At 56.1% G+C, this 102,998-nt stretch carries 85 protein-coding genes and 1 riboswitch; of the genes, 46 read left to right on the top strand and 39 right to left on the bottom strand.

What is annotated here, in order from left to right:
* The 8 genes from ADJ24_RS01085 to folA all read left to right on the top strand — a co-directional run.
* Positions 1-2,390: beta strand repeat-containing protein (locus ADJ24_RS01085; RefSeq protein ID WP_048701864.1), on the top strand; the 2,390-nt coding region annotated here is incomplete at its 5' end.
* Between the two features lie 388 nt (positions 2,391-2,778).
* Positions 2,779-3,600, top strand: coding sequence for a 4-hydroxy-tetrahydrodipicolinate reductase (gene dapB / locus ADJ24_RS01080; protein ID WP_023310355.1), 822 nt, complete (start codon positions 2,779-2,781; stop codon positions 3,598-3,600).
* Positions 3,601-4,054: 454 nt separating this feature from the next.
* Positions 4,055-5,203, top strand: a complete 1,149-nt coding sequence (gene carA / locus ADJ24_RS01075; protein WP_010427050.1) for a glutamine-hydrolyzing carbamoyl-phosphate synthase small subunit — start codon at positions 4,055-4,057, stop codon at positions 5,201-5,203.
* An 18-nt stretch (positions 5,204-5,221) separates the two neighbouring features.
* Positions 5,222-8,446: a carbamoyl-phosphate synthase large subunit gene (gene carB / locus ADJ24_RS01070; RefSeq protein ID WP_023310356.1), complete on the top strand. Its 3,225-nt coding sequence runs from the start codon at positions 5,222-5,224 to the stop codon at positions 8,444-8,446.
* Positions 8,447-8,584: 138 nt separating this feature from the next.
* Positions 8,585-8,818, top strand: a complete 234-nt coding sequence (locus tag ADJ24_RS01065) for a YgdI/YgdR family lipoprotein (protein ID WP_023310357.1) — start codon at positions 8,585-8,587, stop codon at positions 8,816-8,818.
* A 103-nt stretch (positions 8,819-8,921) separates the two neighbouring features.
* Positions 8,922-9,452: a glutathione-regulated potassium-efflux system oxidoreductase KefF gene (gene kefF, locus ADJ24_RS01060; RefSeq protein ID WP_023310358.1), complete on the top strand. Its 531-nt coding sequence runs from the start codon at positions 8,922-8,924 to the stop codon at positions 9,450-9,452.
* Entirely contained in the window at positions 9,445-11,310 is a 1,866-nt protein-coding gene (gene kefC, locus ADJ24_RS01055) for a glutathione-regulated potassium-efflux system protein KefC (protein WP_023310359.1), read from the top strand. The genes kefF and kefC overlap by 8 nt, the downstream gene beginning before the upstream one ends.
* A gap of 114 nt (positions 11,311-11,424) precedes the next feature.
* Positions 11,425-11,904 (top strand): type 3 dihydrofolate reductase, encoded by a 480-nt coding sequence (gene folA / locus ADJ24_RS01050; protein WP_008502023.1) that lies wholly within the window; start codon positions 11,425-11,427, stop codon positions 11,902-11,904.
* A 39-nt stretch (positions 11,905-11,943) separates the two neighbouring features.
* Here the strand turns inward: folA and apaH are convergent, their stop codons facing one another.
* From apaH to lptD, 6 genes are read right to left on the bottom strand one after another with little or no spacing between them, the layout of a single operon-like run.
* A complete protein-coding gene (gene apaH / locus ADJ24_RS01045) occupies positions 11,944-12,792 on the bottom strand; it encodes a bis(5'-nucleosyl)-tetraphosphatase (symmetrical) ApaH (protein WP_023310360.1) in 849 nt (282 codons plus the stop codon).
* 4 nt (positions 12,793-12,796) lie between these two features.
* Positions 12,797-13,174: a Co2+/Mg2+ efflux protein ApaG gene (gene apaG / locus ADJ24_RS01040; RefSeq protein ID WP_023310361.1), complete on the bottom strand. Its 378-nt coding sequence runs from the start codon at positions 13,172-13,174 to the stop codon at positions 12,797-12,799.
* Between the two features lie 3 nt (positions 13,175-13,177).
* Entirely contained in the window at positions 13,178-13,999 is an 822-nt protein-coding gene (gene rsmA / locus ADJ24_RS01035) for a 16S rRNA (adenine(1518)-N(6)/adenine(1519)-N(6))-dimethyltransferase RsmA (RefSeq protein ID WP_023310362.1), read from the bottom strand.
* Positions 13,996-14,982 carry a 4-hydroxythreonine-4-phosphate dehydrogenase PdxA gene (gene pdxA / locus ADJ24_RS01030; RefSeq protein ID WP_023310363.1) on the bottom strand — a complete coding sequence of 329 codons (987 nt, stop codon included), beginning with the start codon at positions 14,980-14,982 and terminating at the stop codon, positions 13,996-13,998. The genes rsmA and pdxA overlap by 4 nt, the downstream gene beginning before the upstream one ends.
* Positions 14,982-16,268, bottom strand: coding sequence for a peptidylprolyl isomerase SurA (surA, locus tag ADJ24_RS01025; RefSeq protein WP_023310364.1), 1,287 nt, complete (start codon positions 16,266-16,268; stop codon positions 14,982-14,984). The genes pdxA and surA overlap by 1 nt, the downstream gene beginning before the upstream one ends.
* A 53-nt stretch (positions 16,269-16,321) precedes the next feature.
* The gene (lptD, locus tag ADJ24_RS01020) at positions 16,322-18,673 is read right to left on the bottom strand and encodes an LPS assembly protein LptD (RefSeq protein ID WP_023310365.1); all 2,352 of its coding nucleotides are present in this window, start codon (positions 18,671-18,673) and stop codon (positions 16,322-16,324) included.
* A gap of 239 nt (positions 18,674-18,912) precedes the next feature.
* Here lptD and djlA point away from each other — a divergent pair, with 239 nt between their 5' ends.
* Positions 18,913-19,728: a co-chaperone DjlA gene (djlA, locus tag ADJ24_RS01015; RefSeq protein ID WP_023310366.1), complete on the top strand. Its 816-nt coding sequence runs from the start codon at positions 18,913-18,915 to the stop codon at positions 19,726-19,728.
* Positions 19,729-19,756: 28 nt separating this feature from the next.
* Here djlA and rluA read toward each other — a convergent pair whose 3' ends face one another.
* The 6 genes from rluA to araB all read right to left on the bottom strand — a co-directional run bounded on the left by rluA (position 19,757) and on the right by araB (position 29,903).
* Positions 19,757-20,416 carry a bifunctional tRNA pseudouridine(32) synthase/23S rRNA pseudouridine(746) synthase RluA gene (gene rluA, locus ADJ24_RS01010; RefSeq protein ID WP_023310367.1) on the bottom strand — a complete coding sequence of 220 codons (660 nt, stop codon included), beginning with the start codon at positions 20,414-20,416 and terminating at the stop codon, positions 19,757-19,759.
* Positions 20,417-20,428: 12 nt separating this feature from the next.
* A complete protein-coding gene (gene rapA / locus ADJ24_RS01005) occupies positions 20,429-23,335 on the bottom strand; it encodes an RNA polymerase-associated protein RapA (RefSeq protein WP_023310368.1) in 2,907 nt (968 codons plus the stop codon).
* Between the two features lie 128 nt (positions 23,336-23,463).
* On the bottom strand, positions 23,464-25,821 hold the full coding sequence (gene polB, locus ADJ24_RS01000) for a DNA polymerase II (RefSeq protein WP_023310369.1): 2,358 nt from the start codon (positions 25,819-25,821) through the stop codon (positions 23,464-23,466).
* A 116-nt stretch (positions 25,822-25,937) separates the two neighbouring features.
* Positions 25,938-26,633 (bottom strand): L-ribulose-5-phosphate 4-epimerase, encoded by a 696-nt coding sequence (gene araD / locus ADJ24_RS00995; RefSeq protein ID WP_023310370.1) that lies wholly within the window; start codon positions 26,631-26,633, stop codon positions 25,938-25,940.
* Positions 26,634-26,680: 47 nt separating this feature from the next.
* The gene (araA, locus tag ADJ24_RS00990; RefSeq protein WP_023310371.1) at positions 26,681-28,183 is read right to left on the bottom strand and encodes an L-arabinose isomerase; all 1,503 of its coding nucleotides are present in this window, start codon (positions 28,181-28,183) and stop codon (positions 26,681-26,683) included.
* Positions 28,184-28,193: 10 nt separating this feature from the next.
* Positions 28,194-29,903: a ribulokinase gene (araB, locus tag ADJ24_RS00985; RefSeq protein WP_023310372.1), complete on the bottom strand. Its 1,710-nt coding sequence runs from the start codon at positions 29,901-29,903 to the stop codon at positions 28,194-28,196.
* Positions 29,904-30,240: 337 nt separating this feature from the next.
* Here araB and araC point away from each other — a divergent pair, with 337 nt between their 5' ends.
* Entirely contained in the window at positions 30,241-31,086 is an 846-nt protein-coding gene (gene araC / locus ADJ24_RS00980; RefSeq protein WP_023310373.1) for an arabinose operon transcriptional regulator AraC, read from the top strand.
* Positions 31,087-31,214: 128 nt separating this feature from the next.
* Positions 31,215-31,982, top strand: coding sequence for a DedA family protein (locus tag ADJ24_RS00975; RefSeq protein WP_023310374.1), 768 nt, complete (start codon positions 31,215-31,217; stop codon positions 31,980-31,982).
* Between the two features lie 32 nt (positions 31,983-32,014).
* Here the strand turns inward: ADJ24_RS00975 and thiQ are convergent, their stop codons facing one another.
* The 4 genes from thiQ to sgrR all read right to left on the bottom strand — a co-directional run bounded on the left by thiQ (position 32,015) and on the right by sgrR (position 37,093).
* Complete coding sequence (gene thiQ, locus ADJ24_RS00970; protein ID WP_023310375.1) at positions 32,015-32,716, bottom strand: thiamine ABC transporter ATP-binding protein ThiQ; 702 nt, start codon at positions 32,714-32,716, stop codon at positions 32,015-32,017.
* The gene (thiP, locus tag ADJ24_RS00965) at positions 32,700-34,310 is read right to left on the bottom strand and encodes a thiamine/thiamine pyrophosphate ABC transporter permease ThiP (protein ID WP_023310376.1); all 1,611 of its coding nucleotides are present in this window, start codon (positions 34,308-34,310) and stop codon (positions 32,700-32,702) included. Before thiP ends, thiQ begins: the two co-directional genes overlap by 17 nt.
* The gene (gene thiB, locus ADJ24_RS00960) at positions 34,286-35,269 is read right to left on the bottom strand and encodes a thiamine ABC transporter substrate binding subunit (protein WP_023310377.1); all 984 of its coding nucleotides are present in this window, start codon (positions 35,267-35,269) and stop codon (positions 34,286-34,288) included. The genes thiP and thiB overlap by 25 nt, the downstream gene beginning before the upstream one ends.
* Before the next feature lie 31 nt (positions 35,270-35,300).
* A riboswitch (TPP riboswitch) is annotated at positions 35,301-35,401 on the bottom strand.
* 36 nt (positions 35,402-35,437) lie between these two features.
* The gene (gene sgrR / locus ADJ24_RS00955) at positions 35,438-37,093 is read right to left on the bottom strand and encodes an HTH-type transcriptional regulator SgrR (protein WP_023310378.1); all 1,656 of its coding nucleotides are present in this window, start codon (positions 37,091-37,093) and stop codon (positions 35,438-35,440) included.
* Positions 37,094-37,181: 88 nt separating this feature from the next.
* Here sgrR and sgrT point away from each other — a divergent pair, with 88 nt between their 5' ends.
* Both sgrT and ADJ24_RS00950 read left to right on the top strand, forming a co-directional pair.
* On the top strand, positions 37,182-37,334 hold the full coding sequence (gene sgrT, locus ADJ24_RS23350) for a glucose uptake inhibitor SgrT (RefSeq protein ID WP_023310379.1): 153 nt from the start codon (positions 37,182-37,184) through the stop codon (positions 37,332-37,334).
* A gap of 119 nt (positions 37,335-37,453) precedes the next feature.
* Positions 37,454-38,632, top strand: a complete 1,179-nt coding sequence (locus tag ADJ24_RS00950; RefSeq protein WP_023310380.1) for a sugar efflux transporter — start codon at positions 37,454-37,456, stop codon at positions 38,630-38,632.
* Positions 38,633-38,680: 48 nt separating this feature from the next.
* On the opposite strand, the gene ADJ24_RS00945 is transcribed toward ADJ24_RS00950, so the two are convergent.
* The 7 genes from ADJ24_RS00945 to leuL form a co-directional block, all read right to left on the bottom strand.
* On the bottom strand, positions 38,681-39,262 hold the full coding sequence (locus ADJ24_RS00945; protein ID WP_023310381.1) for a cytochrome b/b6 domain-containing protein: 582 nt from the start codon (positions 39,260-39,262) through the stop codon (positions 38,681-38,683).
* 106 nt (positions 39,263-39,368) lie between these two features.
* The gene (locus ADJ24_RS00940; protein WP_023310382.1) at positions 39,369-40,259 is read right to left on the bottom strand and encodes a cation diffusion facilitator family transporter; all 891 of its coding nucleotides are present in this window, start codon (positions 40,257-40,259) and stop codon (positions 39,369-39,371) included.
* A 162-nt stretch (positions 40,260-40,421) separates the two neighbouring features.
* Positions 40,422-41,027, bottom strand: a complete 606-nt coding sequence (gene leuD / locus ADJ24_RS00935) for a 3-isopropylmalate dehydratase small subunit (RefSeq protein ID WP_023310383.1) — start codon at positions 41,025-41,027, stop codon at positions 40,422-40,424.
* Positions 41,028-41,037: 10 nt separating this feature from the next.
* The gene (gene leuC, locus ADJ24_RS00930; RefSeq protein WP_023310384.1) at positions 41,038-42,438 is read right to left on the bottom strand and encodes a 3-isopropylmalate dehydratase large subunit; all 1,401 of its coding nucleotides are present in this window, start codon (positions 42,436-42,438) and stop codon (positions 41,038-41,040) included.
* Positions 42,439-42,440: 2 nt separating this feature from the next.
* Positions 42,441-43,532, bottom strand: a complete 1,092-nt coding sequence (gene leuB / locus ADJ24_RS00925; RefSeq protein WP_023310385.1) for a 3-isopropylmalate dehydrogenase — start codon at positions 43,530-43,532, stop codon at positions 42,441-42,443.
* Complete coding sequence (leuA, locus tag ADJ24_RS00920; protein WP_023310386.1) at positions 43,532-45,103, bottom strand: 2-isopropylmalate synthase; 1,572 nt, start codon at positions 45,101-45,103, stop codon at positions 43,532-43,534. The genes leuB and leuA overlap by 1 nt, the downstream gene beginning before the upstream one ends.
* A 91-nt stretch (positions 45,104-45,194) precedes the next feature.
* On the bottom strand, positions 45,195-45,281 hold the full coding sequence (gene leuL / locus ADJ24_RS25780) for a leu operon leader peptide (protein WP_071786497.1): 87 nt from the start codon (positions 45,279-45,281) through the stop codon (positions 45,195-45,197).
* Between the two features lie 606 nt (positions 45,282-45,887).
* Here leuL and leuO point away from each other — a divergent pair.
* From leuO to mutT, 23 genes are all read left to right on the top strand, one after another.
* Positions 45,888-46,832 carry a transcriptional regulator LeuO gene (leuO, locus tag ADJ24_RS00915; protein WP_029741223.1) on the top strand — a complete coding sequence of 315 codons (945 nt, stop codon included), beginning with the start codon at positions 45,888-45,890 and terminating at the stop codon, positions 46,830-46,832.
* 380 nt (positions 46,833-47,212) lie between these two features.
* Entirely contained in the window at positions 47,213-48,937 is a 1,725-nt protein-coding gene (gene ilvI, locus ADJ24_RS00910) for an acetolactate synthase 3 large subunit (RefSeq protein ID WP_023310388.1), read from the top strand.
* A gap of 1 nt (position 48,938) precedes the next feature.
* The gene (gene ilvN / locus ADJ24_RS00905; protein ID WP_023310389.1) at positions 48,939-49,430 is read left to right on the top strand and encodes an acetolactate synthase small subunit; all 492 of its coding nucleotides are present in this window, start codon (positions 48,939-48,941) and stop codon (positions 49,428-49,430) included.
* Between the two features lie 179 nt (positions 49,431-49,609).
* Positions 49,610-50,617, top strand: coding sequence for a catabolite repressor/activator (gene cra, locus ADJ24_RS00900; protein WP_008501993.1), 1,008 nt, complete (start codon positions 49,610-49,612; stop codon positions 50,615-50,617).
* A 599-nt stretch (positions 50,618-51,216) separates the two neighbouring features.
* A complete protein-coding gene (gene mraZ / locus ADJ24_RS00895) occupies positions 51,217-51,675 on the top strand; it encodes a division/cell wall cluster transcriptional repressor MraZ (RefSeq protein WP_021240528.1) in 459 nt (152 codons plus the stop codon).
* A 2-nt stretch (positions 51,676-51,677) separates the two neighbouring features.
* Positions 51,678-52,619, top strand: coding sequence for a 16S rRNA (cytosine(1402)-N(4))-methyltransferase RsmH (gene rsmH / locus ADJ24_RS00890; protein WP_023310390.1), 942 nt, complete (start codon positions 51,678-51,680; stop codon positions 52,617-52,619).
* Positions 52,616-52,981, top strand: a complete 366-nt coding sequence (gene ftsL / locus ADJ24_RS00885; protein ID WP_008501989.1) for a cell division protein FtsL — start codon at positions 52,616-52,618, stop codon at positions 52,979-52,981. The genes rsmH and ftsL overlap by 4 nt, the downstream gene beginning before the upstream one ends.
* A 15-nt stretch (positions 52,982-52,996) precedes the next feature.
* The gene (locus ADJ24_RS00880) at positions 52,997-54,763 is read left to right on the top strand and encodes a peptidoglycan glycosyltransferase FtsI (RefSeq protein ID WP_023310391.1); all 1,767 of its coding nucleotides are present in this window, start codon (positions 52,997-52,999) and stop codon (positions 54,761-54,763) included.
* On the top strand, positions 54,750-56,237 hold the full coding sequence (gene murE, locus ADJ24_RS00875) for a UDP-N-acetylmuramoyl-L-alanyl-D-glutamate--2,6-diaminopimelate ligase (RefSeq protein ID WP_023310392.1): 1,488 nt from the start codon (positions 54,750-54,752) through the stop codon (positions 56,235-56,237). Before ADJ24_RS00880 ends, murE begins: the two co-directional genes overlap by 14 nt.
* Complete coding sequence (gene murF / locus ADJ24_RS00870; protein ID WP_023310393.1) at positions 56,234-57,592, top strand: UDP-N-acetylmuramoyl-tripeptide--D-alanyl-D-alanine ligase; 1,359 nt, start codon at positions 56,234-56,236, stop codon at positions 57,590-57,592. The genes murE and murF overlap by 4 nt, the downstream gene beginning before the upstream one ends.
* Positions 57,586-58,668 (top strand): phospho-N-acetylmuramoyl-pentapeptide-transferase, encoded by a 1,083-nt coding sequence (gene mraY / locus ADJ24_RS00865; protein ID WP_008501985.1) that lies wholly within the window; start codon positions 57,586-57,588, stop codon positions 58,666-58,668. Before murF ends, mraY begins: the two co-directional genes overlap by 7 nt.
* A 2-nt stretch (positions 58,669-58,670) precedes the next feature.
* Positions 58,671-59,987: a UDP-N-acetylmuramoyl-L-alanine--D-glutamate ligase gene (gene murD / locus ADJ24_RS00860; protein WP_023310394.1), complete on the top strand. Its 1,317-nt coding sequence runs from the start codon at positions 58,671-58,673 to the stop codon at positions 59,985-59,987.
* On the top strand, positions 59,987-61,231 hold the full coding sequence (gene ftsW / locus ADJ24_RS00855; RefSeq protein WP_023310395.1) for a cell division protein FtsW: 1,245 nt from the start codon (positions 59,987-59,989) through the stop codon (positions 61,229-61,231). The genes murD and ftsW overlap by 1 nt, the downstream gene beginning before the upstream one ends.
* Positions 61,228-62,292: an undecaprenyldiphospho-muramoylpentapeptide beta-N-acetylglucosaminyltransferase gene (murG, locus tag ADJ24_RS00850; RefSeq protein ID WP_023310396.1), complete on the top strand. Its 1,065-nt coding sequence runs from the start codon at positions 61,228-61,230 to the stop codon at positions 62,290-62,292. Before ftsW ends, murG begins: the two co-directional genes overlap by 4 nt.
* A gap of 56 nt (positions 62,293-62,348) precedes the next feature.
* Positions 62,349-63,824, top strand: coding sequence for a UDP-N-acetylmuramate--L-alanine ligase (gene murC / locus ADJ24_RS00845; RefSeq protein ID WP_023310397.1), 1,476 nt, complete (start codon positions 62,349-62,351; stop codon positions 63,822-63,824).
* Positions 63,817-64,737: a D-alanine--D-alanine ligase gene (locus tag ADJ24_RS00840; RefSeq protein ID WP_023310398.1), complete on the top strand. Its 921-nt coding sequence runs from the start codon at positions 63,817-63,819 to the stop codon at positions 64,735-64,737. Before murC ends, ADJ24_RS00840 begins: the two co-directional genes overlap by 8 nt.
* 1 nt (position 64,738) lies before the next feature.
* A complete protein-coding gene (gene ftsQ / locus ADJ24_RS00835) occupies positions 64,739-65,581 on the top strand; it encodes a cell division protein FtsQ (protein ID WP_023310399.1) in 843 nt (280 codons plus the stop codon).
* Positions 65,578-66,834 carry a cell division protein FtsA gene (gene ftsA / locus ADJ24_RS00830; RefSeq protein ID WP_023334508.1) on the top strand — a complete coding sequence of 419 codons (1,257 nt, stop codon included), beginning with the start codon at positions 65,578-65,580 and terminating at the stop codon, positions 66,832-66,834. Before ftsQ ends, ftsA begins: the two co-directional genes overlap by 4 nt.
* A 63-nt stretch (positions 66,835-66,897) precedes the next feature.
* Complete coding sequence (gene ftsZ, locus ADJ24_RS00825) at positions 66,898-68,049, top strand: cell division protein FtsZ (RefSeq protein ID WP_008501978.1); 1,152 nt, start codon at positions 66,898-66,900, stop codon at positions 68,047-68,049.
* A 101-nt stretch (positions 68,050-68,150) separates the two neighbouring features.
* Complete coding sequence (gene lpxC / locus ADJ24_RS00820; protein ID WP_010426966.1) at positions 68,151-69,068, top strand: UDP-3-O-acyl-N-acetylglucosamine deacetylase; 918 nt, start codon at positions 68,151-68,153, stop codon at positions 69,066-69,068.
* 278 nt (positions 69,069-69,346) lie between these two features.
* Positions 69,347-69,850 carry a secA translation cis-regulator SecM gene (gene secM, locus ADJ24_RS00815; protein ID WP_023310401.1) on the top strand — a complete coding sequence of 168 codons (504 nt, stop codon included), beginning with the start codon at positions 69,347-69,349 and terminating at the stop codon, positions 69,848-69,850.
* A gap of 58 nt (positions 69,851-69,908) precedes the next feature.
* Entirely contained in the window at positions 69,909-72,614 is a 2,706-nt protein-coding gene (secA, locus tag ADJ24_RS00810; RefSeq protein ID WP_023310402.1) for a preprotein translocase subunit SecA, read from the top strand.
* Between the two features lie 57 nt (positions 72,615-72,671).
* Positions 72,672-73,064: an 8-oxo-dGTP diphosphatase MutT gene (mutT, locus tag ADJ24_RS00805; RefSeq protein WP_023310403.1), complete on the top strand. Its 393-nt coding sequence runs from the start codon at positions 72,672-72,674 to the stop codon at positions 73,062-73,064.
* 34 nt (positions 73,065-73,098) lie between these two features.
* Here the strand turns inward: mutT and yacG are convergent, their stop codons facing one another.
* The 3 genes from yacG to coaE are packed head-to-tail and all read right to left on the bottom strand — an operon-like array spanning position 73,099 to position 74,666.
* On the bottom strand, positions 73,099-73,293 hold the full coding sequence (yacG, locus tag ADJ24_RS00800) for a DNA gyrase inhibitor YacG (RefSeq protein WP_023310404.1): 195 nt from the start codon (positions 73,291-73,293) through the stop codon (positions 73,099-73,101).
* 9 nt (positions 73,294-73,302) lie between these two features.
* Positions 73,303-74,046: a cell division protein ZapD gene (zapD, locus tag ADJ24_RS00795; RefSeq protein ID WP_023310405.1), complete on the bottom strand. Its 744-nt coding sequence runs from the start codon at positions 74,044-74,046 to the stop codon at positions 73,303-73,305.
* The gene (gene coaE, locus ADJ24_RS00790) at positions 74,046-74,666 is read right to left on the bottom strand and encodes a dephospho-CoA kinase (protein ID WP_023310406.1); all 621 of its coding nucleotides are present in this window, start codon (positions 74,664-74,666) and stop codon (positions 74,046-74,048) included. The genes zapD and coaE overlap by 1 nt, the downstream gene beginning before the upstream one ends.
* Positions 74,667-74,894: 228 nt before the next feature.
* Between coaE and ADJ24_RS00785 the strand changes: the two genes are divergently transcribed.
* Positions 74,895-75,938 carry a GMP reductase gene (locus tag ADJ24_RS00785; RefSeq protein ID WP_023310407.1) on the top strand — a complete coding sequence of 348 codons (1,044 nt, stop codon included), beginning with the start codon at positions 74,895-74,897 and terminating at the stop codon, positions 75,936-75,938.
* A gap of 43 nt (positions 75,939-75,981) precedes the next feature.
* Here the strand turns inward: ADJ24_RS00785 and hofC are convergent, their stop codons facing one another.
* The 4 genes from hofC to nadC form a co-directional block, all read right to left on the bottom strand.
* Entirely contained in the window at positions 75,982-77,166 is a 1,185-nt protein-coding gene (gene hofC / locus ADJ24_RS00780; protein ID WP_023310408.1) for a protein transport protein HofC, read from the bottom strand.
* Positions 77,156-78,538, bottom strand: coding sequence for a type II secretion system protein GspE (gspE, locus tag ADJ24_RS00775; RefSeq protein WP_023310409.1), 1,383 nt, complete (start codon positions 78,536-78,538; stop codon positions 77,156-77,158). The genes hofC and gspE overlap by 11 nt, the downstream gene beginning before the upstream one ends.
* A 10-nt stretch (positions 78,539-78,548) precedes the next feature.
* Positions 78,549-78,986: a prepilin peptidase-dependent pilin gene (ppdD, locus tag ADJ24_RS00770; RefSeq protein ID WP_023310410.1), complete on the bottom strand. Its 438-nt coding sequence runs from the start codon at positions 78,984-78,986 to the stop codon at positions 78,549-78,551.
* A gap of 174 nt (positions 78,987-79,160) precedes the next feature.
* Positions 79,161-80,054: a carboxylating nicotinate-nucleotide diphosphorylase gene (nadC, locus tag ADJ24_RS00765; RefSeq protein WP_023310411.1), complete on the bottom strand. Its 894-nt coding sequence runs from the start codon at positions 80,052-80,054 to the stop codon at positions 79,161-79,163.
* 87 nt (positions 80,055-80,141) lie between these two features.
* Between nadC and ampD the strand changes: the two genes are divergently transcribed.
* Both ampD and ampE read left to right on the top strand, forming a co-directional pair.
* The gene (gene ampD, locus ADJ24_RS00760) at positions 80,142-80,693 is read left to right on the top strand and encodes a 1,6-anhydro-N-acetylmuramyl-L-alanine amidase AmpD (RefSeq protein ID WP_023310412.1); all 552 of its coding nucleotides are present in this window, start codon (positions 80,142-80,144) and stop codon (positions 80,691-80,693) included.
* A 9-nt stretch (positions 80,694-80,702) separates the two neighbouring features.
* On the top strand, positions 80,703-81,557 hold the full coding sequence (gene ampE, locus ADJ24_RS00755) for a beta-lactamase regulator AmpE (protein ID WP_023310413.1): 855 nt from the start codon (positions 80,703-80,705) through the stop codon (positions 81,555-81,557).
* Positions 81,558-81,575: 18 nt separating this feature from the next.
* On the opposite strand, the gene ADJ24_RS00750 is transcribed toward ampE, so the two are convergent.
* The 4 genes from ADJ24_RS00750 to ADJ24_RS25320 form a co-directional block, all read right to left on the bottom strand.
* Positions 81,576-82,526 (bottom strand): family 43 glycosylhydrolase, encoded by a 951-nt coding sequence (locus tag ADJ24_RS00750; protein WP_023310414.1) that lies wholly within the window; start codon positions 82,524-82,526, stop codon positions 81,576-81,578.
* A 10-nt stretch (positions 82,527-82,536) separates the two neighbouring features.
* Positions 82,537-83,934, bottom strand: a complete 1,398-nt coding sequence (locus ADJ24_RS00745) for a glycoside-pentoside-hexuronide (GPH):cation symporter (RefSeq protein WP_023310415.1) — start codon at positions 83,932-83,934, stop codon at positions 82,537-82,539.
* A 164-nt stretch (positions 83,935-84,098) separates the two neighbouring features.
* Positions 84,099-85,469 (bottom strand): aromatic amino acid transporter AroP, encoded by a 1,371-nt coding sequence (aroP, locus tag ADJ24_RS00740; RefSeq protein WP_045355157.1) that lies wholly within the window; start codon positions 85,467-85,469, stop codon positions 84,099-84,101.
* Positions 85,470-85,515: 46 nt separating this feature from the next.
* On the bottom strand, positions 85,516-85,743 hold the full coding sequence (locus ADJ24_RS25320; RefSeq protein ID WP_023310417.1) for a hypothetical protein: 228 nt from the start codon (positions 85,741-85,743) through the stop codon (positions 85,516-85,518).
* A gap of 263 nt (positions 85,744-86,006) precedes the next feature.
* On the opposite strand from ADJ24_RS25320, the gene pdhR reads away from it, so the two are divergent.
* The 4 genes from pdhR to lpdA all read left to right on the top strand — a co-directional run bounded on the left by pdhR (position 86,007) and on the right by lpdA (position 93,068).
* Positions 86,007-86,771 carry a pyruvate dehydrogenase complex transcriptional repressor PdhR gene (pdhR, locus tag ADJ24_RS00730; protein WP_008501960.1) on the top strand — a complete coding sequence of 255 codons (765 nt, stop codon included), beginning with the start codon at positions 86,007-86,009 and terminating at the stop codon, positions 86,769-86,771.
* Positions 86,772-86,894: 123 nt separating this feature from the next.
* On the top strand, positions 86,895-89,558 hold the full coding sequence (gene aceE, locus ADJ24_RS00725; protein ID WP_023310418.1) for a pyruvate dehydrogenase (acetyl-transferring), homodimeric type: 2,664 nt from the start codon (positions 86,895-86,897) through the stop codon (positions 89,556-89,558).
* A 14-nt stretch (positions 89,559-89,572) separates the two neighbouring features.
* The gene (aceF, locus tag ADJ24_RS00720) at positions 89,573-91,468 is read left to right on the top strand and encodes a pyruvate dehydrogenase complex dihydrolipoyllysine-residue acetyltransferase (RefSeq protein WP_023310419.1); all 1,896 of its coding nucleotides are present in this window, start codon (positions 89,573-89,575) and stop codon (positions 91,466-91,468) included.
* Between the two features lie 175 nt (positions 91,469-91,643).
* Positions 91,644-93,068 carry a dihydrolipoyl dehydrogenase gene (gene lpdA, locus ADJ24_RS00715; protein WP_003856313.1) on the top strand — a complete coding sequence of 475 codons (1,425 nt, stop codon included), beginning with the start codon at positions 91,644-91,646 and terminating at the stop codon, positions 93,066-93,068.
* Positions 93,069-93,121: 53 nt separating this feature from the next.
* Here the strand turns inward: lpdA and ADJ24_RS00710 are convergent, their stop codons facing one another.
* Both ADJ24_RS00710 and ADJ24_RS00705 read right to left on the bottom strand, forming a co-directional pair.
* On the bottom strand, positions 93,122-93,913 hold the full coding sequence (locus tag ADJ24_RS00710; RefSeq protein WP_032668303.1) for a DUF2950 family protein: 792 nt from the start codon (positions 93,911-93,913) through the stop codon (positions 93,122-93,124).
* A gap of 10 nt (positions 93,914-93,923) precedes the next feature.
* Positions 93,924-95,477, bottom strand: coding sequence for a DUF3300 domain-containing protein (locus ADJ24_RS00705; protein WP_023310421.1), 1,554 nt, complete (start codon positions 95,475-95,477; stop codon positions 93,924-93,926).
* Positions 95,478-95,877: 400 nt separating this feature from the next.
* Here ADJ24_RS00705 and acnB point away from each other — a divergent pair, with 400 nt between their 5' ends.
* On the top strand, positions 95,878-98,475 hold the full coding sequence (gene acnB / locus ADJ24_RS00700) for a bifunctional aconitate hydratase 2/2-methylisocitrate dehydratase (RefSeq protein ID WP_023310422.1): 2,598 nt from the start codon (positions 95,878-95,880) through the stop codon (positions 98,473-98,475).
* Positions 98,476-98,665: 190 nt separating this feature from the next.
* On the top strand, positions 98,666-99,028 hold the full coding sequence (gene yacL, locus ADJ24_RS00695; RefSeq protein WP_023310423.1) for a protein YacL: 363 nt from the start codon (positions 98,666-98,668) through the stop codon (positions 99,026-99,028).
* 31 nt (positions 99,029-99,059) lie between these two features.
* Here yacL and speD read toward each other — a convergent pair whose 3' ends face one another.
* The 3 genes from speD to ADJ24_RS00680 all read right to left on the bottom strand — a co-directional run bounded on the left by speD (position 99,060) and on the right by ADJ24_RS00680 (position 101,187).
* Positions 99,060-99,854, bottom strand: coding sequence for an adenosylmethionine decarboxylase (speD, locus tag ADJ24_RS00690; RefSeq protein WP_008501953.1), 795 nt, complete (start codon positions 99,852-99,854; stop codon positions 99,060-99,062).
* A complete protein-coding gene (gene speE / locus ADJ24_RS00685; RefSeq protein WP_023310424.1) occupies positions 99,855-100,724 on the bottom strand; it encodes a polyamine aminopropyltransferase in 870 nt (289 codons plus the stop codon). It lies immediately after the preceding gene.
* Positions 100,725-100,839: 115 nt separating this feature from the next.
* Positions 100,840-101,187, bottom strand: coding sequence for a YacC family pilotin-like protein (locus ADJ24_RS00680; protein ID WP_014882582.1), 348 nt, complete (start codon positions 101,185-101,187; stop codon positions 100,840-100,842).
* 145 nt (positions 101,188-101,332) lie between these two features.
* Here ADJ24_RS00680 and cueO point away from each other — a divergent pair, with 145 nt between their 5' ends.
* A complete protein-coding gene (cueO, locus tag ADJ24_RS00675; RefSeq protein ID WP_032668070.1) occupies positions 101,333-102,901 on the top strand; it encodes a multicopper oxidase CueO in 1,569 nt (522 codons plus the stop codon).
* The last annotated feature ends 97 nt before the right edge of the window (positions 102,902-102,998 follow it).

Genomic DNA, 102,998 nt, shown 5'->3' with positions numbered 1-102,998 from the left:
GTAACCTGACGGTGACCACCGATAACGCGAAAGCGGACGGCACGGCCACCAACGCAGTGAAAGCGATTGTCACCGATGCCAACGGCAACCCGGTGCAGAATGCGACAGTTGCCTTTACCTCAACCAACGGCGCCACTATCACCACGGCCTCCGCGACCACGGACGCCAGCGGTGTGGCAACGACCACGCTGACCAACACCAAATCCGGTGTGAGCAAAGTGACGGCCACCGTCAACGGTGCCAGCCAGACCGTGGACACCACCTTTGTGGCGGACAGCAGCACGGCGACCATCAGTTCCGGTAACCTGACGGTGACCACTGATAACGCGAAAGCCAACGGCAGCGCCACCGACGTGGTGAAAGCGATTGTCACCGATGCTAAAGGCAACCCGGTGAAAGACATGACGGTGACCTTTACCGCCACTAACGGAGCGACCATCGTGACGGAATCGGTCACCACCGATGCGGACGGTATCTCCACCACCACGCTGACCAACACCAAATCCGGCGTGAGCAAAGTGACGGCCACCGTCAACGGTGCCAGCCAGACGGTTGACACCACCTTTGTGGCGGACAGCAGTACCGCGACCATCAGCGACGGCAACCTGACGGTGACTACCGACAATGCGAAAGCCAACGGCACGGCCACCGATGCGGTGAAAGCCATCGTGACGGATGCCAACGGTAACCTGGTGAAAGATGCCACTGTAGCCTTTACCGCCACCAACGGCGCCACCATCACCACCGCCTCCGCCACCACGGATGCGAACGGTGTGGCAACGACGACGCTGACCAATACCAAAGCCGGGACCACCAGCGTGACGGCTACCGTCAACGGTAACAGCAAGTCTGTGGACACCACCTTTGTGGCGGACAGCAGTACGGCGACCATCAGCGACGGTAACCTGACGGTGACCACCGACAATGCGGTGGCCAACGATAGCGACACCAACGCGGTGAAAGCCATCGTGACCGACGCCAACGGTAACAAGGTGAAAGACGCGACGGTGACGTTTACCGCCACCAACAGCGCGAAAATCACCACCGCCTCCGCCACCACGGACGCGAACGGTGTGGCCACCACCACGCTGACCAATACCAAATCCGGTATTGCCGCGGTGACGGCCACCGTTAACGGCACCAGCAAGTCTGTCGACACCACCTTTGTGGCCGACAGCAGTACGGCGACCATTGCGACGGGTAACCTGACGGTCACCACCGACAACGCGAAAGCGGACGGTACGGCGACGGATGCGGTACAGGCGAAAGTCACCGATGCCAACGGCAACCTGGTGCCGGGTGTGGTGGTTGCGTTCAGCGTCACCACCGGGGCGACGGTCGTCACCGCTTCTGCCACCACAGACGCGTACGGCCTGGCGAAAACCAACCTGACCAGCGAGAAGTCCGGCGCCTATACGGTAACCGCCACGCTTGGTACGGCAAGCCAGACCGCCACGGTGAACTTCAAGGCGGACGCAACGACGGCGGTGACCACGCTGGTCTCCGATGTCACCACGCAGCTCGCTGACGGCGAATCCGTCATCGCGCTGACCGCCACCGTGAAGGATGCGAAGGGTAACCTGGTGCCGAATGAGGATGTGGTGTTTACCACCACCGGCGCGGCGACGTTAGGCGATGCCACCGTGACCAAGACCGTTGCCACCGACGCGAATGGTCAGGCGAAGCTCAACGTGACAAACACCACCGTTGAAACGGTGACCGTGGCGGCGAAGTCCTCGTCCAACGCCGGCGATACCGGCGGCAGTCTGGACCTGACATTTACCGCGCCACCGCCAGCACCGATGCCGTCGACTACAAAAATTGCGGTCAACGGCGCTAACTTTGCGGTCGACGCGGGCTTCCCGAAAACGGGCTATGACGGGGCTAAGTTCCAGATTGCTATCAAAGGCGCTGCGGCGAATAACGCCAATTATACCTGGTCGGATAACAGTGACTGGGTCTCGGTGGACAGTACCGGTACGGTGACCTTTAATGGTGAGGGGACTTCGGATGAAGTGACCATTACCGCCACACCTAAAGCGGGTGGCGTAACACTGGAATATTCGTTCCAGTTAGTTACATGGTTTAAAAATATGAATGTTAGCGTTAAGTCAGGCAACGCAGAAGGTGTATGTACTAATTTAGGAGAGGGATATCATCTGCCTTCAGTGCTTGAAATAACAGATAGCATGGTTACTGGCAAACACACTGATCGTATTCCCGGGAGCAATCACCTGTGGTCTGAATGGGCAGTAGCATGGGGAAATTTATGGACTTCGGATCTGAGCGGGACGTGGCACTATTATGTGGCTACAGATAATACTGACGTTGATGTATGGGTACAAAACTTTGATGGTGAGATTGATGCCGCCTGCTCAAAAGCACTATAACGTTATGATTCGTAAAAACTAAGATTCTTATTACGTCATCAAATGGGAGCCTCCGGCTCCCATTTTTTTACGTTCCTATCATCCCGGGCGACACTATTTCCCCTGCCTGTACGGCGTATACACCCCGCTCAGACTCTCGAGTAAAGCGACGATATCTTCCTGCGGGAGTGACAGACTTTTACGCAACCATCGGATCGGCAAAACGCATCTTTCTGCCACCTGTGCGGGTGATGAGAGTCTTGCGGTTTTTGCCGATCGTCATGTCTTTTACTGATATTTATGTCGGTTTCACGTTAAATTCTAATTATCGGTGTTTTCAGTTGGCAGCAGAGAGCAAGGCTGGTTAATCTGAAAACGGTTTACATCATTTTAACGTAAGAGAATAACTATGCATGATGCACAGATCCGTGTCGCCATTGCGGGCGCGGGTGGACGTATGGGCCGTCAGCTGATTCAGGCGGCACTTCAGATGGATGGCGTCGCGCTTGGCGCGGCACTGGAGCGTGAAGGTTCGTCGCTTCTGGGGGCCGATGCCGGTGAGCTGGCAGGCGCAGGCCACACGGGCGTTACCGTGCAAAGCAGCCTGGAGGCGGTAAAAGAGGATTTCGATGTCTTCATCGATTTTACCCGCCCGGAAGGGACGCTCGCGCATCTGGCATTTTGCCGTCAGCACGGCAAAGGGATGGTAATCGGCACCACCGGTTTTGACGATGCGGGCAAGCAGGCTATCCAGGATGCATCCAAAGAGATTGCGATTGTCTTCGCCGCAAACTTCAGCGTCGGCGTTAACGTCATGCTGAAGCTGCTGGAGAAGGCCGCGAAGGTGATGGGCAATTATACCGATATCGAGATTGTAGAAGCTCACCACCGTTACAAGGTTGATGCGCCATCTGGCACGGCGCTGGCGATGGGCGAAGCGATTGCGCATGCACTAGATAAAGATTTAAAAGACTGCGCGGTCTATACCCGCGAAGGTTACACCGGCGAACGCGTGCCTGGCACCATTGGCTTTGCAACCGTGCGCGCGGGCGACATCGTCGGCGAACACACGGCGATGTTCGCCGATATTGGCGAACGTGTCGAAATTACGCATAAAGCCTCCAGCCGTATGACGTTCGCCAACGGCGCCGTACGTTCCGCTTTGTGGCTTAAAAGTAAGAAAGATGGCCTTTTTGATATGCGAGATGTGCTCGATCTCAACAATTTGTAAGCATTATTACCCATCGTGATGTGGTTATTGCAGTCGTAATTGTTTGATTGCATAGGGCAATATTTTATTGCCCTTTTATTTTATCTGTTTCATCGCGTGCTTTTGCTTAATGCTCTAAAAATATATCTCTTATAGCGTTTTAACGTTACTGAAATGTAAATTTTGACCATCCGGTCTACTTTTTCATGCTCCAACACGACTTTTTTTATTAAACCCGGCGCGCAAGCGTTTTCTGCAGTGATTTACCTGATCTTTTTGTCGCTTAAGCTCTGTTCCGTTCGCCAGGCTTGCAAAAGGCTAAGCAAAATATCCGTTTTAAGTTGACTTTTACCCACCAAATCTCCAGAATGCCGCCGTTTGCCAAAAATCCGCTGGCAACACATTTGCATTGATCCATGACATGGTTATGAATTAATATGCAAATAAAGTGAGTGAATATTCTCTGGAGGGTGTTTTGATTAAGTCAGCGCTATTGGTTCTGGAAGACGGAACCCAGTTTATCGGTCGGGCCATAGGGGCAACGGGTTCGGCGGTTGGGGAAGTCGTTTTCAATACTTCAATGACCGGTTATCAAGAAATCCTCACTGATCCTTCCTATTCTCGCCAAATCGTTACTCTTACTTATCCTCATATCGGCAATGTCGGCACCAACGCGGCTGACGAAGAATCCTCTCAGGTACATGCGCAAGGCCTGGTCATCCGCGACCTGCCGCTGATTGCCAGCAACTTCCGCAATACCGAAGACCTCTCTTCTTACCTGAAGCGCCATAACATCGTGGCGATTGCCGATATCGATACCCGTAAGCTAACGCGTCTGCTGCGCGAGAAGGGTGCACAGAACGGCTGCATCATCGCGGGTGATAACCTCGATGCGACGCTGGCGCTGGAAAAAGCGAAAGCCTTCCCGGGCCTGAACGGCATGGACCTGGCGAAAGAAGTAACTACTGCTGAAGCCTACAGCTGGACTCAGGGTAGCTGGACGCTGGAAGGCGACCTGCCGGAAGCGAAAAAAGAGAGCGAGCTGCCGTTCCACGTGGTGGCCTACGATTTCGGCGCCAAGCGCAACATCCTGCGTATGCTGGTTGACCGCGGCTGCCGCCTGACGGTGGTTCCGGCACAAACGTCCGCCGAAGACGTGCTGAAGATGAATCCGGACGGTATTTTCCTGTCCAACGGTCCCGGCGACCCGGCGCCGTGCGATTACGCCATCGCCGCCATCAAGTCCTTCCTGGAAACCGACATTCCGGTATTCGGCATCTGCCTCGGCCATCAGCTGCTGGCGCTGGCGAGCGGTGCAAACACCGTTAAGATGAAGTTCGGCCACCACGGTGGTAACCACCCGGTGAAAGACATCGATAACAACACGGTGATGATCACCGCGCAGAACCACGGCTTTGCCGTCGATGAAGCCTCAATGCCGGCTAACCTGCGCGTGACGCATAAGTCGCTGTTCGATGGCACCCTGCAGGGGATTCATCGCACCGATAAGCCTGCGTTCAGCTTCCAGGGCCACCCGGAAGCCAGCCCGGGCCCACACGACGCCGCGCCGCTGTTCGATCACTTCATCGAACTTATCGAGCAATACCGTAAGACCGCTAAATAATCAGGAGCCGAGAAGACAATGCCAAAACGTACAGACATAAAAAGCATCCTGATCCTTGGCGCTGGCCCGATCGTCATCGGCCAGGCCTGCGAATTCGACTACTCCGGCGCGCAGGCGTGTAAAGCCCTGCGCGAAGAGGGTTACCGTGTAATCCTGGTAAACTCTAACCCGGCCACCATCATGACCGACCCGGAAATGGCCGATGCAACCTACATCGAGCCGATTCACTGGGAAGTGGTGCGTAAAATCATCGAGAAAGAGCGTCCGGACGCGGTGCTGCCAACCATGGGCGGCCAGACGGCGCTGAACTGTGCGCTGGAGCTGGAGCGTCAGGGCGTGCTGGAAGAGTTCGGCGTGACCATGATTGGTGCGACCGCCGACGCGATTGATAAAGCAGAAGACCGTCGCCGCTTCGACGTGGCGATGAAGAAAATCGGCCTCGACACCGCGCGTTCCGGTATCGCACACAATATGGAAGAAGCGCTGGCCGTCGCGGCTGACGTGGGCTATCCGTGCATCATCCGCCCATCGTTCACCATGGGCGGCACCGGCGGCGGTATCGCCTACAACCGCGAAGAGTTCGAAGAGATTTGCGAGCGCGGTCTGGATCTCTCCCCAACCAAAGAGCTGCTGATTGATGAATCGCTGATTGGCTGGAAAGAGTACGAGATGGAAGTGGTGCGTGATAAAAACGACAACTGCATCATCGTCTGCTCCATCGAAAACTTCGATGCGATGGGTATCCACACCGGCGACTCCATCACCGTTGCGCCAGCCCAGACCCTGACCGACAAAGAGTATCAAATCATGCGTAACGCCTCGATGGCGGTACTGCGTGAAATCGGCGTGGAAACCGGCGGTTCTAACGTGCAGTTCTCGGTGAACCCGAAAACCGGCCGTCTGATTGTTATCGAAATGAACCCGCGCGTGTCCCGCTCCTCCGCGCTGGCCTCTAAAGCGACCGGCTTCCCGATTGCGAAAGTGGCGGCGAAGCTGGCGGTGGGTTACACCCTCGACGAGCTGATGAACGACATCACCGGTGGCCGCACCCCTGCGTCCTTCGAGCCGTCCATCGACTACGTTGTCACCAAAATTCCACGCTTCAACTTCGAGAAGTTCGCAGGCGCGAACGACCGTCTGACCACCCAGATGAAATCTGTCGGTGAAGTGATGGCGATAGGCCGCACGCAGCAGGAATCCCTGCAGAAAGCGCTGCGCGGCCTCGAAGTGGGCGCGACCGGCTTCGACCCGAAAGTGAGCCTGGACGACCCGGAAGCGCTGACCAAAATTCGCCGCGAGCTGAAAGACGCTGGCGCAGAGCGTATCTGGTATATCGCCGATGCCTTCCGTGCGGGCCTGTCCGTCGACGGCGTGTTCAACCTGACCAACATCGACCGCTGGTTCCTGGTGCAGATTGAAGAGCTGGTGCGTCTGGAAGAGCAGGTCGCGGAGCTGGGCATCACCGGCCTGGACGCTGATTTCCTCCGCGTGCTGAAGCGTAAAGGCTTCGCCGATGCGCGTCTGGCTAAGCTGGCGGGCGTGCGTGAAGCGGAAATCCGCAAGCTGCGCGACCAGTACGACCTGCACCCGGTCTACAAGCGCGTGGACACCTGTGCGGCAGAGTTCTCAACCGACACCGCCTACATGTACTCCACCTATGAAGACGAGTGCGAAGCGAACCCGTCCGTCGACCGCGACAAGATTATGGTGCTGGGCGGCGGTCCAAACCGTATCGGCCAGGGCATCGAGTTCGACTACTGCTGCGTACACGCCTCCCTGGCGCTGCGCGAAGACGGTTACGAGACCATCATGGTCAACTGTAACCCGGAAACCGTCTCTACCGACTACGACACCTCTGACCGCCTCTACTTCGAGCCGGTTACCCTGGAAGACGTGTTGGAAATCGTGCGCATCGAGAAGCCAAAAGGCGTTATCGTGCAGTACGGCGGCCAGACCCCGCTGAAGCTGGCCCGCGCGCTGGAAGCAGCAGGCGTGCCGGTTATCGGCACCAGCCCGGACGCGATTGACCGTGCTGAAGACCGCGAGCGTTTCCAGCAGGCGGTTGACCGTCTGAAGCTGAAACAGCCGGCGAACGCCACCGTCACCGCCATTGAAATGGCCGTTGAGAAGGCGAAAGAAATTGGCTACCCGCTGGTGGTGCGTCCTTCGTACGTGCTGGGCGGCCGCGCGATGGAAATCGTGTATGACGAAGCCGACCTGCGTCGCTACTTCCAGACCGCTGTGAGCGTGTCGAACGATGCGCCAGTGCTGCTCGACCGCTTCCTCGACGACGCGGTGGAAGTGGATGTGGACGCCATCTGCGACGGCGAAATGGTGCTGATTGGCGGCATCATGGAGCACATCGAGCAGGCTGGCGTGCACTCCGGCGACTCCGCCTGTTCTCTGCCGGCGTACACGCTGAGCCAGGAGATTCAGGACGTGATGCGCCAGCAGGTGCAGAAGCTGGCCTTCGAGCTGCAGGTTCGCGGCCTGATGAACGTCCAGTTCGCGGTGAAAGACAACGAAGTCTACCTGATTGAAGTGAACCCGCGTGCGGCACGTACCGTACCGTTCGTCTCCAAAGCCACCGGCGTACCGCTGGCGAAAGTGGCGGCGCGCGTGATGGCGGGCCAGACGCTGGCGCAGCAGGGCGTGACCAAAGAGATCATTCCACCGTACTACTCGGTGAAAGAAGTGGTGCTGCCGTTCAACAAATTCCCGGGCGTTGACCCGCTGTTAGGGCCAGAAATGCGCTCTACCGGGGAAGTGATGGGCGTGGGCCGCACCTTCGCCGAAGCGTTCGCGAAGGCGCAGCTGGGCAGTAGCTCCACCATGAGAAAATCAGGCCGTGCGCTGCTCTCCGTTCGCGAAGGCGACAAAGAGCGCGTGGTTGACCTGGCCGCCAAGCTGCTGAAACAGGGCTTCGAGCTGGACGCAACCCACGGTACGGCGATTGTGCTGGGCGAAGCCGGCATCAACCCGCGTCTGGTGAACAAGGTGCATGAAGGTCGTCCGCACATTCAGGACCGTATCAAGAATGGCGAGTACACCTACATCATCAATACCACCGCAGGCCGCCAGGCGATTGAAGACTCCAAGCTGATTCGCCGCAGCGCGCTGCAGTACAAAGTGCACTACGACACCACCCTGAACGGCGGTTTCGCGACGGCCATGGCGCTGAACGCGGATGCCACCGAGAAGGTGATTTCGGTTCAGGAAATGCACGCGCAGATTAGCAAGTAAGTAAAAATGCCCGGTGCCGTTCGGTTGCCGGGCATTCTCCCATCTTCAGAACCTTCTGGTTTTTCATCCGCATTCAGTCAGTTAGCCTAAAATGGTTAGGTCGATAACGAAATTCAACTGAGAGCAGGGGAAAACACCATGCAAAATAAATTACTGATCGCTTCCGTTCTGGCTGCCACGACAATGTTTACCGTTGCGGGCTGTTCGTCTAATCAGGCCGTAAAAACCACCGATGGCAAAACCATTGTCACCGACGGCAAACCGCAGGTAGATGACGATACCGGTCTGGTGTCGTATAAAAACGCCGAAACCGGTCAAACCGAGCAGATCAACCGTGACCAGGTGAAATCCATGGGCGAGCTGGATAACTAATTCAGAATTCTGACGTAAGCCCGTCAATAATATTCACTATTAGCCTGTTGAATTACTGACTACACTCTTTTGTTAAAAGAAAGCAGTAACAACAGGCTAATCAATGATTCTGATAATTTATGCCCATCCTTATCCGCAGCACTCGCATGCGAATAAGCGGATGCTTGAGCAGGTAAGGACGCTTGATAACGTAGAGATACGTTCCCTCTATCAACTTTATCCCGATTTTAATATCGATATCGCCGCCGAACAGGAGGCGCTCTCCCGTGCCGATCTGATTATCTGGCAGCACCCCATGCAGTGGTACAGCACGCCCCCGCTCCTGAAGCTGTGGATTGATAAAGTCTTCTCCCACGGCTGGGCGTATGGCCACAACGGCAATGCGCTAAAAGGAAAAAGCCTGATGTGGGCGGTCACCACCGGCGGCGGTGAAAGCCATTTTGATATCGGTTCCTTCCCGGGTTTTGACGTCCTGGCGCAGCCGCTGCAGGCGACTGCGCTCTATTGCGGCCTGAACTGGCTCCCGCCTTTTGCGATGCACTGCACGTTTGTTTGCGACGATGAAACGCTGCAGGCGCAGGCTCGCCATTATAAACAACGCTTACTTGAGTGGCAGGAGACGCATCATGGATAGCCATACGCTGATACAGGCGCTGATTTACCTCGGCGCGGCGGCGCTGATTGTGCCCGTGGCGGTACGTCTGGGGCTGGGCTCGGTTCTCGGCTACCTGATTGCGGGCTGCGTCATTGGGCCGTGGGGCTTTCGGCTGGTCACGGATGCCGAGGCGATTCTCCATTTCGCTGAAATCGGCGTGGTGCTGATGCTGTTTGTGATTGGCCTGGAGCTCGACCCGCAGCGGCTGTGGAAGCTTCGCGCCTCGGTATTTGGCGGCGGCGCGCTGCAGATGGTGGCCTGCGGCCTGCTGCTGGGCGGGTTCTGCATACTGTTGGGCATGGACTGGAAAGTGGCTGAGCTCATCGGCATGACGCTGGCGCTCTCCTCGACGGCGATTGCCATGCAGGCGATGAACGAGCGAAATCTGACGGTCTCCCAGATGGGACGCAGCGCGTTCTCGGTGTTGCTGTTCCAGGACATTGCCGCTATCCCGCTGGTGGCGATGATCCCGCTGCTGGCGGCCAGCGGTTCCTCTACCACGCTGGGCGCTTTCGCGCTGTCGGCGCTGAAGGTGGCGGGCGCGCTGGCGCTGGTGGTGCTCCTTGGCCGCTATGTGACCCGCCCGCTGCTGCGGTTTGTTGCCCGTTCTGGCCTGCGCGAAGTGTTCAGCGCCGTAGCGCTGTTCCTGGTGTTTGGCTTCGGTCTGCTGCTGGAGGAGGCCGGGCTGTCGATGGCGATGGGGGCGTTCCTCGCAGGCGTTCTGCTGGCGAGCTCTGAATACCGTCACGCGCTGGAAAGCGATATCGAGCCGTTCAAAGGACTGCTGCTGGGGCTGTTTTTCATCGGCGTCGGGATGTCCGTCGACTTCGGCACGCTGGTGACGCACCCGCTGCGGATCGTCATCCTGCTCGTCGGCTTCCTGGTCATTAAAATGGTGATGCTGTGGCTGATTGCTCGCCCACTGAACGTGCCGGGCAGGCAGCGCTGCTGGTTCGCCGTGCTGCTGGGGCAGGGGAGTGAATTTGCGTTCGTGGTCTTTGGCGCCGCGCAGATGGCAAACGTGCTCGATCCCGAGTGGGCGAAGGCGCTGACGCTGGCGGTGGCACTGTCGATGGCGGCGACGCCGGTGCTGCTGGTGGTGCTGACGCGCCTGGAAAAATCGGGCAGCGAGCAGGAGCGCGAGGCCGACGAGATCGACGAGGAGCAGCCGCGCGTCATCATCGCCGGATTTGGCCGCTACGGGCAGATCGTGGGTCGTTTACTGCTGTCGAGCGGAGTGAAAATGGTCATCCTCGATCACGATCCCGACCATGTCGATACCCTGCGTAAATTTGATATGAAAGTGTTTTACGGGGATGCAACCCGCGTCGATCTGCTGGAATCCGCCGGGGCGGCAAAAGCCGAGGTGTTAATTAACGCCATTGACGATCCGGAAACCAGCATGCAGATGGTGGAGCTGGTAAAAGAGCATTTCCCGGCGCTGACTATTATCTCCCGCGCGCGCGATGTGGATCACTACATCCGGCTGCGACAGGCTGGCGTAGAGGCGCCCGAGCGTGAAACGTTCGAAGGTGCGCTGAAGTCTGGCCGAGTGGCGCTGGAAAACCTGGGGCTCGGGGCGTATGAAGCGCGTGAGCGTGCAGACCTGTTCCGCCGCTTTAATACCGAGATGGTTGAAGAGATGGCGGCGATGGCCGGCAGTACGGCCACCGAGCGCGCGGCGGTGTTCAAACGCACCAGCGCGATGCTGACGGAAATCATTAACGAGGACCGTAACCACCTGTCGCTGATCCAGCGCCATGGCTGGCAGGGCACGGAAGAGGGCAAGCATACCGGCGATCCGGCTGACGAGCCCGAGAGTAAACCTTCCGCGTGAAGTGGAGTTGCCAGCAATATTAAAAAATTTCTTTATCTTTACCCTGCCGCCAGTCGACGAAAGATTAAGCTTTCCGTATAGTGGCGGCAATTTTTTGCATCCGGGAAATTTTCAATGATCAGTCTGATTGCAGCGCTGGCGGTGGACCGCGTTATCGGTATGGAAAATGCCATGCCGTGGAACCTGCCTGCCGATCTCGCATGGTTTAAACGTACTACGTTAAACAAGCCGGTAGTGATGGGCCGCCTGACCTGGGAGTCGATTGGTCGTCCATTGCCGGGCCGTAAGAATATCGTTATCAGCAGCCAGCCGGGCACTGACGATCGCGTCGAATGGGTAAAATCAGTAGACGAGGCGATTGCTGCATGCGGCAATGCCGAAGAGATCATGGTGATTGGCGGTGGGCGCGTCTACGAGCAGTTCCTGCCAAAAGCGCAGAAGCTGTATCTGACCCACATTGATGCAGAAGTGGAAGGGGATACCCATTTCCCGGACTACGATCCGGACGAGTGGGAATCGGTATTCAGCGAATTCCACGACGCGGATGCACAGAACTCCCACAGCTACTGCTTCGAGATTCTGGAACGTCGTTAAGTGATTTTCCCTCTCCCGGCCGGGAGAGGGAATAACGTATCAGGAGGCAACGGCCTCACTTTCCCCTAAGTCCAGCTGTCGGTTGGACGGCTGCACAAAGTAAGCTTTATCTTCCCAGCGTAAGCAGGTTAACTCTCCGCCCCAGCAGCATCCGGTATCCAGACCGTAAATCCCTTCCGGTGTTCCTTTTCCTTCCAGCGCAGCCCAGTGGCCAAATACCACGCTGTACTCGCTGGTCACCGGTCCCGGAATGGCAAACCACGGTTTCAGCGGAGCAGGTGCGCTTTCCGGCGTCTCTTTGGAATACATGTCCAGCTGTCCGTTCGGGAAGCAGAAACGCATGCGGGTGAACGCGTTGGTGATAAAGCGCAGACGGGCCAGACCGCTGAGATCCTCGCTCCAGTGGTTCGGCATATCGCCGTACATGGCATCGAGGAAGAAAGGATACGAGTCGCTCGCCAGCACCGCCTCAACGTCACGCGCGCAGGTTTTCGCCGTCTCAAGATCCCATTGTGGCGTGATCCCGGCATGCGCCATGACCAGCTTTTTCTCTTCGTCGATCTGCAGCAGGGGCTGACGGCGCAGCCAGTTAATCAGATCGTCCGCGTCCGGCGCATCCAGCAGTGGGGTGAGGCGATCTTTAGGTTTGTTGCGGCTGATCCCGGCGAAAACCGCCAGCAGATGCAGATCGTGATTGCCCAGCACCATGCGGACGCTGTCGCCCAGCGATTTGACGAAACGTAATACTTCAAGGGAGCCGGGGCCACGCGCGACTAAATCGCCCGTCAGCCAGAGCGTGTCCTGTCCTGGCGTAAAGTCGACCTGTTTTAACAATGCGATCAGTTCATCGTAGCAACCGTGAACGTCGCCAATCAGATATGTAGACATTAGATTAATGAATGAGTGTGGTTACGGCGAGACGGAACACAGGAATGGCAACGCGGAAATCATTGCCATCGACGTCGACCATTTCATAATGGCCTTGCATAGTACCCATCGGCGTTTCAATCACCGCGCCGCTGGTGTACTGGTACTCTTCGCCAGGAGCGATGTGGGGCTGTTCACCAACCACACCTTCGCCCTGAACTTCAATTTCGCGGCCATTGCCGTTAGTGATAAGCCAGTAGCGCCCGCGCAGCTGCACGGGCATCCGCCCCAGATTGCGAATGGTCACGGTGTAAGCGAAAACAAAACGTTCTTCGTCCGGTGAGGACTGTGATTCAACATAGACGCTTTGTACATGGACACATACGCGGGGCGAATCAATCATGGCTTAACTCTCCTTCGGCGGCGCATTATCGCTGATGTAATTAGCCAGCTTGCAGTACTGCTCTACGGAAATGTTCTCTGCACGCATTGCCGGGTCGATCCCCAGCTCGGCTAACACCTCAACGGTAAACGAATTGCTCAGGCTGTTACGGATCGTTTTACGGCGCTGGTTAAAGGCTTCTGTGGTAATGCGGCTCAGTACGCGCAGATCTTTAACCGGATACGGTTTCGTCTTGTGCGGCACAAGGCGCACAACCGCTGAATCCACTTTTGGTGGTGGTGTGAACGCTGACGGCGGTACTTCGAGTACCGGGATCACGTTGCAGTAATACTGTGCCATCACGCTTAAACGACCATACGCTTTACTGTTCGGTCCTGCAACCAGACGGTTAACAACCTCTTTTTGCAACATGAAGTGCATGTCGGCAATGGCATCAGTATAGCTAAAGAGGTGGAACATGAGCGGTGTGGAGATGTTGTACGGCAGGTTGCCGAAGACGCGCAGCGGCTGACCCATTTTTTCGGACAGCTCGCCAAAGTTCATGGTCATGGCGTCCTGCTGATAGATGGTCAGCTTCGGCCCGAGGAACGGGTGCGTTTGCAGGCGTGCGGCCAGATCGCGATCCAGTTCGATGACGGTCAGCTCGTCGAGGCGTTCGCCTACCGGCTCGGTCAGCGCGGCAAGGCCCGGGCCGATTTCGACCATCGCCTGACCTTTTTGCGGATTAATAGCCGAGACAATGCTTTCGATCACGAACTGATCGTTAAGGAAGTTTTGCCCGAAACGTTTACGGGCTAAGTGGCCCTGATGGACTCGATTAGTCATTGAGTATTAACAATCATTTTGATGGCGAGATTAAGCGCCGTAATAAAACTGCCGACATCCGCTTTCCCCTGGCCTGCCAGATCCAGCGCAGTACCGTGGTCAACGGACGTTCGAATAAAGGGTAAACCGAGGGTGATATTCACCCCGCGGCCAAAGCCCTGGTATTTTAGCACGGGCAGGCCCTGATCGTGGTACATCGCGAGCACGGCGTCGGCATTATCCAGGTATTTCGGCTGGAAAAGGGTATCTGCAGGCAGCGGCCCGCTGAGGTTCATCCCCTTCGCCCGCATTTCGTTGAGTACCGGAATGATGGTGTCGATCTCTTCGGTGCCCATGTGCCCGCCTTCACCGGCGTGCGGATTGAGGCCACAAACCAGCACGTGCGGCTGCGGGATCCCAAACTTTGTCTGCAGATCGTGATGCAAAATCCCGATGATCTCGCGCAGGAGTTCAGGGGTAATCGCATCAGGAATGGCTTTGATCGGCAGATGGGTGGTCACCAGCGCAACGCGCATCTCCTCCGTCGCCAGCATCATCACCACTTTCGGGCTGTGCGAGCGCTCTTCAAAGAACTCCGTATGCCCGGTAAAGGGTATACCCGCTTCGTTGATGACGCCTTTGTGGACGGGGCCGGTGATCAGAGCGGCAAATTCGCCCTTCAGGCAACCGTCGCAGGCGCGCGCAAGGGTTTCAACGACATAGTGACCGTTTTCCGTGCTGAGCTGGCCCGGGATGACCGGCGTACGAAGGGGAACTGAAAGAAGGGTGAGCGTACCGGCTTGCTGGGGTGCAGGCTGTTGGCCTTCAACGTAAGGGATGAGCGTTAAAGGCAGACCGAGCAGCGTTGCCCGGTCTTGTAACAGTGTTGCATCGGCGCAGACAACCAGTTCTACCGGCCAGCTGCGCTGGGCGAGCTGGACAACGAGGTCAGGCCCAATCCCGGCGGGTTCGCCGGGCGTGACAACAACACGATGCTGTTTCATTAGTTGCTCAGAACTTTCACGTAAGCGCTGGCGCGTTGTTCCTGCATCCAGGTTGCTGCTTCTTCAGAGAACTTACGGTTAAACAGCATACGGTAGGCTCTGTCTTTCTGTGCCGCATCCGTTTTATCAACGTTACGGGTGTCCATCAGCTCGATCAGATGCCAGCCGAATGAAGAGTGGACCGGCGCGCTGATCTGGCCTTTGTTCAGCTTCATCAACGCATCGCGGAAGGCAGGATCGTAGATATCCGCAGCCGCCCAGCCCAGGTCGCCGCCCTGGTTAGCAGAGCCTGGATCCTGAGAGAACTCTTTTGCTGCTTTCGCAAATGAGGTTTTACCGCTCTTAATGTCAGCTGCGATCTGTTCCAGCTTCACACGCGCCTGATCGTCAGTCATGATCGGTGACGGTTTCAGAAGAATGTGGCGAGCGTGAACTTCGGTGACGGAGATATTTTGGCTCTGGCCGCGCAGATCGTTCACCTTCAGAATGTGGAAGCCCACGCCTGAACGGATAGGACCGACGATATCCCCTTTCTTCGCCGTGCTCAGAGCCTGGGCAAAGATGGATGGCAGCTCCTGAATACGGCCCCAGCCCATCTGGCCGCCTTTCAGCGCCTGTTGGTCAGCGGAGTAGGTGATTGCCAGCTTGCCAAAGTCGCCGCCGTTACGCGCCTGTTCAACAATAGAACGCGCCTGGCTTTCGGCTTCCGCAGCCTGATCGGACGTTGGGTTCTCTGGCAGTGGGATCAGAATGTGGCTCAGGTTCAGCTCTGTGCTCGCATCGTTCTGGTTACCCACCTGTTTTGCCAGCGCGTCAACTTCCTGAGGCAGGATGGTAACGCGGCGACGCACTTCGTTGTTACGCACTTCCGAAATCAGCATCTCTTTACGGATCTGGTTACGGTAGGTGGCGTAGCTGATGCCGTCATAGGCCAGGCGGCTGCGCATCTGGTCTAAAGACATATTGTTCTGCTTCGCGATGTTAGCGATCGCCTGATCGAGCTGCTCGTCAGTGACCTTCACACCCATTTTCTGCCCCATCTGCAGAACGATCTGATCCATGATCAGACGCTCCAGGATCTGGTGGCGCAGCGTTGCGTCATCCGGAAGCTGTTGACCGGCTTCGCCCGAATTGAGCTTCACCGATTTCATCAGACCGTCAACGTCACTTTCAAGCACGACGCCGTTGTTAACCACAGCAGCGACTTTATCAACAACCTGGGGGGCGGCGAAGCTGGTATTCGCAACCATAGCGACACCGAGCAGCAGCGTTTTCCAGTTCTTCATACTTTTTCCATTTCAATTAACCGCAAAGCGGATTACGTTGCAAATCAAGCACATTACAAGGCGCTACTGTACGGCAGAATATTCGAGCGCAGCATTTTCTGCGTACCCAGACCGTAGTTGGAACTCAGGCCGCGTAACTCGAAGTTAAAGCCAATCACGTTATCGTATTTGCTCTGATTGTTTTCACTGTTCCAGCCGTTAAGCTTGCGTTCGTAGCCGACACGCAGCGCGTAACAGCAGGAGTTATATTGCAGACCCACCATCTGGTCAGCAGGTTTATTGGCGTTAGTGTCAAAGTAGTAAGCGCCTACGATTGACCAGCGGTCGGCGATTGGCCAGCTCGCTGCGCCGCCCACCTGCGAAATACCGTCTTTATAGGGTTCTGAGCCAGCATAAGATGGCAATGTTGCCTGAATATATTCCGGGCTGGCGTAACGATACGTCAACTGCACCATACGGTCTTCATCGCGACGGTACTCGATAGCAGCACTACTTGTGGCAATATTATCGAGGCGAGTGTCATATTGCACACCACCGCGTAGACCCCAACGATCGGTCATACGCCAGTAAGTATCCCCCGCCCAGACCAGCGATCCCGTTTTGTTATCTTTCTCCCAGTTAATGTTGTCATCACCGGTGCGTGACTCGGTGAAATAGTAGATTTGACCAACAGAAACGTTAAAACGTTCAACGGCAGCATCATCATAAACACGTGTTGTGACGCCGGTCGTTAACTGGTTCGCTGACGCGATGCGGTCAAGACCGCCGTAAGTACGGTCACGGAACAGGCCGCTGTAGTCAGACTGCAGTAAAGAGGAGTCGTAGTTCTGGATTTTGCTCTGGTCGCGGTATGGCACGTATAAATACTGCATACGCGGTTCAAGCGTTTGGGTATAACCATCCGCCAGCAGAGCCATATCACGTTCGAAGATCAGCTTCCCGTCCATTTTGAACTGCGGAAGCGTTCGGTTGACCGACTCCTCAAGGTTGGCATTTCTACTGGCATTGTAATTATCGATATTTTTTTGCTGATAGTGAGTCGCCATCAGCTTGGCTTCGGTATTCAGGCTCGCCCAGTCGTTAGACCACGGCAGATTGATCGTCGGCTCAAGGTGAACACGCGTAGCTTCAGGCATATCCGAATCGGTATTAACGAAATGTACCGCCTGAGCGTAAACCCGTGTGTCGAATGGACCCACGTCATTCTGATACCAGTTAACGTCCAGCTGTGGCTCTGCCCCATATGTAGGCGTGGACTGGTCAGAAAATACCTGGAATTGCTTGGTCGAGACGGTTGCGTCAAAGTTCTGTACCGCATAGCCTACGCTGAATTTCTGCGTGGCATAGCCATCGGTACTTGAGCCGTATTTGGACGAGAAGTCATTAAAATAAGACGAATCGCTAACTTTGGTGTAGTCAACATTAAAGCGCCATACCTGATCCATTACCCCGGCATGCTGCCAGTAGAATAACCAGCGGTGCTTGTCGCCTTCGGTCGGATGCTCGTCCTGGAAGACTTTATCGGACGGCAGATAATCCAGCTCCATCAGACCCGCACCGGCGTGGGTCAGATAGCGGAACTCGTTCTCCCACATGATGTTGCCGCGCTTGTGGATATAGTGCGGCGTGATCGTCGCATCCATGTTTGGCGCGATGTTCCAGTAATACGGCAGGTAGAACTCAAAGTAGTTCGACGTGCTGTACTTGGCATTCGGGATCAGGAAACCGGAGCGACGTTTGTCACCGACGGGAAGCTGCAGATAAGGGCTGTAGAATATGGGTACTGGACCCAGCTTAAAGCGGGCGTTCCAGATCTCTGCGACCTGTTCTTCGCGGTCATGGATAACCTCGCTCCCAACCACGCTCCAGGTATTTGAACCCGGCAGACATGATGTGAACGTACCGTTTTCCAGGATCGTATAGCGGTTTTCACCGCGCTGTTTCATCAGGTCAGCGTCGCCGCGCCCCTGGCGACCCACCATCTGGTAATCACCTTTCCAGACGTTAGTATCTTTAGTATTCAGGTTTGACCAGGCTTTCGGACCTTTCAGGATGACCTGATTGTCGTCATAGTGCACATTACCCAGCGCATCCACCGTTCGTACCGGCTCGGCCGCACCTTCCGGCTGCTTCTGGTGCAGCTGCACTTCGTCTGCCTGCAGGCGGCTATTGCCCTGGTTAATATCTACATTGCCCGTAAACGTGGCATTGTCAGGGTAAGTCCCTTTCGAACTGTCGGCAGTAATGGTTACCGGCAAGCTATTTGTATCGCCACTCACCAGTGGGCGATTATAACTTGGGACGCCAAGCATACACTGCGAGGCGAGATCGGCCGCCAGCCCCTGTTGACTGTACAGGGCGGAGCCAATCATTGTGGCCAGGAGGGTGGGGATACGTTTTTTCATACGTTGTATTTTATTGTTCCGTCATCAGTGGCTACGGCTTACAAACGCTCAGAGACTATCTTACTCATCTGCGCAGTACCAGCGTTAATCCTGCCCGTTTGCGTGCCAGAGTGTTAGGCTCGCTATCGAATGACGAGTATGATAAAGCAAATTATAGGCGATGTCCTTCAATTGACCGTGACTTGAACACAGTGATGATGACGTTGCGTCGGCCAGGAATATGACTATCCGGGGAGTATATGCAGTATTGGGGTAAAATAATCGGCGTTGCGTTCGCCATCATCATGGGTGCCGGGTTCTGGGGGATTGTGCTTGGGCTTATTATCGGCCATATGTTTGATAAGGCGCGCAGCCGCAAAATGGCCTGGTTTGCCAATCAGCGCGAGCGTCAGTCACTCTTTTTCTCCACCACCTTTGAGGTCATGGGGCACTTAACCAAATCCAAAGGGCGTGTCACAGAAGCCGATATTCAGATTGCCAGCGTTTTTATGGATCGCATGAACCTGCACGGCGACTCCCGTCTGGCAGCGCAAAATGCGTTTCGCATCGGTAAGTCGGATAATTATCCGCTTCGCGAAAAAATGCGTCAGTTCCGCAGCATCTGCTTTGGACGTTTTGATTTAATTCGGATGTTTCTGGAAATTCAAATCCAGGCGGCCTTCGCAGACGGCTCACTTCACCCTAACGAACGTGACGTGCTGTACGTCATTGCGGAAGAGCTGGGCATCTCCCGTATGCAGTTCGACCAGTTCCTGCGCATGATGCAGGGCGGGGCTCAGTTTGGCGGTGGCTATCATCAACAGTCGTCCGGCGGTGCCTGGCAGCAGGCGCAGCGTGGTCCGACGCTGGAAGACGCCTGTAACGTGCTTGGCGTTAAGCCCTCTGACGATCAGACCACGATTAAACGTGCCTATCGCAAGCTCATGAGTGAACACCATCCGGACAAACTGGTCGCGAAAGGCTTACCGCCAGAAATGATGGAGATGGCGAAGCAAAAAGCGCAGGAAATCCAGAAGGCGTACGAGCTCATAAAAGAGAAGAAAGGTTTCAAATAAAAAAAGCCCGACGATGTCGGGCTTTTTTTTAGAAGTCCACCGGGGCTTTAAACGTCATAGCGTTACCGAAGGCCGGATGGGTGATGGTGAGCGTCTGCGCATGGAGCTGCAGACGTGGCGCTAAGGCCAGCGCTTCAGGCGGCGCGTAGAAGCGGTCGCCCAGAATCGGATGACCCAGGGCGAGCATATGCACGCGCAACTGGTGTGAACGTCCGGTAATCGGCTTAAGCAGGACGCGCGCGGTATTATCCGGCGCGTACTCCAGCACTTCGTACTCGGTCTGCGCGGCCTTGCCGGTTTCGTAACACACCTTCTGCTTAGGCCGGTTCGGCCAGTCGCAGATCAGCGGTAAATCCACCAGGCCTTCCGCCTGCGCGGGGTGGCCCCAGACGCGGGCGACATACTGCTTTTTCGGCTCACGCTCGCGGAACTGGCGCTTTAACTCGCGTTCCGCCGCTTTGTTCAGCGCTACCACAATCACGCCGCTGGTGGCCATATCCAGGCGATGGACAGACTCCGCCTGCGGAAAATCGCGCTGAATGCGCGTCATCACGCTGTCTTTGTGCTCGTCCAGACGCCCCGGCACGGACAACAGGCCGCTGGGCTTGTTGACCACCATAATGTGTTCATCCTGATACAGAATGACCAGCCAGGGATCCTGCGGCGGATTGTAAGGCTCCATCACCATCTTGCGCTCCGTTTACTGATGCGTCACAACGATAAGACGCAGGGCATCCAGACGCCAGCCAGCCTGATTCAGGCTTTCCAGCACCTGCTGACGGTTGCTTTCAATCGCCGCCAGCTCGTCGTCGCGGATGTTCGGGTTGACGGCTTTTAACGCCTCCAGACGGGACAGCTCCGCAGACAGTTTCTCGTCGGCTTCACTGCGCGCGGCGTCAATCAGCGCTCTGGCCGCTTTTTCAATCTGGGTTTCGCCCAGTTGCAGAATCGCGTGCACATCCTGCTGTACCGCGTTCACCAGCTTGCTGCCCGTATGGCGGTTTACCGCGCTCAGCTGTCGGTTGAAACTCTCGAATTCAACCTGTCCTGCCAGGTTAGTGCCGTTTTTGTCCAGCAGCAGGCGGACGGGCGTTGGCGGCAGGAAGCGGGTGAGCTGCAGCTGTTTCGGCGCCTGCGCTTCCACAACGTAAATCAGCTCCAGCAGCAGCGTTCCCACCGGCAGCGCCTTGTTTTTTAACAGGGAGATAGTGCTGCTGCCGGTATCGCCGGAGAGAATCAGGTCCAGCCCATTGCGGATCAGCGGGTGTTCCCAGGTGATGAACTGGGCATCTTCACGGGACAGCGCCACGTCACGCTCAAAGGTGATGGTGCAGCCATCTTCCGGCAGGCCCGGGAAATCCGGAACCAGCATGTGATCGGACGGGGTCAGGACAATCAGGTTCTCACCACGATCGTCCTGGTTGATGCCGACGATGTCGAACAGGTTCATGGAGAAGCTGATGAGACTGGTGTCATCATCCTGCTCTTCAATGCTCTCGGCAAGCGCCTGCGCTTTTTCACCGCCGTTAGAGTGGATCTCCAGCAGGCGGTCGCGACCCTGCTCCAGCTGCGCTTTCAGCGCATCGTGCTTCTCACGGCAGGACTTGATCAGCTCATCAAACCCTTCCGCGTTTTCCGGCGCGGCCAGGTAGCCGATCAGATCGCCATGCACTTGATCATAAATGGTGCGGCCCGTCGGGCAGGTATGTTCAAACGCGTCCAGACCTTCGTGGAACCAGCGTACCAGCACGGACTGCGCGGTTTTTTCCAGGTAAGGAACGTGGATCTGAATATCATGCGCCTGACCGATACGATCCAGACGGCCGATACGCTGCTCCAGCAGATCCGGGTTAAACGGCAGATCGAACATCACCAGGTTGCTGGCGAACTGGAAGTTACGGCCTTCAGAGCCGATTTCCGAGCACAGCAGAACCTGTGCGCCGCTGTCCTCTTCCCCGAACCACGCCGCGGCGCGGTCGCGCTCGACGATGGACATGCCTTCGTGGAACACGGCGGCGCGAATGCCTTCACGCTCGCGCAGAACCTGCTCCAGCTGCAGCGCGGTGGCCGCTTTGGCGCAGATCACCAGCACTTTCCGGGAGCGGTGCGCGGTCAGGTAGCCCATCAGCCACTCCACGCGCGGGTCGAAGTTCCACCAGGTGCCGGTATCGCCTTCGAACTCCTGGTAGATTTGTTCCGGATAAAGCATGTCGCGGGCGCGCTCTTCCTGGGTTTTGCGCGCCCCCATAATGCCGGAGACTTTAATCGCCGTCTGATACTGCGTCGGCAGCGGCAGTTTAATCGTATGCAGCTCGCGTTTCGGGAAGCCTTTAACGCCGTTACGGGTGTTACGGAACAGCACGCGGCTGGTGCCGTGGCGGTCCATCAGCATGTCGATCAGCTCTTTACGCGCGGATTCCGCGTTGTCGCTGTCGCTGTTCGCAGCCTGCAAAAGCGGCTCGATATCCTGCTCGCCAATCAGATCGCTCAGGGTGTTGAGCTCGTCATCAGAAAGACGCTTGCCCGCCAGCAGCATGGCGACGGCATCCGCGACCGGACGGTAGTTATTCTGTTCTTCCACGAACTGCGCAAAGTCGTGGAAACGGTTTGGATCGAGCAGGCGCAAGCGGGCGAAGTGGCTTTCCAGACCCAGCTGCTCCGGCGTTGCGGTCAGCAGCAGAACGCCAGGCACGCGCTCGGCAAGCTGCTCGATAGCCATGTATTCGCGGCTCGGCGCGTCTTCGCTCCAGACCAGATGGTGCGCCTCGTCAACAACCATAATGTCCCACTCGGCATCGCACAGGTGCTCAAGACGCTGCTTGCTGCGGCGCACGAAGTCCAGGGAGCAAATGACCAGCTGTTCGGTTTCAAACGGGTTGTCGGCGTCGTGCTGCGCTTCGGCATAGCGTTCATCGTCGAACAGGGAGAAACGCAGGTTAAAGCGGCGCAGCATTTCAACCAGCCACTGGTGCTGCAGAGTTTCTGGCACCACGATCAGCACGCGTTCTGCAGCGCCGGAAAGCAGCTGTTGATGCAGGATCATGCCCGCTTCGATGGTTTTACCCAGGCCCACTTCATCTGCCAGCAGCACGCGCGGCGCGTGGCGACGGCCCACGTCGTGGGCGATGTTCAGCTGGTGGGGGATCAGGCTGGTGCGCTGGCCGCGCAGGCCGCTCCACGGCATGCGGTACTGTTCACTCTGGAACTTACGCGCGCGATAGCGCAGGGAGAAGCGATCCATACGGTCGATTTGCCCGGCAAACAGGCGGTCCTGCGGCTTACTGAACACCAGTTTGCTGTCGAGCAGCACTTCACGCAGGACGACATTGGCTTCATCCGTATCAAGACGAGTACCAATGTAGGCGAGCAGTCCATTCTCTTCTTTTACGTCTTCAATCTTGAGCTGCCAGCCGTCATGGCTGGTCACGGTGTCACCCGGATTAAACATCACGCGGGTTACAGGGGAGTCATTGCGAGCGTACAGACGGTTTTCACCGGTGGCAGGGAAGAGGAGGGTAACCATACGCGTATCGATTGCTACGACGGTTCCTAATCCAAGTTCGCTTTCTGTATCGCTGATCCAGCGTTGACCAAGTGTAAAAGGCATAGTTGTTCGGCTCTAATCTTTAATTGCAGGCAATAGTTCGACTACCGTCAAAAAAGACGGTCATCGAAAAATGGGTCCGGGAATGGAAAGGGCGCTATGGTACTGGATGGCAGCCATTTCGTCACGCGTCAAAATAGGCCAAGTTGCCCTGTCACTAGTGTAGCAAAATCATCGTCGATGAAGGGCAAAATTCCGTCGGCAACCGGCTGAAGCTGACGCGTCAGATAGTGTTCGTAATCCAGAGGAGAATGCTGATAATCCACGGGTTCCGGGCCGCTAGTGGTCCAGACGTATTTAATGGTTCCCCGGTTTTGATATTGCGGCGCGCGGCCACGGCGGACGTTTTCTTCATCCGCCAGACGCGCGGCGCGTACGTGCGGAGGAACGTTGCGCTGGTACTCCGCCAGCGGGCGGCGCAGGCGCTTGCGGTATACCAGCTGCGCGTCAAGTTCGCCCGCCATCAGGCTGGCTATCGTCTCGCGCACGTAGTCCTGATACGGCTCATTGCGAAACACCCGGAGATAGAGCGTCTGCTGGAACTGCTGCGCCAGCGGCGTCCAGTCGGTACGTACCGTCTCCAGCCCTTTAAAAACCATCCGCTGCGCGTCGCCTTCCTGAATCAGCCCGGCGTAGCGCTTCTTGCTGCCCTGATCGGTGCCGCGAATGGTGGGCATTAAAAAGCGGGCGAAATGGGTTTCAAATTCCAGCTCCAGCGCGCTGGTTAACCGCTCTTTCTGCAAATGTTCCTGCCACCAGTCGTTCACGAAGGCGACCAGCGCTTTGCCGATTTGCGCGGCGTCGTCTTCAGAGTGCGCGCCCTTAAGCCACACAAAGGTGGAGTCCGTGTCGCCGTAGATGACGTCATAGCCCCGGGACTCAATCAGCGCTTTGGTCTGGCGCATGATCTCGTGCCCGCGCATGGTGATCGAGGAGGCCAGACGCGGATCAAAGAAGCGGCAGGCGCTGGTGCCCAGCACGCCGTAAAAAGCATTCATAATGATTTTTAGCGCCTGAGAAAGGGGCTTGTTGCCGTGGCGCTTGGCCTCATCGCGGCCGTGCCAGATGTTTCCCACGATTTCAGGCAGGCAGTGTTTTTCCCGCGAGAAGCGTGCGCCGAGGAAGCCTTCGGTGCTGTGCTCATCATCAGGCTGGGCCAGGCCTTCCACCAGCCCGACGGGGTCGATCAGGAAGGTGCGGATAATCGACGGGTAGAGGCTTTTGTAATCCAGCACCAGAACGGAGTCATACAATCCTGGCCGGGAGTCCATCACATACCCGCCGGGACTTGCCTGCGGCGGCACGTCCCCGAGGTTGGGGGCGACGTATCCTGCCCGATGCATCCGCGGAAAATAGAGGTGGCTAAAGGCCGCTACGGAGCCGCCGTGTCTGTCGACGGCCAGGCCGTTTACCGTCGCGCGCTCCAGCAGGAACGGCATAATCTCGGTTTTGTGGAAGATCTGCGTGACCAGCTCGCAGTCTTTCAGGTTATAGGTGGCGAGCGCGGGTTTGTCTTCATTAAAGCGCCGGTCGATCTCGTCCATTCTGTCCCAGGGGTTGTCGATGGATTTACCCTCGCCAAGCAGCTCCTGCGCGACGGCTTCCAGGGAGAATGAAGAGAAGTTCCAGAAGGCGGATTTTAGCGCCTCGATGCCGTCGATAATCAGGCGACCGTTAGCCTGCGCGAAGAAAACGCCGTTCTTAAAACCGTGTTCGCGCCATTCCAGCTCGCTGTTTCCGCGCCCCAGCATCAGCGGGATGCGGTAGCGCTCGGCGTGTTTTTGCAGCACGCGCAGGTCAAACTGCACCACGTTCCAGCCGATCAGGACGTCGGGGTCGTTGTCTGCAAACCACTGGTTAAGCTTCTCCAGCAGCTGCGGGCGGCTGTTGACGTACTCAAGCCGGAAATCCAGCGTGGACGCATCGCCATTCGGCGGCCCGAGCATATAGACAACCCGATCGCCGCAGCCTTCCAGACCGATGCAGTACAGTTCGCCGTGGCGGGTGGTTTCAATATCCAGTGAGACCCACTTCAGCGGCGGGCGGTAGTGCGGATTGGGCTTCAGGCGCGCGTTAACGAGGCTGCCGCTATGATCGGTGCCGTCGACCCAGACGGGGGCGGTAATAAACCGCTCCATCAGAAAGCGTTCCGGTGGGCGAATATCCGCCTCGTAGAGCGTCACGCCCGCCTCGCGGAGCAGCTTTTCATAGCGCATCAGCTGACGATGGGCGCGACAGTAGAGGCCGTAAACCGGCTGACGGTGGAAATCTTTCAGCTCAAGCGGAGTGATGCGCCAGCCGTTTTCGCCGCGCAGCAGCTGCTTCACCTTCTCGACGTGGGCTTCAGGAATAAAGGCAACGGATTCCTGCGGCGGCAGCGTAACGTGTAGCGGACCGTTGTCGGTTGCCAGCCAGAACGCGACCTCGGTGCCCTGAGGGGTATCCCGCCAGTGTCGGGTCAGTAAAAAACCTTCTTGCGCCTGCGCCACGCCGTTATCCCAGAAAACAAAACCAGGCCTGATTATAGCCTGGTTAAGGTTGTTTTGCTGGGGTTTTATACAGTGTCTGTTTTGCCAGATAGCGCTGCGCTTGTCCAGCCTGCAAGCTACTGCCCGTAATAGGCCTTAGCGCCGTGCTTGCGCAGGTAATGCTTATCCAGCAGGGTTTGCTGCATATCCGGCAGCTGCGGCGCCAGCTGGCGACAGAAGATCCCCATATAGGCGACCTCTTCGAGCACGATGGCGTTATGCACCGCGTCTTCTGCGTTTTTACCCCAGGCAAACGGGCCGTGGGAGTGCACCAGCACGCCGGGCATCTGCGCCGCGTCGATACCCTGTTTTTCGAAGGTTTCAACAATCACGTTACCCGTTTCCCACTCGTACTCACCGCCGATCTCCGCATCGGTCATCAGACGCGTGCAGGGAATGGTGCCGTAAAAGTAGTCCGCGTGGGTGGTGCCGGTCGCCGGGATGGACTGGCCCGCCTGCGCCCAGATGGTGGCGTGGCGCGAATGGGTATGCACGATGCCGCCGATGCTCGGGAATGAGCGGTACAGCAGGCGGTGAGTCGGCGTATCGGAGGACGGTTTTTTCTTACCTTCGACCACTTCGCCGGTCTCGAGGCTGACAACGACCATATCGTCTGCGGTCATCACCGTGTAATCCACGCCGGAAGGCTTAATCACCAACACGCCTTTTTCCCGGTCAACGGCGCTGACGTTGCCCCATGTCAGGGTGACCAGATTATGTTTCGGCAGCGCCAGGTTGGCTTCGAGCACCTGACGTTTGAGATCGTCTAACATTGTTGTCTCCCTGCCCGGTGAGCGTAGCGTCACCGGGCATTCCGTACTTAGCGTTTTGAACCGTAATAGACTTCGTTCCAGCGCAGCGCGTCCTTGAAGGCGGGCAGGCGGGTATCGTTATCAATCACGGTCAGCTCGATATCGTGCAGCTCGGCGAACTGACGCATGTCGTTCAGATCAAGGGCGTGGCTGAACACCGTGTGGTGCGCGCCGCCGGCCAGGATCCATGCCTCAGAGGCGGTTGGCAGATCAGGCTGCGCTTTCCACAGGGCGTTGGCGACCGGCAGTTTCGGCAGAGAGTGCGGCGTTTCAACCGCATCGACGCAGTTCACCAGCAGGCGGAAGCGATCGCCCAGGTCGATCAGGCTGGCGTTGATGGCCGGGCCCGTACGGGTGTTGAAGATCAGGCGCGCCGGATCGGCTTTACCGCCGATGCCGAGGTACTGCACGTCGAGGATCGGTTTCTCTTCCACGGCGATCGTCGGGCACACTTCCAGCATGTGCGAGCCGAGCACCAGGTCGTTGCCGTTTTCGAAGTGATAGGTGTAGTCCTCCATAAAGGAGGTGCCGCCCTGCAGACCGGTCGACATCACCTTCATGATGCGAAGCAGAGCGGCAGTTTTCCAGTCGCCTTCGCCCGCAAAGCCGTAGCCCTGCTGCATCAGACGTTGTACCGCCAGGCCCGGCAGCTGTTTCAGGCCGTGGAGGTCTTCAAAGGTAGTGGTAAAGGCGTGGAAGCCGCCCTGTTCCAGGAAGCGCTTCATGCCCAGCTCGATGCGCGCCGCGTCCAGCACGTTCTGACGCTTGTCGCCGTTGATTTGTGCCGCAGGCGTCAGGCGGTAGCTGCTTTCGTACTCGTCCACCAGCGCGCTCACGTCGCCGTCGCTGATTTCATTCACCACCTGCACCAGGTCGCCCACGGCCCAGGTATTTACGGAGAAGCCGAACTTGATCTGCGCGGCCACTTTGTCGCCGTCGGTGACCGCCACTTCACGCATGTTGTCGCCGAAACGCACCACTTTCAGATGGCGGGTATCCTGTTTGGATACTGCCTGGCGCATCCAGGAGCCGATACGCTGTTGCGCTTTGCCATCCTGCCAGTGGCCGGTGACCACCGCGTGCTGCTGGCGCATACGCGCGCCGATGAAGCCGAACTCGCGGCCGCCGTGCGCGGTCTGGTTCAGGTTCATAAAGTCCATGTCGATGCTGTCCCACGGCAGGGAGGCGTTGAACTGAGTATGGAACTGCAGCAGCGGCTTGTTGAGGATAGACAGGCCGTTAATCCACATTTTAGCGGGTGAGAAGGTGTGCAGCCACACCACCAGACCGGCGCATTTATCGTCGTAGTTGGCGTCGCGGCAGATGTGGGTAATTTCATCCGGCGTGGTGCCCAGCGGTTTCAGCACCAGTTTGCACGGCAGTTTAGCTTCCGCATTCAGCGCGTTAACGACGTGCTCCGCGTGTTTCGTCACCTGCTGCAGCGCTTCCGGTCCGTACAGATGCTGGCTGCCAATCACAAACCACACTTCATAGTTATTAAAAATGGTCATCATCGTGTCCTTAATGGGTCAGGGTTGCCGTAGTGTCCGCGGTGCTTTTGGCCGGGGCGGCGACAGGGAGATAGTGAAGTTCGGCGCTTTTTGCCCATTGCTGGTAGCGCTGATAAAGCTGTTCAAAGCGCTGTGCCTGTTGGGTGCGCGGCTGGAGCGTGTTTTCTACGGCGCTCGCCATATGCTGCTGTGCGGTCGGGATGTCGGCATGGACGCCCGCGGCCACGGCGGCAAAAATCGCCGCGCCCAGCGCGCAGCACTGATCGGAGGCCACAATCTGCAGCGGACGGTTCAGCACGTCGCAGCAGGCCTGCATGATCACCGGGTTTTTACGGGCGATGCCGCCCAGCGCCATCACGTTGTTCACGTCGATGCCCTGCCCGGTGAAGCACTCCATAATGGCGCGGGCACCGAAGGCCGTTGCGGCAATCAGACCGCCGAACAGCGCGGGCGCGTCGGTCGCCAGGTTGAGATCCGCGATCACCCCTTTCAGGCGCTGGTTGGCAAACGGCGTGCGGCGGCCGTTAAACCAGTCCAGCACCACCGGGAGGTGATCGAGAGACGGATTTTTGGCCCAGGCGTCGGTAAGCTGCGGCAGAAGCTGCTTTTTGCTGTCGGCTATCTGGGTTTTCAGTTCAGGATGCGCCGCCGCCAGCCGATCCAGCGGCCAGCCCAGCACGCGGCCAAACCAGGCGTAGATATCGCCAAACGCGGACTGACCGGCTTCCAGACCGATAAAGTCCGGCACCACGCTGCCGTCAACCTGGCCGCAGATGCCTTTCACCGCGCGGTCGCCGACGGTGGCTTTATCCGCCGTCAGTATGTCGCAGGTGGAGGTGCCGATAACTTTCACCAGGGTGTTGGGCTGTGCGCCCGCACCCACGGCGCCCATATGGCAGTCAAAGGCGCCGCCGGAGATCGCCACGTTCTGCGGCAGGCCGAGGCGCGTCGCCCACTCTTCGCAGAGGGTGCCGACCGGAATATCAGCGGTGAAGGTGTCGGTAAACAGCGGGTACGTCAGGCTCTTGTTGATGATCGGATCGAGCTCGTCGAAGAACGTAGCCGGAGGCAGACCGCCCCAGCTTTCGTGCCACAGGGATTTATGCCCGGCGCTGCAGCGGCCGCGGCGGATATCCTGCGGACGAGTGGTGCCGGAGAGCAGGGCAGGCACCCAGTCGCACAGCTCAACCCATGACGCCGCAGCCTGCGCAACGGCTGCGTCGGCACGGGTGACGTGAAGGATCTTGGCCCAGAACCATTCGCTGGAATAAATCCCGCCGATGTAGCGCGAGTAGTCTGTCTTGCCCGGCTGATGGCACAGGCGCGTAATGGCTTCAGCCTCTTCTACGGCGGTGTGGTCTTTCCACAGCACGAACATGGCGTTCGGGTTGTCGGCAAACTCCGGGCGCAGCGCCAGCACGCGGCCTTCGGCATCCACAGGGGCCGGCGTGGAGCCGGTGCTGTCGACGCCGATTCCGACAATCTCAGCCCGCTGGGCGTCGGTCAGTTCCGCCAGAACGGTTTTGATCGCCGCTTCCATCGACTCGATATAGTCACGCGGGTGGTGACGGAACTGGTTGTTAGGCGCATCGCAGTAGCGCCCCTCTTGCCAGCGCGGGTACCACTCAACGCTGGTTGCTATCTCCTGGCCGGACGTACAGTCCACTGCCAGCGCGCGAACCGAATCGCTGCCAAAATCGAGGCCAATCGCAATTGCCATGGTGTTGCTCCATCGAAAAAACAGGTATGGAAGAACATTAGAGACTGGGGAAAAAAGTCGTCAGGCAGGATCCGCTAATCTTATGGACTAAATTGCTGTTACAACGGAAAGTGTGACGCCGTGCAAATATTCAATGTGGACATTTCTGCCGCACTTATAGACACTTTTGTTACTGGTTATCTGCCTGCTCTGGCGGAGAAATCAGGGGAAAAGGCTGAAACATGGCGGACGTAAAAGCGGCGTGATGCTTTTTGGATCTTTTCGCGGGCCATTTTAAAGCTGCTTTTAGTGATATGGACAATTGGTTTCCTTCAGGACCCTTGGGAGAACTGAATCTATGGCCGAAACGCAAAACGATCCCCTGCTGCCGGGATACTCGTTTAACGCGCACCTTGTGGCGGGACTGACCCCTATCGAGGCTGAGGGATACCTCGACTTTTACGTCGACCGACCGCTCGGCATGAAAGGGTATATCCTCAATCTGACCGTGCGAGGAGAAGGGATCATCAAGAACGGTGACCAGCAGTTTGTCTGCCGCCCCGGCGATATCCTGCTGTTCCCGCCGGGGGAGATCCACCACTATGGCCGTCATCCCGATGCCAAAGAGTGGTATCACCAGTGGGTCTATTTCCGTCCGCGCGCCTACTGGCAGGAGTGGCTTTCGTGGCCAGCTATTTTTGCGCACACCGGTTTTTATCGCCCGGATGAGGTTCATCTGGCGCAGTTTCGCGAGCTTTTTGCGCAGATTATCGAGGCGGGACAGGCCGGTGGTCGTTACGCTGAACTGCTGGCGATTAACCTGCTCGAACAGCTGCTGCTTCGCCGCATGGAGGCGATTAACGAGTCGCTTAACCCCCCGCTGGACAACCGCGTGCGCGACGCCTGCCAGTACATCAGCGATCACCTGGCCGATAGCCAGTTTGATATCGCCAGCGTTGCTCAGCACGTCTGCCTGTCGCCGTCGCGGCTGTCGCACCTGTTCCGCCAGCAGCTTGGCGTCAGCGTACTAAGCTGGCGCGAGGATCAGCGCATCAGCCAGGCGAAGCTGCTGCTCAGCACCACCCGGATGCCGATTGCCACCGTGGGGCGTAACGTGGGCTTTGAGGATCAGCTCTATTTCTCCCGGGTATTTAAAAAATGCACCGGTGCCAGCCCGAGCGAATTCCGCGCGGGATGTGAATAAACGGTAAAAAAAGATAAACAAACAGGTGAATGCAGAAAGCAACCTGTAAACTATTCAGACAATTGTTGCCTTGACGCGGTGCGGGGCGCTAAGCAGAATCGCTGATTCGTTTTCTGACCGGAATAGTTATGCAGGCATTGCTGGAACACTTTATTACCCAGTCCGTTATGTACTCGCTCATCGCCGTGGCGCTGGTGGCGTTTCTGGAATCGCTGGCGCTGGTTGGGCTGATCCTGCCCGGCACCGTGATGATGGCAGGGCTTGGGGCGCTGATTGGCAGCGGCGAGGTTAATTTCTGGCAGGCGTGGCTGGCCGGGATAATCGGCTGCCTGCTCGGTGACTGGATCTCCTTCTGGCTGGGCTGGCGCTTTAAGAAGCCGCTGCACCGCTGGTCGTTCATGAAAAAGAACAAAGCCCTGCTGGATAAAACCGAGCATGCGCTGCATCAGCACAGCATGTTTACCATCCTCGTCGGCCGCTTTGTCGGGCCAACGCGTCCGCTGGTGCCGATGGTGGCGGGGATGCTGGATCTGCCCGTCGCAAAATTCGTGGTGCCGAACATTATCGGCTGCGTCTTCTGGCCGCCGTTCTACTTCCTGCCGGGGATCCTCGCGGGCGCTGCCATCGATATTCCTGACGGCATGCAAAGCGGTGAGTTTAAGTGGCTGCTGCTGGGCACGGCTGTGCTGCTGTGGCTGGCGGCATGGCTCTGCTGGCGGCTGTGGCGCAGCGCGAAAGCCAGCGTCGATCGTCTGACGCGCTATCTCCCGCGCACTCGTCTTTTGTGGCTGGCCCCGCTGACGCTGGGTGTGGCCGTGGTAGCCCTGGTCGCGCTGATTCGCCACCCGCTGATGCCGGTGTACGGTGAGATTTTATTGAAAGTGGTGAGCCGTTAAGGACTTTTTCCCTCTCCCTGTGGGAGAGGGCATCAGACGGCACGAATGCCCAACAGTGAAGACGCCCCCGCTTTACCGCTCAGCAGTTCTTCTGTTTTTCCATCCCACAAAATACGCCCTTCGGCAATCACTACCGATCGCGGGGCGATGCGGGCAGCATCCTCAATACTGTGTGAAACCATCAGCATCGTCAGCTGCTGGCGCTGACAAACGTCCTGCACCAGGGCGAGCATCTCCTGGCGCAGCGCGGGATCGAGCGCCGAGAACGGCTCATCCAGCAGCAGGATCGGCTGCTCGCGGACCAGACATCGCGCCAGCGCCACGCGCTGACGCTGGCCGCCGGAAAGCTCGCCCGGGAGCCTGTCGATGAACTCGTTGATCCCCATCTGGGCGGCAATGATCTCCAGCTTCTGACGCTGGGCATCGTTCAGCCTGAGTCCCGGATGCATTCCCAGCGCGATGTTTTGCCGCACCGTCAGGTGGGTAAACAGGTTGTTTTCCTGAAACAGCATTGAGACCGGACGTTTTGCGGGCGGCGTGTGGGTATGATCTTGATTGTTAATGGCGATCGCACCGCTTGCCGGCTGCAGAAAACCCGCAATCAGATTAAGCAGCGTGCTTTTTCCCGCGCCGCTTGGGCCAAGTACGGCGATCATCTCCCCCTGGCGCACGGAGAGCGTGAAGCGCATCGGCAGATGCTGATAAAGCCAGGTTACATCAGTCAGTTTTAACATCACGCCCCGGAAGTTTCTCGATAACGGTAAATAAGGCAAAGCACAGCAGCAGCAGTAACAGCGCGGTGACCGCGCCGTCCTGGCTGCGGTAAGAGCCGATTTGCTGATAGAGCCAGTATGGCAGCGTGCGGAAATCGTCATTGCCGAACAGCGCCACGACGCCAAAGTCTCCAATAGAGAGCACGCAGGCAAACGCCAGCGCCTGCGCCAGCGGACGTTTCAGTGCGCGCAGTTCGACCACCTTCAGCCGCTGCCAGCCCTGCATGCCCAGCGACTGGCACAGCAAACCGTAGCGGCTGTTGACGTCGCGCATCGGGTTTTCCAGCACCTTAAGCGCGTAGGGGATGGCCATTAAGGCGTTGGTAAAAATCACAATGCCATCGGCGCTTTCCGGCAGGCCGATGGTGCTGTTAAACAGTAAAAAGAAGCCCGTCGCCAGCACGATGCCCGGCATCGCCAGAATCAGCATGCCCGTCAGCTCCAGCACCTGCCCGGCCTTACGGGCCTGACGCGCGTAGAGTTCGCGGCTGCTCCACAGCAGCATCATGGTCAGCATGACGCACAGTAACCCTGCCGCCAGCGCGATACGCAGCGAGGTCCAGGTCGCCTGCCAGAGGACGGGCTGTTGCAGGACGGAGATGAGATTGAGGTTCAGTCCGTCAACGATAACGGCCATCAGCGGCGGCAGCAGAAGCAGAAGCGCCAGCGCGATCAGGATAAAATCGGTAACGCGGCTGTGCAGGCTGTCCTGCGGATCGCGCCAGCCGGTTATTTGATTACTGCCCGCGGGAATGGCTTTACTCAGCCGCTGGCTCAACAGGACCAGCACAAGGCAGCACGCCATCTGCACCATCGCCAGCAGCGCGGCGCGACCGGGATCGTAGTCGTAACTCAGCGCCTGGTAAATCGCCAGCTCAATAGTGGTGGCCTGCGGCCCGCCGCCGAGCGACAGCACGGTGGCAAAGCTGGCAAAGCAGAGCATAAAGATTAACGCCGCGACGGGCGGGATCTGGCGGCGCAGCCACGGCCATTCGACAAAGCGGAAGAATGACCAGCCGCGCATGCCGAGCTGAGCCGCAATCTGGCGCTGTTCACCGGGAATATTTTCCAGCGCCTGCAAAAAGAGGCGCGTCGCCATCGGCATATTGAAAAACACGTGCGCCAGCAGAATGCCCTGCAGTCCGTAAGGCGAGAATGACCATTCCAGACCAAGCTGGCCGAACAGCGAAGCCAGCCAGCCCTGGCGACCGTAAACGCTGAGGATCCCAAATACCGCCACCAGCACGGGCAGGATCAGCGTCATGGCACAAAGGCGAAGCAGCGCCTCTCTGCCTGGGAAACGCCGACGATACAGCGCGCGCGCCAGGAAAATAGCCGGGATCGCCGACAGCAGGGCAGAGAGAGACGCCTGCCAGAAGGAGAACCGGATAACGTGCCAGAGGTAGCTGTCGTGCCAGAGGGCGAGCAGGTCGCTCTCTGGCGCGTTGAACCACAGTGCAAGAAAAGCCCCCAGGCTGACCACCACCATCACTGTGGCGGCGAGCAGCCCGGGAAGTAACCAGCCGGGAATCAACGGCTGACGGCGCGTTGCCATTCACTTACCCATGCTGCACGCTGCGCGGCGACCTGCTGCGGCGTAAACTCCAGCGAGGTGTTTGGTTTGGTCAACTGCTCGAAACCTGCGGGCAGGGTAACGTTCGTGACCGGATACATCCAGTTGCCTGCGGGAATCGCATTCTGGAACGCCGGTGAAACCATAAACTTCAGGAACTTCTCGGCCAGCTCCGGCTGTTTGCTGGCAGCGGTACGCGCGGCCACTTCCACCTGCAGATAGTGCCCTTCAGCAAAATCAGCGGCAGCATAGTTATCTTTCTTCTCGGCGATAATGTGGTAGGCCGGAGAGGTGGTGTAGCTCAGCACCAGGTCGCTTTCGCCTTTCAGGAACAGGCCATAGGCTTCGCTCCAGCCTTTGGTGACGGTGACGGTTTTAGCGGCCAGTTTCTGCCACGCCTCCGGCGCTTTATCCCCATAAACCTTTTGCATCCACAGCAGCAGGCCCAGTCCTGGCGTGCTGGTGCGCGGATCTTCATAAATCACGCGCCATTTCTGGTCACTTTCGACCAGCTCTTTCAGGCTCTTCGGCGGGTTTTTCAGCTTATTTTTGTCGTAAACAAAAGCAAAGTAGCCATAGTCGAACGGCACAAAGGTGTCGTTTTTCCAGCCGCCCGGCACGTTAACGGCCTCTGCCGCTACGCCGCTTTTGGCAAACAGTTTGGTTTGCGAGGCGGCTTCCAGCAGGTTGTTATCCAGACCGAGCACCACGTCGGCCTTGCTGTTTTTCCCTTCCATACGCAGACGGTTGAGCAGCGACACGCCATCTTCCAGCGCCACGAACTTCAGCTCGCAGTTACAGTCCGCTTCAAAGGCTTTTTTAACCACCGGGCCAGGGCCCCAGTCGGCAGAGAAGGAGTCATAGGTGTAGACCGTCAGGACGGGCTTCGCAAAAGCAGGCAGCGCAAACAGCGCCAGCAGGGGGAGAACTTTTTTTAACACTTTGCACCTCAAAGTTGAGTGGCAAAGGATTTTGAGAGACAGCCTCAAATCCCTTCGCCGGCGTTATCCGGATCAGGTTCGACGGGTATTATCTCAGCGCACATCTGTGATGCAGCACCCCGTTGAGAACGGCGCTATTGTAATGATTTGGTGAATATTACGAAAGCGTTATGGCTCCGGCGGCGCAAACCAGGCGGATTTAAAATCAAACCAGCCCAGGGTGTTCATCCGCAGGCCGCGCATGCTGCGCTGGCCCTGGATCATCAGCCAGTGGTGGATCAAGGGTACGATCGCCTGCTCGGCCAGCAGCTGCTGGCACCACGCTGCAAGATTCATTTCGCCCGCGCGCCACAGGGCGGCGTCCTGCTGCCAGTCACGGTCGATGCAGTGCTGGATCAGCGGGACTTCATACAAATGCGAGAAAAGGGAAAAATCGAGCGGCAGGGTAAAGTTGGCGCTGTTGAGCCAGATATCACTGGCGATCTCCCCCTGATGCCATTCGTCATAGTCCACTTCCCTGACCTCTAACCTGACCCCCTCGGCTGCCAGCAGCCGGGTCATGATTCTGGCGATAAAACGATGCTCCACGTGCTCGCGGTAGTAGGTCAGGGTGATGGACTCCAGCCCTGCGGGTTTGTCGCAGTGCACCGGGCGGGCGTGGTGCCAGCGCGGAAGCAGGCCGTACGCCGGGAACCAGTATGTCTGGTACTGCTCTTCCGCATGGTAAATCAGATTGGAAGGGGACAAAACGTGGCTGATCCACTTGCGGACGGCCTGGTTTGCCCCACGGTGGGTGCGGCGGTCAAACAGGAGATAGTAACACCCTTCCTCGAGGCGACTCTCCACGGCTTTTTCTCCCGTGGTGGGGCCTTCCAGCGTCAGCCCGCAGCTCAGGTCTTCATTGAGATCCGGCAATACCCAGACGTTCACTTCGTCGATCAGCGCCCGATAGCCAAAGTAGTCGTCGAACGCGCGGATTTTCAGCTGGTTGCTGTTATTGCGGGACACGGAGTAAGGCCCGGTGCCAATCGGCAGGCTGGCAAAGTTGTTCATTGATTCCCACTCGCCGGGCAAAATCATCGACGGCACATAGCCCAGCAGCCAGGGAAGCCACTTATCCTGCTGCGACAGCTCAATATCCAGCGTCCAGGCCGTGGGGGAGTGGACGCGGGAAATATGCGAGTAGAGTGGGAGCCTGCGGGCACGTTCCAGGGAGGCGATGACGTCGTACATTTCCAGCTCGCGGCCGTGGTGAAAGTGGATACCGGGGCGTAAAAAAAAGCGCCAGTGAAGCGGGGAAACCTGCTGCCAGTGGTGCGCGATATCCGCCTCCAGTTCCCCGTTTTCCTCATTTATCCGCGTCAGGCCGCTGAAGATTTGCCGGGCCATGTGGGTTTCAGAGCGGCGTAAGGCCGTGCCGGGCAACAGATTTTTCATCGGACGGTAGTAGAGCACCCGCAGAATGTGTCGGCCCTGACGAAAGCTGCGCCCGAGATGGGAAACCAGCATCTGGCGCACGGCGGCTTTGTCGCCCACCAACTGGACCAGCTGATCGATGCGATCCTGCTCGAGCAGATCTTCCGCGCGCTGCTGCTGCAGCGCCAGCCCGGTATAGAGGAAAGTCAGCCGCGAACGTTTGCCGCGTCCCGCCTCCGCTTCCCAGTTTAACCAGCCCTGCTGCTGCATGGTGTTGAGCAGCGTGCGCATATGGCGGCGGGAGCAGCTAAGCAGGTCAGCCAGCTCGTTGAGCGTGGTCTCCTGCGATTGCCCCTCGCAGCACTGCCAGAGGCGGATAAACTGTTGTTGCAGACGACCGGAAGGCATAAAAGGGGAACTCCTGACAAAAAACCAGCAATTTATTTTTCCCTATATTAGGCCAATAATTCTCCCCGATGAAGCGAGGAGGTAAATTATGAAGAGGTCTACCGCACGTCAGTTCTATCAGCAGTACTTTTCAGCGACAAAAGGAGCGTCCTGGCTGGCCCGCCGGTGTGCAGAGCAACGGCTGAAAACGTTAGAAGAATTGATGCAGTGGGACGTTACAGCCCCGACCTCTTCCCGCTAACTCGCCTCGATCATGTGTGACTGAGTATTGGTGCTTATCACCCGCCAGCAAAATGTTTTTGCTGGCTTTTTTCGTTTACTATTCACCCAATTTCGATTCGCTTTCACAAGGACTTGCGCATGCTGTGGTTGATGACGATGGGGCGACGCCTGAACGGCGTATATGCCGCTTTTATGCTGGTGGCCTTTATGATGGGCGTGGCGGGGGCGCTGCAGGCCCCGACGCTGAGCCTGTTTCTCAGCCGCGAGGTGGGGGCGCAGCCGTTTTGGGTCGGCCTGTTTTACACCGTTAACGCCATTGCCGGGATCCTGGTCAGCCTCGCGCTGGCGAAACGATCGGACAGCCAGGGCGATCGCCGCAGGCTGATCCTCTTTTGCTGCGCCATGGCCGTGGGCAACGCGCTGCTCTTTGCCTTCAACCGTCATTATCTGACGCTCATTACCTGCGGCGTGCTGCTGGCGTCGCTGGCGAATACCGCCATGCCGCAGCTGTTCGCGCTGGCCCGTGAATATGCGGATAACTCGGCGCGGGAAGTGGTGATGTTCAGCTCGGTGATGCGCGCCCAGCTTTCGCTGGCGTGGGTCATTGGTCCGCCGCTGGCCTTCATGCTGGCGTTGAACTACGGCTTTACCACCATGTTTTCCATCGCCGCCGGGATTTTTGTCATCAGCCTGGCGCTGATTGCCTTCGCGCTGCCGTCCGTGGCGCGCGTCGAACAGACGACGGATAAACCTGTCACCGAAGTGAGCGGCTGGCAGGACAAAAACGTCCGCATGCTGTTTATTGCCTCCACGCTGATGTGGACCTGCAACACCATGTACATCATCGATATGCCGCTGTGGATCAGCAGCGATCTGGGCCTGCCGGACAAGCTTGCGGGGATCTTAATGGGAACTGCCGCCGGGCTGGAAATCCCGGCAATGATTCTGGCGGGTTACTACGTTAAGCGCTTTGGAAAGCGCAGGATGATGATCGTCGCCGTGGCGGCCGGGGTGCTGTTCTACGCGGGGCTGATCCTTTTCCATTCGCGGGAAGCGTTGCTGGCGCTGCAGCTGTTTAACGCCGTGTTTATTGGGATTGTTGCCGGGATCGGCATGCTCTGGTTTCAGGATCTCATGCCCGGCCGTGCCGGCTCGGCGACCACGCTTTTTACCAACAGCATTTCAACCGGGGTGATTCTGGCGGGCGTGATTCAGGGGGCGCTGGCGCAAAGCTACGGCCATGCGTCAGTCTACTGGATGATTGCGGCGCTATCCGTCGTGACGCTCCTGCTGACCTGCCGCGTAAAAGACGTGTGATCGGATGAACGAAACGGAGCCCGGGAACGCCGGGCTCTGTGAACCGTTTTATTCTGAATACTGATATTTACGCTGCGCGCGTAGCGTCAGGTACATATGAACGAGGCCCATGAAGCCGTGTGCCCAGAAATATGTCTCAATAAAGACCGTCAGGAATTTATGCAAATCCAGGACGGATTCCGTGACGGACGAAACCGGCCCGAGCGTGGCGCTCAGCACGAACCAGGCCGCGCCGCAGAGTGCAACGCCCAGCAGCGCCAGCACGCCCAGACCTTGCACCGTTGCCGCCATACCGCCAGCATGCGCGTCAGGAAGCTGACGCTGCGCGAGGGTGCGAATATCGTCAACAATTCCGCGAAAATCCAGCGCCAGCCAGGCGAAGTAATACTTAAATCCGCGCTGGGTTAACATCCATGCCATCATGGCAATGCCACAAAAAATTAAACCAAATCCGGAGATAACATGGATCCAGGTGACAATTCCGTTCAGCCCGGATTCGTGGAGGGCTTCACTTTCGGTGAAATTAGAATTGATAATCTGGGCCAGGACCAGTACGGCCACAAGAATGTGCAGTATGCGAAGAAAAGGCGTTTCTTTATGGGGAAGCGTATCGCGTAATGTTGGTTTCATCGCATTTCACCTCAATAATGAGAGAGCTGATGCGATGCAGTGTGACGCAGATTAATTAACGAAACCTTAACGATCGGTTGCGTCACACTGTATTTATGCGTTTCGATTAGCGGGCAGGATCAATATGCGTCATCACGTTCAGCACATTGAATTTTTGCATCACGTTATTTCTGGCATTAACGGCAATCTGATGTCCTTCTTTTACGCTTAATTCGCCGTTTACTTCCAGATGAACATCGACAAGGGCTAAATCACCCATCTTGCGGGTTTTTAAATCATGGAGTCCGGTGACGCCCTCGGTTGCGAGAAGACACGTTTTGATGTCGTGCTCCAGTTCGGGCTCCAGCGAGCGGTCCATCAGGTCGTGCAGGGCATCGGCAGAGAATTTGTAACCCATATGGGCGATGAAAATCCCGACAATCAGGGCCGCAATGAGGTCCATCGCGTGAAAACCCACTAAATTCCCAGCAATGCCGATGGCGACAACCACTGACGACGCTGCGTCAGAACGGGCGTGCCAGGCATTGGCTATCAGCAGCGAGGACTGAATACGTTTTCCCGTGGCAAACATGTATCTGAACAGGCTTTCCTTTACCACCAGCGCCAGAATCGCCACCCACAACGCGGCCCCTTTCACCAGCTGATGCGTCTCGGGGTGAAGCAGTTTATTCCCTGCGGACCAGAGCATCCCGACCCCCACAAGCAGCAGAATAGCGCCAATAATGAGCTTTGCACCGTTTTCGAAACGCAGATGACCGTAATGATGATCGATATCAGAGGCTTTCTGACTCTTTTTATTCGCAACCAGAACGACAAAGTCGGAGGATAAATCGGAAAGAGAATGAATCCCATCAGCAATTAAACCCTGTGAGCCGGAAAATATTCCTGCAAGTATCTGAAAGGCAGTGAGTAAACTATTTATTATTACGCTTACTAATGTGCATTTATGTATTTCCCGAGAACGGATATGAGACTCATTGCCATTTTTCTTTTCCATGATTGTTTCCGCTGCCAGCTGATTGAGCGGTTATTCTGCGCAGGAAACATTAAATTGACATTAAATATAACGTCATTAGTGGCTGGGTTTGGGAAGTATTTACAGAAGGAGACGGGTATCAAGATAAAACGCGGCCTGCAGAATGGACTGCAGGCCGGAGGATTATTTCATAAATGCAGGTTGTTTGTTTTCGTAAGCGGCAATCGCCGCGTCGTGCTGGAGAGTTAAACCAATGCTGTCCAGACCGTTCAGCATGCAGTGACGGCGGAAGGCATCAATGCTGAAGCTGTAGGTCTTATCCCCGGCTTTCACCACTTCGGCTTCCAGATCCACTTCAAACGAAATGCCCGGATTCGCCTTAACCATCGCGAACAACTCATCGACCTGTTCATCGCTCAGCGTGACGGGCAGCAGCTGGTTGTTGAAGCTATTGCCGTAGAAGATATCCGCGAAGCTAGGGGCAATGACCACTTTAAAACCGTAGTCGGTGAGCGCCCACGGTGCGTGTTCACGGGATGAGCCGCAGCCAAAGTTTTCGCGTGCCAGCAAAATGGAGGCGCCTTTATATTCCGGGAAGTTCAGAACGAATTCCGGATTAGGCACTTCGCCCTTATCGTCCAGGAAACGCCAGTCGTTAAACAGATGTGCGCCGAAACCGGTACGCGTCACTTTCTGCAGAAACTGTTTTGGAATAATAGCGTCAGTATCGACGTTAGCGGCGTCCAGCGGGACAACACGGCCCGTATGTTGGGTAAATTTCTCTGCCATGATTGTCTCCTTATTTCAGGCTGCGAATATCGGCGAAATGGCCGGTGACTGCCGCAGCGGCGGCCATTGCCGGGCTGACCAGATGGGTGCGCCCACCGCGGCCCTGACGGCCTTCAAAGTTTCGGTTGCTGGTGGAGGCGCAGCGCTCGCCCGGATTCAGGCGATCGTTGTTCATGGCCAGACACATGGAGCAGCCGGGCAGGCGCCACTCGAAGCCCGCTTCGATAAAGATCTTATCCAGACCTTCGGCTTCCGCCTGGGCTTTCACCGGACCGGAGCCAGGTACCACCAGCGCCTGCACGCCCGGTGCCACTTTGCGGCCTTTGGCAATCTCGGCGGCGGCACGCAAATCCTCGATACGGGAGTTGGTGCAGGAACCGATAAAGACTTTATCAATGGCGACATCGGTCAACGGCACGCCAGGCTTCAGCCCCATATAGGCCAGCGCTTTTTCGGCACTGGCGCGCTCGACCGGATCGGTAAAGGATGCCGGGTCAGGGATATTGTCGTTAACGGAAATCACCTGGCCCGGATTGGTGCCCCAGGTCACCTGAGGCGCAATCTCTTCTGCCTGCAGCGTGACGACGGTGTCAAACGTTGCCCCATCGTCGGTTTTCAGGGTTTTCCAGTACGCTACCGCGTCGTCAAAATCCTGATCTTTCGGCGCGTGCAGACGACCCTTCACGTAGTTGAAGGTGGTTTCGTCCGGCGCGACCAGACCGGCTTTTGCGCCCATCTCAATCGCCATATTGCACAGGGTCATGCGCCCCTCCATGCTCAGCGCCTGGATGGCTTCCCCGCAGAACTCGACAACATGACCGGTGCCGCCCGCGCTGCCGGTTTTACCGATGATGGCCAGCACGATGTCTTTTGCGGTAATACCCGGTGCGGCTTTACCCTTCACTTCAATCTTCATGGTTTTGGCGCGGCCCTGTTTCAGGGTCTGCGTTGCCAGAACATGTTCCACCTCGGACGTGCCAATTCCGAATGCCAGAGCGCCAAACGCGCCGTGGGTCGCGGTATGGGAGTCTCCGCAGACGATGGTCATGCCCGGCAGGGTGATCCCTTGCTCAGGTCCCATCACGTGGACGATCCCCTGGTACGGATGGTTCAGGTCGTACAGCTCAACGCCAAATTCCTTGCAGTTCTTAATCAGCTCCTGCATCTGGATACGGGCCATCTCACCCGAGGCATTAATGTCTTTTGTCTGGGTGGATACGTTGTGATCCATCGTCGCGAAGGTTTTACCCGGCTGACGTACCGGACGCTTGTGCGCCCGCAGGCCGTCAAAGGCCTGAGGAGAGGTCACTTCGTGCACCAGATGACGGTCAATGTACAGCAGCGGGGTTTCGTTTGGCGCCTCGTAAACAACGTGCGCATCAAACAACTTTTCATATAACGTCTTAGCCATGATTACACCCCTTCAGCGACATAGCGGGCAATGATGTCGCCCATTTCATCGGTACTGACTGCCGCCGTGCCGCGTGCTAAATCGCCGGTACGGACGCCTTCTTCTAACGCCCGGTTAATGGCGTTTTCAATTGCGGTTGCTGCATCGCCTGCATCCAGGCTGTAGCGCAGCAGCAGGGCCAGGGAGAGGATCTGCGCAATAGGGTTGGCAATGTTTTTGCCTGCAATATCCGGCGCGGAGCCGCCCGCAGGCTCGTACAGGCCAAAGCCTTCTTCATTCAGGCTTGCGGAGGGCAGCATGCCCATCGAGCCGGTGATCATTGCGCACTCGTCAGAGAGAATATCGCCGAACAGGTTGGAGCACAGCAGCACGTCAAACTGGGACGGATCTTTAATCAGCTGCATGGTCGCATTGTCGATGTACATGTGCGACAGCGCGACGTCCGGGTACTGCTTAGCGACTTCACTGACGATCTCGCGCCACAAAATGGAGGACTGCAGCACGTTCGCTTTATCAATGGAGGTTACTTTATGGCGGCGTTTGCGCGCCGACTCGAACGCGATATGGGCGATACGTTCGATTTCGAAACGGTGATACACCTCGGTGTCGAACGCTTTCTCGTGTTGTCCGCTGCCTTCGCGGCCTTTTGGCTGACCGAAGTAGATCCCGCCGGTCAGTTCACGCACGCACAGAATGTCGAAACCGTTGGCGGCGATATCCGCGCGCAGCGGGCAGAACTCTTCCAGACCCTGATACAGCTTCGCCGGACGCAGGTTGCTGAACAGCTTGAAATGTTTACGCAGCGGCAGCAGCGCGCCGCGCTCTGGCTGCTCTGCCGGCGGCAGGTGTTCCCATTTCGGGCCACCGACGGAACCAAACAGCACGGCATCGGCATTTTCGCAGCCTTCCACGGTCGCTTTTGGCAGCGGCGTGCCGTGGTTATCAATCGCAATACCGCCCACGTCATAGTGGCTGGTGGTGATTTTCATCGCAAAACGCGCGCGAACGGCTTCCAGTACTTTCAGCGCCTGTGCCATCACTTCCGGACCAATACCGTCGCCCGGCAACACAGCAATATGGTAATTCTTCGACATTACACGGTTTCCTTGTTGTTCTCTTTATTCTGAGCTTTGCGTTGCAACTCTTTTTCGACTTCGGCGGCGCGCCAGATGTTGTTCAGAACATGCACCATCGCTTTCGCGGAGGATTCAACGATATCGGTCGCCAGGCCCACGCCGTGGAAGCGGCGGCCATTGTGGGTAACAACAATGTCGACCTGACCCAGTGCATCTTTGCCGTGGCCCTTGGCCGTCAGGTCATATTTCACCAGCTCAACGTCGTACTCGGTGACGCGATTAATCGCCTGGTAGATGGCATCGACAGGGCCGTTACCGTTAGCGGCCTCTGCTTTAATTTCATCCCCGCAGGCCAGTTTGACCGAGGCGGTTGCGATGTCGCTGGAGCCGGACTGCACGTTGAAGTAATCCAGACGGAAGTGCTCCGGCTCTTCCTGCTGCTTGTTAATAAAGGCCAGCGCTTCCAGGTCATAGTCGAACACCTGACCTTTTTTGTCGGCCAGCTTCAGGAACGCGTCGTACAGCTGATCCATGTTGTAATCGCTGTCCTTATAACCCATCTCTTCCATACGGTGTTTAACCGCGGCGCGACCGGAACGGGAGGTCAGGTTCAACTGCACCTGGTTCAGACCGATGGATTCCGGAGTCATGATTTCGTAGTTTTCACGATTCTTCAGCACGCCATCCTGGTGAATACCGGAGGAGTGCGCGAAGGCACCGGTGCCGACAATCGCTTTGTTAGCCGGAATTGGCATGTTGCAAATCTGGCTGACGGTCTGGCTGGTGCGCCAGATTTCGTTGTGATTGATGCGGGTGTGCACGTCCATAATGTCTTTGCGCACTTTGATCGCCATGATCACCTCTTCCAGCGAACAGTTGCCCGCGCGTTCGCCGATGCCGTTCATCGCGCCTTCTACCTGACGCGCGCCGGCGTGTACCGCGGCGATGGCATTGCCCACGGCCAGACCCAAATCATCGTGGGTGTGGACGGAGATAATTGCTTTATCAATATTCGGCACGCGGTCATACAGGCCGGTGATGATGCTGGAAAACTCAAACGGCATGGTGTAGCCGACGGTGTCCGGGATGTTGATGGTTTTCGCACCCGCGTTGATGGCGGCTTCCACAACGCGTGCCAGGTCTTCGATTGGCGTACGGCCCGCATCTTCACAGGAGAATTCAACGTCATCGGTATAGTTGCGTGCGCGCTTAACCATGTAAACCGCACGCTCAATCACCTCATCCAGCGTGCTGCGCAGCTTGGTTGCGATGTGCATAGGCGAGGTGGCAATAAAGGTGTGGATACGGAACGCTTCGGCGACCTTCAGCGACTCGGCGGCGACGTCGATGTCTTTCTCTACGCAGCGCGCCAGGGCACAAACGCGGCTGTTTTTAATGGTGCGCGCGATGGTCTGTACGGATTCGAAATCACCCGGGGAAGAGACAGGGAAACCGACCTCCATCACGTCGACACCCATACGTTCGAGAGCCAGCGCGATCTGCAGTTTCTCTTTTACACTCAGGCTTGCCTGTAATGCCTGTTCACCGTCACGTAAAGTAGTATCGAAAATAATGACTTGCTGGCTCATGGGTTAGGTCCTTGTCAGTCTTAGGGCGCCTTGCTACGAGCATAAAAAAACCCGCGCAGTGGCGCGGGTTTTTAGTCTTACTGGTGACGATTCAACGCTGAATTTCGCCCGCCAGTCTACCGCGCACAGTGGATGCGTTTAGTAGTAGTAGACCGGTGAAACGAATGGTGCGTGTCATGAATCGTGCTCCGTTAAATTCAATATGCTTTTAGTGGTACTGGATACGGCTGTTCATGTCAACCCCTGAAGATGAAAACGGGCCCGACAGACGGAATCAACAGGATATTCACTTTAGCTAATTGTGCTGGTTTTAGCTTTCCCTGCCCGACTAATTGTCTAATTTTGGACTTAAGAAAAGAGTTGCAGAAACAAATGAATATAATTGTTTAAAAATGAGTGAAATGTCATGAAGAGGATGCTTTATGCTTAAAGAGTTTGGATATCATTAAGTTATAAATGCAGTGAATCTATTTATGAGTGCTAAAAAACGAACAGAGATAACAGGTTGTTAACTAACTGTAGGGAGATAGCAATAACAGTTTAATAATGCTTAAGTCATCATTAACCTGATGGCAATTGTATATTTGTTTGGTTTATGGTTTCATTCAGATCCTAAAGTCAAACATATCTTTTTTGCTCATTAATTTTCGTTAGTATAGAGTCTTTATATATTCCGAATTTTAAATAATTCTCTTTCGCTGATCGTATTTGCATGATAAATCATATTTTTCGAGATTATTACAGTACGTTGGCAAAGGAGTGTAGCGTGACAGTGGAGTCAGAAGTGCCAGAAAATAATATTAAACAGTCTCAAGCTACTGATGGGATTAAACCGCAGTTACGCACGGTGGATCTGAATCTTCTGACGGTGTTTGATGCGGTTATGCAGGAACAGAATATCACCCGCGCGGCTCAAGCGTTGGGGATGTCACAACCTGCGGTGAGTAATGCCGTCGCTAGACTTAAGCTCATGTTTAACGACGAATTATTTGTTCGCTACGGGAGGGGGATCCAGCCTACGGCACGCGCATTCCAGCTGTTCGGCTCCATCCGCCAGGCGTTGCAACTGGTCCAAAATGAGCTGCCGGGATCGGGCTTTGAACCTTTAAGCAGCGAGCGCGTATTTCATCTTTGTGTCTGCAGCCCATTAGATAATTATTTAACGTCAATTATCTATAATAAAGTTGAAGAGATCGCACCAAATATCCATCTTGTTTTTAAATCATCTCTGAATCAAAACACGGAACATCAGTTACGCTATCAGGAGATTGAATTCGTTCTGGGATATGAAGAGTTCCGTCGTCCGGAATTTTCCTGCGTGCCGCTGTTTAAAGATGAAATGGTTCTGGTCGCCAGTAAAAAACACCCGCGCCTGAATTCTCCGCTGCGAGAAAACGATGTTTATAACGAGCAGCACGCCGTTGTTGCGCTCGACAGATATGCTTCCTTTAGCCTGCCGTGGTATGACACTGCGGATAAACAGGCGAGCGTGGCTTATCAGGGCATGGCCATGGTCAGCGTATTAAACGTGGTTTCCCAGACACAGCTGGTGGCAATTGCGCCACGCTGGCTGGCAGAAGAGTTTTCTGACCCTTTAAATCTGCAAATTTTGCCTCTGCCGCTCAAGCTAAATAGCCGTACCTGTTATCTTTCCTGGCATGAAGCGGCGGGCCGGGATAAAGGACATCAGTGGATGGAAGAGTTGCTGGTTGGCATCTGCCGCCGGTAAACGCATCAGGATAAATCGCATTGGTTTATGTGATTTATCCTGAGTTTTTCTGGATACTTGATATTTTGTTCTGTGAATCTTTTTTTCTGACTGCTCTCTGGCGCGCAAAAATAGATGATTTCCTGCATTGTCGCGGTTTTCAGCGATGATTTATCACCCCATCCTCTATTCCCAGAGGAATTAACCATATCTTCTGATAACGGCTGCTTTTTCTGCTTTACGCAGCGTTTATCTCACCGGGTTTGCTAATTGCCTGCCTCATAACGAGCGGTTAAGGTAAAGAACACTCTGCAAAATATAAGATTGGTTTATCCCAATCGTAAGACGGTGCGGAAATGAATTCGGCAGTCCGTCTATAACAAAATGCCTGGAGGCAAAGCATGGAGATGTTGTCTGGCGCGGAAATGGTCGTTCGGTCGCTGATCGATCAGGGCGTAAAGCAAGTGTTCGGCTACCCTGGCGGTGCGGTCCTCGATATTTATGATGCGCTGCATACGGTTGGGGGCATTGACCATGTTCTGGTACGTCACGAGCAGGCGGCGGTACACATGGCTGACGGCCTGGCACGTGCGACGGGTGAAGTGGGCGTGGTATTAGTCACGTCCGGCCCCGGCGCGACAAACGCCATTACCGGCATTGCGACGGCCTATATGGACTCCATTCCGCTGGTGATCCTCTCCGGGCAGGTGGCAACCTCACTGATTGGCTACGATGCGTTTCAGGAGTGCGACATGGTCGGGATTTCGCGTCCCGTTGTGAAGCACAGCTTTCTGGTCAAGCAAACAGAAGACATTCCCGGCATACTGAAAAAAGCCTTCTGGCTGGCGGCGAGCGGACGCCCGGGACCGGTGGTGGTCGATCTGCCTAAAGATATTCTCAACCCGGCAAACAAGCTGCCTTATGTCTGGCCGGAATCGGTCAGCATGCGCTCTTATAACCCCACAACGCAGGGGCATAAAGGTCAGATCAAGCGAGCGTTGCAAACGCTTCTGGCCGCCAAAAAACCGGTGGTCTATGTCGGTGGCGGGGCGATCAACTCTGCCTGTGAAGCCCAGCTTCGTGAACTGATTGAAAAGCTTAACCTTCCCGTTGCGTCGTCGCTGATGGGGCTGGGGGCGTTCCCTGCCACCCATCGTCAGGCGCTGGGGATGCTGGGTATGCACGGTACCTATGAAGCCAACATGACAATGCATCATTCCGATGTGATCTTTGCCGTCGGCGTGCGCTTTGACGATCGCACCACTAACAACCTGGCGAAGTATTGTCCGAACGCCACCGTGCTGCACATTGATATCGATCCAACGTCAATTTCAAAAACGGTGTCGGCTGATGTGCCGATCGTCGGCGATGCCCGTCAGGTTCTGGAGCAAATGCTGGACCTGCTGACCCAGGAGAGTGTAACCCAGCCGCTGGATGAGATCCGCGACTGGTGGCAGCAGATTGAACAGTGGCGCGCGCGTCAGTGCCTGAAATATGACACGCAAAGTGAAAACATTAAGCCGCAGGCGGTCATTGAAGCGGTGTGGCGACTGACGAAAGGTGAGGCGTACGTGACCTCAGACGTGGGGCAGCATCAGATGTTTGCCGCCCTGTATTACCCGTTTGATAAACCGCGACACTGGATCAACTCCGGTGGTTTAGGAACCATGGGATTTGGTCTGCCTGCCGCGCTGGGCGTGAAGCTGGCGCTGCCGAATGAAACCGTCGTCTGCGTGACGGGGGACGGCAGTATTCAGATGAATATTCAGGAGCTGTCTACCGCGCTGCAATATGAACTGCCGGTACTGGTGCTGAACCTGAATAACGGGTATCTCGGTATGGTCAAGCAGTGGCAGGATATGATCTACTCTGGCCGCCACTCACAGTCCTATATGAAATCGCTGCCGGATTTTGTTCGTCTTGCTGAAGCTTATGGCCACGTAGGCATGCGGGTGACCGATCCGGCCGAGCTGGAAACGAAGCTCGCACAGGCGCTTGAGCACGTTAAAAACAACCGCCTCGTCTTTATGGATGTGATTGTTGATGGAACCGAGCACGTTTATCCGATGCATATTCGTGGTGGTGGTATGGATGAAATGTGGTTAAGCAAAACGGAGAGAACCTGATATGCGCCGGATATTATCTGTTTTACTGGAAAACGAGTCTGGCGCACTGTCGCGCGTCATTGGCCTTTTTGCGCAGCGCGGCTATAACATTGAAAGCCTGACCGTTGCCCCGACGGAAGACCCGACGCTGTCGCGCATGACGATCCAAACCGTCGGCGATGCCAAAGTACTTGAGCAAATTGAAAAACAGCTGCATAAGCTGGTCGACGTACTGCGCGTGAGCGAGCTAGGGCAGGGTGCCTACGTTGAACGTGAGGTCATGCTGGTGAAAATCCAGGCCAGCGGCTACGGGCGTGATGAAGTCAAACGCAATGCGGATATTTTCCGCGGCCAGATTATCGACGTCACGCCTTCTCTTTATACGGTTCAGCTGGTCGGTACAAGCGACAAGCTGGATGCTTTCCTGGCGTCCGTGCGGGATGTCGCAAAAATTGTCGAGGTCGCGAGATCGGGGGTTGTGGGTCTGTCACGCGGCGAGAAAATCATGCGTTAGTTGTCAAAAAGGTTCGCCTCTTTCTGCCCGGTCACCAAAGCCGGGCTTTTTTTTGCGTAATCAGCCGACAACGCAGATAAAAGCGGTTGCCGCGAAGGCTTTTCTGCGTTTAGATGTTAAAAGATTTAACCATAACCTTGACAGGGCCATGGACTCTTTTCTTTTTTTAAGGGGCAATTGTGAAACTGGATGAAATCGCCCGGCTAGCCGGCGTGTCACGAACAACGGCCAGCTATGTGATTAACGGTAAAGCAAAGCAGTACCGTGTCAGCGACAAGACCGTTGAAAAAGTTATGGCGGTGGTTCGTGAGCATAACTACCATCCGAATGCTGTCGCAGCCGGTCTGCGTGCCGGGCGTACCCGCTCTATTGGTCTGGTGATCCCTGACCTGGAAAACACCAGCTATACCCGTATCGCCAACTATCTTGAACGTCAGGCGCGCCAGCGCGGCTATCAATTGCTGATTGCCTGCTCGGAAGACCAGCCCGACAACGAGATGCGCTGCATTGAGCATCTGCTCCAGCGCCAGGTGGATGCAATCATCGTGTCGACCTCCTTGCCGCCAGAGCATCCGTTCTACCAGCGCTGGGCGAACGACCCGTTCCCAATCGTTGCGCTGGATCGCGCGCTCGATCGCGAGCATTTCACCAGCGTCGTGGGTGCGGATCAGGATGATGCAGAAATGCTGGCCGCAGAGCTGAGAACGTTCCCCGCAGAGACAGTGCTGTATCTTGGCGCGTTACCCGAGCTTTCCGTGAGCTTCCTGCGCGAGCAGGGATTCAGAACCGCCTGGAAAGACGATCCGCGCGAGGTCCACTACCTCTATGCCAATAGCTACGAGCGTGAAGCCGCGGCGCAGCTGTTCGAAAAATGGCTGGAAACGCACCCAATGCCTCAGGCGCTGTTCACCACCTCGTTTGCGCTGTTGCAGGGTGTCATGGATGTGACCTTACGCCGTGAAGGTAAACTGCCCTCCGATCTGGCGATTGCCACGTTCGGGGATAACGAGTTGCTCGACTTCCTCCAGTGCCCGGTGCTGGCTGTAGCACAGCGTCACCGCGATGTGGCTGAACGCGTGCTGGAGATTGTGCTGGCAAGCCTGGATGAGCCGCGCAAACCGAAGCCGGGCCTGACGCGGATCAAACGTAATCTCTACCATCGCGGAATTTTAAGCCGCCAAAAATGAAATGACTGGGGCGGCGAAATCTGCCCCATTTTGTTGCGATAATTCGTGCGCATAATTCCCGGAGAGAAATTAGGATAATTCTTGAGAAATCCTAATCACCTATTTTCTTAATTCATTCTGGCTTTTAAATTGGCCCTTTAAAGAACGTCCGGGCGATTTTAAACAGCTATCTTTGTATTAATTTGTTACAAACCCTCTTCGGCCGATGAATATTCAGACGTTTTTCCTCCTCCTTTGTCAGCTTACGTGGCAACCGCCGCGCTTACCGGGTGCCCGAGTGAATCTGGCGCTGTTATCCCCTGAGAATCTGTCATAAAATGCTGCCCGCGTCGCAAACTGACACTTTATATTTATCTGCGATGATATTGAGTGAGCTTTAACGCTAGTGTGCATATTCGGTTTTTTTCTTACAAATATTCATAACGTTAATTTTGCCTCGCCAGTTGTGCAGTTATTAACCAGGACTGTTTATCTCTGTAAATAGAGGGCTTTCGGGTCCTTATAGGGAGAGTCCTGGCTTGACAAGCTTTTCCCTCGCTCCGTAAACTCCTTTAGGTGGGAATTTGTGGGTTAAAGTGGTGAGGAGGGGTGAGACTGGCATGTTCCGTGGAGCTACGTTAGTCAATCTCGACAGCAAAGGGCGTTTATCGGTACCAACCCGATACCGCGACCAGCTGATTGAGAACGCTGCGGGTCAAATGGTTTGCACCATTGACATTAACTCCCCCTGCCTGCTGCTTTACCCCTTGCCTGAATGGGAAATTATTGAGCAAAAGCTGTCGCGACTGTCGAGCATGAACCCGCAGGAACGCCGCGTGCAGCGGCTTTTATTGGGACATGCCAGTGAATGTCAGATGGATAACGCAGGGCGATTACTGATTGCGCCTGTGTTGCGGCAACATGCCGGTCTGACCAAAGAAGTGATGCTGGTCGGGCAGTTCAACAAGTTTGAACTGTGGGATGAAACGACCTGGTATCAACAGGTCAAGGAAGATATCGACGCTGAGCAGTCTGATTCCGCGACATTATCGGAACGGCTGCAGGACTTGTCTCTATAAATATGATGGAAAATTATAAACATAAAACGGTGTTACTGGACGAGGCCGTTAACGGTCTGAATATTCGTCCGGATGGCATCTACATTGATGGCACGTTTGGTCGCGGTGGTCACTCACGTTTGATTCTCTCCCAGCTTGGAGAGGAAGGACGTCTGCTGGCAATCGATCGCGATCCGCAGGCAATTGCCGTTGCACAGACCATCAATGATCCACGCTTTTCCATCGTGCATGGACCTTTCTCTGCGCTCGCGGAATATGTTGCCGAGCGTGGCCTGACGGGCAAGATCGACGGGATTCTTCTCGATCTTGGCGTCTCTTCACCCCAACTTGATGATGCTGAACGTGGTTTCTCCTTTATGCGTGATGGTCCGCTGGACATGCGGATGGACCCGACGCGCGGTCAGTCTGCCGCTGAGTGGTTACAGACCGCTGACGAAGCAGACATAGCATGGGTCATCAAAACGTTTGGCGAAGAGCGCTTTGGCAAACGTATTGCGCGCGCCATCGTTGAGCGCAATCGCATTGAGCCAATGACCCGCACCAAAGAGCTGGCTGAGGTGATCGCGGCGGCGACACCGGTGAAGGATAAGCACAAACATCCCGCGACCCGTACCTTCCAGGCGGTTCGCATCTGGGTAAACAGTGAACTGGAGGAAATAGAGCTGGCGCTAAAAAGCTCGCTCGACGTGCTGGCCCCGGGTGGGCGGTTATCCATCATCAGCTTCCATTCGCTGGAAGACCGTATTGTGAAACGCTTTATGCGTGAACAAAGCCGCGGTCCACAGGTGCCAGCGGGGCTGCCGATGACGGAAGAACAACTCAGGAAGCTGGGTGGCCGTCAGTTGCGAGCATTAGGCAAGTTGATGCCGGGCGAAGAAGAAGTGGCAGAGAATCCACGCGCCCGTAGTTCAGTGCTGCGTGTTGCAGAGAGGACGAACGCATGATCGGCAGAGTGACAGAGACCCTAAGCAAAGTTAAGGATTCGTTAGGAAGCAACGAGCGCCATGCCTTGCCTGGCGTGATCGGCGACGATCTTTTGCGGTTTGGGAAACTGCCACTCTGTCTGTTCATTTGCATCATTGTCACGGCAGTTACGGTGGTGACCACCGCCCACCATACACGTTTATTGACTGCGCAACGCGAGCAGATGGTACTGGAACGCGATGCGCTGGATATTGAATGGCGAAATCTGATCCTTGAAGAAAACGCGCTCGGCGATCACAGCCGGGTTGAACGGATCGCAACGGAAAAGCTGCAACTGCAGCATGTTGATCCTTCGCAGGAAAATATCGTAGTACAAAAATAAGGGAAAACGCGACGCATGAAAGCAGCGGCAAAAACGCTAAAACCAAAACGTCAGGAAGAACAGGCCAACTTTGTCAGTTGGCGTTTTGCGTTGCTTTGCGGCTGCATTTTACTCGCTCTGGGTTTTCTGCTGGGACGCGTGGCCTGGCTGCAAATCATCGCCCCTGACATGCTGGTGCGCCAGGGCGACATGCGCTCCCTGCGCGTCCAGGAAGTGTCGACATCCCGCGGGATGATCACCGACCGTTCGGGTCGTCCGCTGGCGGTGAGCGTGCCGGTGAAGGCGATCTGGGCCGATCCTAAAGAACTGCATGATGCTGGCGGGATCACGCTTGATAACCGCTGGAAGGCCCTTGCGGACGCGCTGAAGATGCCGCTTGACCAGTTAGCTTCACGCGTAAATACGAACCCGCGAGGGCGGTTTATCTATCTGGCACGTCAGGTGAACCCTGACATGGCAGACTACATCAAAAAATTGAAGCTGCCGGGGATCCATCTGCGTGAAGAATCTCGTCGTTACTATCCTTCCGGCGAAGTGACTGCTCACCTCATTGGCTTTACTAACGTAGATAGCCAGGGGATTGAAGGCGTCGAAAAAAGCTTTGATAAATGGCTAACCGGCCAGCCGGGCGAACGCATTGTGCGTAAAGACCGCTACGGTCGCGTGATCGAGGATATTTCCTCTACGGACAGCCAGGCCGCACACAACCTTGCGCTGAGTATCGATGAGCGCTTGCAGGCGCTGGTTTACCGCGAGCTGAACAACGCCGTGGCCTTCAACAAAGCGGAATCGGGCAGTGCCGTGTTAGTCGACGTCAACACGGGTGAAGTGCTGGCGATGGCCAATAGCCCTTCCTACAACCCTAACAATCTCACCGGTACGCAGAAGGATGTTATGCGTAACCGTACCATCACCGACGTATTCGAACCGGGTTCGACCGTTAAGCCGATGGTAGTCATGACTGCACTCCAGCGCGGTATCGTCAATGAAAACACCGTACTGAATACCATTCCATACCGAATTAACGGCCACGAAATCAAAGACGTGGCGCGCTACAGCGAATTGACCCTGACCGGGGTGTTGCAGAAGTCGAGTAACGTCGGTGTTTCAAAGCTGGCGTTAGCGATGCCGTCCTCAGCGTTAGTAGAGACTTACTCACGTTTTGGGCTTGGAAAGGCGACCAATTTGGGGTTGGTCGGAGAACGCAGTGGCTTATATCCTCAAAAACAACGGTGGTCTGACATAGAGAGGGCCACCTTCTCTTTCGGCTACGGGCTAATGGTGACACCGTTACAGTTAGCGCGAGTCTACGCAACAATCGGCAGCTATGGCGTTTATCGTCCGCTGTCGATTACCAAAGTTGATCCACCGGTTCCCGGCGAGCGTATCTTCCCGGAATCAACCGTCCGTACTGTTGTTCATATGATGGAAAGCGTAGCGCTGCCCGGCGGCGGCGGCGTGAAGGCGGCAATCAAAGGTTATCGCATCGCCATCAAGACCGGTACGGCGAAAAAAGTAGGGCCGGACGGCCGCTATATCAATAAATACATTGCCTATACCGCAGGCGTAGCGCCTGCAAGCAATCCGCGTTTTGCGCTGGTGGTCGTGATAAACGATCCACAGGCGGGTAAATACTACGGCGGCGCCGTCTCCGCGCCTGTGTTCGGGGCTATCATGGGCGGCGTGTTACGCACCATGAACATTGAACCGGATGCGCTGGCGACGGGCGAAAAAAGTGAATTTGTAATTAATCAAGGCGAGGGTACAGGTGGCAGATCGTAATTTGCGCGACCTTCTCGCTCCGTGGGTGCCAAATGCACCGGAGCGAGCACTGCGAGAGATGGTACTGGACAGCCGCGTGGCTGCTTCTGGCGATCTTTTTGTGGCGGTGGTCGGTCATCAGGCGGACGGGCGTCGTTATATCCCGCAGGCGATTGCGCAAGGTGTGGCTGCCATTATTGCTGAGGCCAAAGATGAGGCAACCGACGGTGAGATCCGTGAAATGCACGGGGTGCCGGTCATCTATCTCAGCCAGTTAAACGAGCGTCTTTCCGCGCTGGCGGGGCGTTTTTATCACGAACCTTCCGACCAGCTGCGCCTGGTTGGCGTGACGGGTACCAACGGTAAAACCACTACCACGCAGCTGATGGCGCAGTGGGCCCAGCTGCTGGGTGAAACCGGTGCGGTGATGGGTACCGTGGGTAACGGCCTGCTGGGCAAAGTGAGCCCGACGGAAAACACCACCGGCTCGGCGGTAGACGTACAGCATGTGCTTGCCGGTCTGGCAGGGCAGGGGGCAACCTTTGCTGCGATGGAAGTCTCTTCGCACGGTCTGGTTCAGCACCGCGTCGCGGCGCTGAAATTTGCTGCTTCCGTGTTTACCAACCTGAGCCGCGATCATCTTGATTATCACGGTGATATGGAGCATTACGAAGCCGCGAAATGGCTGCTGTTCTCTACTCACCATTACGGACAAGCCATCATCAACGCCGACGACGAAGTGGGCCGCCGCTGGCTGGCGAAGCTGCCGGATGCGGTTGCGGTGTCGATGGAAGACCATATCAATCCGAACTGCCACGGCCGCTGGCTGAAGGCGGTTGAGGTGAATTATCACGACAGCGGGGCGACAATCCACTTTGCCTCTTCCTGGGGGGAAGGTGAAATTGAAAGCCGCCTGATGGGCGCCTTTAACGTCAGCAACCTGCTGCTGGCGCTGGCAACGTTGCTGGCGCTGGGTTATCCGATGGCTGAACTGCTGAAAACCTCAGCGCGTCTGCAGCCTGTTTGCGGCCGTATGGAAGTGTTCAGCGCGCCGGGCAAACCGACCGTCGTGGTGGATTATGCCCACACGCCGGATGCGCTGGAAAAAGCGCTGGAGGCGGCGCGCCTGCACTGCACAGGGAAGCTCTGGTGCGTGTTTGGCTGCGGCGGCGATCGCGATAAAGGCAAACGCCCGCTGATGGGGGCTATTGCCGAGCAGTTTGCAGATATTCCGGTTGTGACCGATGACAACCCGCGTACCGAAGAGCCGCGCGCCATCATTAATGACATTCTGGCGGGCATGCTGGACGCGGGCCGCGCTCGCGTGGTGGAAGGGCGTGCGGAAGCCGTGACCAACACCATCATGCAGGCGCAGGAGAATGATGTTGTTCTGCTGGCGGGCAAAGGCCATGAAGATTATCAGATCGTTGGCAATCGCCGTCTGGACTACTCGGACCGCGTAACGGCAGCACGCCTGCTGGGAGTCGTGGCATGATTAGCATCACGTTAAGCCAGGCCGCTGCTATTCTGCAGGGCGACCTCTACGGGCAAGACCTGACCATTGATGCCGTAACGACGGACACCCGTAAAATCACCGCAGGCTGTCTGTTTGTGGCGCTGAAAGGCGAGCGTTTTGACGCACATGATTTTGCGGAACAGGCCAAAGAGAACGGCGCTGGTGCGCTGCTCGTCAGCCGCAGGCTCGATATCGATCTGCCACAAATTGTGGTGAAAGATACGCGTCTCGCGTTCGGTGAGCTGGCCGCCTGGGTTCGTCAGCAGGTCCCTACTCGCGTTGTCGCCTTGACCGGTTCATCAGGCAAGACGTCGGTGAAAGAGATGACGGCGGCGATCCTCAGCCAGTGCGGGAATACGCTTTATACCGCGGGCAACCTCAATAATGACATCGGCGTGCCGATGACATTACTCCGTCTGACTAAAGAACACGAATTTGCGGTGATCGAGTTAGGGGCGAACCACCAGGGCGAAATCGCCTGGACCGTGAGCCTGACTCGCCCGGAAGCCGCGCTGGTGAATAACCTCGCGGCGGCGCATCTGGAAGGTTTTGGCTCGCTGGAAGGCGTAGCGAAAGCCAAAGGTGAGATTTATACCGGCCTGCCGGATGACGGTATCGCCATCCTGAACGCCGACAACAACGACTGGCTGAACTGGCAAAGCATCATTGGTTCGCGTAAAACCTGGCGCTTCTCGCCGAATGCGGCCAACAGTGATTTTACCGCGACCAATATCCACGTGACGTCGCACGGTACGGAGTTCACCCTCACCACCCCAACGGGTGGCATTGATGTGCTGCTGCCGCTGCCGGGTCGCCATAACATCGCCAATGCGCTTGCGGCGGCGGCGTTGTCGACGGCGGTGGGCGCGTCGCATGAAGCGATTAAAACCGGGCTGGCGAACCTGAAAGCCGTGCCGGGGCGTCTGTTCCCGATTCAGCTTTCGGAAAACAAGCTGCTGCTGGATGACTCCTACAACGCGAACGTTGGCTCAATGACGGCGGCGGTGCAGGTGTTATCTGAAATGCCGGGCTATCGCATCATGGTGGTGGGCGATATGGCAGAGCTGGGCGACGAAAGCGAAGCCTGCCATACCCAGGTCGGTGAAGCGGCGAAAGCGGCGGGGCTGGACTGCGTGCTGAGCGCAGGAAAACTGAGCCAGGCGATTAGCCATGCCAGCGGCGTTGGCGAGCATTTTGCTGATAAAAGCGCGTTGATAGCGCGCCTTAAGGCGTTGATTACAGAAAAACAAATTGTGACTGTGTTAGTGAAAGGTTCACGTAGTGCCGCCATGGAAGAGGTTGTGCACGCATTACAGGAGAACGGGACATGTTAGTTTGGCTGGCCGAACATTTGGTCAAATATTATTCAGGCTTTAACGTCTTTTCGTATCTGACGTTTCGCGCCATCGTCAGCCTGCTGACTGCGCTGTTCATCTCGTTGTGGATGGGCCCGCGCATGATTGCCCGTCTGCAAAAACTCTCTTTCGGCCAGGTTGTGCGTAACGACGGTCCGGAATCGCACTTCAGCAAGCGCGGCACGCCGACGATGGGCGGGATCATGATCCTGACCGCCATCGTCGTTTCCGTGCTGCTGTGGGCGTATCCCTCCAACCCGTACGTCTGGTGCGTTCTGACGGTACTGGTGGGTTACGGGATCATCGGTTTTGTTGATGATTACCGCAAAGTCGTTCGCAAAGATACTAAGGGCCTGATCGCGCGCTGGAAATATTTCTGGATGTCGGTGATCGCGTTGGGCGTGGCATTCGCGCTGTATCTGGCCGGGAAAGATACGCCAGCCACCGAGCTGGTCGTGCCGTTCTTTAAGGACGTGATGCCGCAGCTGGGGCTGTTCTACATCCTGCTGGCCTACTTTGTGATTGTTGGTACCGGCAACGCCGTTAACCTGACCGACGGTCTGGATGGTCTGGCGATTATGCCAACCGTCTTTGTGGCCGCCGGTTTTGCGCTGGTGGCGTGGGCGACCGGTAACATGAACTTTGCAAATTATCTGCACATCCCTTATCTGCGCCACGCGGGTGAGCTGGTGATCGTCTGTACGGCGATTGTCGGCGCGGGGCTGGGCTTCCTGTGGTTCAACACCTATCCGGCGCAGGTCTTTATGGGTGACGTCGGTTCTCTGGCTTTGGGCGGTGCGCTCGGCATTATCGCCGTACTGCTGCGTCAGGAGTTCCTGCTGGTGATCATGGGCGGCGTGTTTGTGGTTGAAACCCTGTCGGTGATTTTGCAGGTCGGTTCCTTCAAGCTGCGCGGTCAGCGCATCTTCCGTATGGCGCCGATTCACCACCACTATGAACTGAAAGGCTGGCCGGAGCCGCGCGTGATTGTGCGCTTCTGGATTATTTCGCTGATGCTGGTGCTGATTGGCCTGGCAACGCTGAAGGTACGTTAATCATGGCAGATTACCAGGGCAAAAAAGTCGTTATCATCGGGTTGGGCCTCACGGGGCTCTCCTGCGTGGACTTTTTCCTCGCGCGCGGCGTGACTCCGCGCGTGATGGATACGCGTGTCTCTCCGCCGGGTCTGGACAAACTGCCGGAACAGGTTGAACGCCACCTTGGTGGTCTGAATGATGACTGGCTGCTGGCAGCCGATCTGATTGTCGCAAGCCCAGGTATGGCGCTGGCGCATCCTTCGCTGAGCGCTGCTGCGGATGCGGGCGTTGAGATTGTCGGCGATATCGAACTCTTCTGCCGCGAAGCGCAGGCGCCCGTTATCGCCATTACCGGTTCTAACGGTAAAAGCACCGTCACCACCCTGGTGGGGGAAATGGCGAAAGCGGCGGGAATGAACGTCGGCGTTGGCGGTAACATTGGTTTACCCGCTCTGATGCTGCTGGACAAAGGCTGCGAGCTGTATGTTCTCGAGCTTTCCAGCTTCCAGTTGGAAACCACCTCCAGCCTGCACACTGCGGCTGCGACGATCCTCAACGTGACTGAAGATCATATGGACAGGTATCCATTTGGTCTTCAGCAGTACCGTGCCGCCAAGCTCCGCGTTTATGAAAATGCCAAAGTCTGCGTTGTTAATGCCGATGACGCGCTAACCATGCCGGTGCGTGGCGCAGACGATCGCTGTATTAGCTTCGGTATCACGATGGGCGATTACCACCTGAACCGTCAGCTGGGCGAAACCTGGCTGCGCGTGAAGGGTGAGAAAGTGCTGAACGTGAAAGAGATGAAGCTCTCAGGTCAGCACAACTATACCAATGCCCTGGCGGCGCTGGCGCTGGCGGATGCAGTAGGACTTCCGCGCTCCTCCAGCCTGAAAGCGTTAACCACGTTTTCTGGTCTGGCGCACCGTTTCCAGCTGGCGCTGGAGCACAACGGCGTGCGCTGGATCAACGACTCCAAAGCCACCAACGTGGGCAGCACCGAGGCCGCGCTGAATGGCCTGCACGTTGACGGCACCCTGCATTTACTGCTGGGCGGCGACGGTAAATCAGCTGATTTCTCCTCCCTGAAGCCGTATCTCGCCGGAGATAACATCCGCCTGTACTGCTTCGGCCGTGACGGCAGCGAGCTGGCTGAACTGCGCCCTGAGGTTGCCGAGCAAACCGAAACCATGGAACAGGCGATGCGGCTGATTGCCCCTCGCGTGAAGCCAGGCGATATGGTGCTGCTCTCTCCGGCCTGCGCCAGCCTCGATCAATTCAAGAATTTCGAACAGCGTGGTGATGTCTTTACCCGCCTGGCGAAGGAGTTAGGCTAATGCGTTTATCTCTCCCTCGCCTGAAAATGCCGCGCCTGCCAGGATTTGGGATCCTGGCATGGGTGTTTGCGGCGCTCAAAGGCTGGGTGATGGGCTCTCGTCAAAAAGATAACGACAGCCTGGTCATGTACGATCGCACGCTGTTCTGGCTCACGATGGGGCTGGCGGCGGTCGGCTTCATTATGGTGACGTCAGCCTCAATGCCCGTCGGGCAGCGTCTGGCGAACGATCCTTTCCTGTTTGCCAAGCGTGATGGTCTTTACATCATCCTGGCGTTCTGCCTGGCGCTGGTGACCTTGCGTCTGCCGATGGAGTTCTGGCAGCGGCACAGCACGGCGATGCTGATCGCCTCGATTATTATGCTGCTGATCGTACTGGTGGTGGGGAGCTCTGTTAACGGCGCATCACGCTGGATCGCCTTTGGCCCGCTGCGCATTCAGCCTGCGGAATTTACCAAGCTCTCCCTGTTCTGCTACCTGGCAAACTACCTGGTGCGTAAGGTAGATGAAGTGCGTAACAACCTGCGCGGCTTCTTAAAACCGATGGGCGTGATTCTGGTGCTGGCGGTATTACTGCTGGCGCAGCCTGACCTCGGTACCGTTGTCGTGCTGTTCGTTACCACCCTGGCGATGCTGTTCCTGGCGGGCGCGAAGCTGTGGCAGTTCATCGCTATCATCGGGATGGGGATTTCAGCGGTTGTGCTGCTGATCCTCGCCGAGCCTTACCGTATTCGCCGTGTAACCTCGTTCTGGAACCCGTGGGAAGATCCGTTCGGCAGCGGTTATCAGCTGACGCAGTCGCTGATGGCCTTTGGTCGTGGTGAAGTCTGGGGACAGGGGCTGGGTAACTCGGTACAGAAACTGGAGTATTTACCGGAAGCGCATACTGACTTCATCTTCTCCATTATTGCGGAAGAACTGGGTTATATCGGTGTGGTATTAGCGCTATTAATGGTATTCTTCGTCGCTTTCCGCGCCATGTCCATCGGGCGGAAAGCGCTGGAGATCGATCACCGCTTCTCAGGATTCTTAGCCTGTTCAATTGGTATCTGGTTTAGCTTCCAGGCATTGGTTAACGTCGGGGCCGCAGCGGGTATGCTGCCGACCAAAGGTCTGACGTTGCCGTTGATCAGTTATGGTGGTTCCAGTCTGTTGATTATGTCGACGGCCATCATGTTTTTGTTGCGCATAGATTATGAAACGCGTCTGGAAAAAGCCCAGGCGTTTACACGAGGTTCACGATGAATCAACCGAAGCGGTTAATGGTGATGGCAGGCGGTACCGGTGGACACGTGTTCCCGGGACTGGCGGTTGCGCACCATTTAATGGATCAGGGCTGGCAGGTACGCTGGCTGGGAACCGCAGACCGCATGGAAGCCGATCTGGTACCGAAGCACGGTATTGAGATCGACTTTATTCGTATTTCCGGCCTTCGGGGCAAGGGCCTCAAGGCAATACTGCTGGCACCGGTGCGTATTTTTAACGCCTGGCGTCAGGCGCGCACCATCATGAAGCGCTTTAAGCCAGATGTGGTGCTGGGCATGGGCGGTTATGTCTCGGGTCCTGGCGGGCTGGCGGCGTGGTCGTTAGGCATTCCCGTTGTGCTGCATGAACAGAACGGTATTGCCGGACTGACCAACAAGTGGCTGGCGAAAATCGCTACCAAAGTTATGCAGGCGTTTCCCGGCGCGTTCCCGAAAGCGGACGTGGTGGGTAACCCGGTGCGTGTCGACGTGCTGGCGCTGCCGCTGCCGGATGCTCGCCTGACGGGCCGTGAAGGGCCGGTTCGTGTACTGGTCGTCGGCGGCTCTCAGGGCGCTCGCATTCTAAACCAGACGATGCCGCAGGTCGCCGCAAAGCTGGGGGATACCGTGACGATCTGGCACCAGAGCGGAAAAGGCGCTCAGCAGACCGTTGAGCAAGCGTACGCAGACGAAGGCCAGCCGCAGCATAAAGTCACAGAGTTTATCGACGACATGGCGGCAGCGTATGCCTGGGCCGATGTCGTGGTCTGTCGTTCAGGCGCGCTGACGGTGAGCGAGATCGCCGCCGCGGGTCTGCCGGCCCTGTTTGTGCCGTTCCAGCACAAAGACAGACAGCAGTACTGGAATGCGCTGCCGCTTGAGAAAGCCGGCGCCGCGAAGATATTTGAGCAGCCACAATTTACCGCCGACGCGGTCGCCACCACCCTGGCGGGCTGGAACAGAGACGCACTGCTGGAGATGGCGCAACGCGCGCGCGCGGCCGCTATCCCTGATGCGACGGAACGGGTGGCAAAAGAAGTGAGCCTGGCAGCCCAGGCTTAACCCTCGCAGCGCGTGTTGCGCTGCACGAATTTTAAGTAGTCGATGGCGTTTAGAGAATGAATACACAACAACTGGCAAAACTGCGTTCAATCGTGCCCGAGATGCGTCGCGTCCGGCACATTCACTTTGTTGGCATCGGTGGTGCTGGCATGGGCGGTATTGCCGAAGTGTTAGCTAACGAAGGCTATCAGATAAGCGGGTCTGACCTGGCGCCAAACCCTGTAACGCAGCAGCTGGCGTCGCTTGGGGCGACTATCTATTTCAACCATCGCCCGGAAAACGTGCGCGATGCGAGCGTGGTGGTGGTCTCAAGCGCTATCTCCTCTGACAACCCGGAAATCGTTGCCGCGCACGAAGCGCGCATTCCGGTGATCCGCCGTGCAGAAATGCTGGCGGAACTGATGCGTTTCCGTCACGGCATCGCCATTGCCGGGACCCACGGTAAAACCACGACCACGGCGATGGTCTCCAGTATTTATGCGGAAGCGGGTCTCGACCCGACGTTCGTCAACGGCGGTCTGGTCAAAGCAGCGGGCGTACATGCGCGTCTGGGCCACAGCCGTTACCTGATTGCTGAAGCGGATGAGAGCGACGCGTCGTTCCTGCACCTGCAGCCGATGGTGGCGATTGTCACTAACATCGAAGCTGACCATATGGATACCTACCAGGGCGACTTCGAGAACTTAAAGCAGACCTTCATCAACTTCCTGCACAACCTGCCTTTCTACGGACGCGCGGTGATGTGCGTTGACGATCCGGTGATCCGCGAGCTGCTGCCGCGCGTGGGTCGTCAAATCACCACTTACGGCTTCAGCGAAGACGCTGACGTCCGCGTGGAAGAGTACAAACAGATTGGTGCGCAGGGGCATTTCACTCTGGCGCGTCAGGACAAAGAGCTGCTGCACGTCACGCTGAATGCTCCAGGGCGCCATAATGCCCTCAATGCCGCAGCGGCAGTGGCCGTCGCGACGGAAGAAGGCATTGATGATGATGCGATTCTGCGCGCGCTGGAAAGCTTCCAGGGCACCGGCCGTCGTTTCGACTTTCTCGGTGAATTCCCGCTGGACGCCGTTAACGGTAAAGCCGGTACAGCGATGCTGGTGGACGACTACGGCCACCATCCGACCGAAGTGGACGCCACCATTAAAGCCGCGCGTGCAGGCTGGCCTGACAAAAATCTGGTGATGATCTTCCAGCCGCACCGCTTCACGCGTACGCGCGATCTGTACGACGATTTCGCCAGCGTCCTGTCACAGGTAGACACCCTGTTAATGCTGGACGTGTACGCTGCAGGCGAGACGCCGATTCCGGGTGCTGACAGCCGTTCCCTGTGTCGTACCATCCGTGGACGCGGTAAAGTTGACCCTATTCTGGTTTCTGACCCTGCACAGGTGGCGGAAATTCTGGCACCAGTCCTGACGGGTAACGATTTGATTCTGATTCAGGGTGCGGGAAATATCGGCAAAATCGCCCGTACCTTAGCTGAAATCAAACTGAAGCCGCAAACCCAGGAGGATGAGCATCATGGCTGATAAGATTGCTGTCCTGTCTGGCGGCATCTCCGCCGAGCGCGAGGTTTCCCTGAATTCCGGCGCGGCTGTGCTGGCGGGCCTGCGCGAAGGTGGCGTCAATGCGCACCTGGTTGACCCAAAAGAGGTCGACGTGACGCAATTAACAGCCATGGGCTTCGATAAAGTCTTTATCGCTTTGCATGGTCGCGGCGGTGAAGACGGCACCCTGCAGGGACTTCTGGATCTGATCGGCCTGCCGTACACCGGCAGCGGCGTGATGGCTTCCGCTATCTCTATGGATAAACTGCGCAGCAAGCTGCTGTGGCAGGGCGCGGGGTTACCCGTTGCGCCATGGGTAGCACTGACGCGTCGCGAATTTGAATTGGGCCTGTCGGATAGCGTTAATGCACGCATTGCTGAGCTAGGCTTACCGGTTATTGTAAAGCCCAGCCGGGAAGGCTCCAGCGTGGGAATGTCCAAAGTCGACAAAGCTGAAGATCTTTCGTCCGCTTTAGCGCTGGCATTTCAACATGATGAAGAAGTTCTGATTGAAAAATGGCTCAGCGGGCCGGAATTTACCGTCGCGATGCTTGGCGAAGAAATTTTACCGTCAATCCGTATCCAACCGGCCGGAACCTTCTATGATTATGAGGCGAAGTATCTCTCTGATGAGACGCAATATTTCTGCCCTTGTGGTCTTGAAGCTGAGCGTGAAGCCGATTTACAGTCCCTGGTGCTTAAAGCCTGGCATGTTCTGGGTTGCCGTGGCTGGGGACGCATCGACGTGATGCAGGACAGCGATGGACAATTTTATCTGCTGGAAGCGAATACCTCTCCGGGAATGACCAGCCACAGCCTTGTGCCGATGGCCGCGCGTCAGGCGGGGATGAGCTTCTCGCAGTTAGTCGTACGCATTCTGGACCAGGCGGGCTGATATGTCTCAGGCTGCATTGAACACGCGCAACCGCGATGACGAGGACGAATACGCCTCTTCACGCCGCAGTAATGGAACGCGTCTTGCAGGCATCATTTTCCTGCTCGGGGTGCTGTGCACCGTGTTTATCAGCGGCTGGATGGTCCTGGGCTGGATGGAAGATGCGCAGCGGTTGCCGCTTTCTAAGCTGGTGGTCACCGGTGAGCGTCACTACACGCGTAACGACGATATTCGCCAGTCAATACTGGCACTGGGCTCACCTGGCACCTTTATGACGCAGGACGTCAATATTATCCAGAGCCAGATAGAACGTCTGCCATGGATAAAACAGGCGAGCGTAAGAAAGCAATGGCCTGATGAATTGAAGATTCATCTGGTTGAATATGTGCCCATTGCGCGTTGGAATGATCAGCACATGGTTGACGCAGACGGAAATTCCTTCAGCGTCCCGGCCGATCGTGTCAACAAGCAAAATTTACCGATGTTGTATGGCCCGGAAGGTAGCGAAAACGAAGTATTACAGGGTTTTCGCGAAATGGGTCAGGTGCTGGCGAAGGACAGGTTTACGTTAAAAGATGCAGCCATGACGGCGCGCCGTTCCTGGCAGCTGACGTTAACAAACGGCATTAAGCTCAACCTGGGACGCGGCGACACAATGAAGCGTCTGGCGCGTTTTGTCGAACTTTACCCGGTTTTACAGCAGCAGGCACAGACTGACGGCAAACGGATAAGCTACGTTGATTTGCGCTATGACTCAGGCGCAGCAGTCGGTTGGGTACCGGCTCCGGTCGAGGAACCTAATCAGCAACAGAATCAGGCACAGGTACAGGCAGAACAACAATGATCAAGGCGACGGACAGAAAACTGGTAGTTGGACTGGAGATTGGCACCGCGAAGGTTGCCGCTTTAGTAGGGGAAGTTCTGCCCGACGGTATGGTCAATATCATTGGCGTAGGCAGTTGCCCGTCCCGTGGTATGGATAAAGGTGGGGTAAACGATCTTGAATCGGTGGTGAAATGCGTTCAGCGCGCCATCGATCAGGCTGAACTGATGGCAGATTGCCAGATTTCTTCTGTCTATCTGGCCCTTTCTGGCAAGCACATTAGCTGCCAGAACGAAATCGGTATGGTGCCGATTTCCGAAGAAGAAGTGACGCAGGAAGACGTTGAAAACGTTGTGCACACGGCGAAATCCGTGCGTGTCCGCGACGAACATCGCGTGCTGCATGTCATTCCGCAGGAATATGCGATTGACTACCAGGAAGGGATCAAGAACCCGGTCGGTCTTTCTGGCGTACGTATGCAGGCAAAAGTGCACCTGATCACATGTCACAACGATATGGCGAAGAACATTGTAAAAGCCGTTGAACGTTGTGGCCTGAAAGTTGACCAACTTATTTTCGCCGGTCTGGCGGCCAGTTATTCCGTGCTGACCGAAGATGAACGTGAACTGGGTGTCTGTGTGGTCGATATTGGTGGTGGTACAATGGATATCGCCGTGTATACCGGCGGTGCGTTGCGCCACACGAAAGTGATCCCTTATGCCGGGAACGTTGTAACCAGCGATATTGCTTACGCTTTTGGTACGCCGCCGAGCGATGCAGAAGCGATTAAAGTGCGCCACGGCTGTGCGCTGGGGTCTATCGTTGGCAAAGATGAGAGCGTTGAAGTGCCGAGCGTCGGTGGTCGTCCACCGCGTAGCCTGCAGCGCCAGACGTTGGCAGAGGTCATTGAGCCGCGCTATACCGAGCTGCTCAACCTGGTCAACGAAGAGATTTTACAGTTACAGGAACAGCTTCGTCAGCAGGGCGTTAAACATCATCTTGCGGCGGGGATTGTATTAACCGGCGGTGCAGCGCAAATTGAAGGTCTTGCGGCCTGTGCTCAGCGGGTGTTCCATACGCAGGTTCGTATAGGTGCGCCGCTGAATATCACTGGTTTAACGGATTATGCTCAGGAGCCGTATTATTCAACGGCTGTGGGCCTGCTCCACTACGGGAAGGAATCTCATCTCAGTGGTGAAGCAGAAGTGGAAAAACGCGTCTCAGTGGGGTCGTGGGTCAAACGACTGAACAACTGGTTGCGAAAAGAGTTTTAATTTTTTTAAGAGACCGGAGAGAATTAGCGGTCTCGGGCGACAGGCACAACGGAGAGAGAAATTATGTTTGAACCTATGGAACTGACCAACGACGCGGTGATTAAAGTCATCGGCGTCGGTGGCGGCGGCGGTAACGCCGTAGAGCATATGGTGCGTGAACGCATTGAAGGTGTTGAATTCTTCGCAGTTAACACCGATGCGCAGGCACTGCGTAAGACGGCTGTAGGCCAGACTATCCAGATCGGCGGTGGTATCACCAAAGGGCTGGGAGCAGGGGCTAACCCGGAAGTCGGGCGTAATGCGGCTGAAGAAGATCGTGAAGCGCTGCGCGCTGCACTGGAAGGTGCGGACATGGTCTTCATCGCAGCAGGCATGGGTGGCGGTACCGGTACCGGCGCAGCACCTGTTGTGGCTGAAGTGGCAAAAGATTTAGGTATCCTGACCGTTGCTGTCGTGACCAAGCCTTTCAACTTTGAAGGCAAGAAGCGTATGGCCTTCGCGGAGCAGGGTATCACCGAGCTGTCCAAGCATGTGGACTCGCTGATCACCATCCCGAACGACAAACTGTTGAAAGTTCTGGGTCGCGGTATTTCCCTGCTGGACGCATTCGGTGCAGCAAACGACGTGCTGAAAGGCGCGGTTCAGGGTATCGCTGAACTGATTACCCGTCCTGGCCTGATGAACGTTGACTTTGCAGACGTTCGCACCGTGATGTCCGAAATGGGCTACGCGATGATGGGCTCTGGCGTGGCGAGCGGCGAAGACCGTGCAGAAGAAGCGGCTGAAATGGCTATCTCTTCTCCACTGCTGGAAGATATCGATCTGTCTGGTGCGCGCGGCGTGCTGGTCAACATTACCGCTGGCTTTGACCTGCGTCTGGATGAGTTCGAAACCGTGGGTAACACTATCCGTGCGTTCGCCTCTGACAACGCTACCGTGGTAATCGGTACTTCTCTTGACCCTGAAATGAACGACGAGCTGCGTGTTACCGTTGTTGCGACCGGTATCGGTATGGACAAGCGCCCAGAAATCACTCTGGTGACTAACAAGCAGACTCAGCAACCGGTGATGGATCGTTACCAGCAGCACGGTATGTCTCCTCTGACTCAGGAGCAGAAACCGGCCGCGAAAGTGGTGAACGACCCAACGCCTCAAACGGCGAAAGAGCCAGATTATCTGGATATCCCGGCGTTCCTGCGTAAGCAAGCTGACTAAGAATTGGCTGGAATTTGGGGATTTGCGCTCTTTGTGCTAAACTGGCCCACCGTTAGTGATATACACTCTCGGTTGGATAGTTAATTTGGCGAGATTATACGATGATCAAACAAAGGACACTTAAACGTATCGTTCAGGCGACTGGTGTCGGTTTACATACCGGCAAGAAAGTCACGCTGACGTTACGCCCTGCGCCGGCCAATACCGGGGTCATCTATCGTCGCACCGACTTGAATCCACCGGTAGATTTTCCGGCCGATGCCAAATCTGTGCGTGATACTATGCTCTGTACTTGTCTGGTGAACGAGCATGACGTGCGGATTTCTACCGTAGAGCACCTGAACGCCGCCCTGGCGGGTCTGGGTATCGATAACATTATTGTTGAAGTCGATGCGCCAGAAATCCCGATTATGGATGGCAGTGCTGCACCGTTCGTCTATCTGTTGCTGGATGCCGGCATCGAAGAACTGAACTGCGCGAAGAAATTTGTACGCATCAAAGAGACCGTTCGCGTCGAAGATGGCGACAAGTGGGCTGAATTCAAACCGTACAATGGTTTCTCGTTGGACTTTACCATCGACTTTAACCATCCGGCGATTGATTCCAGCACCCAACGCTATGCGATGAACTTCTCTGCTGATGCGTTTATGCGCCAGATCAGCCGAGCCCGTACATTTGGCTTCATGCGTGATATCGAATATCTGCAGTCCCGCGGCCTGTGCCTGGGCGGCAGCTTCGATTGTGCCATCGTTGTTGACGATTATCGCGTACTGAACGAAGACGGCCTGCGTTTCGAAGATGAATTCGTTCGTCACAAAATGCTGGATGCTATCGGCGACCTGTTCATGTGTGGTCACAACATCATTGGTGCATTTACCGCGTTCAAATCCGGTCATGCGCTGAACAACAAACTGTTGCAGGCCGTCCTGGCAAAACAGGAAGCCTGGGAATATGTGACCTTCGAAGACGAAGCAGAACTGCCGCTGGCTTTCAAAGCGCCAAACATGGTTCTGGCGTAACGGTTCACGCCGTTTCGTAAAAAATCGACTGGTTAACCTGGTACTCTCTCCGACCAGGGAGACCAGTCGTTTTTATTTTTACCCTTCTTAGTTTGCCCCAGCGTTATCTCTCGTTTGTCTTACGCAGAAAATGTGTGCGTTAGCTGCATTCTTGACCGTTTTTCCCCGCGGCGGCACCTCATTCCTGCTGATGTATATTGGCTTTAGTGGTACTATCTGGGCGCTAAAAAGAATAACTGAACTCAGCCTCTGCAAGGCTGGCTTATTAGGTGGAGCAGGTGAGCGGAATACTGACGCGCTGGCGACAATTTGGCAGACGTTACTTCTGGCCGCATCTCTTATTAGGGATGGTCGCGGCGAGTTTCGGCTTGCCTGCGCTCAGCAACAGTGCCGAAGCGGCGACGCCCGCAAAAACCTCCACCACCAAACACGATCTCAACTCGCGGGTTAACTTCACTAACCTTGCGTGGCTTGAAGCCAACCGCCGCCCAAACTTCTCCGTCGATTACTGGCACCAGCACGCTATCCGCACGGTTATCCGCCATCTGTCCTTCGCGATGGCACCGCAGGCCATGCCTGTTGCGGAAGAGGCGCTGCCGGTGCAGGCTCAGCATCTTGCCCTGCTGGACACGCTCAACGCGCTGCTTACGCAGGACAGCCAGCCGCCGGTCATGGTTCGTCAGACAACGCAGCGTGCGTTTGTTTCACCTGTTTCATTCTCTGTTTCAACCTGGATTAGCCAGGCCCACGGCATTCGCGCCGGGCCGCAGCGCCTCAGCTAAATTAACTTTTTCAATACCTTAATTTATCTGCCCATACTGGGGCGTTTGAGAATTTATTATGCTAATCAAATTGTTAACTAAAGTTTTTGGTAGTCGTAACGATCGTACCCTGCGCCGTATGCGCAAAGCTGTTGCCGTCATCAACGGTATGGAACCGGCGATGGAGAAGCTCTCTGATGACGAGCTGAAAGCGAAAACGGCGGAATTCCGCGCTCGTCTGGAAAAAGGTGAAACCTTAGAAAGCCTGATCCCGGAAGCGTTTGCTGTCGTGCGCGAAGCGAGTAAGCGCGTATTCGGCATGCGCCACTTCGACGTCCAGCTACTGGGTGGTATGGTGCTCAACGAGCGCTGCATCGCGGAAATGCGTACCGGTGAAGGTAAAACCCTGACCGCAACGCTGCCGGCTTACCTGAACGCGCTGACCGGTAAAGGCGTTCACGTCGTTACCGTCAACGACTATCTGGCGCAGCGTGACGCCGAAAACAACCGCCCACTGTTCGAATTCCTCGGTATGACCGTCGGTATCAACATGTCCGGCCTGCCTGCGCCAGCCAAGCGCGAAGCATATAACGCGGACATCACCTACGGCACCAACAACGAATACGGCTTCGACTACCTGCGTGACAACATGGCGTTCAGCCCGGAAGAGCGCGTCCAGCGTAAACTGCACTATGCGCTGGTGGATGAGGTTGACTCCATCCTGATCGATGAAGCGCGTACTCCGCTGATCATCTCCGGCCCGGCTGAAGACAGCTCCGAGATGTACCGTAAAGTCGACAAAATCATTCCACACCTGCTGCGTCAGGAGAAAGAGGACTCGGATACCTTCCAGGGTGAAGGCCACTTCTCCGTAGATGAAAAAGCGCGCCAGGTGAACCTGACCGAGCGTGGTCTGGTGAAAATTGAAGAGCTGCTGGTCGCTGAAGGCATCATGGAAGAGGGCGAGTCCCTGTACTCTCCGAGCAATATCATGCTGATGCACCACGTGACCGCTGCACTGCGCGCCCACGCGCTGTTCACCCGCGACGTCGATTACATCGTTAAAGACGGCGAAGTGATCATCGTCGATGAACACACCGGCCGTACCATGCAGGGACGTCGCTGGTCTGACGGTCTGCACCAGGCTGTGGAAGCCAAAGAAGGTGTGGATATTCAGAATGAAAACCAGACGCTGGCGTCTATCACCTTCCAGAACTACTTCCGTCTGTATGAGAAGCTGGCAGGGATGACCGGTACTGCTGATACCGAAGCGTTTGAATTCAGCTCCATCTACAAGCTGGATACCGTGGTCGTTCCAACCAACCGTCCAATGATCCGTAAGGATATGCCGGACCTGGTGTACATGACCGAAGCGGAAAAAATTCAGGCGATCATCGAAGATATTCGCGACCGTACTGCGAATGGTCAGCCGGTTCTGGTGGGGACCATCTCCATCGAGAAATCCGAAGTGGTTTCTCACGAGCTGACTAAAGCGGGTATCAAACACAACGTTCTGAACGCCAAATTCCACGCCAAAGAAGCGGACATTGTTGCGCAGGCGGGTTATCCGGCTGCCGTAACCATCGCCACCAACATGGCGGGTCGTGGTACCGATATTATGCTGGGTGGTAGCTGGCAGGCTGAAGTGGCGGAGCTGGAAAACCCAACGCCAGAACAGATTGCCCAGATCAAAGCCGACTGGCAGGTTCGTCATGATGCCGTTCTGGCGTCCGGCGGTCTGCACATCATCGGTACAGAGCGTCACGAGTCTCGTCGTATCGATAACCAGCTGCGTGGCCGTGCGGGTCGTCAGGGTGATGCCGGTTCATCCCGCTTCTACCTGTCTATGGAAGATGCGCTGATGCGTATTTTCGCCTCCGACCGCGTGTCCGGCATGATGCGTAAGCTGGGGATGAAGCCAGGCGAAGCCATCGAGCACCCGTGGGTGACTAAAGCGATCGCTAACGCACAGCGTAAAGTGGAAAGCCGCAACTTTGATATTCGTAAGCAGCTGCTGGAATATGATGATGTGGCTAACGATCAGCGTCGTGCGATCTACACCCAGCGTAACGAACTGCTGGACGTGTCCGACGTGAGCGAAACCATCAACAGCATTCGTGAAGACGTGTTTAAAGCCACCATCGACGCGCATATTCCACCGCAGTCTCTGGAAGAGATGTGGGATATCGAAGGCCTGCAGGAACGTCTGAAAAATGACTTTGACCTCGATCTGCCAATCAAAGAGTGGCTGGATAAAGAGCCTGAGCTGCACGAAGAGACCCTTCGTGAACGTATCTTTGAAACCGCGCTGGACGTCTACAAGCGTAAGGAAGAGGTTGTTGGCGCTGAAATGATGCGTCACTTCGAAAAAGGCGTGATGCTGCAGACGCTGGACTCCCTGTGGAAAGAGCACCTGGCGGCGATGGACTACCTGCGTCAGGGTATCCACCTGCGTGGCTATGCGCAGAAAGATCCGAAGCAGGAATACAAGCGTGAATCCTTCTCCATGTTTGCCTCTATGCTGGAGTCACTGAAGTATGAAGTGATCAGCACCCTGAGCAAGGTTCAGGTGCGTATGCCGGAAGAAGTGGAAGCGATGGAGCAGCAGCGTCGTGAAGAAGCCGAGCGTCTGGCACAGATGCAGCAGCTGAGTCATCAGACCGACGACAGCGAAGCCGCAGCGGCGATCGCCGCGCAGACCGGCGATCGTAAAGTGGGTCGTAACGATCCGTGCCCGTGTGGTTCCGGTAAAAAGTACAAGGCGTGCCACGGCCGTCTGAGCTAAGTTCATAAAAAAACAAAAAGGCGCAGAAATCTGCGCCTTTTTTATGAAAGTGACAATATGAAAATACTGCAAATTGCCGTCGGGATTATTCGCAACCCGCAAAACCAAATCTTTATCACCCAGCGCGCTGCCGACGCCCATATGGCGAACAAGTGGGAGTTTCCGGGCGGTAAAATCGAGTCAGGTGAAACGCCGGAAGAGGCGCTGGTTCGGGAGCTTCAGGAAGAGGTGGGGATCACGCCGCTTGGCGCAACGCTGTTTGATAAGCTTGAGTACCAGTTTCCTGACAGGCACATCACGCTGTGGTTCTGGCTGGTGGAAAACTGGGAAGGTGAACCCTGGGGAAAAGAGGGACAGCCGGGTAACTGGGTGGAACTTCAGGCAAGTGATGCCGAAAAATTCCCGCCAGCTAATGAGCCCGTGATCCTGCGGTTAGTCGCACAACCATAGGCCTGCCAGGCGAAGCGCCAGCAGGCTTTACAGATTACTGCTGGGTTTCGCTCCAGTCATCGCTGTCCGAGAGATCGCCTTCGCTTGGAATGCGTTTCTCTTCCGCCGCCCATTCGCCCAGGTCAATGAGCTGACAGCGCTTGCAGCAGAATGGGCGGAACGGACTGACTTCGCCCCAGACAACGGTTTTGCCACAGGTTGGGCAGCTTACGGTGGTGACATCAGACATCGGCACTCCTTAACAACAGGCCAGTTCAAAATCGAGACGTTCCGGCACGGTGCCATTTTCACTGTCCAGCGGCATAAAGCGAATCGCAAAGCGGCTCTTATGCCCGGAAATCTGTGGGTAAAGCTGTTCGCCGAGAGACAGATTGAGACGCAGAAGATCGGCATCATCACCGTTATCCTGGAAGAAACCATTCAGGCTGGTTTGCTTGCGGAATGGCGCAGAGTTACGGATCAGATCGAGGATCAGCGACAGCGTCTGGTGCATTGGCTCCAGGCTTGCCAGCCAGCTGTTCACCTGTGCGTCACGCTGCGCCTGTGGCATATGTAGCCACATATGCAGCGTCGGCAGGTCGAAGCTGCAGCAGCCGCCAGGAATGCTCAGACGCTGGCGCACCAGGCCAATCAGGCGGTCTTCACGCAAAAACTGCCCGACGCGCGGCGCGGCCATCAGGACGGCACTGCTGCTTTTCAACTGCTGGCGGAGTGCGTCGATACGGCTCTGATCTACGCCGGGCACCTCTGTCCATGCCTGCAATTTACGCTGCTGGCGCTCCAGCTCTTTGAGTAATTCTGTGCGGACATCGCCGCGTTCAATCACATCCAGCAGATCGCCTACGTTGCGGAAGAAGTGCAACGCCGTGGCATGATCGTTAACTGGCAGATGTTGTGAAAGTTGTTGAATAAGGAATTCGATGCGCAGCCAGGTGCGCATTTTTTCGTTGAGCGGATGCTCAAAAAGGATGTGTGTCGACATTATGGTTTTTCCTGTGCAACGGCCTGCGCGGCGAACGTCAGATACTGCGCGTGCAGACGGGCAACATCCGATGCAATGGCATCTGGTGCGCCGTTATTATCAATAACATCATCCGCCACGGCAAGGCGCTGAGCGCGCGTAGCCTGAGCGGCAAGAATTTGTTCAGCATGCTCCCGCGAGACGCGATCGCGCGCCATGGTTCTCTGGATTTGCGTTTCGGGTGCGACATCTATCACCAGAACCCGATCGGCTTTCTTCTGCAGATGATTTTCAACCAGTAGCGGAACTACCCACAGGACATAGGGCGAGCGGGCTGCGGCTATCTGACGCTGAGTTTCCTGGTGGATGATGGGGTGGAGCAGGGCATTAAGCCAGGCTTTTTCCGCAGAATCAGAAAAAATGCATTCGCGAAGCTGACGGCGATTTAGTGTGCCATCGGCATTGATGACTGTCTGACCAAAATGTTCTGCGATGAACTTTAGCGCGGGTGTATTGGGCTCTACCACCTGGCGGGCAATGATATCGGCATCAATAATCGTGATACCCAAACGAGAGAACGCGTCCGCAACGGTACTTTTGCCACTACCGATGCCGCCGGTTAATGCGACGATATACCCCATTAATTCAAATCCTGGGAATTATTCATTATTAAAATCAGTTGATTAAAACTCTTAGGTGCGCCAGCAACTGTTTGGTCCTGTTTACCGGCTTTTTACCAGGTAAATTTATAGGATTGTAGCGTAAAAAAAGAGAATTTCGCAGTCTTGCGGAGCAGGTATTAGTGCGTATGATAACGTCACTGGAGTTGTGCTTTTAACATATTTGCCTCTAACCCCAGGAATCCGCACATGCGTATCGAAGAAGATCTGAAGTTAGGTTTCAAAGACGTTCTTATCCGCCCTAAACGCTCTACACTGAAAAGTCGCTCAGACGTTGAACTCGAACGTCAGTTCACCTTTAAGCATTCCGGTCAGACCTGGTCTGGCGTGCCGATCATCGCCGCCAACATGGATACTGTGGGAACCTTTGAGATGGCAACTGCCCTGGCACAGTTCGACATTCTTACCGCCGTGCACAAACATTACAGCCCTGAAGAGTGGAATGCGTTTGTTGCGTCCGCGTCTGCTGACGTGGTGAAGCATGTGATGGTTTCTACCGGGACCTCCGATGCGGATTTCGAGAAGACGAAACAGATCCTGAACGCTAACCCGGCGCTCAACTTCGTTTGTATTGACGTTGCGAACGGTTACTCCGAGCACTTCGTGCAGTTCGTCAGCAAGGCGCGTGAGGCCTGGCCGACGAAAACCATCATCGCGGGCAACGTGGTGACCGGTGAAATGTGTGAAGAGCTGATCCTTTCCGGTGCAGATATCGTGAAAGTGGGTATTGGCCCGGGCTCCGTGTGCACGACCCGCGTCAAAACCGGCGTCGGTTATCCGCAGCTTTCCGCCGTCATTGAATGCGCCGATGCGGCGCACGGTCTGGGCGGTCAGATCATCAGTGATGGCGGCTGTACCATGCCGGGCGACGTTGCGAAAGCCTTCGGCGGCGGCGCCGACTTCGTGATGCTCGGCGGTATGCTGGCAGGCCACGAAGAGAGCGGTGGTACCGTTGTTGAAGAGAACGGCGAGAAATTTATGCTGTTCTACGGCATGAGCTCTGAATCCGCGATGACCCGTCACGTCGGTGGCGTGGCAAAATACCGTGCGGCGGAAGGTAAAACCGTGAAGCTGCCTCTGCGTGGCCCGGTTGAATACACCGCGCGCGATATCCTCGGCGGCCTGCGCTCGGCCTGCACCTACGTTGGGGCATCCCGCCTGAAAGAGCTGACTAAACGTACGACGTTTATTCGCGTTCAGGAACAGGAAAACCGCGTATTCAACAGCCTGTAATGGCTTCTGCTGGCGCATGCCCGTGCGCCAGCGCTGTTCAGCACTATCCCGCGCTCATCGCATCCCCCAGATGGAAAATCGGCAGATACATTGCCACTACCAGCGTGCCGATGATGACCCCTGTCACAATCAGAAGCACTGGCTCGAGAAGTGCCGCCAGATGATCTGCCCGTTGAAAGGTCTGTTCCGTGTGGTGCCGGGCGAGATTTGCCAGCATGATGTCCAGCGCACCTGACATTTCACCGGTTCGTAAAAGCTGAATACACAGCGGGGTAAAGATGGCCGCTTTCTGAAAGGATGACCAGACGGGGAGACCTTTTTCAATGTCCTCCCGAACGCTGTGGAGTATCCCCCGCCAGTAACAACTTTCAACGGTCTCCTCTGCGCTCTCCAGACCCTGTAAAAAGGGGATCCCTGCCTGCTGCGTGAGTGACAGCACGGTAAAGATGTGTCCCAGTTTTTGGCCTTTTGCCAGCGCGCCCATCACGGGCATGTGCATCAGCATGCGCTGCCAGCGAGGGTTCTTCCGCAGTGCCCAGGCGGCGGCTAAGGGCGTTAATAACGCGGCGAACAACGCGAGGGCATAGGACTGGATAAATGCGGCCATCCCCATGACCATTTGCGTCAGCATCGGGAGCGGCGTGTTAAACGTTTTGTAGATCGCGGCAAACTCGGGCAAGACCAGAATGACCATCGCCAGCACCACGAGTACGGCCAGCGTCAGGACGATCGCCGGATAGCGCAGGGCCTTTTTCACCTTATCTCTGAGCTGCTGCTGCGCTTTTTGCTGCTGCGCGAGCTGGCGGCAGCACTCCTCCAGTTTCCCTGTGAGCTCACCGGTTTTCACCATCGAGACATGCAGCGGGCTAAACACCGCTGGCCACTTTTTTAGCGACTCAGAAAAGGGGGAGCCCTCACTGAGCTCATCGGCAATGCTTTGCAGCAGCGCCTGCCACGGTTTTAACGGATGTTGCTCTGCCAGCATCTGCAGGCTGTGGGACAACGTCAGCCCCGCCTGCAGAAGCGTTGCGAGCTGGCGAAACATCTCGCAGCAGTGATGCGGCTGCCAGCGGTGTCGCTGAGCGCATCGGGTCAGCGCCAGAGGATGGAGATCGCTACGCATCAGCCTGGTGAAGGCGGCAGTGCGGTCTATGGCCCAGAGTGTTCCGCTTCGGGGTTCTCCTTCTTTGGTGAGCGCTCGCCAGCGCCAGAGCTGATTAGCAGCCATCCGGCATTCCCAGCACGCGCACCAGCTCTTCGATCGTGGTCAGCCCTTGTTCTACGGCCATGCAGCCGTGCTCAAAAAGAGAAATCATTCCCGCCTGCCGGGCACTCGCCTCTATCACTTCGATTCCCGCCCCGCTGGCAATGGCCTGACGCAGGGCATTGTCGATCGCCAGCACTTCAAAAATGGCCACGCGGCCATAAAAACCGTGATAACAGCGATCGCAGCCGGTGGGCTGCCAGCGTGGAAGCGGTCTGGACCATACGGCGCGCGGTAATTCAGCATGCTCGCTGGCTTCCCGGCGACAGTGCGGACACAAACGCCGGACCAGTCTCTGGGCAATCACCATCGACAGCGCGGAAGATATCATCCAGCGCGCAACGCCCATCTGCTCCAGGCGAATCAGGGTTTCCGTCGTTGAGTTGGTGTGCAGCGTTGACAGCACCAGATGACCGGTCTGAGCGGCATTAATGGCAATTTCTGCCGTTTCGCCGTCACGGATTTCGCCGACCATAATGATGTCTGGATCTTGACGCAGCAGCGCCCTCAGCACGCTCTGGAATGTTAAACCCGCCCGGGGATTAATCTGCGTCTGGTTTAATCCCGCAAGGGGGATCTCAATGGGATCCTCTACGCTACAGATGTTGACGTCGGGGGTGTTACGCGCCTGCAGCGCGCTGTACAGCGTCACGGTTTTGCCGCTGCCGGTAGGGCCGGTGACCAGAATCAGCCCCTGCGGCTGGTGGAGGACCTCATTAAAACAGGCCAGTTGTTCTGCGCTCATACCAAGCGCTTTCGGCTCAAGAGCCTGCTGAACCTGATGCAGCAGACGCAGCACAATTTTCTCACCACCGTTGCAGGGAAGCGTTGCGATCCGAAACGAGACCGGCGCGTTTGCCAGCTCAATCGTAAACTGACCGTCCTGAGGTAAACGACGTTCAGCAATATCCAGATTACCCAGCACCTTTAAACGAGCGCTGAACAGGCTTGCCTGCGAGGCGGAAAGCGGAGGCTGGGGACAAAGAACCCCGTCGATGCGTAAACGGATCTGGCATGCATGCTCCATCGGTTCGATATGAATGTCGGAGGCGCGCTGGCTGATTGCCTGCTGCAGCGTGTGGTTGAGGATATCCACCGTCGAGTGTGTTTGCGAAACGACGGGCAGATGCGATTGTGACGTTAGCTGCCGGTGTTTTTCCATGCGCTCAGCGCTCCAGCACTCAATATCAATCCGTTTCTGGGTCGCGAAGCGCAGCGCCTCCATGAGTTCAGCCGCGGGGCTGCCCACGACGGCGATGCTGACCATGTCACTGTCGCTGGTGAGCAGCAGAGCGTGATGGCGCTGACAAAGCGCCACGAGTTGATCGGTATTCATTATCCGCTCCTCAGTTATTGTCGAAGCGGAAAACATCTTCGCAGGCCTGTTTCAGGGCGCTGTCAGCACTGATGTTGCAGTCGCGCGTCCAGCCCGTCATACCGTTACCGTCGTTCCACTGCGGCGTCATGACCACTTCCAGCCCGTTAAGACTCTCCTGTCCTGTTAAGGTCACGGTCCCTTTCGCCACGCTCATTCCTGAAACGTAGCGTGTCGTGGTGGGAGAGGGGATACCGTTACTGCCCGCATCGCAGCTCTCCACGCCACCGTGATCCAGCGCGCAAAGCTCAATGGCCGTACGGTAGGGAACGAAGGTTTGCAGCATATCGGTCAGCGCCGCCTTGCGCAGGTAGTTCTGATAGGCGGGAACGCCGATGGCGCTCAGAATCGCAATGATGCCAATGACCACCATCAGCTCAATGAGTGTGAATCCTTGTTGTCTGTCCATATCTGCTCCTTATGCAAAGTGGCGCTACTTTGTCAGTGGGAAAGAGCAGAAACGAGAGGCAAAAAAGGGAACGGGAAGGAGGCTTCAGAGAATTTTTTCAGTGTTGCAGGGCAGAACAGTGGATCTGCGAGCGGGGCTGAAATTCCCCTCTCCGGGTGGAGAGGGGAGAATGCGTTATTTGAAGCGCATTGAGAGGTCGAGGGCGCGAACGTGTTTGGTCAGCGCGCCGACGGAAATGTAATCCACGCCGGTTTCGGCGAATTCACGGATCGTTTCGAAAGTGACGTTCCCGGACACTTCAAGCTGGGCCCGGCCGTTAGTCAGTTTTACCGCCTCGCGCATCTGCTCTGTTTCGAAGTTATCGAGCATGATGATATCGGCCCCGGCCTTAATCGCCTGCTCCAGCTCTTCCAGGCTTTCGACTTCTACCTCGACAGGCACATCCGGGTGCAGCCAGAAGGCTTTCTCCACCGCCTGACGCACGGAGCCAGAGGCAATAATGTGGTTCTCTTTAATGAGGAAGGCGTCGGATAAGCCCAGGCGATGGTTAGCGCCGCCGCCGCAGAGCACCGCATACTTCAGCGCGGTACGCAGGCCCGGCAGCGTTTTGCGGGTATCCAGCAGCTGGGTGCGGGTACCGGCCAGCAGGTCAACGTAGCGATGCACTTCACTGGCCACGCCAGAGAGCGTTTGTACAAAATTGAGCGCAGTACGTTCGCCGGTCAGCAAGACGCGGGAAGGACCGTCCAGTTCAAACAGCGCCTGGTTTGCCGTAATTGCATCGCCGTCTTCAACGTGCCAGATAATCTGCACATCATCACCCGCCAGCTGGGTAAAGACCTCTTCAACCCAACGCTTGCCGCAAAAAACGCCGTCTTCACGGGTGATAATGACCGCGTGCGAGCGCGTCTCTTTTGGCAACAATTGTGCGGTAATATCCTTATCAGCGTTAACGTCACCGCCCAGATCTTCTTTTAAAGCATGGGAGACGCTTGCCGGAATATCCATATTAATACGTTCCAGAAGCGCTTCACGTCGGTGGTCGGGGTTGTAGCGGCGAGGCGGCATGATAAAACTCCAAATTGGTAACGAATCATAATATTGAAACATGCTACTCTGAACCGAGTCATTGCACCATACAGAAGGAGTTCCAGCATGTTGTTAGAAAACGGATGGCTGGTGGATGCGCGGCACGTGCCCTCGCCGCACCACGATTGCCGCCCGGAGGATGAAAAGCCCACACTGCTGGTGGTTCATAATATTAGTCTCCCGCCGGGGGAATTTGGCGGCCCGTGGATCGATGCGTTATTCACGGGAACTATTGATCCCGATGCTCATCCCTTCTTTGCTGAAATTGCACATCTGCACGTATCGGCTCACTGCCTGATTCGTCGCGATGGTGAAGTGGTTCAGTATGTTCCCTTTGATAAGCGCGCCTGGCATGCCGGCGTGTCGATGTATCACGGGCGCGAACGGTGCAACGATTTTTCTATCGGGATCGAAATGGAAGGCACGGATACTACGCCCTACACCGATTCACAGTATCAACGGCTAGCGGCAGTGACCCGCACGCTTATTGGACTCTACCCGGCTATCGCCGACAATATCACGGGACACAGTGATATTGCCCCGGAGAGAAAAACCGATCCCGGCCCGGCCTTTGACTGGCCCCGGTTTCGCGCCATGCTCACCGCGTCGTCAGAATAAGGAGATACCATGACGTTGTTTACCATGCTGCTGGTTATCATCGCTGAACGCCTGTTCAAGCTCGGCGAGCACTGGCATCTGGATCACCGGCTGGAGGTGTTATTCCGCCGTATTAAACATTTTTCCATGCTGCGCACGCTGCTGATGATGGCAGGGGTGATGGTCATTACGTTCCTGCTCCTGCGCTCGCTGTACGGACTCTTTTTCAACGTGCCGCTGCTGGTGGTGTGGATCCTGCTTGGAGTGCTATGCATTGGCGCAGGCAAGGTGCGTTTACACTATCACGCATACCTGAAAGCCGCCTCCCGTGACGATGCCCATGCGCGCGGTGCCATGGCGAGCGAGCTGACGATGATCCACGGCGTGCCGCCGGACTGCGACGAGCGCGAATTCCTGCGCGAGCTGCAAAACGCGCTGCTGTGGATTAACTTCCGTTACTATCTTGCGCCGCTGTTCTGGTTTGTAGTGGGTGGCCCGCTGGGGCCGGTGCTGCTGATGGGATATGCGTTCCTGCGCGCCTGGCAGACCTGGCTTGCCCGTTATCTGACGCCGCATGAACGCCTGCAGTCCGGTATTGACGCCATCCTGCACGTGCTCGACTGGCTCCCGGTGCGTCTGGTAGGCGTGGTGTACGCGTTAATTGGTCACGGTGAAAAAGCGCTGCCCGCATGGTTCGCTTCTCTTGCCGATCGCCATACGTCGCAGTACCAGGTGCTAACGCGTCTGGCGCAGTTCTCGCTGGCGCGTGAGCCGCATACCGACAAGATTGAAACGCCGAAGGCCGCTGTCTCCATGGCGAAGAAAACGTCGTTTGTGGTGGTGGTTATCGTGGCGCTGCTGACGATTTACGGCACGCTGGTGTAGGCCAGCGCGCCGCAAAGGCTAAAGCGTATCCGCGGACGGGATGCCGAAATCAGGCATCCCGTTTTCATTCCAGCGGACGAGCTTCAGTCGAGTATGGCGATTCGGATCGTACAGCGGGTCGCCCTCAATTTCGGTGTAATTCCGCGCGTGATACACCAGCACATCTTCTCCTTCCGGCGTTTGCGTAAAGCTGTTGTGCCCCGGGCCGAACTGGCGGTTTTCATAGCTGGTAACGAACACCGGACGCGGGGATTTGTGCCAGTTTGCCGGGTTTTGCGGATCGGCATTCAGGTCTATCCACAGTAGACCCATGCAGTAGTTCTCGTCGGTCGCGCTGGCGGAGTAGCTGATAAACAGCTTATTGCCGTGAACCAGCACCGCCGGGCCTTCGTTGACCCAAAACCCGCGACGCTCCCAGTCATACTCCGGCTTGCTGAGCATCACCGGCTCGCCTTTCTGCGTCCAGGGGTTCTTCATTTCACAGAGATAAAGATTGGAGTTTCCGGTGATGTCCGGCGCTTTTTGCGCCCACAGATACCAGCGTTTCCCCTGATGAACAAAGGTGGTGGCGTCCAGAGCGAAGGTATCGAAAGGCGTTTTGATTTGCCCTTTCTCCACCCACGTGCCGGTTAGCGGATCGCCGTCGGCACATTCAATGGCGAACATACGGTGCTGGAACATTCCGAGCGCGTCGAGCGCCTGGGTGTGCGTCGCAGCAAAATAGATGTACCACTTCCCGTCAATGTGATGCAGTTCCGGCGCCCAGATCAGCTGGCTCATCGGGCCGGTGTCGGGCTTGCGCCAGACCACCACTTCTTCGGCATTACGTAAGCCTTCAAGAGACTCTGCGCGGCGGATTGCCAGCCTGTCGTACTCCGGCACGGAGGCGATAAAATAGTACTGCCCCTCGTGGCGTAAAATGTACGGATCGGCGCGTTGTTCAATAAACGGGTTTGGCCAGGTTTGCATTCGGCTTTCCTTATTTTGTCTCAGCGACTTTGAGTTCCTGATAATCGTTCAGCTCGCGGTAGTTATTGCGACGCTTTTCCAGATCGGACTGGATCTGCTTCATGGTTTCGCGGTCCACTTTCAGCAGGCGCACCACGCTCGCGGTAATCAAGTATCCAATGCCGGGAATGACGGTAAAGAGCAGCACGATCCCATTAATGGCGTTCGCGCTCTGCGCTTTTGCGCCCGCGTCATAACCGTACCAGGAGAGCAGGAAGCCGACCATCGACCCGGCAATCGCCAGCCCCAGCTTCAGGAAGAAGATGTTGCCGGAGAAGCTGATCCCCGTGATGCGCTTACCGGTCTTCCACTCGCCGTAGTCGTCCACGTCGGCCATCAGCGACCAGTGCAGCGGAGACGGGATCTGGTGCAGGATGTTCAGCAGGAAGTAGAGCACCACGATGGTGACGGTGGCTTTCGGGTCGAAGAAATAAAAGGCGGTTGAGAAAATCGCCAGAACGATATTGGTCCAGAAGAAGACCTTGAGCTTACACCAGCGGTCGGTCAGCACTTTTGCCAGCACGCTGCCGAGCATCATGCCGACCACGCCCAGGCTGATAAACAGCGTGGCGAAATGGGTGCTCTGGCCCATCACCCAGGTGACGTAATACATGGTGGCCGCCATGCGGATAAAGCCCGGGCAGACGTTGCACAGGGTCAGGAGCAGAATGCGTACCCACTGGTCGTTCTTCCACACGTCTTTGAGATCGTTTTTCAGCTCGTCGTTGGTCTGTACCGCCGGACGCACGCGCTCGCGCACGGTGGCGAAGCAGAACAGGAACATGCAGGTCCCAATCAGCGCCAGGACGGTCATCGCCATCTGGTAGCCTTTGGCTTTGTTATCCCCGCCAAACCAGTCGGCCATCGGCAGCAGCGTTAATGAGAGCAGCAGCGTGGCGATGCCCACCAGCACGAAGCGATACGACTGGCAGGCCACGCGCTCTTTTGGATCGTTGGTGATCACCCCGCCCAGCGAGCAGTAGGGAATGTTGATGGCCGTATAGGTCAAAGAGAGCAGGAAGTAGGTGACAAACGCATAGATAACTTTGCTGTTATAGCTCCACTCCGGCGTGGTGAACATCAGAATGCTGAACAGCGCGTAGGGGAAGGCGATCCACAGCAGCCATGGACGAAACCGGCCATATTTGCTGCGGGTACGGTCAGCAATCGCGCCCATGATCGGGTCCGTTACGGCGTCAATCACGCGCACGGAAAGCAGCAGCACGCCGACCAGCGCAGGGGCGAGGCCAAAAATATCCGTATAAAAATAGTTAACAAACAGCATGATGGCGCCGAAGATGATGTTGCATCCCGCGTCGCCCATCCCATAGCCGATCTTTTCTTTTACTGACAGTGTGTTGGTATCCATCGACAGCTCTCCGGTTTACGGTATGGAGAGAATTATTCGCTGGCAAAGGAATATATGCGTTGCAGTATCAGGGCGGTGATATGGATAAATGCGCTGTGGGCATGAAAGTGTGAGGGAGGTAACAACGCGCGGCACCCGCAAAAGCAGGTGCCGCGAAGAGAGGCTTAGTGTGCCTTCATGGCATTACGGCTTTTCTGACTGAACAGATAGCCCACGCCCAGGATCGCAATCCAGACCGGGATCAGGTAGACGGAAATCGCCATACCCGGGGTGATCAGCATAATCACCAGCACGGCTGCCATAAACAGCAGGCAGATCCAGTTACCCAGCGGATAGAGCAGGGCAGGGAAGCGCGTGGTGACGCCCTGCTGCTGCTTGGCGCGGCGGAACTTCATGTGCGCCAGGCTGATCATGGCCCAGTTGATGACCAGGGCAGAGACCACCAGCGCCATCAGCAGGCCAAACGCCGATTCCGGAGCCATGTAGTTAATGAGCACGCACAGCGCGGTCACAACCGCCGAAACAAGAATCGTGTTTACCGGCACGCCGCGCTTATCGACGTTGAGCAGCGCTTTTGGCGCGTTGCCCTGCTGGGCCAGGCCGAACAGCATGCGGCTGTTGCAGTATACGCAGCTGTTGTAAACGGAGAGCGCTGCGGTCAGCACCACGATGTTCAGGGCGTTAGCGACAAAGGTGTCGCCCAGCTCGTGGAAGATCAGCACAAACGGGCTGGTGTCGGCGGTCACGCGCGTCCACGGCAGCAGGGAGAGCAGCACGGCCAATGAGCCCACATAGAAGATCAGAATGCGGTAGATAACCTGGTTAGTGGCTTTCGGAATGCTTTGCTCCGGGTTGTCGGCTTCAGCAGCGGTGATGCCCACGAGTTCCAGACCGCCGAAGGAGAACATAATGATGGCCATCATCATCACCAGGCCGGTCATGCCGTGAGGCAGGAATCCGCCCTGTTCCCAGAGGTTGCGCACGGTTGCCTGCGGGCCGCCGTTGCCGCTGAACAGCAGCCAGCCGCCGAAGATAATCATCGCCACTACGGCAATGACCTTGATGATGGCAAACCAGAACTCCATTTCACCGAACACTTTTACGTTGGTCAGGTTAATGGCGTTAATAATGACGAAGAAAGCGGCTGCGGAAGCCCAGGTTGGGATCTCGGGATACCAGAACTGAATGTATTTCCCGACGGCGGTAAGCTCAGCCATGGCAACCAGAACGTACAGGACCCAGTAGTTCCAGCCCGAGGCGAAACCGGCAAAGCTGCCCCAGTATTTATAGGCAAAGTGGCTGAAGGAGCCTGCGACCGGCTCTTCAACGACCATTTCACCCAGCTGGCGCATAATCAGAAAGGCAATAAAGCCCGCAATCGCGTAACCCAAAATAATGCCGGGACCGGCTGACTGGATAACGGATGCGCTGCCCAGAAACAGGCCGGTACCAATCGCACCGCCCAGTGCGATGAGCTGTATATGGCGGTTTTTAAGCCCGCGCTTTAGCTGATCGCCGTGCTGTTGAGCTTCCATTTGAAACCTCGTGTGTGGTTGTTATGTTCACGCTGTGCGTGTGTAATTATGAAAATCCATATTCTGTATTTATTTCTTTACGGTTAACGAGACCGAAAAAAGCGGAGATGGCTTCCGTAAGCGCCAGAATAGTGATAAGTGCCTGCGAATGCACCTGCTTTATGAAGGGGTGATGACGACTTGAATAAAAAGAAAGCATTTGTAAATCGGCCCGCTCGTTGTTCCTCACCCAACCTATAGAATAGAAATGCGCCTTAAGTGGGCGAATTTTCATTATTTGCCTTGTTGAATCGCTTCAGATTGCAAAAACCCTCGTTTCATTATGGTTAAAACTCCCTCTTTGGGAGTAATCAACTCATTTGTGCAAAGTTACATTTCTGAAACGTTATTTCTGTAAGGTTGTTAAAATGTGCAGGGTTTACTGATTTCAATCAAAACCAATATGGACAGAAGGTGAATACTTTGTTACTTTAGCGATACGAAATAGAAATTGGTAAGACCAATTGACTCCGGGCAAAAAGGCGTAAGACAGGGAATATGGCCTACAGCAAAATTCGCCAACCAAAACTATCTGATGTGATTGAGCAGCAGCTGGAGTTTTTAATCCTCGAAGGGACTCTGCGCCCGGGTGAGAAACTTCCGCCAGAACGCGAGCTGGCAAAACAGTTCGACGTTTCACGTCCCTCTCTGCGTGAGGCGATTCAACGTCTCGAAGCAAAGGGCTTGCTGCTTCGTCGCCAGGGCGGCGGAACCTTTGTGCAAAACAGCCTGTGGCAGAGCTTCAGCGATCCGCTGGTAGAACTTCTCTCTGACCACCCAGAATCCCAGTTTGATCTGCTTGAGACCCGTCACGCGCTTGAAGGTATTGCGGCCTATTACGCCGCCCTTCGCAGCACTGATGAAGATCGCGTGCGTATCCGCGAACTGCATCAGGCCATTGAACGGGCACAGCAGTCCGGCGATTTAGACGCCGAGTCCAGCGCCGTCGTCCAGTATCAAATTGCCGTCACCGAAGCGGCCCACAACGTGGTGCTCCTCCATCTGCTACGCTGCATGGAGCCCATGCTGGCCCAGAACGTTCGTCAAAATTTTGAATTGTTGTATGCCCGTCGGGACATGCTCCCACTGGTAAGCAACCATCGCACCCGAGTATTCGAGGCGATAATGGCCGGGGAACCGGAGCAGGCGCGCGAAGCGTCGCACCGCCATCTGGCTTTCATTGAGGAAATCTTGCTGGACCGCAGCCGTGAACAATCGCGTCGCGAACGTTCATTACGCCGCATACAGCAACGAAAGGATTAAGCGCCAGGTACTTTTAGAGCGCGGCAACTAAACGCAGAACCTGTCTTATTGTGTTTTCTGGCGAAAATACAATGGGACAGGTTCCAGACAAATCAACGTATTAGATAGATAAGGAATACCCCCATGTCAGAACGTCTCCAAAATGACGTGGATCCGATCGAAACTCGCGACTGGCTACAGGCGATCGAATCGGTCATCCGTGAAGAAGGTGTTGAGCGCGCTCAGTATCTGATTGATCAGCTGCTTTCTGAAGCCCGCAAAGGCGGCGTGAAGGTTGCTTCAGGTGCAGGGGCTAGCAACTACGTAAACACGATTGCCGTCGAAGACGAACCGGAATACCCGGGCAATCTGGATCTGGAACGTCGTATCCGTTCTGCAATCCGCTGGAACGCCATCATGACCGTTCTGCGCGCATCCAAGAAAGACCTGGAACTGGGTGGCCACATGGCGTCCTTCCAGTCTTCTGCGACCGTTTACGAAGTGTGCTTCAACCACTTCTTCCGTGCAGCGAACGAGAAAGACGGCGGCGATCTGGTGTACTTCCAGGGCCACATCTCTCCGGGCATCTATGCACGTGCATTCCTGGAAGGTCGTCTGACTGAAGAGCAGATGAACAACTTCCGTCAGGAAGTTCACGGTAAAGGTCTGTCTTCTTACCCGCACCCTAAACTGATGCCTGAATTCTGGCAGTTCCCGACCGTATCTATGGGTCTGGGCCCAATCGGTGCGATCTACCAGGCTAAATTCCTGAAATACCTGGAACACCGTGGTCTGAAAGACACCTCTGAGCAGACCGTTTACGCCTTCCTGGGCGACGGCGAAATGGATGAGCCAGAATCCAAAGGTGCGATCACCATCGCTACCCGTGAGAAGCTGGACAACCTGTGCTTCATCATCAACTGTAACCTGCAGCGTCTGGATGGTCCGGTAACCGGTAACGGCAAGATCATCAACGAACTGGAAGGCATCTTCGCTGGTGCTGGCTGGAACGTGATCAAAGTCATGTGGGGCGGTCGTTGGGATGAGCTGCTGCGTAAAGACACCAGCGGTAAACTGATCCAGCTGATGAACGAAACCGTTGACGGTGACTACCAGACCTTCAAATCCAAAGACGGTGCCTACGTTCGTGAGCACTTCTTCGGCAAATATCCTGAAACCGCAGCACTGGTTGCAGACTGGACTGATGAGCAGATCTGGGCTCTGAACCGCGGTGGTCACGATCCGAAGAAAGTCTACGCTGCACTGAAAAAAGCGCGTGAAACCAAAGGTAAAGCGACTGTAATCCTGGCCCATACCATCAAAGGTTACGGCATGGGTGATACCGCAGAAGGTAAAAACATCGCTCACCAGGTTAAGAAAATGAACATGGACGGCGTGCGTTATATCCGCGACCGTTTCAACGTTCCAGTGACCGATGAGCAGGTAGAAAACCTGTCTTACATCACCTTCCCGGAAGGGTCTGAAGAGCACAAGTACCTGCACGAACGTCGTCAGGCGCTGAAAGGCTACCTGCCAGCTCGTCAGCCAAACTTCACCGAGAAGCTGGAACTGCCAGCGCTGGAAGACTTCTCCCAGCTGCTGGAAGAGCAGAACAAAGAGATCTCTACCACTATCGCTTTCGTTCGTGCCCTGAACGTGATGCTGAAGAACAAGTCGATCAAAGATCGTCTGGTTCCAATCATCGCCGACGAAGCGCGTACTTTCGGTATGGAAGGTCTGTTCCGTCAGATCGGTATCTACAGCCCGAACGGCCAGCAGTACACTCCGCAGGACCGTGAGCAGGTTGCATACTACAAAGAAGACGAGAAAGGTCAGATCCTGCAGGAAGGTATCAACGAGCTGGGCGCAGGCGCATCCTGGCTGGCTGCTGCGACCTCTTACAGCACCAACAACCTGCCGATGATCCCGTTCTACATCTACTACTCCATGTTCGGGTTCCAGCGTATCGGTGACCTGTGCTGGCAGGCAGGCGACCAGCAGGCTCGCGGCTTCCTGGTAGGCGGTACCTCCGGTCGTACGACTCTGAACGGTGAAGGCCTGCAGCACGAAGATGGCCACAGCCACATTCAGTCTCTGACTATCCCTAACTGTATCTCTTACGATCCGTCTTACGCGTACGAAGTGGCAGTCATCATGCATGACGGTCTGCAGCGCATGTACGGTGAAGCGCAAGAGAACATTTACTACTACATCACCACCCTGAACGAAAACTACCACATGCCGGCAATGCCAGCAGGTGCCGAGGAAGGTATCCGTAAAGGTATCTACAAACTCGAAACCATCGAAGGTAGCAAAGGTAAAGTTCAGCTGCTGGGCTCCGGTTCTATCCTGCGTCACGTACGTGAAGCAGCGCAGATCCTGGCGAAAGACTACGGCGTGGGTTCCGACGTGTACTCTGTGACCTCCTTCACTGAACTGGCGCGTGATGGCCAGGATTGTGAGCGCTGGAACATGCTGCACCCACTGGAAACTCCACGCGTTCCGTACATCGCTCAGGTGATGAACGACGCGCCAGCGGTGGCGTCTACTGACTATATGAAACTGTTCGCTGAGCAGGTTCGTACTTACGTTCCAGCTGATGATTATCGCGTTCTGGGTACTGACGGCTTCGGTCGTTCTGACAGCCGCGAAAACCTGCGTCACCACTTCGAAGTTGATGCTTCTTACGTGGTTGTAGCAGCACTGGGCGAACTGGCTAAACGTGGCGAAATCGATAAGAAAGTGGTTGCGGACGCAATCACCAAATTCAACATCGATGCAGAAAAAGTTAACCCGCGTCTGGCGTAAGAGGTAAAAGAATAATGGCTATCGAAATCAATGTACCGGACATCGGGGCTGATGAAGTTGAAATCACCGAGATCCTGGTCAAAGTAGGCGACAAGGTTGAAGCTGAACAGTCGCTGATCACCGTAGAAGGCGACAAAGCCTCTATGGAAGTCCCGTCTCCTCAGGCTGGCATCGTTAAAGAGATCAAAGTCTCTGTTGGCGATAAAACCGAGACTGGCAAACTGATCATGATTTTCGATTCCGCCGACGGTGCAGCAGCTGCTGCACCTGCGCAGGAAGAGAAGAAAGCCGCTCCGGCCGCCGCTGCTCCAGCAGCTGCCGCAGCAGCAAAAGAAGTGAACGTGCCTGACATCGGCGGTGACGAAGTTGAAGTCACTGAAATTCTGGTGAAAGTGGGCGACACCGTTGCGGCTGAGCAGTCACTGATCACCGTAGAAGGCGACAAAGCCTCTATGGAAGTGCCGGCTCCGTTCGCGGGTACCGTTAAAGAGATCAAGATCAACACCGGCGACAAAGTGTCTACCGGGTCGCTTATCATGATCTTCGAAGTGGCGGGTGCAGAAGGCGCTGCCGCGCCTGCGCAGGCCGCTGCTCCGGCTCCGGCTGCTGCACCAGCAGCTGCTGGCGGCGCGAAAGACGTTAACGTACCGGACATCGGCGGTGACGAAGTTGAAGTGACCGAAGTGATGGTGAAAGTGGGCGACAAAGTTGCCGCTGAACAGTCACTGATCACCGTTGAAGGCGACAAAGCTTCTATGGAAGTGCCGGCGCCGTTCGCGGGTACCGTCAAAGAGATCAAGATCAGCACCGGCGACAAAGTGTCTACCGGCTCTCTGATCATGGTCTTCGAAGTGGAAGGCGCTGCGCCTGCCGCAGCTCCGGCTGCCGCGGCTGCTCCAGCCCCTGCTGCTGCACCGGCTCAGGCTGCTAAACCAGCCGCTGCCCCTGCTGCTAAAGCAGAAAAATCTGAGTTCGCTGAAAACGACGCTTACGTCCACGCTACCCCGCTGATTCGTCGCCTGGCGCGCGAGTTCGGTGTGAACCTGGCGAAAGTGAAAGGAACCGGCCGTAAGGGTCGTATCCTGCGCGAAGACGTTCAGACCTACGTGAAAGACGCGGTGAAACGCGCCGAAGCTGCACCTGCTGCAGCCGCCGGTGGCGGTATCCCGGGCATGCTGCCATGGCCGAAAGTGGACTTCAGCAAGTTCGGCGAAATCGAAGAAGTGGAGCTGGGCCGCATCCAGAAAATCTCTGGTGCTAACCTGAGCCGTAACTGGGTGATGATCCCGCACGTTACGCACTTCGACAAAACCGATATCACCGATCTGGAAGCGTTCCGTAAACAGCAGAACGCTGAAGCTGAGAAGCGCAAACTGGACGTGAAATTCACCCCAGTAGTCTTCATCATGAAAGCCGTTGCTGCTGCCCTTGAGCAGATGCCACGCTTCAACAGCTCCCTGTCCGAAGACGGCCAGAAGCTGACGCTGAAGAAATACATCAACATCGGTGTTGCGGTTGATACGCCAAATGGTCTGGTTGTTCCGGTCTTCAAAGACGTGAACAAGAAGAGCATCACTGAGCTGTCCCGTGAACTGACCGTGATCTCCAAGAAAGCGCGTGATGGTAAGCTGACTGCCGGCGAAATGCAGGGCGGCTGCTTCACTATCTCCAGCATCGGCGGCCTGGGTACCACCCACTTCGCACCGATTGTTAACGCGCCGGAAGTGGCTATCCTCGGTGTGTCCAAGTCCGCGATGGAGCCGGTGTGGAACGGCAAAGAGTTCGTGCCGCGTCTGATGATGCCAATCTCTCTGTCCTTCGACCACCGTGTGATCGACGGTGCTGATGGTGCGCGCTTCATCACCATCATCAACAACATGCTGAGCGACATTCGCCGCCTGGTGATGTAATCGAAAAGCCGGCCAGTCGGCCGGCTTTTTTCTGATAATCTCATGGTGTTTGTGAGGTTATTGGCGAAAGCGACAATTCGTGAGCCGTTTGTTGTTTCAAAATTGTTAACAATTTTGTAAACTGCGGGCGGATAGAACGACCCGGTGGACGACGGGTATAAATTAAGAGGTCATGATGAGCACAGAAATCAAAACTCAGGTCGTAGTACTTGGGGCAGGCCCGGCAGGTTACTCCGCAGCATTCCGTGCAGCGGATTTAGGTCTGGAAACCGTCATCGTAGAACGTTACAGCACCCTCGGCGGTGTTTGTCTGAACGTCGGCTGTATCCCTTCTAAAGCGCTGCTGCACGTGGCGAAAGTTATCGAAGAAGCCAAAGCGCTGGCTGAACACGGTATCGTCTTCGGCGAGCCGAAAACCGATATCGACAAAATTCGTACCTGGAAAGAGAAAGTTATCACTCAGCTGACCGGCGGTCTGGCGGGTATGGCCAAAGGCCGTAAAGTGAAAGTGGTAAACGGTCTGGGTAAATTCACCGGTGCGAACACCCTGGAAGTGGAAGGCGAAAACGGCAAAACCGTGATCAACTTCGACAACGCGATCATCGCGGCAGGCTCCCGCCCAATCGAACTGCCATTCATTCCGCATGAAGATCCACGCGTGTGGGATTCCACCGATGCGCTGGAGCTGAAAACCGTTCCTAAGCGTCTGCTGGTCATGGGCGGCGGTATCATCGGTCTGGAAATGGGTACCGTGTACCATGCGCTGGGTTCAGAGATCGACGTGGTTGAAATGTTCGACCAGGTTATCCCGGCTGCCGACAAAGACATCGTTAAAGTCTTCACCAAACGCATCAGCAAGAAATTCAATCTGATGCTGGAAACCAAAGTGACTGCCGTTGAAGCGAAAGAAGACGGTATTTACGTTTCCATGGAAGGCAAAAAAGCCCCATCCGAACCGCAGCGTTACGACGCCGTGCTGGTGGCTATCGGCCGTGTGCCGAACGGTAAAAACCTCGACGCGGGCAAAGCTGGCGTGGAAGTGGACGACCGTGGCTTTATCCGCGTTGACAAGCAGCTGCGCACTAACGTGCCGCACATCTTTGCTATCGGCGATATCGTCGGTCAGCCAATGCTGGCACACAAAGGTGTTCACGAAGGTCACGTTGCCGCTGAAGTTATCGCCGGCATGAAGCACTACTTCGATCCGAAAGTCATTCCATCTATCGCGTACACCGAGCCAGAAGTTGCATGGGTCGGTCTGACTGAGAAAGAAGCGAAAGAGAAAGGCATCAGCTACGAAACCGCCACCTTCCCGTGGGCTGCTTCTGGCCGTGCTATCGCTTCCGACTGCGCTGATGGTATGACCAAACTGATCTTCGACAAAGAGACTCACCGCGTCATCGGTGGTGCGATTGTCGGTACCAACGGCGGCGAGCTGCTGGGTGAAATCGGTCTGGCTATCGAAATGGGCTGTGACGCTGAAGACATCGCTCTGACCATCCACGCTCACCCGACTCTGCACGAGTCCGTGGGCCTGGCGGCAGAAGTGTTTGAAGGCAGCATCACCGACCTGCCAAACGCGAAAGCGAAGAAGAAATAAGTTTCTTCAGATGAAAAAAAGCGGCCAATGGCCGCTTTTTTTATGCGCTGCGTTCAGGGCGCCACAGGCTGCCAGGTTTTATCCGGGCTATAGGCGGCTAGCGCCCGGGCTTTCTGCTCTGAGTCGCTGCCGAGATCGGACTGGTACACTCTGTCGTCCTGGTTTATCACAAAGCTCATCACACCCGTCTGGCCATAGCTGACCGGCCACGCCACCATCGCGAAACCGTTACTCTCCGGCAGGATGCGGAAGCGATAGCCGTGATAGCCGGTACCTGGCTCTTTCGGGCTAAATGCCGGGCCGAGCGGGCTGGGCGCTTCGCCGGGCGAGGCTGGCCAGTACAAACCGTCTTTTTTGCCTTTCGAGCTGACAATCTTCTGCGCGTATTTCTGGTTCATCGCAAAATAGCTTTGCTGCGCATCAACATAGGCATGCAAGGCTTCAATGGCGGCGAGCTCGTTACGCCCGATTTCACGGGTCAGGATCTCTTCAGCCCCTTCTTTGATGTCGAACTGCCAGCCTGCAGAGGTTTTGATCACCGGGATGGGAAGCTGCCAGCCGCTGTCTCCGACAACCAGGTGCGCCGTATCTCCCTCGACAACCGTGGTATGACGGACGTTCCAGTCGCGCAGGAAGCGATCGACAGCATCCGGATCAACGCCCTCAGGGGGCAGAAAATCGCGCCAGTTCTCTCCGAGCAGGTCGGTCATCGCGCTCTCGTTTTGCTCACTGATGGCTTTGGTCAGCGCATCGGTTGCCCGATCGGGCGTGCTAAAGGACTGCTGCGCCATCACCGAGGCCGAAAGCATAAATAACACCATTCCGCTGAGTAGGTTACGTTTCATGTCGGTTCCCTTAGCGATGTCGAATTTCACGGCGTTCAGCACGTCCACCGGACGCCTGACGTGGCTGCTGCTGGCGCGCAGCGAGCTGTCTGCTTTGCGCACCGCGCTGCTGCTGCGCCTGCCAGTTCGCGGAGCGGCTGTCGTTACCGCTCAGCGCATTGGCCCGGGGCTGACTGTTTCGCTGCTGGAGAGAGCGTTGCTGCACGGGCTGCGAAACCCGCTTCTCATGTCTCTGGGAGGTGGTCTGGCGGTTTTCTCGCTGCTGCGCGGTACTCCGCTTCGCCGTCTGCGGTTTGGTGTCGTAGCCGCGGTAGTTGTTGCGCTGCGAAATCTGCTTCAGCTGTTCACCTGAGGCCTGACGCTGCACGTCTTTCGTTCCGGTGCGCGCCGTTTGCGGGAAGGTTTTGCCCGTGGATTTCTCCATCTGGCTCAGCGCGGCCTGACGCTGGCTGTCGCGATTTACCGGTTTTTGCTGCGTTGAACTGAGCCCTGTGGCTGTGTTGGTGGCGTGGAAGCGAGTGTTGAGCTGGTTAGTCGGATAGGGCACGCCTTCCCGATAGGCCGGGTTGTGCTGCCAGGTGCGGTTGGCGTCCGTCAGGCGCTGTCCGCTGATTTTATTGAAGTTCTCAACGTTGATATTGATATTGTTATCACCGTTGCGGTTATAGCCGCCGTGATTATCCCAGTCGTCATGGTGATGATCCCAGTCATCGTCATCATCCCAGTCGATGCTGCTGAAGATGGCATAGGTTGTGGCGACGCCCAGGCTGAAGCCTAAACCGTTTACGAAGCTGTTGCCAAACTGCTCCCCGGGCGTGGGCGGGAGATAGGTGGGCGGATAGGCGGCGTTTGGCCAGGTCCCGTAAACCGTATTGGGGTTATAGGTCGGGACGTAAACAACCTGCGGGTCGGCAGATTCAATTTTGATTACCGTAGGCGCGGACGTCGTCGTGGTCGTGGTTTCGGCGGTGCTGGTTTTCGCTGGCGCCGGTTTTGTCACGGTGGTGACCGTCTGCTGAGGCGTGGATTGTAACGCGCCGGTCTTCTGCGCCAGCGCGCGCAGGCGCTGAACGGAATCCATCACGTCCTTCGGCTGCGCGAGAAACGCATCACCCAGATTTTGTACCCACGGCGGGTTTTCACCCATCAGGGACATAAGCTGAGGAAACGCGACCAGCGATTTTACGCTGGGATCCCAGGGCTGGCTGGCAACGGCCTGAATCGCCGTGTCCCCTTCCATTTTAGGATTGTCTTTCGACCACTGCGCCGCCTGGATCACGTTGGCCGGATAGGTCGAGGCCATCAGGATTTGTGAGAGCAGGGCATCGGGGTAGAGCGCAACAGGGGCGACCCACTGATCGATTTGCGCGGCAGTGTAGGCTGGCGCGACAGCAGGGGCGGACTGGGCTGCGGCAGGCGCTGCCGGTGGAGCCGGTTGTTGTGTGACGGCGGCTGGCGCAGCGGGCTCCGTGGCGCGGCCTTTGACAAACATGACGCCCGAGGCGGCAAACAGCCCGGCACTGCACACAAGGACGAGCAGATGTGGCTTAAAGGGCAACTTCATAAAATGACTCCAACGAGACAAGCGTTGTGCCGTGAGGCGTTACGGTTGGCGTGAGTATTATTCACCCGTCTTTTACTGTTTTGACTTTTATTGGGAAGCGTCCGGGACGTCCGGATAAAGAGTGTGAGTATTTATTACACAATTATATCTGATGAAGAAAAAACTGAAGCGTCACGGTGCAGAAGATACCGCAAAAAAGATGCCCTGAATCCCCGCTACACCATGCTTAACGATTCAGCAAATTTTTTAATGTTGCTTTTTTGTAAACGGATTAACACTGTGCAGAAATCCTGCTATGCTGCCCGACGCGGTATCGGGCATTTACCCTACAAACTGCTGTCTCACAGGAGCGTGAAGAGAACGCCCGCCGCATATGACAATGAGAGCGAGGAGAACCGTCGTGCTAGAAGAATACCGTAAGCACGTAGCAGAACGTGCCGCCGAGGGAATTGTACCCAAACCTTTAGATGCAACCCAAATGGCCGCGCTCGTCGAGCTGCTGAAGAACCCGCCTAAGGGCGAAGAAGAATTCCTGTTAGATCTGCTGATCAACCGCGTACCGCCTGGCGTAGATGAAGCTGCCTACGTAAAAGCCGGATTCCTTGCTGCTATCGCCAAAGGCGAAGCCACCTCCCCACTGGTTACTCCTGAAAAAGCCATTGAACTGCTCGGCACCATGCAGGGTGGTTACAACATTCATCCGCTGATTGACGCGCTGGATAACGACAAGCTGGCACCGATTGCCGCTAAAGCGCTCTCTTCCACGCTGCTGATGTTCGATAACTTCTACGACGTAGAAGAAAAAGCCAAAGCGGGCAACGTCTATGCGAAGCAGGTGATGCAGTCCTGGGCTGATGCCGAATGGTTCCTGAACCGCCCAGCGCTGGCTGAAAAAATCACCGTTACCGTCTTTAAAGTGACCGGTGAAACCAACACCGATGACCTCTCTCCGGCACCGGACGCGTGGTCTCGCCCGGATATCCCTCTGCACGCTCTGGCGATGCTGAAAAACGCCCGTGAAGGTATTGAGCCGGATCAGCCGGGCAGCGTTGGCCCGATCAAACAGATCGAGTCGCTGCAGAAAAAAGGGTTCCCGCTGGCCTATGTGGGTGACGTTGTGGGTACCGGTTCTTCCCGTAAGTCCGCAACCAACTCCGTGCTGTGGTTCATGGGCGACGACATTCCGCACGTGCCAAACAAGCGCGGCGGCGGCCTGTGCCTCGGCGGCAAAATTGCGCCAATCTTCTTCAACACCATGGAAGATGCGGGCGCACTGCCGATCGAAGTGGATGTTTCTAACCTGAACATGGGCGACGTGATTGACGTTTACCCGTACAAAGGCGAAGTGCGTAACCACGAAACCAACGAGCTGCTGGCAAGCTTCGAGCTGAAAACCGACGTGCTGATCGACGAAGTGCGCGCCGGTGGCCGTATCCCGCTGATCATTGGTCGTGGCCTGACTACCAAAGCGCGCGAAGCGCTGGGTCTGCCGCACTCTGACGTTTTCCGTCAGGCGAAAGACGTTGCTGAAAGCAACCGCGGTTATTCTCTGGCACAGAAAATGGTGGGCCGCGCGTGCGGCGTAGCGGGTATTCGTCCGGGCGCGTACTGCGAGCCTAAGATGACCTCCGTGGGCTCTCAGGACACCACCGGTCCAATGACCCGTGACGAACTGAAAGACCTGGCGTGCCTGGGCTTCTCTTCTGACCTGGTGATGCAGTCCTTCTGCCACACGGCGGCCTATCCGAAGCCGGTTGACGTGACCACGCACCACACGCTGCCAGACTTCATCATGAACCGCGGCGGCGTTTCCCTGCGTCCGGGTGACGGCGTCATCCACTCCTGGCTGAACCGCATGCTGCTGCCGGATACCGTCGGTACCGGCGGTGACTCCCATACCCGTTTCCCAATCGGTATCTCCTTCCCGGCGGGCTCCGGTCTGGTGGCGTTTGCTGCTGCGACGGGCGTGATGCCGCTGGATATGCCGGAATCGGTGCTGGTGCGCTTCAAAGGTAAAATGCAGCCGGGTATCACCCTGCGCGACCTGGTTCACGCGATCCCGCTGTATGCGATTAAACAGGGCCTGCTGACCGTTGAGAAGAAAGGGAAGAAAAACATCTTCTCTGGCCGCATTCTGGAAATTGAAGGTCTGCCGGATCTGAAAGTGGAGCAGGCGTTCGAGCTGACCGATGCTTCCGCCGAGCGTTCTGCGGCGGGCTGTACCATCAAGCTGAACAAAGAGCCGATTATTGAGTATCTGAACTCTAACATCGTGCTGCTGAAGTGGATGATTGCAGAAGGCTACGGCGACCGTCGTACGCTGGAGCGTCGTATCCAGGGCATGGAAAAATGGCTGGCCGATCCGCAGCTGCTGGAAGCCGATGCTGACGCAGAGTACGCGGCGGTGATCGACATCGATCTGGCGGATATCAAAGAGCCAATCCTGTGTGCACCGAACGATCCTGACGACGCGCGTCCGCTGTCTGAGGTTCAGGGCGAGAAGATCGACGAAGTGTTCATCGGATCCTGTATGACCAACATCGGTCACTTCCGTGCTGCCGGTAAGCTGCTGGATACCCACAAAGGCCAGCTGCCAACCCGTCTGTGGGTGGCGCCGCCAACCCGTATGGACGCGGCTCAGCTGACCGAAGAGGGCTATTACAGCGTGTTTGGTAAGAGCGGTGCGCGTATCGAAATCCCTGGCTGTTCCCTGTGTATGGGCAACCAGGCGCGCGTAGCCGACGGTGCGACGGTGGTTTCCACCTCTACCCGTAACTTCCCTAACCGTTTAGGTACCGGAGCGAACGTCTTCCTGGCCTCTGCGGAGCTGGCGGCGGTTGCGGCGCTGATTGGCAAACTGCCAACGCCGGAAGAGTACCAGACCTTTGTGGCTCAGGTGGATAAGACCGCGGTGGATACCTATCGCTATCTGAACTTCGACCAGCTTTCTCAGTACACCGAGAAGGCCGACGGGGTTATCTTCCAGACGGCGGTATAAACAGCAAAACCGTCTCTACGAGACGGTTTTTAGTGTTTGCACCCTCTCCCGTGGGAGAGGGACGGGGTGAGGGCATCAGGCCGCAGGGTCTTGCTCTCACCTTTTTATTTTCATTCCTCCCACCTCTCCCGCTTTTTTTCTTCCTCGCTGCTGCGATAATTACCGTAATGGCTTTGCAGAGGAAAACACTATGGATTACGAATTTCTGCGCGACATCACCGGAGTGGTGAAAGTGCGTATGTCGATGGGCCACGAAGCCGTTGGACACTGGTTTAACGAAGAGGTGAAAGAAAATCTCGCACTTCTTGATGAAGTTGAACAGGCGGCAAATACGGTGAAAGGCAGTGAACGATCCTGGCAGCGCGCCGGGCATGAATATACGCTGTGGATGGACGGTGAAGAGGTCATGGTGCGTGCCAACCAGCTCGAGTTTTCAGGTGACGAGATGGAAGAGGGGATGAGCTACTACGACGAAGAGAGCCTGTCGATGTGCGGCGTAGAGGATTTCCTTCAGGTGGTAAATGCCTACCGCGACTTTATGAAACAGAAATAAAAGACCGGAGCATCCCTGCTCCGGCTTGCTCTTACACGGCCGGAATATTGCGGCCGTAGTAAATCTCGCGCATCTCTTTCCAGAGCAGGTCAGTAATCGCCTTACGCTCTTCTTCGCTCAAATCTTCCGGCTTCGTGTGGAACATGTAGTGCTTAAGGTCAAATTCCTTAAGTAACATCTTGGTATGGAAGATGTTTTCCTGATACACGTTCACGTCCATCATGTCGTACAGCGATTTCATGTCCTCGGACATAAAGTTCTGGATGGAGTTGATCTCGTGGTCGATGAAATGCTTCATGCCGTTGACGTCACGGGTAAAACCACGCACGCGGTAATCAATGGTGACGATGTCCGATTCCAGCTGGTGGATTAAATAGTTCAGCGCGTTCAGCGGGGAAATCACGCCGCAGGTCGAGACTTCAATATCGGCGCGGAACGTACACAGCCCGCCTTCCGGGTGACTCTCCGGGTAGGTGTGCACGCAGATATGGCTTTTATCCAGGTGGGCCACGACCACTTCCGGCAGCGGGCCCGGATGTTCAGTTTTGTCGATAAGCTTCGGGTCGACCGGCTCTTCGCTGACCAGAATGGTCACGCTGGCGCCCTGAGGTTCATAATCCTGTCGGGCGATGTTCAGGATGTTTGCGCCGATAATGGAACAGGTTTCTGACAGGATCTCGGTCAGACGGTTGGCGTTGTAGAGTTCGTCGATATAGGCGATGTAACCATCGCGTTCTTCCGCTGTTTTGGCATAGCAGATATCGTAAATACAAAAACTCAGGCTTTTCGTCAGGTTGTTAAAGCCATGCAGTTTAAGCTTTTTCAATTAGCTCACCCCCTTAGTGGATAATGCGTCTTGCAGGTACTGCGGCAGAGCAAACGCTGCGGTATGAATTGCCGGATTGTAGTATCGGCACTGAAGACCGGCCTGATGGAAGCGGGCCTGAATAATTTCGGTGGAGAGATGGCGTAATACGTCGTTATCCGTCGCCCAGGCAAAGGTCATGATCCCGCCGTAGTACGTCGGAATGGCCGCCTGATAGAAGCTGACGTCATCGAAATAGGTGCTTAGCTTACGATGGCTGTCGAGCGCTTCATCCTGCTGCAGGAAGCAGACGCCATTTTGTGCGACGAAGATCCCGCCCGGGTTCAGGCAGCGCTTGCAGCCTTCGTAGAAGGAGGAGGTAAACAGCGACGCGCCGGGGCCGATTGGGTCGGTGCAGTCGGAGATAATGACGTCAAAGGTCTGCGAGGTCTGGTTAACAAAGTTAACGCCGTCGTCAATCACCAGGCTAAAGCGCGGATCGTCATAGCTACCGGCATTGTGGTTGGGCAGGTACTGGCGGCAGAAAGAGACGACTCCCGCATCGATTTCCACCATGGTGATGGTTTCAATGGAACGATGGCGGGACACTTCACGCAGCATTGCGCCGTCGCCGCCGCCGATAATCAGGACATGCTTCGCGTGACCGTGCGCCAGCAGCGGGACGTGGGTCATCATCTCATGATAGATGAACTCGTCGCGCTCGGTGGTTTGCACCACGCCGTCCAGCGCCATCACGCGGCCAAAGGCGGCGTTTTCGAAGATAATGAGATCCTGGTGATCGGTTTTCTCATGATAGAGCACGTTATCAACGGCAAAGTACTGACCAAACTGGTCATGCAGTGTTTCATGCCACAACGTGTGGTCGGCCATACGCGGACTCCTCCTTTGTTAACATCCGTTACGCTCATAAAAAATGAGCGAAACATGATAGCTAACTATAACCGTGGTTGCACGGCTATAGGTTTAACAGGGGGCGTCGGGAAGGTTATTTGACGTAGGCGAGCAGGCTGAGTGAGTCGCGAGCCAGCGCTTTGCATTTTTTGGCAGTGGGAATACCAATACCGCTTAGGTCACGGTAGCTGTCTTCGCCGAGCGCCTTCATGTCGAAGCTGTCGTAGTTGCTGAGATCCCACTGGTTTTGCTGGGCAAAAAAGACCAGCGCGCGGCGAATCTGCCCGTTGGGTAAATTCTGGTAGCCACAATCATTTTTCAGGAATACAAAAACCGCCGTTAAATCGGCCATATCTTCCGCTTCATTTTCACTTAGCGCATAGCTGTTCGCACACATTGCCATCAGGCTTCCGAACAAAATTGTCCTGAAAAACGTCTTCATTGCTTCTACCACTTCTTCACGGAAAATTAACGTTAGCATACTTGATGCCGGTGCGACGATCTTTATTATTGCCGCTTTACTTGACCTTCCGGTAAGGGGAGGGTTTATGCTCAAAAGATCGCCTGCTGGAAATAAGGAAATGAACATGCAACGTCGTGATTTTTTAAAATATTCCGCTGTGCTGGGGGCTGCCAGCGCATTACCACTCTGGAGCCGCGCGGTTTTCGCGGCCGACAGGCCTGCCTTACCCATTCCTGACTTACTGACCGCTGACGCCCGCAGCCGTATCCAGCTTGTGGTTCAGGCCGGTAAAACGACGTTCGGCGAGCACCACGCCACGACGTGGGGCTATAACGGCAATTTGCTCGGTCCGGCGCTTCAGCTACGTAAAGGGAAAACGGTGACGGTGGATATCCACAACACGCTCGCCGAAGAGACGACGCTGCACTGGCACGGGCTGGAAGTGTCGGGCGAGGTGGACGGCGGGCCGCAGGGCATCATCAAAGCGGGCGATACGCGCAGCGTCACCTTTACGCCCGATCAGCGCGCGGCGACCTGCTGGTTCCATCCGCATCAGCATGGCAAAACGGGCCATCAGGTGGCGATGGGGCTGGCGGGGCTGGTGCTGATTGAAGACGACGAAAGCCGCCTGCTGCGCCTGCCGAAACAGTGGGGCATCGACGACGTACCGGTGATTGTGCAGGACAAGAAATTCAACGCTGACGGGCAAATTGACTATCAGCTGGACGTGATGAGCGCGGCGGTAGGCTGGTTTGGCGACACGCTGCTGACCAACGGTGCCATTTATCCTCAGCACGCCGCGCCGAAAGGCTGGCTGCGCCTGCGCCTGCTCAACGGCTGTAACGCGCGCTCGCTGAATTTCGCCGCCAGCGATAAACGCCCGCTGTATGTGGTAGCCAGCGACGGCGGCCTGCTGCCGGAGCCGGTGAAGGTGAGCGAGCTGCCGATGCTCATGGGCGAACGCTTTGAGGTGCTGGTGGATATCAGCGACGGCAAGCCGTTTGACCTCGTGACGCTGCCGGTGAGCCAGATGGGGATGGCGGTCGCACCGTTTGATAAGCCGCATCCGGTGCTGCGTATTCAGCCGCTGCTGGTGGCCGCTTCCGGCACGCTGCCTGATACGTTAACCACCCTGCCAGCCCTCCCATCGCTGGAGGGACTTACGCAGCGCAAGCTGCAGCTCTCCATGAACCCGATGCTCGATATGATGGGCATGCAGGCGCTGATGGCGAAATATGGCGATAAGGCGATGGCGGGGATGCATCACGGCCAGATGATGGGCCACATGAATATGGACCACGGCAAAATGGGCGGCATGGGGAATATGAATCACGGCGACCATGGCTTTGATTTCCACAACGCCAACATGATCAACGGCAAAGCGTTCGACATGAATACGCCGATGTTTGCTGCGACAAAAGGTCAGCTTGAGCGCTGGGTGATTTCAGGCGAAGGGGACATGATGCTGCATCCGTTCCATATCCACGGCACACAGTTCCGCATTCTCACAGAGAACGGTAAAACGCCGGATGCGCATCGCGCGGGCTGGAAAGATACGGTGAGAGTGGAAGGCGGCGTCAGCGAGGTGCTGGTGAAGTTTGACCACGAGGCGCCGAAGGAGTTTGCCTATATGGCGCACTGCCACCTGCTGGAGCATGAAGATACGGGGATGATGCTCGGCTTTACCGTATAAAAAAAGCCGGGTGGCGGCTTCACCTTACCCGGCCTGGATTTCGCAGGTGCGGCCTGATGCCCTCACCCTGACCCTCTCCCACAGGGAGAGGGAACAA

The sequence above is a fragment of the Enterobacter sp. 940_PEND genome, assembly GCF_001059415.1.
Classification (GTDB): domain Bacteria; phylum Pseudomonadota; class Gammaproteobacteria; order Enterobacterales; family Enterobacteriaceae; genus Enterobacter; species Enterobacter cloacae_M.
This window is presented reverse-complemented; position numbering and strand designations above follow the sequence as displayed.

Coding starts and splice junctions, on each gene's coding strand:
- thiQ (WP_023310375.1), bottom strand. CDS start 32,716: ATGTTAAAACTGACTGATGTAACCTGGCTTTATCAGCATCTGCCGATG.
- ADJ24_RS00680 (WP_014882582.1), bottom strand. CDS start 101,187: ATGAAGACGTTTTTCAGGACAATTTTGTTCGGAAGCCTGATGGCAATG.
- pdxA (WP_023310363.1), bottom strand. CDS start 14,982: ATGAAACAGCATCGTGTTGTTGTCACGCCCGGCGAACCCGCCGGGATT.
- ADJ24_RS01065 (WP_023310357.1), top strand. CDS start 8,585: ATGCAAAATAAATTACTGATCGCTTCCGTTCTGGCTGCCACGACAATG.
- ppdD (WP_023310410.1), bottom strand. CDS start 78,986: ATGGACAGACAACAAGGATTCACACTCATTGAGCTGATGGTGGTCATT.
- rsmA (WP_023310362.1), bottom strand. CDS start 13,999: ATGACTAATCGAGTCCATCAGGGCCACTTAGCCCGTAAACGTTTCGGG.
- secA (WP_023310402.1), top strand. CDS start 69,909: ATGCTAATCAAATTGTTAACTAAAGTTTTTGGTAGTCGTAACGATCGT.
- araB (WP_023310372.1), bottom strand. CDS start 29,903: ATGGCAATTGCGATTGGCCTCGATTTTGGCAGCGATTCGGTTCGCGCG.
- gspE (WP_023310409.1), bottom strand. CDS start 78,538: ATGAATACCGATCAACTCGTGGCGCTTTGTCAGCGCCATCACGCTCTG.
- zapD (WP_023310405.1), bottom strand. CDS start 74,046: ATGTCGACACACATCCTTTTTGAGCATCCGCTCAACGAAAAAATGCGC.
- aceF (WP_023310419.1), top strand. CDS start 89,573: ATGGCTATCGAAATCAATGTACCGGACATCGGGGCTGATGAAGTTGAA.
- ftsW (WP_023310395.1), top strand. CDS start 59,987: ATGCGTTTATCTCTCCCTCGCCTGAAAATGCCGCGCCTGCCAGGATTT.
- coaE (WP_023310406.1), bottom strand. CDS start 74,666: ATGGGGTATATCGTCGCATTAACCGGCGGCATCGGTAGTGGCAAAAGT.
- ADJ24_RS00945 (WP_023310381.1), bottom strand. CDS start 39,262: ATGAAACCAACATTACGCGATACGCTTCCCCATAAAGAAACGCCTTTT.
- apaH (WP_023310360.1), bottom strand. CDS start 12,792: ATGTCTACATATCTGATTGGCGACGTTCACGGTTGCTACGATGAACTG.
- murC (WP_023310397.1), top strand. CDS start 62,349: ATGAATACACAACAACTGGCAAAACTGCGTTCAATCGTGCCCGAGATG.
- ADJ24_RS00880 (WP_023310391.1), top strand. CDS start 52,997: ATGAAAGCAGCGGCAAAAACGCTAAAACCAAAACGTCAGGAAGAACAG.
- murF (WP_023310393.1), top strand. CDS start 56,234: ATGATTAGCATCACGTTAAGCCAGGCCGCTGCTATTCTGCAGGGCGAC.
- rsmH (WP_023310390.1), top strand. CDS start 51,678: ATGATGGAAAATTATAAACATAAAACGGTGTTACTGGACGAGGCCGTT.
- ftsA (WP_023334508.1), top strand. CDS start 65,578: ATGATCAAGGCGACGGACAGAAAACTGGTAGTTGGACTGGAGATTGGC.
- rapA (WP_023310368.1), bottom strand. CDS start 23,335: ATGCCTTTTACACTTGGTCAACGCTGGATCAGCGATACAGAAAGCGAA.
- ilvN (WP_023310389.1), top strand. CDS start 48,939: ATGCGCCGGATATTATCTGTTTTACTGGAAAACGAGTCTGGCGCACTG.
- ADJ24_RS00785 (WP_023310407.1), top strand. CDS start 74,895: ATGCGTATCGAAGAAGATCTGAAGTTAGGTTTCAAAGACGTTCTTATC.
- aroP (WP_045355157.1), bottom strand. CDS start 85,469: ATGGAAGCTCAACAGCACGGCGATCAGCTAAAGCGCGGGCTTAAAAAC.
- lpxC (WP_010426966.1), top strand. CDS start 68,151: ATGATCAAACAAAGGACACTTAAACGTATCGTTCAGGCGACTGGTGTC.
- ADJ24_RS25320 (WP_023310417.1), bottom strand. CDS start 85,743: ATGAAAATTCGCCCACTTAAGGCGCATTTCTATTCTATAGGTTGGGTG.
- araD (WP_023310370.1), bottom strand. CDS start 26,633: ATGTTAGACGATCTCAAACGTCAGGTGCTCGAAGCCAACCTGGCGCTG.
- ampD (WP_023310412.1), top strand. CDS start 80,142: ATGTTGTTAGAAAACGGATGGCTGGTGGATGCGCGGCACGTGCCCTCG.
- ftsQ (WP_023310399.1), top strand. CDS start 64,739: ATGTCTCAGGCTGCATTGAACACGCGCAACCGCGATGACGAGGACGAA.
- leuA (WP_023310386.1), bottom strand. CDS start 45,103: ATGAGCCAGCAAGTCATTATTTTCGATACTACTTTACGTGACGGTGAA.
- ilvI (WP_023310388.1), top strand. CDS start 47,213: ATGGAGATGTTGTCTGGCGCGGAAATGGTCGTTCGGTCGCTGATCGAT.
- kefC (WP_023310359.1), top strand. CDS start 9,445: ATGGATAGCCATACGCTGATACAGGCGCTGATTTACCTCGGCGCGGCG.
- thiP (WP_023310376.1), bottom strand. CDS start 34,310: ATGGCAACGCGCCGTCAGCCGTTGATTCCCGGCTGGTTACTTCCCGGG.
- lpdA (WP_003856313.1), top strand. CDS start 91,644: ATGAGCACAGAAATCAAAACTCAGGTCGTAGTACTTGGGGCAGGCCCG.
- ftsZ (WP_008501978.1), top strand. CDS start 66,898: ATGTTTGAACCTATGGAACTGACCAACGACGCGGTGATTAAAGTCATC.
- folA (WP_008502023.1), top strand. CDS start 11,425: ATGATCAGTCTGATTGCAGCGCTGGCGGTGGACCGCGTTATCGGTATG.
- ampE (WP_023310413.1), top strand. CDS start 80,703: ATGACGTTGTTTACCATGCTGCTGGTTATCATCGCTGAACGCCTGTTC.
- carB (WP_023310356.1), top strand. CDS start 5,222: ATGCCAAAACGTACAGACATAAAAAGCATCCTGATCCTTGGCGCTGGC.
- leuL (WP_071786497.1), bottom strand. CDS start 45,281: ATGACACGCACCATTCGTTTCACCGGTCTACTACTACTAAACGCATCC.
- dapB (WP_023310355.1), top strand. CDS start 2,779: ATGCATGATGCACAGATCCGTGTCGCCATTGCGGGCGCGGGTGGACGT.
- leuD (WP_023310383.1), bottom strand. CDS start 41,027: ATGGCAGAGAAATTTACCCAACATACGGGCCGTGTTGTCCCGCTGGAC.
- kefF (WP_023310358.1), top strand. CDS start 8,922: ATGATTCTGATAATTTATGCCCATCCTTATCCGCAGCACTCGCATGCG.
- yacG (WP_023310404.1), bottom strand. CDS start 73,293: ATGTCTGATGTCACCACCGTAAGCTGCCCAACCTGTGGCAAAACCGTT.
- leuB (WP_023310385.1), bottom strand. CDS start 43,532: ATGTCGAAGAATTACCATATTGCTGTGTTGCCGGGCGACGGTATTGGT.
- rluA (WP_023310367.1), bottom strand. CDS start 20,416: ATGGTGATGGAGCCTTACAATCCGCCGCAGGATCCCTGGCTGGTCATT.
- djlA (WP_023310366.1), top strand. CDS start 18,913: ATGCAGTATTGGGGTAAAATAATCGGCGTTGCGTTCGCCATCATCATG.
- araA (WP_023310371.1), bottom strand. CDS start 28,183: ATGACCATTTTTAATAACTATGAAGTGTGGTTTGTGATTGGCAGCCAG.
- hofC (WP_023310408.1), bottom strand. CDS start 77,166: ATGGCTGCTAATCAGCTCTGGCGCTGGCGAGCGCTCACCAAAGAAGGA.
- ADJ24_RS00750 (WP_023310414.1), bottom strand. CDS start 82,526: ATGCAAACCTGGCCAAACCCGTTTATTGAACAACGCGCCGATCCGTAC.
- mraZ (WP_021240528.1), top strand. CDS start 51,217: ATGTTCCGTGGAGCTACGTTAGTCAATCTCGACAGCAAAGGGCGTTTA.
- nadC (WP_023310411.1), bottom strand. CDS start 80,054: ATGCCGCCTCGCCGCTACAACCCCGACCACCGACGTGAAGCGCTTCTG.
- aceE (WP_023310418.1), top strand. CDS start 86,895: ATGTCAGAACGTCTCCAAAATGACGTGGATCCGATCGAAACTCGCGAC.
- murD (WP_023310394.1), top strand. CDS start 58,671: ATGGCAGATTACCAGGGCAAAAAAGTCGTTATCATCGGGTTGGGCCTC.
- speE (WP_023310424.1), bottom strand. CDS start 100,724: ATGGCCGACCACACGTTGTGGCATGAAACACTGCATGACCAGTTTGGT.
- surA (WP_023310364.1), bottom strand. CDS start 16,268: ATGAAGAACTGGAAAACGCTGCTGCTCGGTGTCGCTATGGTTGCGAAT.
- araC (WP_023310373.1), top strand. CDS start 30,241: ATGGCCGAAACGCAAAACGATCCCCTGCTGCCGGGATACTCGTTTAAC.
- ftsL (WP_008501989.1), top strand. CDS start 52,616: ATGATCGGCAGAGTGACAGAGACCCTAAGCAAAGTTAAGGATTCGTTA.
- sgrT (WP_023310379.1), top strand. CDS start 37,182: ATGAAGAGGTCTACCGCACGTCAGTTCTATCAGCAGTACTTTTCAGCG.
- cueO (WP_032668070.1), top strand. CDS start 101,333: ATGCAACGTCGTGATTTTTTAAAATATTCCGCTGTGCTGGGGGCTGCC.
- ADJ24_RS00745 (WP_023310415.1), bottom strand. CDS start 83,934: ATGGATACCAACACACTGTCAGTAAAAGAAAAGATCGGCTATGGGATG.
- ADJ24_RS00840 (WP_023310398.1), top strand. CDS start 63,817: ATGGCTGATAAGATTGCTGTCCTGTCTGGCGGCATCTCCGCCGAGCGC.
- mraY (WP_008501985.1), top strand. CDS start 57,586: ATGTTAGTTTGGCTGGCCGAACATTTGGTCAAATATTATTCAGGCTTT.
- lptD (WP_023310365.1), bottom strand. CDS start 18,673: ATGAAAAAACGTATCCCCACCCTCCTGGCCACAATGATTGGCTCCGCC.
- apaG (WP_023310361.1), bottom strand. CDS start 13,174: ATGATTGATTCGCCCCGCGTATGTGTCCATGTACAAAGCGTCTATGTT.
- ADJ24_RS00950 (WP_023310380.1), top strand. CDS start 37,454: ATGCTGTGGTTGATGACGATGGGGCGACGCCTGAACGGCGTATATGCC.
- mutT (WP_023310403.1), top strand. CDS start 72,672: ATGAAAATACTGCAAATTGCCGTCGGGATTATTCGCAACCCGCAAAAC.
- ADJ24_RS00705 (WP_023310421.1), bottom strand. CDS start 95,477: ATGAAGTTGCCCTTTAAGCCACATCTGCTCGTCCTTGTGTGCAGTGCC.
- ADJ24_RS00975 (WP_023310374.1), top strand. CDS start 31,215: ATGCAGGCATTGCTGGAACACTTTATTACCCAGTCCGTTATGTACTCG.
- yacL (WP_023310423.1), top strand. CDS start 98,666: ATGGATTACGAATTTCTGCGCGACATCACCGGAGTGGTGAAAGTGCGT.
- murG (WP_023310396.1), top strand. CDS start 61,228: ATGAATCAACCGAAGCGGTTAATGGTGATGGCAGGCGGTACCGGTGGA.
- sgrR (WP_023310378.1), bottom strand. CDS start 37,093: ATGCCTTCCGGTCGTCTGCAACAACAGTTTATCCGCCTCTGGCAGTGC.
- ADJ24_RS00940 (WP_023310382.1), bottom strand. CDS start 40,259: ATGGAAAAGAAAAATGGCAATGAGTCTCATATCCGTTCTCGGGAAATA.
- ADJ24_RS00710 (WP_032668303.1), bottom strand. CDS start 93,913: ATGAAACGTAACCTACTCAGCGGAATGGTGTTATTTATGCTTTCGGCC.
- leuC (WP_023310384.1), bottom strand. CDS start 42,438: ATGGCTAAGACGTTATATGAAAAGTTGTTTGATGCGCACGTTGTTTAC.
- pdhR (WP_008501960.1), top strand. CDS start 86,007: ATGGCCTACAGCAAAATTCGCCAACCAAAACTATCTGATGTGATTGAG.